Origin of the sequence: Aeromonas sp. SER (assembly GCF_038739615.1) — a bacterium.
Classification (GTDB): Bacteria; Pseudomonadota; Gammaproteobacteria; order Enterobacterales; family Aeromonadaceae; genus Aeromonas; species Aeromonas jandaei.
In genome coordinates, this window is record NZ_JBCGFC010000008.1 from 57,199 (window position 1) to 170,119 (window position 112,921).

Genomic DNA, 112,921 nt, shown 5'->3' on the forward strand with positions numbered 1-112,921 from the left:
GCTTCAAGCTGCTGCTTGGCGTGACCCTTCTGGAGGGAGCCTGTATCACTGCCGTGGTCACCTGGGGGATCCTGATGTTGCAATCCCGCGGCCAGAAACCGCTGGAGTTTGTGGTGGGCGGTCTGCTGCTGTTTGTTGCGGCGGCCTACATCGTCGAGCTGATCTTCTCCCGCCCCCATCTGCCGAGTCTGCTGGAGGGTGCCCTCTTCCCAGGTCTACCCAACAGTGATGCCGTCTATCTGGCCGCCGGTGTGCTCGGTGCCACCGTGATGCCACACGTCATCTATCTGCACTCGGCGCTGACCCAGCACACGCAGGATCAGGGCTCGGTCAGCCAGCGGCTACATACCACCCGGGTCGATGTGGCCATCGCCATGACCATCGCAGGCTTCGTCAATCTGGCGATGATGGCGATGGCGGCGGCCGCGTTCCACAGCTCGGGCCACCAGCAGGTAGCGGAGCTGGAGTCAGCCTACCAGACACTCACCCCGCTGCTGGGTCAGGCGGCGGCCACCCTGTTTGGCCTCTCGCTGGTCGCCTCCGGCATCAGCTCTACCGTGGTGGGGACGCTGGCCGGGCAAGTAGTGATGCAGGGTTTTGTCCGCTTCACCATCCCGCTCTGGCTGCGCCGCGCCATCACCATGACCCCCGCCTTCGTGGTGATCGCCATGGGCTTCAACACGACAGAGATATTGGTGTTGAGTCAGGTAATCCTGAGTTTTGGCATCGCGCTGGCGCTGATCCCGCTGCTGATGCTGACCGGTGATCGGGCACTGATGGGAAAACATCGCAACCATCCGGTCACCCAGGCAATCGGCCGTCTTATCGTTGCACTGGTGATCGGGCTCAATGCCTACCTGCTGGTTGCCATGATCTAGCAACCAGTCACCAAACAGGAGGCTCATTAACACTGGTTAATGAGCCTCTTCGCACTTTGGCGTATGCTGCCGCTTTCTCTTCCCATTTATCGTTGCGGGAGCCTTGCCATGGAACATACCCGAGTCAGCTTCGTGCTGGGCCATCATCAGGAGCAGGCCAGCGTGGTCTGCTGCCAGCCCGGTGACACCACGCTGCTGGTCACCGACCTCACCCCTTTTCATCCCCAAAGCCATCTCTGGCCCGATCAGCCGGGGGATGTGGGCCATGCACGCTGGGAAGGTGGCGAAGCTGCTATTGACCCTTGCAGGATGGGGGCTATCAGCCCGGATGGCGAGCTGTTCGTCGACGCCGATATTCCGGTCAAACGGGGTGCAGAAGGATGGCGGTTCGTCGTGGTACACCCCTTGGCGGGCGAGTACAGCTTGCCTGTCGGCAGTCGGGTCGAGTTGCAGGTCGATAGCGCGGCACGCCACGCCCTGAGTCTGGGCCACAGCGGCTGCCATCTGGCTGCGCTCGCTCTCAACCGGACTCTCACTCCTTACTGGCGTAAAGAAGTGAGCGAGCTCGATGCTCTGGGCCAACCCGACTTCGACCGCCTCGCCATTCAGAGCTCGCGGGTCGAACCTTGTGGTTCGCGGGAGCAGTACCGCATCGGCAAGAGCCTGCGCAAGAAGGGGGTCAACAACGAGGCACTGCTGGCAGATTTGGCGGTGATTGAAGAGAAGGTCAATCGGCAGCTGGCCGACTGGATTGCAGCCGGGGGAGAGATCCGCCGTAGCCGCGCAGGCGAGGCGATCATCGATTCGCGCTACTGGCACTGCACGCTGGAAGGTCAGGAGGTGACCATCCCCTGTGGCGGTACCCATGTTGCCTCGTTCGCCGAGTTGGGAGAGGTCAGGGTGCAGCTCACTCTGGTGGAGGAGGGCTTTGCCATGCTGACCCGGGTCACCCCGACCCACCACTAACCCCGCCGCCTTCACAACAAGCGCCCCCATGTGGCGGCGCTTGTTGAGCGCACTCTCTCGCAAGGGACCCCGGCTAGCGAGGGATCCCGGCACCCAGCTGGTCAGCGATCGCATCCATCAAGGCCCTCACCCGGCGCGGTTGACTGCGACTCGAGGGATAGACCAGCTGCAAGCGGGAAGGGGTGGTCGAAAAGGGGGCCAGCACCTCCAGCAGCGCACCTCTGGCCAGATCCTCCTGCACATCCCACCAGGATTTGAAACAGAGCCCCAGTCCCTGCAAACACCACTGACGTACCAGCAGACCGTTGTTGGTCACCCGTCGTCCGGCCACCTGCACCCGATAGGGGTCACCACCGACCTCGAATCCCCAGCTGCGATCAGGGGTATCGCCAAAGCGCATCACCAGACAGTCGTGTCGCTGCAACTCGTCCGGATGACGGGGGATACCCCGCCGCCGCAAGTAATCCGGGGAGGCGCACACCATCCTGCGGGACTCGCCCAACGAAATGGCACGCAGCGAACTGTCGGCAAGGGTACCGTAACGCAGGGCGAAGTCGATCCCCTGCCCCACCAGATCCACATACCCGTCGGTCAGGTTGAGATCAATGGTAACGCCGGGGTGCATCTCCATGAACTGATCCAGCAAAGGGACCAGCCGGGTACTCCCCAGATCCACCGGTGCACTGAGGCGAATCGGGCCCGCCATCTCCTGACTACCCAACTGGATGCGACGCTGCAGATCGTCTGCGTCGGCCAGCAAGCGGCGCCCCTCCTCCACCAGCAGACGCCCCTCCTCGGTAAGGCTGATGGAACGAGTCGTACGCGTCAGCAGGGCAACCCCATAGTGACGCTCCAAAGCGGCGAGGCGCTCGGAGACGGTAGCCGGGGAGAGTCCCAGCTCGCGCCCCGCAGCGGAGAGCCCCCCTTTCTCCACGATGGTCAGGAAAAGTGCCAGATTATCCAACATTATTGTTCGCCACTTCCGAAATATGAATTCAGCTTGAGCGAGATTATCAGAAATATCTGTCGAATATATCCTCTCTCCATCTCGTGCCAACCCGTGATGACCCTCATCCGGATCGGCTATCTGCACCTTTTTAGAGAGGAATCGATGATGTCATTTACTGCACAAACGCTCTCCGTGGTGATCGGTGGTCACAGTGGCATTGGTGAGGCGGTCGTCGCTGCCCTGAGCAACCGACCCGGCCGGGTGATCGCAGCCAGTCGCCGCGACGGGGTCGATGTGACCGACCCCGCCACGCTGGAGGCATTCTTCCAACACCATGGCCCGCTGGATCATCTGGTGATCACCGCAGGCTCCCAGGCGCCGGGGGACCATTTTCTGGCCCTCGACAACGCCGCCGCCAAATCGGCCTTCGACACCAAATTCTGGGGCACCCTTGCCATCATTAAGGCTGCCGCCCCGCACTTGAAGCCCAATGGCAGCATTACGCTGACCTCCGGCTTTCTGGCCCGCAAAACGGTGCCCGGCACGCTGGTCAAAACTGCCATGAATGCGGCGCTGGAGGCCAGTGCAAAAATCCTGGCGCGCGAGCTGGCCCCCCTGCGGGTCAACGTGGTCAGCCCGGGCCTGACCGACACCAGCGCCTATCAGGCGATGTCCCCCGAGTCACGCCAGGCCATGCTGGAGCGGGCCGCCACAACCTTGCCTGCCGGTCGCTACGGCCGCGCGCAGGACATCGCCGCAGGCTACCTGCTGGCCATCGACAACCCCTTTATGACCGGCGCCACCATCGATCTCGATGGCGGAGCCCTCATCAACTGAACCGCAGGGGAACCATGATGAACCACACCAACCGATTACCGAGCCAGATCTGGATCCTGACGCTCTCGGCCTTTGCGATTGGCACCGCCGAATTCGTGATAGCAGGCATCCTGCCACAAGTGGCCGAAAGCCTTGGGGTCAGCGCAGGTGGCGCAGGCAACCTGATTACCGTCTATGCACTGGCCATTGTCATTGGCGGCCCCATCCTGACCCTCTGGCTGGCCCGTTTCGATAAAAAACGGGTGTTGATGGGCCTGATGGGGCTGTTTATCGTCGCCAATCTGCTCTCGGCCTTTAGCGACGACTACCTGATCCTGGCCATCAGCCGGGTGCTGGCCGGTCTCACACAGGGGCCTTTCTACGGCATCGGCGCCGTGGTTGCCACGCGCATGGTGCAAGACAAGATGGCCGGGCGAGCGGTAGGTCAGATGTTTGCCGGCCTCACCCTTGCCAACGTACTCGGCGTTCCCACTGGCGCCTGGATCGGCAACAGCTTTGACTGGCATACCACCTTTATGGCCGTAGCTGCTCTGGGGGCGGTCGCCCTGCTGGCCATCGCCGTCGCCATCGAACACCAGCCAAAGGAGCTCCCCACCTCCATCGCCAGTCAACTGGCTGCGTTTCGCAACTGGAACTTGCTCGCCAGCCTGCTCTTCACCGTGCTTGGCTGGACAGGCTTCATGACGCTCTACGGCTACATTGCCCCCTTGGCAGAAGAGGTTGCCGGATTCGATCGCTCCGCAATCACCGGCGTGCTTGTGGTAGTCGGTCTGGGTCTGGTGCTGGGCAACAATATTGGTGGTCACAGCGCCGACCGCAATCTGAAACGTTCTCTGCTGCTATGGCCACTGCTGACCATTCTGGCGCTGCTGTTGCTCGGTGCAGTAGAGCACTACTCCTTGCTGTTCCTGATCGCGGCCTTTCTGTTTGGGGTTGCCACCTTTGCCAACCTGCCCGCCATGCAGATGCGGGTCATGAAATATGGCAAGCAAGCTCCCGAGCTGGCAGCCACGGCCAATATCTCGGCATTCAACATCGCCAATGCGCTGGGGGGGATCATCGGCGGCACTGTGGTCGACAGCCACTTCGGCCCGGCCGCCTTGCCCTTCTTTGCCGCACTGGTTCCGCTGACAGGACTGCTGTTTATCCTGAGCCAGGAGCGTAGCCGCCGCGCAGCCCTAGCTTGCTGACCCTTTTTCGCCATGACCATCGCCCCCAAGAGGGGGCTAACAGGAGTCAGGATGACCATACGCGCCATCGACCACTTCACGCTGCGCACCCGCGCGCTGGAGCAAACCGTCGCCTTCTATCGCGAGGTAGTGGGCTTGCAGGAGGGGGTTCGCCCTCCCTTCCCCTTCGCTGGCCGCTGGCTCTATGCCGATGGCCGCCCACTGCTGCATCTAGTGGCCAGCGGCACCGACGAGGGATTGGCAAGCTATCTCGGCGTGCGGGGCGAGGATCACGGCAGCGGCTGCATCGACCATATCTCCCTGCGCGCCGAAGGTGCTGACGAGGTACAGGCCCGCCTGTTGCGCCTTGATATCCCTTTTGTCAGCCGCCTGATCCCGGAGCGGGGCGAGCTGCAGCTGTTTTTGCAGGACAACAACGGCGTCATGGTTGAGCTGCTGTTTCTGGATGACACATCCCAAGAGGGCAAGAGATGACCAGCAGACGCAATTTCATCAAAGGAGGCGCCGCCATCGTCACGCTGGCGGCAACGAGCATATCACTCACCGCGCGGGCAGTGACGCACTCGAACACCACTCAGCAATCGCACAAAGGAGACGGCCCCATGATCCGGCTTGGTATTACCGATCTATCGTTTCACCGCATGACCGGGGCGTTGGTCGCCACCACACTCGAACTGCGCGGTTATCGGGTCACTCGCAGCTACGCCCCCCATGAGGCGAACTTTGCCCGACTGGCCAGCGGAGAGATCGACATGCTAGCATCGGCATGGTTGCCCTCCAGCCACGGCATCTACAAGGAGCAGGTCGAGCAACAGGTCGATATCCGCGAGTTCGGGCTCCACTATCAACCCTATGCCCTCTGGGGAGTGCCGGACTATGTGCCCGCAGATCAGGTCGCCGAGGTGGCGGATCTGCTGCACCCCGAAGTGCGAAAGCGCATGACACCGGTGATCCAGGGGATTGGCCCGGGGGCGGGCATCAGCCGCTTCTCCCGCCAGATCATGGCGGAATATGGCCTGGAAACCGCCGGTTACCGTTTTTTGAACGGGTCGCAAGAGGAGTGCCTCGCGGCATATGAGCGGGCCGTTGCAGAAGAGCGTTGGGCGGTCGTCCCCGTGTGGCGCCCCCAGTTCCTGCACGCGACCTACCGGATCCGTGAACTGAAAGAGCCAAAAGGGCTGCTCGGCGGGGTAGATCGGGCGGTGCTGCTGGCGCGCAGCGATCGGCTTCATCTGCTGGCCAGCGAAGATATCAGCCATCTCGATGGGCTGAGATTTGACAATGCCACCATTGAGCAGCTCGACCACCGTGTCAGTCGGCTGGGGGAACCACTCGATCAGGTCGCCAGAAGCTGGCTGGAAGGGCAAACTGCCTGAAGTACCGCAGTCATGGCAAGGGAAGCGATCTCATCGCTTCTCTTTTAACCAACCCCTGATTAGAATGCGCCTCCCACAGGAGGCACATCACCCATGAGTAGTACCCATCTGCGCACCACTTCGGATCGGCTCCGCTATCTGGTTCTCTATGAAGGCATTGGTCTGGCCATGGTTGCCCCGCTTATCAGCCAGCTGTTTGGCCAGGGTGTCGCCGAGGTCGGTTCACTGGCGATCTTCTTCTCCATCGTCGCCACTGCATGGACCTATGGCTGGAACCTGCTGTTTGACAAGGCGCTGCTGGCTCTGTGCGGGCGCACCAACAAGCGCCCTCTTGATCGCTTCCTGCATGCGTTTGGCTACGAAGCGAGCTTTATGATGCTCTCCCTCCCCTGCGTCATGTTCTGGCTCGATCTGGGGTTATGGGAAGCGCTACTGCTGGATCTCGGCTTCGTCGCCTTCTACCTCGTCTACATCATTCTCTTTACCTGGGCCTATGAGCGGATCTGGCCATTGCCAGCGACCGCGCAGCAAACGGCCTGACGCGCAGAGTGCTCCTTGCGCAAACCAAGGTAGGTGAGATGGAAGGGTAAAACTGAAAGCCCCAATAAAAACAATGCCAGTCAGCAAGCTGACTGGCATTGGACAAAACAGACTTTAAGACTTACTTGACGGCGTCTTTCAGAGCCTTGCCAGCCACGAATGAAGGCACGTTGGCTGCAGCAATCTGGATCTCTTTACCAGTTTGCGGGTTACGGCCGGTGCGGCCTGCGCGGTGGGTGACCTTGAAGGTGCCAAAACCGACCAGCTGCACAGCATCACCTTCTTTCAAGCTCTGGGTAATACCATTGATGATCTCTTCCAGAGCCACTTTGGCCTGAGCTTTGCTCAGATCTGCTTTGGCGGCAATCGCATCGACAAGTTGAGCTTTGTTCATAACATTTCCTTTATGATCGGGCATTTAGCGCTGGGTCACTCTATGCAAAAAAAAACGCTCAAGCAAAGGCTTTATCGAGCAGGGGGCGTCAAACGCTGGGGTTTTCATCAAGATCTGCGGAAAAAGTCACATTCCAGCCCTGAAAAACCCTGAACCAACCGGCCTCTCGCCCTTCAATAAGCTCAATTTGACACCCACCTCAATACCACTTAACAATATCCCGGCAAGCCTATTGACGCTTGGTCAGATTTTCCCTAGTTATAGGGTGTGTCACTGTTCAAACGGCTAGGAAGCCCCATCAATCGCCCGGCCTTGCCCCATGGAGGGATTATGTTGACGAAACTGGAACAGACCAAACAGGCGCTGGCAGGAAAACACAAGGCTATCGACGACTGGCTGGATGCACGGCAAGCCCTGCTGGTCGAATACATGCGGCTGGCTGGCCTTACCCCGGCCCGAACCAAACAGCGATGCCTGCCCAAACCCGAAGAGCTGCAGCACTTCTGTGACAGACTGGTCGACTACGTCAGCGCAGGCCACTTCGAAATCTACAATCACGTGGTCACCGCCTTCGAGCAGGCCAGCGGCGAAACGCTGGAGCTCGCCAAGCGCATCTATCCCCATATCCGCACCAGTACCGAACTGGCTCTCGAGTTCAACGACAAATATAGTGAGGCCGATGAAGCCCAACTGCTGCTGCTTGATGATGACCTCAATGAACTGGGACCGGTGCTGGAAGAGCGCTTCAAACAGGAAGATCGTCTGGTCAAGGCACTCCATGTGGTGGAATCCCTTAGTGCACAACAGGCTTGAACGCCATTTTCGGAGCAAGTTCAAGATACTGGCAGTCAAGGTGGATTACACTCAAAGCAATGACCATCGGGTCCACACTGATTGCATACAAGGAGATGAGCATGTCTGAGCGCCGCCGTTTTGCACGGATCCTCTACTTGACCATGGCTGAACTCACGCAGGGGGAACGCAAGTGGCGCACTCAGCTTGTCGATATTTCCCTGCAGGGTGCGCTGCTAATCCGGCCTGACGACTGGGTGAGCAATGACAACAAAGAGTACCAGCTGAGCTTTGTCCTGAGCGGCAGTGACATCGAGATCAAGATGCAGGTAGAGCTGAACCATGAGGCCAGCAAGAAGCTGGGCTTCTACTGCCATCACATCGACATCGACAGCGCCACACACCTGAGGCGGATGATCGAACTCAATGTGGGCGATGAGGAGCTGCTGCACCGGGAGCTGGAACAGCTGCTGAGCGAGCATCTGGAACACAGCCAGCCCTGACGTTCCATATTTCCCCGTAATCCCGTAAATAAGAAGAGCGCCTCGGCGCTCTTCTTATTTACATGCATCCCAACACATAGTCTTTTGGCTGCATAGGCTTACAGCGCCTCAAGCGCATCAGACAACTTCTTGACCGGCACCACTTCCATCCCTTCGATAGGGTGCTTGGGGGCGTTGGCGTGCGGCACGATGGCGCGGCGGAAACCGTGTTTCGCCGCCTCTTGTAGTCGCTCCTGACCGGACGGCACCGGGCGAATTTCGCCGGAGAGTCCGACCTCGCCAAACACCACCAGATCCTTGGACAGCGACTGGTCGCGGAAGCTGGAGACCATGGCCAGCAGCAGGGCCAAGTCAGCACTGGTCTCTTCCACCTTGACGCCGCCAACCACGTTGATGAAAACATCCTGATCCGCCATCTGCAAGCCGCCGTGGCGATGCAGCACCGCCAGCAGCATAGCGAGCCGGTTGTGATCCATCCCCACCGCCACCCGGCGCGGATTGGAGAGCTGGGAGTAATCCACCAATGCCTGCAGCTCCACCAGCAGCGGTCGGGTGCCCTCCCAAATCACCATCACGATGGAGCCGGGCGCCTGCTCCTCTCCCCTGCTAAGGAAAATGGCAGAGGGATTGCTGACCTCCCGCATTCCCTGCCCGGTCATGGCAAAGACGCCAAGCTCGTTGACCGCTCCGAAACGGTTCTTGTGGGAGCGCAAGGTACGAAAACGGGAGTCATGGCCACCGTCGAGCAGCACGGAGCAGTCGATACAGTGTTCCAGCACCTTGGGGCCGGCCAACGTGCCATCCTTGGTCACATGGCCCACCATGAAGATGGCCACGTGGTTCTGCTTGGCATAGCGAGTGAGCAGCGCTGCGGCCTCGCGCACCTGCGAGACGGAACCGGGCGCCGACTGCACATCCGCCACATGCATCACCTGGATGGAGTCGATCACCATGATCTGCGGCTGCTCCTGCTGGGCAATCAGGCAGATCTGCTCGACGCTGGTCTCCGACAACATCCGCAACTTGTCGGTAGGCAAGCCGAGCCGATTGGCGCGCATCGCTACCTGCTGGAGCGACTCCTCACCGGTGACATAGAGAGTTTTCATCCGCTCGGCCAGACCACACATGGTCTGTAGCAACAGGGTCGACTTGCCCGCCCCCGGGTTGCCGCCGATAAGAATGGCAGAGCCCGGCACCACGCCGCCGCCAAGTACCCGATCCAGCTCCTTGAAACCGGAGGAGAAACGGGGGATCTCGGTAGTGGCTATCTCTGCCAGTGTCTGCACCTGACTGCCAATTGCACCGGCATAACCGGTATAGCGGGCACTCTTGCCGGCAGGAGTTACCGACCCGAGGCGCACCTCGGTAATGGTGTTCCACTCCTTGCACTCACTGCACTGGCCCTGCCAGCGTGTGAAGTCGGCACCACATTCGGAACAAACATAAGCAGTTTTATTTTTGGCCATTGATAACTCGGGGACAGGATGAATTCCTGCTTGATATACTTGTTTGCGACCGACAGATCAAACCCAGAATCGGAAAAGTGACTTTCCGTGGCAGGAACACATGGATTCAGAACACCAACAATATCTGATTGAACAACTTGTCCCCTTGTTGCGGGAGAAAGATTTCGAGGAGATCTTCAACCGCATGACCCAGGAAGAGAACAGCAATAGCCGTTTTCTGCTCAAAATGGAGCTAAAACGCAAATGCTCTCCGTGCCGCAGGGTCATCGACATGCGCGATGAGCTGGCAGATGAGTGTCTGATCCATGAGTTCGACGGCATTACCCACTTCATGCCGGCCGAGGCAATCAACCTGTTCCAGTCCCAGTGCTATCTCTACCGTGACGCCTATACCATAGGGGTCAACGAGGCTCTGCAACAGTGGCAAAAACAGCAGCACCACGCTCGCGTCGATGGCCACCTCACCCCGCCGGCCAGTCCGTTCAGGCAATACGATGTCAATACCATCGCCTTCGCCAGCTACTACGGCCGTCGCCAGGAGCGGATGCACTTCAGCTCGCCGGTACTGCTCAAGCTGCCGGATGGTGAAAAGCTGTTTGCCAAGAGTTCTGATCTCTCCCTCGGCGGGATGCGCATCTCGGTGCCCTATCTGCCCAGTTACCATACCGGCGCTCAGGTCGAGGTCTTCTTCACCGGGCTGGAACGCGACAACCCCAACCCGGTACTGCACCAACCGGTCAATTACCAGATCCTCGGGGAAGAGAGCAAAGAGGGAAAATTCTGGCTGCGGCTGGTGCGCACTGGCGAGCAACCCGCCTTTGACGCTTTTTTGAAAGAGTTCATCGAAGTCAACAAGGTGCGCTACCGGGTCAGCGTCGACTACCTGCTCTCGGCCGCCATCATCAAGGGGTACGAGCAGTTCTACCTGCCACGCATGACCGGCATGCCGCTCTTCTTCGGGACCGGCGACAGCCCCTGCCTCGAGATTGCCCTGCGCACCGAGAACAACCAGCATCTGCTGGAGTACTGGCGTGACGAGAAGAACCGCGATGCGCTGGCGGGGCTCTTCAATGCCGAGCGGATGAAGCGACTCTGCCCCGCCCCCGGTGCCACCAGCGAAACCCTCATCTACTGCTTCACCCACACGGTGCGCAGCCACATCTACTTCTTCTCGGCAACTGCCGAAGAGCTGCGCCAGAGCGGCCTGACCGCCCTCTTCTTCCAAGTGGGCTCACGCCGCCCCAGCTGGCGCGTCTACAAGTTCACGCTGGAGGCGTGCGAACTGCTCGAAGCGGATGTCGGCCAGCTGCAGGGGCTCGAAAACCCGCAGTTGCAGGACATACTGCTGCTCGAGCGACTCAAGCAGATTGGCTATTGCGGCCTGCTGCAGGAGATCAGTCAGGAGTCCCAGCGCGAAGAGTTCTATCAGGAGGGGGAGGCTGGCAGCAACGCCAACGAGTTGCAGCGTTTTGGCCACGAGCAGGGGGTTGCCCCCTTCGAGATCGAGACCCTGCACTATGTCCAGCTGCGCAAGGAGCTGCGCTACATCCACAAGACGGCAGTCGCCATCCACCACAACGGCAAGTCCTGGCTGGGCTGGACCCGCGACATCTCGGCCCATGGCCTGCAGATCGAGCTGGAAGAGGCGTTTGTCGGCGAGAAAAACGATGTGGTGACCATTGCCCTGCCCCGCCTGCAGGAGCTCTCCAAGAGCATGGACTTGCAGCATCTCTCCTATCGGCTGGTCAGTCTCAACATGACCCGTACCGTGCTGCATCTCTGCATCGAGGGGGATTCCGATCGCCACACAGGTCGCCAGTTCTTCAGCCTGCTGATCGAAAGCAACCAGAACAAGCTCAAGGCAGCGCAGGAGCAGCGTCGCTACCGCGGGCTGGCCCGCGCCCTGCGCAACATCTACACCCACCACCTGTTCAACTCGCCGGTCTACATCAACAAGCTGAAGGGGGCCCCCAAACCCGCCTCCATCGGCAAGTCGCTCAAGCCGCGCAGCCTGCAACGGCTGCTCACCGCCTGCGCCGAGCTGCCGGAGCAGGAGAACCTCTATCCGCTGTTTCAGGGAGAGCTGCTCAAGGAGCTGTTGATGACGCCGCTGCGCAGCATAGAGCGGGAGGACAAGCCGAAAGAGGAGGAGGTCTACATCGCCAGCATCCAGACCAGAGCGGGCCTGCCCATCTTCCGCAGCCGTCTCGCCAGCGAGTTCACCGGCGTGAAGGAGAAACGCCAGTTTATCGAGCTGGCGCTACAGGAAGGGGAGTTCTACTCGGTGCTGGTCGGCGTCTCCCGCACCGGGCGCCCCGACACCAACTTCATTGCCAACGAGCTGGACTACATCGCCAAATTTGCCATTCACAAGGCGAAAAAGCTGGAGGAAGAGCTCTGGAGCGTCGTCGGGGTCGGCGAGCTGACCGACACCACCCAGGCGACCCTGTTCCGCCTCGGCATCACGCCGCCACTCAACTGATCCCGGCCACAAGAAACAGGGCGCTTCATGCGCCCTGTTTTTTTATCACGCGGCCTGCGGATCCAGCAGCCAGTCGAGGATCCGGGGGAAGTGATCCTCCTGCGCCTGCGGGGCGGTCAGCATATTGATATGGTCGTAATCGAGCCGGTTGCCGTTGTCCCGACCAAGCCGGGTATGGCGGGTCCTTGAGCCCATCTCGTCGCTGAAACGGCGCACGTCGGTGGGGTGGCCCAGCACCTTGTCCGCCTTGGCCGAGATCATCCAGAGCGGCGGCCAGTTGACCCGGGCAGCCGCCTCGTCATAGGCAAAACCGTCGTGGGGATCCTGCCAGGGGCCGCACTTGACCCAGGGGATGGTCTCCTGCAGGTAGCGCAGCGGCTCGTCATCGGCACCAATCTTGAGATCCCGGGCAGCCAGAAAACCGCGGCGACGAGCCAGCCAGGGGGCCAGCCGGTTCCAGATCAGATCCACCTTCAACCAGCGCTCGGGATTTTGCACCGACACACCGCGTTTAGTGCCAAAAAACAGCAGGCTGGCCACCTGCTCCGCCAGTTCGGGAAAGCGCACCAGCGTGGAGGCCATGATGACGCCGCCCCAGGAGTGAGCCACCCAGTGCACCTTGAAGCCTTGGTGGCGCGCGGCAATCCAGCGGTGCAGGGCGGGCAGATCCTCGGTGATGAGTTCATGCTGACCGTGCTCCGCCTGCTCGGCGATGGCGGGGGTACTGAGCCCGCGCCCGCGCAGATCGGCGACATAAACCTGAAAGCCGTGGCGAGCCAGAAAGCAGGCCAACCCCTTGCCCGACTCAGTATAGAAGATGCGACCGTTCTCGATGGCGCCGTGCACCATCAGGATGGGTTCACCATGAACGGCCGCCCCCGGTTTGATATGACGGACGTGTAACTGATGCTCGCCGCAGGGGACAAAGAGTGATTGCTGCAACAATTCCATTTCGATTGGTTTCCTCCATGAAACAATATCAGGGGCGATCCCAGCGCCTTTCGCTACAGGCGCGTGCCGAGAGCAGGCAGAGCACCCCCTCCAGATCGTGGTGATTGAGGGTGGCAGCAGCCTGCGCCCGCACCAGCGGTTTGGCATGGATGGCGATGCCAAGACCTGCCACCGCCATCATCTTGAGATCGTTGGCGCCATCGCCGATGGCCACGGTCTGGGCGGGCGCAATGGCATACTCGGCCGCCAGCTGCTGCAGTACTTCGGCTTTGACGCTGGCATCGACGATGCGCCCGCTCACCTTGCCGGTCAGCTGGCCCCCCTCCACCGCCAGTTCGTTGGCGAAGATGGCATCCAGCCCCAGCTCCCGCTGCAGCTGGCCGGCAAAGCGGGTAAAACCGCCGGAGGCGATGGCAACACGCCACCCCGCCTGTTTGAGGGTATCGACCATCAGCTGCAAGCCCGGCATCCAGGGCATCCATGCCGCCACCTCATCGAGGATGGCGACAGGCGCCCCCTCAAGCAGCGCCACCCGATTGCGCAGACTGTCGGCAAACTCCAGCTTGCCCTGCATGGCGGCCGCGGTCACCGCGGCAACCTGATCGCCCACCCCCGCCAGCCGTGCTATCTCGTCGATGCACTCGATGCGGATCGCGGTGGAGTCCATGTCCATCACCAACAGACCGGGCTCACTCAGAGTAGGCAGCGCGGGCAAATGACAGAGATCGACCTCCCACACCCTCTCCTTGAGCACGGCCACCAACTCGGGAGAGAAGCGGTCGGTACCGAGCAGCAGCAACGGGCAACCCGCTACCTCGGTCGCCGGATAGAGGGTCGCCGCCACCCCGTGCTCAGCCAACAAGGGCGCCAGCTCTTCCAGAGAGGCCGGCCCCATTGCCTTGCCAAACAGCACCAGCCAGCCAGCCGCAAGGGGCGTCCCGGTTGGTTGCAGGGCATCCGGGGTCAGCTGCCACCAGGGGGAAGATGACAGCTGGGCGGGCCATTCGGATAAGGAGGTGGGGAGCCGGGACAACAACATAAGCGATACGCCTTCCATGGTGATCAAGGGGTTAACAATAGTGGCCCAGAGTAGCGTATTGCTTTTTGCGCAGGCAAGCGCCAAGATCCCGCAACTTCCGGTCAGCATGAGGTCTCGCGCTTGCAGCGTCATCTTCCCATCAAACGTGTGCTCAGTCTGGTAGCCGGCCTGCTGCTCGGCTGCTGGGTACTGGTTGTGCTCCTCCATATGCAGGGAGAGAGTCAGGCCGCCCTGCACAGCGAAGCGCGCAACCGCGCCCAGGCGCTGGTCGCCTATGCCGCCCGCGACATGAAGCGCTGGATCAAGGAGGACAACAGCAGCGAGCTGGAGCGACTGGCACGGGATCTGGCGACCGAGCCGGAGATCCTCGATGTCACCCTCTATGATGGGCGCGGCATCCCGCTCGCCCAGTCGGAGCAGGCCGTACCGCTGGAGAGCCTGCTCCCCATCGGCAGCGACAACAAGTCGATGCCGGAACAGGGCAAGGGACGCATCCAGTTCGTGCAGGAGATCCAGGACGGAGCCCAGACCCTCGGCTATCTGCGCATCACGCTGGAAGAGCAGCAGATCCTGGCGGACAAAGATACCCTGCTCAAGGTGACACAGGAGAAACAGCGACTGATGCTGCTGGTCGCCCTGCTGGCCGGCGTACTCATCTCCTACGGCATTCGCCGCAACTACATGCGGGTGCGCAAGCACAAGAAAAAGAGTACGCCCCCCTCCCCGCCACCGGAAAACTGATGGCCCGGACAGAGAGCAGATAAAAAAACGGCGGCCCGCAGGCCGCCGTTTTTTTATTCGCAAGGAGATTACTTGTCGCCCAGCAGGACTGAATCCAGTGCGATTTCGATCATGTCGTTGAAGGTCAGCTGACGCTCTTCAGAGGTGGTCTGCTCACCGGTACGGATATGGTCGGAGACGGTGCAGATGGTCAGTGCCTTGGCACCGTACTCTGCGGCTACGCCGTAGATACCGGCGGCTTCCATCTCGACACCCAGGATGCCGTATTTTTCCATGACGTCGAACATGGAGGGATCCGGAGTGTAGAACAGGTCGGCGGAGAAGATGTTGCCCACGCGCACGGCAACGCCCTTGTTCTTGGCAGCCTGCACAGCATTGGCAACCAGGTCGAAGTCAGCGATGGCAGCGAAGTCGTGATCCTTGAAACGCAGACGGTTTACTTTGGAGTCGGTGCAGGCGCCCATACCGATCACTACGTCACGCAGTTTCACATCTTCACGCACGGCACCGCAGGAGCCGACGCGGATCAGGGTCTTCACACCGTAATCGGTGATCAGCTCTTTGGCGTAGATGGAGCAGGAGGGGATACCCATGCCGTGGCCCATTACGGAGATACGACGGCCCTTGTAGGTACCGGTAAAGCCGAACATGTTGCGCACGTCGCAGATCTGCTCGACGTTCTCCAGGAAAGTCTCGGCGATGTACTTGGCGCGCAGGGGGTCGCCCGGCATCAGCACGGTATCAGCAAAGGCGCCATCTTTCGCATTGATATGAGGAGTTGCCATTCTCTTGATTCCTTCACACTTGGGTTGAGTTTTATTGTCTTTATTAAAATTGCCCGCCACCGGAGTGGCGGGCGGGTAAATTACAGGAAGCTGGTACCGTATGCCAGTTTGGGCAGACCGTGGTACGCCGCAATGCTCTGGCCGATGTCGGCGAAGGTCTCGCGACGGCCGACGGAACCGGCTTTGACCGGCTTGCCGTAGAACAGTACCGGGATGTACTCGCGGGTATGGTCGGTACCGCTCCAGGTCGGGTCACAACCGTGGTCTGCGGTCAGCACCACCACGTCGCCATCCTGCAGCAGGTCGAACAGCTCCGGCAGGCGGGAGTCGAAATACTCCAGCGCATCGGCGTAGCCCTTCACGTCGCGACGGTGACCGTAAGAGGAGTCGAAGTCGACGAAGTTGGTGAAAACGATGGTGTTGTCTCCGGCTGCTTTAACCTCTTCCAGAGTGCGATCCCACAGCTCGGTCAGACCAGTACCCTTCACCTTCTTGGTAATGCCCTGCTCGGCATAGATGTCGGCGATCTTGCCGATGGAGACCACCTGGCCACCCGCGTCCTTCATGTAGTCCAGCACGGTCGGTGCCGGCGGCAGCACGGAGTAGTCGTGACGGTTGCCGGTACGCTTGAAGTTGCCCTTGCCACTGCCCACGAACGGACGCGCGATAACGCGGCCGATGTTGTAGGGCTCCAGCAGCTCGCGCACGATGTGGCACAGCTCATAGAGCTTCTCGAGGCCGTAGGTCTCTTCGTGGCAGGCGATCTGGAACACCGAGTCGGCAGAGGTGTAGAGGATCGGCTTGCCGGTGCGCATATGCTCTTCGCCCAGATCGTCCAGTACCTGGGTACCGGAAGCGTGGCAGTTGCCGAGATAACCCGGCAGACCGGCCTTCTCGACAATGGCATCCAGCAGCTCCTGCGGGAAGCTGTTGGTGTGATCCTTGAAGTAGCCCCACTCGAACAGTACGGGCACACCGGCGATCTCCCAGTGACCGGACGGAGTGTCCTTGCCGGAGGAGAGCTCCTGAGCGTAGCCGTAGGCACCGACCACCTCGATATCTTTCTTAAGACCTGCCGGGAAGGTGCCGGAAGCCTGTTCGCAAGCGTGGCCGAGGCCCAGCTTGCTCAGGTTCGGCAGATTGAGGGCACCACGGCCCTGCGCTTCACCAGCCGCACACGCCTTGGCGATATGGCCAAGGGTATTGGCGCCCGTGTCTCCGAACTTGTCAGCGTCGGCGGCAGCGCCGATACCGAAAGAGTCCATCATCAGGATAAAGGTACGTTTCATGGGACTTCCCCTTGTTACAAATCAGCCAGGGTGATACGGCGGTACACTTCAGGCAGTGCCTCGGGCCGCTCGCCACCAATCCGGACAGCCGCCTGCACCATGCTGGCAGCCTGAGCATATTGCTCTTCAGTCTGAGCGTGGATCATGGCGATCGGCTTGTCAGCATCGACGCTCTGACCCAGGCGGATAAAGTCGGTCAGACCAACCGCATAATCAAGTTTGTCACCGGCAGCGCGGCGACCGCCGCCCATGGCGACCACGGCCAGACCCAGTTCGCGGGTATCCATGGCGGTCACGAAGCCGCTGTTGGCCGCGAAGACCGGGCGCACGATGGCGGCTTTGGGCAGGTAAGCGTCGTAACGCTCCATAAAATCAGCCGGACCACCCAGGCCAGTCACCATGCGGCCGAAGATCTCGGCAGCCTTGCCGTTATCCAGCACCGCCTGCAGCTTGGCGCGGGCATCGCGTTCGTCGCTGGCAAGACTGGCGGAGATTAGCATCTCGGCGCACAGCGCCATGGTCACTTCGTGGATCCGCGGGTTGCGATATTCACCGGTCAGGTAGCGCACCGCTTCACGCACTTCCACCGCGTTGCCGGCGCTGGAGGCCAGCACCTGGTTCATGTCAGTCAAGAGCGCTGAAGTACGGCAACCGGCACCGTTGGCCACGGCCACAATGCTCTTGGCCAGCTCTTCGGAGGCTTCAAAGGTCGGCATAAAGGCGCCGGAGCCCACTTTCACATCCATCACCAGCGCTTCGAGCCCGGAGGCGAGCTTCTTGGAAAGGATGGAGCCGGTGATCATGGCGACAGATTCGACGGTGGCGGTGATGTCACGTACTGCATAGATACGCTTGTCGGCCGGGGCGAGATCGCCAGTCTGGCCGATGATGGCGACACCCGCCTCTTTCACCACTTTCAGGAAACGATCGTTGTCGACCGAGGTCTGGTAGCCGGGAATGGCATCCAGTTTGTCTAGGGTACCACCGGTGTGGCCCAGGCCACGGCCGGAGATCATCGGCACGAAACCGCCGCAGGCGGCGACCATCGGGCCAAGCATCAGGGAGACAACGTCACCCACACCGCCGGTGGAGTGCTTGTCGACAATCGGGCCACCCAGATTGAGGTGATCCCAGGTCAATACCATGCCGGAGTCGCGCATGGCGCAGGTCAGGGCAACCCGCTCATCCATGGTCATATCTTTGAAGTAGACCGCCATCGCCAGCGCCGCAATCTGGCCCTCGCCGATGGTGTTATTGGTAATGCCCTGAACGAAGAATTGAATCTCTTGGGTACTGAGCGCTTCACCGTTGCGCTTCTTGCGAATAATTTCTTGAGGCAAAAACATCTTTCATTCCCTCAGCCATTGCTGGCGTTACACAAGCCTGAATCCTTGCCCGCGCACCACAGGTGGGGGCTTAACAGGGCGGACAGCCGTCCGCCCTCTCATCAACCTATTAGTAACCGCTGGTGTTGGCCGGCTTGTCGCCATGCCCCAGAGTGGCCAGCAGGCTGGCCAGCAGGCTGGATGCACCAAAGCGGAAGGTGCGGGCGGATACCCAATCCTTGCCGAGGATCTCTTCGGCCATGGCCAGGTACTGACCCGCCACGGCGGCATCTTTCACGCCACCGGCCGGCTTGAAACCGACTTTCGGATTCTTGGCCTTGATCACTTCCATCATGATGCGCGCCGCTTCCGGGGTCGCATTGACCGGCACCTTGCCGGTGGAGGTCTTGATGAAGTCGGCACCGGCATCGATACAGATTTCGGAAGCGCGACGGATCAGCGCCTCTTCTTTCAGTTCGCCGGTTTCGATGATCACTTTCAGCAGCACGTTGGCACCACAGGCCTCTTTACAGGCTTTGACCAGATCAAAACCGATCTGTTCGTTGCCAGCCATGAAAGCGCGGTACGGGAACACCACGTCCACTTCGTCGGCACCGTAGGCGACAGCGGCACGGGTCTCGGCCACGGCGATCTCGATGTCGTCGTTGCCGTGCGGGAAGTTGGTCACGGTCGCAATGCGCACGTCGGCAGCGCCGATCTCACGCAGGGTCTTGCGAGCGATAGGAATGAAACGGGGGTAGATGCAGACGGCGGCGGTCAGACCGGCCGGTGACTTGGCCTTATGGCACAGGTCGATCACCTTCTGATCGGTATCGTCGTCGTTCAGGGTGGTCAGGTCCATCAGGTTCAGGGCGCGCTGGGCGGCCAGTTTCAGATCACTCATTCTGTTCTCCAAAGTCTCGATTTGATCCAGATAACCGGGCACCACCACAAGCTCCGAAAAGGAGATAGCAGTAGCAATTCCCAGCTATACGGGAATGGAATTACAGTGCGAAGGCTGAGGCACAACGACTGTAAATAAGGCAAGAGCCCTGTCACTTTCTTACAAAAGTGCGGACTTGGTTCCATGAAGACTTGAGAAAGGCAGAGCAACTCCGACCCGACTTCCCAATCAATTCCATTTGACCGCCAACACCCGATTTCATCGAGCATTAGTCATTGCCAGCACCCTGCTGGCAACGCCTATTTCAGCCGAGATACCCCCTGTTTGCAAGCCGGATTTGCCAATTTCAGAGGTACCTCACATCTGGCAAATCCGCATTCAAAAATGCCTTACGAAAAGAAGCGCGTCAGGATCCAGGAGTAGGCCAGCCCCCCCAGATAGACCCCGACAATCCCCATCACCCCGGACAAAACGGGAGGAGCCGGGATTGGCAATTTGAGGAAAGAAAACAACAAACCGACTATAAAGCCGGCCACCATCGCCAGTAGCACTTCATTCATATAACCTCCGATTTGACTCATTTTATTATTAGTTTAGATAGGAAAACGGTTGTCACCGCTCCATACGCGAACGCCACGGCAGATGCCGTGGCGTTCGTGTTTATACCCTGTCAGTCAGGCTGATATTACATGCCGGACAGTGCCAGGAAGAAGCCTGCGATAGTCGCAGACATCAGGTTGGACAGAGAGCCAGCCAATACGGCTTTCAGACCAAATTTCGCAATGGTGCCGCGGCGGTTCGGTGCCATCGACCCCAGACCACCCAGCAGAATGGCAACGGAAGAGAGGTTGGCAAAACCACACAGGGCAAAGGAGATGATCGCCTTGGTGTGATCGGACATGGCCACACCGTTGATCAGCACCTCGTTTTTCAGGTACGGAGCGAAGTTCAGATAAGCCACAAACTCGTTCACTACCAGTTTCTGACCGATGAAGGAACCGGCAACAATCGCTTCACTCCAGGGCACACCGATCAGGAAGGCCAGCGGGGAGAAGATCCAGCCCAGCAGCAGTTCCAGAGAGAGTTGCGGATAACCGAACCAGCCACCCACACCGGAGAAGATACCGTTGATCATGGCGATCAGGCCGATGAAGGCCAGCAGCATGGCGCCGACGTTCAGAGCCAGTTGCATACCGGCAGAAGCACCAGCAGCAGCGGCGTCAATCACGTTGGCCGGCTTGTCGTCCAGCTCGGCATCTGCGGAGCTTTCGTCATAGTTCGGGGTCTCGGTTTCCGGTACCAGCAGCTTGGCGAACAGCAGACCACCCGGTGCAGCCATGAAGGAGGCAGCGATGAGGTATTCCATCTTGACGCCCATGGAGGCGTAGCCAGCCAGAACGGAACCGGCAACAGATGCCAGACCACCACACATGACCGCGAACAGCTCGGAGTCAGTCATCTTGGAGATGTAGGGACGAACCACCAGCGGGGCTTCAGTCTGACCCACGAAGATGTTGGCAGTCGCAGAGAGGGATTCGGTACGGGAAGTGCCCAGCACTTTCTGCAGACCACCGCCCAACAACTTGATGACCATCTGCATGATGCCCAGGTAGTAGAGCACTGCGATCAGGGAAGAGAAGAAGATGATGACAGGCAGAACACGGAAGGCAAAAATAAAGCCGCCGCCACCGAACACTTCAAACATCTTGTTGCTGACCAGACCACCGAACAGGAATTCGATACCATTCTGGCCATAGCTGATGACGCTGGAGACTGCATCGGATACACCGACCAGAATATCGCGCCCTACCGGTACATAGAGTACAAACGCACCCAGACCAGCTTGAATTGCAAACGCACCGGCTACGGTACGGACGTTGATTGCCTTGCGGTTGCTGGAGAACAGCACCGCGATAAGGACGAGCGTCGCCATCCCTACCAGACCCATGAACAAATTCATTATTATCTTCCTCTAGTAGCACCTGGCTTGTTAGTGAGTTGTAAAAAAACCCAACTAATCAAGGGGAGCGCATTATACTAATTAAAGTCCGATAAAATAGAATGCTGGTCACATTTTATCGGTATCAAATTATTCAAGTGTCACAAAATTAGACAGCAAACGATTTTTACGCTTATTTTTTTCCCTGATAGCTCAACCACTTGTTACACCAATGTTTCATTGCCTTTTGCGATGCCGGAAAAGTCGCTCGGCATTATCAATTAACACATTTGAAACATATTCTGCAGGTTCTTCTCGTATCCCCATCAATATCGCCGCAATTTCCGGCAGCGCTTCCGGTGTATTTCGCTCTCCTTGCCGCCCCTGTAGCGGCATATCCGGTGCATCTGTTTCCAGCACCAGCGATTCAAGCGGCATGGCCCGAAATACCTCACGGGTTTTGTTGGCCCGCTCATAGCTGATAACCCCGCCGACACCAAGATAAAAGCCTAACTGCCAGAACGCCTCTGCTTGTTGCAGCGAACCGCTGAAGGCGTGGATCACGCCACCTCGAACCGGTTTGAAGCGACGCAGCAGCTTGGCCACAGTGTCATTGGCCCGTACCGAATGAACTATCAATGGCAGCTCGACATCGACTGCCAGCTTGATCTGTGCCTCGAACAGTTCGAACTGCCTACCCTGAGGTACATGGGAGCGCAGATCCAGTCCGCACTCACCGATGGCTACCAGCCCCTCGGGACGGCTCGATACCAGCTCCCGCAGCCGATCTATTGCCCCCTCCTCTTGTTCACCGGCATACCAGGGATGAACACCCAGGCCATAACACACGCCTGTGTGCTGGTTGGCCAGCGCCATCACACGGTGCCAGTTGGTCTCGGCAATAGCAGGAATGATATACTCCGTCACCCCGGATGCCTGGCAACGAGCCAGCAATGCCTCCCTGTCCTCGTCAAAGTCAGGAAAATCGAGGTGGCAATGGGTATCTGTCAGCTGCATATCACTCACACCTGTTTGTGGGATTTAATGGGTCATTGAAGATGATGAACAACAAACACCGTGGTTTTACCCTGATTGAGCTGGTGCTGGTCATCATCGTACTGGGGATCCTGGCAGTGGTAGCCCTGCCCCGTTTTATCAATATCAAGGATGATGCACTGAAAAGCATGGTATCGGCGACTGCGGGCAATTTTGCCAGTGCGGCCCGTCTGGCCAATGCCGGCTGGGCGGTGGTAGTGAAGGGGCAATCCGTCGCGCTCTACAACCTGAGCAGTTTTGGCAACAGCACGATAGATATCAATCGCTATGGCTGGCCGGTGGGCTCCGAAGAGGATTACAACAAGCCGGTAGACACCCCCTATCAACCGGGATCTGGCAACCATATCTCGGTCAGCAACCAGTCAGACTGCCGACTGCTTTTTACCGATCTGCTGGATGGCAGTCAGAGCGTTGCGTCAACGGATCAGCCTGACGCAGTGCAGAAGCGGGCTGATTACCTTTCCACCATGATTGGCCCAGGTCATCCGGATGAAGATGAAGGCAACGAGGTGCACTATAACTGCCGCTATATTCTGCGCGATTCTGTCGGTCGCTTCCCGGATTACCCGAATGGCCTGGGTTTTGAATACAACAGCGTTACCGGTGCCGTGACCCGCAATTTTCAGTAAGTGAATCATCACTGCCGGGATTGCACTCTTTCGATGGATCCTCATCATAACGAACCGGCGTACAACAGCGCCGGTTATCCTGAGTAAGTCCCCACTCTTCACACCACTCGTCGTAACGGGCCAACCAGCGTAGCAACACCCCTTTCATCGGCACTCCCTCCCGCAGTTGAAACACAAGCAGGAGAACATCCTAGCAGAGCGGAGAAAGTGAACAAGTCATCGCGATGCGACGCAAACAGCGATAAAAAAAACCGGCCAGCATTGCTGACCGGTTTTTCTCATCTTGACTCGATAGCCTTAGAGGCTTTTGAGCTTCTCTTCCGGCAGGGCCAGCTCGTCGTTGTGGTTGACGCCGATGCCACGCTCCAAAACATGGCGAGCGATGGCATGGGCCTCTTCCAGCGAATGCATGCTGTAGGTACCGCACTGATACTCGTTCAGCTCGGGGATCTTGCCCTGCTCCTGCACGGTCAGCACATCACTCATGGCTGCTTGCCAGGCAGCACCGACACGGGCCTCGTCCGGCGCACCGATCAGGCTCATGTAGAAGCCGGTACGGCAACCCATGGGGGAGATATCGATGATCTCCACACCGTTGCCGTTCAGATGATCACGCATAAAACCGGCGAACAGGTGCTCAAGGGTATGGATACCGCGCTCGGAGAGGATCTCCTTGTTCGGTACGCAGAAACGCAGGTCGAACACGGTAATGGTGTCTTTGTTCGGGGTCTGCATGGTTTTGGCCACACGCACCGCTGGCGCTTCCATACGGGTGTGGTCAACGGTAAAACTGTCCAATAACGGCATTTCTGACTCCTGATTGGGTTACCAGAACCAGCCCCCGCGGGAGAGCTGATCCTTGCATTGTCGATACTGGGCGCCGTAGCGCTGGGCGCGAGCTTCCACCTTGCGCGAGGTTTTCATCAACCACCCCTTGCTGCGATAGCTGCCACGCCGATAGCCACCCCACCCTTCGTGATAATTGAGATACTGGCCATAGGCATCCCACTTGGAGGTGCCATTGAGCCGCTGGGCCTTGTTAGTGTACCAGCCCATAAAATCGATGGCGTCGGCAAAGTCATCGCGATCGCTCCAGCTATTGCCGGTCTCTCGCTGGTAATCGGCCCAGGTCTCGTCTTTCACCTGAGCGTAGCCATAAGCCGAGCTCGCCCGTCCGGTCGGAATAAAGAGGAAATACTCCATCGGCGGCTGGGCATCGTGTACGAAGGAGGACTCCTGATACATCATGGCCATCACCACATGGATCGGCGTCCCCCACTTCTCGTTCATCTTGAGCGCAGCCTTGTGCCACTCCGGCTTCTCGCGAAAGATCTGGCACAAGTTTTCCGGCTGGGCCGGCGGGCGGGTACTGCACGCGGTGAGTACTGCCAGCAGGCCGGCCACCGCCACGATGCGCTTTCGGGACAGCAGAGCAGAACTTGATTTGCTCTCCTGAACATAACGAGGCAAAAACGACATCAGATAGCGTCTTCGTTCTCTTCGCCGGTACGGATACGAATGACGCGCTCCACCTCGCAGACGAAGATCTTGCCGTCACCAATCTTGCCGGTACGAGCAGTGTTCTGGATCGCTTCCAGACAGGCATCGAGATCCTCGTCCTGCACTACCAGCTCCACCTTCACTTTCGGCAGGAAGTCGACCATGTACTCGGCACCGCGATAGAGCTCGGTGTGGCCCTTCTGGCGGCCGAAGCCTTTGACTTCGGAGACGGTCATGCCGTTGATGCCGATCTCGGCCAGGGCCTCGCGCACATCGTCCAGCTTGAACGGTTTGATGATGGCTTCAATCTTCTTCATGGTGTCTCCTTACCAGTTCTGTTTGCCAAACCCGGAAGTAATGGGGTAACGGCGATCCTTACCAAAGTTGCGGGCCGTGATGCGGGGCCCAACCGCCGCCTGACGGCGCTTGTATTCGTTGAGATCCACGAGGCGGATCACCTTGCGCACCACCGCCTCCTCGAAGCCCTCTGCCACCATGTCGGCGACCGAGGCATCCTCTTCCACGTAGCGCTTGAGGATGGCATCCAGGATGTCGTACGGCGGCAGACTGTCCTGATCCACCTGATCCGGCGCCAGCTCTGCTGAAGGCGGACGGTCGATAACCCGCTGCGGGATCACGTAGTCGACCGAGTTGCGATATTCGCACAACTTGAAGACCAGCGTCTTGGGCACATCTTTCAACACGTCAAAACCGCCCGCCATGTCACCGTACAACGTGGCATAGCCGACCGCCATCTCGCTCTTGTTGCCGGTGGTCAGCACGATGCGACGACGCTTGTTGGAGAGCGCCATCAAGAGTACCCCACGGCAGCGTGCCTGCAGGTTCTCTTCGGTGGTATCGCGGGCGGTGCCTTCAAACAGCGGCGCCAGCTGGGTCATAAACCCTTCGAACATCGGCTCGATGGAGATGATGTTGAACTCGACCCCCATCCGCTCGGCCTGCTCCTTGGCATCCTCCACGCTCATCTGGGCGGTATAGCGGAACGGCATCATCACCGCCTGCACCTTGTCGGCCCCGATGGCATCGGCCGCAATGGCCAGCGTCAGCGCCGAGTCGATGCCGCCGGAGAGGCCCAGCACAGCACCTTGGAAACCGTTCTTGGTGACGTAATCGCGCACCGCCAGCACCAGAGCCTGATAGGTCTCAGCCAACGGATCCAGCGGCGCAGCCGGTTCCCGCTCTTTCACCGGTTGACCATCCGCAAAGCGTACCAGCGCCAGCTCTTCAGCAAACGGGGCGAGCTTGTGGGTCAACTCGCCCTGGCTATTGAACACCTTGGAGCAGCCGTCGAAAATCAGCTCATCCTGACCGCATACCTGATTGAGGTAAACCAGCGGCAGATCGGTCTGATCGCAGCGCTCAGTCATCAGTTCGCGGCGGATCCAGGGTTTCTCCTGATCGTAAGGAGACGCATTGATGGTGAGTAGCAGATCGGCCCCTGCCGCCCTGGCGGCCAGCGCCGGGCCCGGCTGCCAGAGGTCTTCGCAGATGAGTAGACCCAGATTGTGACCACGGAAGGGAACCACACAAGTCTCGGTCGCGGCGGTGAAGTAGCGCTTCTCGTCGAATACCCCGTAGTTGGGCAGGTCCTGCTTGAAATAACGGGCAATCAGCTTGCCGTGCTCATAGAGGGAGGCTGCGTTATAAAGCGCCTCACCTTCACGCCAGGGATGCCCGACCAAAATGGCGCAGTTACCCTGCCATTCGGCAATGCGAGCCAGCGCAGCATCGACCCGTATCATCAGATCGGCGCGCAACAGCAGATCTTCCGGTGGATAGCCGGTCAGGGCCAGCTCGGAACAAACCAGCAGATCGGCACCTTGCTGTTCGGCTTGAGCGGCCGCAGCGAGCACTTTGTCAGTGTTATCTTCGATGGCGCCTACCGTCAGATTCAACTGGGCAAGCATCAGAGAGAGGGCTTTTGCCATGGCGATGCATCTTGAATTCGAAAATGATGGGGAATGATAAAGAAAAGGGGGGCGATCTGCCAGTTCAAGACTGGTGTAACCATGTGACAGCCATCGGCAGTAAGGATAAGCTGTAGATAGTCACGGAACGACACACCTCAGGCCACCATGAAACAACGCGGATTTACCTTGCTCGAGCTGATGATCGCCATTGCATTGGGGGTCATACTACTTGCCATTGGTATTCCTGCCCTAAGTGACCTGCTCAAAGAGAACACCGCCAACTATGAAAGTGAACGGTTGATGAAACACCTGCGCTTCGCGCGTAACGAAGCGATCAGCGAGCAGCAAACCGTAAGCGCGTGTCTAATCAACAACGCAAACCAGTGTGTTTCCAGCAATTCAACACAGCTCTTGGTATTTGCCGATACCAATAACAACTCCCAACTTGATAATGGTGAAACAGAGTTGGCACGTACCCCAGCCTTTTCATCCAGCGCAGCTATCACTTCGACCAGAACCCGGGTTCTGTTTGCTCCAGACGGTACCAGCCTGGGCACCAACATGACCATTAAAGTCTGCGTGAGCCAAGAACCGGAGATTGACCTGGTTATTGCCGTTTCTGGCCGCAGTAGCAGGACAGATACCACAACAATCTGCCCTTGAGCCAATCATCTTGCACTACTGCTACCTTGGCTGCTCTTTCTCTTGTTTTCGGGCTGACTCTAGAGTGAAAGGCCGATCGACAGGCTGACATTCCAGCACTTTCCTCACCATCAGCAGCTGCCCGTTTATCTCAAATCCCTTCTCCTTGAAGGCAATCTCAGGCTTTTTGTTATCCGCAATAGCGCCCTGCAATACAACATTCGCCCCATTTTCCAGTTCGACATAGCACTTACGATCTACAGCTGCATGGGCGCAGCTAACGCCCAGCAGAGTCAACAACAGCATATTCACTCTCATTGGGGTTCATCCTCGTAGAGGTATATCTTCTTGGGTGTCATATCCATTTCGGCCTCATCGGCTCCCTCTGAACATTGCCCGGCCCCGGTACAACGGGTAGGTTGATTATTCCCGTCATCTTTCAGAATAACCTCCTCGCCCGGAGCACCACCGATAATACGGATCTTGGCATCATCACCAGCATGCACCACAAGGTCATCAGCCACTTTATTATTGACCTCGACATAACGTTCCGGAGACTGATTACCATCCTGATCGACCGTGTAGCGGAATGATGTGCCATAGTGCATATCCACCATGTATTGCCGCATGGCACCTATCGACTGAATGGTACACTCTTCGAAAGATTGAACCTGCGGCAGGAAGGAGGTGAAGTAAAGTTTGCCCTGAAGGACAACCCCAGCCCCCATCGACTTCTCTCCCGTTTCATCCAGCCAATATTTCCACCCCATCTTGCTGGTCAGACTTTTTTTTATCGTCAATATCTGTGCATCGGTTTTGCCAAGGAAGGGGTCTGTCGTTACATCGTAGAGTTGATCAATAGTGATCGCCGATGGAGGAGTGACGGTGCGGTAGGATTTGGGTACAACCTGATAGTCCCGCAGCATGAAATAGGCATTGTTGACGGTCGATTCTGATGATGGGCGATTACGGTCACCAGAACCAATCAAGACCGCATCGAAGGGGCGTTCGCTATAAACATACTGGCTATTTTTTACTTCCCACCCCTTATTGATTGTTCTTACCAATACAGGCTGAGTGAAGAAACGCCGATCTTCACTTTGCTGTGTATCGGAACCCAGACTGGCAAATTTGAATACACTCCAATCTGTTTTATTGGTTCCTGGCAAATCCATTCGCCAGATATTTCCGCCAGTATCGCTGGCATAAATACGGTCGACTTTACCATCCCCATCACTATCAAGTGTCGCCACACCACCAGGCATACTGTCCAGCATGGTGCTGACTTGCAGGTTTGTCGTACTGTTGGCAGCTGGCGTTGCGCTGTATATCAGAGCACCGGTATTGGCATTCACTATATAAATACCTGCACCACTACTATCAGAACTACCCAGCCCGAGAGTACTTTTATTCAGATCATAACCACCGGAAAAAATAACTACCGGGTCGGTAACACCGGGAACAAATGCCACTTCAGGGACAGACCAAGTCTGCCCCAACTGGGAAAATCCACTCGAGTCGGGTGTGATGGACCATTTCAGTGTTGGTGCATCAGGATTCGTGACATCAAAGGCATAATAGTTTTTACCACCACTACGCAACCCGACAAACATCCAGACATAATCGCCCTCTGATGCTTTTATCACTCCATTCTGGTTAGCATCTTTGATGAGTGCTACGGGAGAGGAGTCGACACCAAATACGTGAGCAGATGACTCACTATTTTGCCGTAACGCTTTTTGAGTGGCTAGCAGCGGATAAGGCATCATAGCCCAGGTTTCATCAACAGATGAACCAAGATCCTTGAACATATGCAAAAAACCGGCATTGGTCCCCATGATAATACGCAAGTCCGGCGTACAACTAGTCTGCCCTTGTGCAACCGTACAACCGTAGTTGATGACCAAAGGTCTGGAGTGCAGGGGATCACCCAATATATATTTCCTGATTGTCGTACTGCTGTCGTTATCTTCATTGTCGACATCACTACCAGTAATCCAGCTGAACATATTATCCAGTTCAGAGACATCAGATAACTGCATCAGTGAACGTAGTGCCTCAGCACTGCCAGCCATTATCTGGGCATTGCTGCGCGTAAAACTATCAAGGCGTTTTGGCGATGCCTTGTCATTGATAAGATAAAGGTTGCGGTTGCTTTTATCGGCAAGCATCTCCTGCACACCACCTTTTGCAACCAGATTACCATCATCCTCTGATGACCAAAAAGTTCTGGCCCCCTCCAGAATTGTGCCATCACTCTTTATCGCCGGTAATGTAGTGGTATCAACTACATATCCCTTGTCAGACAAGACCAGCTTTTTCAGATTACCTTTCCATCGTGGACCCGTATCAGGTTCAAACATGGCATAGTAAATATTATTTAGACTTCTGGTTCGGTCAAAGTTATTTGTTGCAATAGCCGGAGATACCAGAGAGGTATTGATGCGCAATATGGCAAGTAAAGATGACTTCAGTGCCTGACTGAGTGCTTCGGCACTGGTCGCAGGATAATATAGTCCGCCACCACGGCGAGCTGTTTCTGCTAACAGGTTACCTGCACCAGTAACAGCATCATCACCAAATCCAACTGTAAATGTTGTAACAGTCTGTACTCCGGGAGAACCCGGGTTTATATCCTTGTTTTTCATATAGCCAGCCAGTGCGGCAATATAGCTGGTGCTACCACTACTGCCATATCCAACTGTTGTACCATATGCAGCTTTTTCAGTCGCATTGAGATTATCCAGCAACCCCTGCACTAACGAGTTGGCATTGGTATCCTGGGTTGGCTCACCATCAGTTATATAGATAACATAGCCATTGTTAGAGCATTTATCATAAGGAGCTTTATAGGTTCCAACAGGGTTTTCCGCCAACGTATCCCGAGCAGGAGTTCGTGAGCTATCGTCATCACCATAATAAACTGAGCGGCCACCAAATAGACGATAGGCTTCATATAGCGTTTCACATAGCGGCGTATTAGTTTCTGCTCCAAGGCTATCTATGGTCGACAATAAATTTTGTTCTGCAGTAACACCATTACCAATATCGGTATCGTTACTCAGAATACGACGAACGATACGCCCACCATTTCGGCCACCATTGCTGTCATTGTAGTTATATACAGCCAGTCCAAAATCTACACCAGGAGTTGAAGATATCAATCCCTTCACAGCATCCTTGGCAACCTGAAGTCGTGACTGGACACTATGTCCTGTCGGCCCATAATACCATCTGATGTAATTTGCACTATATAAGGTAACTGCAGTATTACTCCCCGCAGCAGCATTGCTGATATTCGTTGTGTAATACCATAATCCACTACTATTTGAGGTTTTATTTACAGGGTAACCATTCGAGATAGACCCAACAACCAAGCTTGGACCAGAGTAGGGGTTACTGTTGTTGCTGGAAATTATATCTTGCTTGCAATCAACCAATACAATGTTTGATTCGGTTCGACCAGACACGGAACCCCATGTTCCTTGCCTCGGTGTACTGCCTGAATAACTGGAATAGTTGTAACTCCATACTTGAGACTGGAAATAGCCAACTGTAGACAATGGAGATTTTGAGGATGCGCAGGCATTTATACTATCTTTAAATCGCTGGGTATTGGTGATCGTCGGAACTGTACCATCGGTAGAAAAGTAGACATACTTTTTACTATTTCCGGTGTCTGGATCATTACTGAGTGCTGGATATGTCGTATTTGGATCGTAAGCTTCTCTAACCACATCCATGGTTGAGCTCATACTCCCTGAATTATCAAAGATAACCAGAATTTTGGGTCTGAAGTCACCTGCTTTTGAAAAATCATAAATAAACAGCTCGGTGTCATCAGAATAACTGCTGCTTGCCAAGACCGGCATGGCGGCCATTACGGTGCAAAGCAGCAAGGCTCGTCCATGTTCGCGCATATCCTATGCTCCTATTCCGCCTTTAACAGGGGTTGCTCTACCCCGGCAGTCCAATTCATTGCACGACTGTTCTTGCCATATGTTGCTGCAGCCTGCAGCTCAACATAACGACAAGAAGGGATAACATTCTGGCTACTGGCATCCACTTTCCGCTTGCAGACACTTTCACCACGCCGTTCCATATTGACCGTATTTCCATTAACCGAGATTGCAGAACTGGCCCCCATTGTCGCAATCTTGCTCGACAGACCAGCTTGCAATAACGCACTCTCTATCATCCCTTCAATCCGATGCTCAGCCTGCTGCAAACTGGCTGCAGCCCCCGCCATTTTGAGATCCACACCACTGGACTGCATCATCACGACAGCGATCAGGGTCAGCGGTACCAGGATGACCAAAGCCACGATCAATGCAACGCCTCTGGTTCGTCTCATTTGCCACCTCCAGCAATGGCAGCAGGGTTACGCAACGCAATGGATGTCTCCAGAAGCAATCGCCGAAAACCATCACCGCTACCGGCAACCTGAATATTACCGACCTGATATGTGTTGTTATTTACATATTTTGATGAAGCTTGCAGAGAGCGAACAAGAATAAACAGACGGGCAGCAATGACCCGTCCTTCATTCCATTCATTACTGGCAACAGAACTGATTGATACATATTTATCTATTCGCCCATCCTGGACTGGACTTGTATCTACACCGTATAGCAAAGTTATTTTTTCTATACCTTGTGCCAGTGCGCCAGATATATCCCATGATCCATCGTTGGCAGTCAGCATTCGCTTGTGTAATTCAGGGACTCCACTGTTATCCACAATATGGTAGATGTAATGCTGATACTCCCATAACTGTCTATTTGGCATAGCAGTATTATCAGGAGGGGCTTCGTTGCCGCGAAATATAACAGCCGACTGAGGCGTCGTTGCCATATAGAACCTATTTGCAGAGAGTGCACTGTCTGCCAAGGGGAAACCTATCAACCGCTTGATGCTGATGATGTCTGAATTCGCAACCCTGTTGGCCGATGCAATACAGCTGAATGCATTGCCTGTGATCAGCTTGTTGGCATCAATATGTGTCGCCCATACACCACGTACTGGTGCGGATGCTGATGGGAAACTTCCTTCACCACGCTCATCCAAGCAATCTTTGCTAGAAGTAATAACAGCACCAGAAGTTATCGTTACCCCTGAGTTCAGTTGCATCGGCATACCGGTGTAGTCGCCCCAAAAACCGGCCCACTTGAGATCCTGGGCTATCAGACGCATCGCCAATCGCCCGTTTTCCTGCAACTCGCTCTGGTCAAACGCATCTTCAGAAGTCGTTCTGGAAGCAACAAACACACTCAGCACACCACCTAGCAGAAAAACACCGATCACCATAGCAATCAGCCATTCCACCAAGGTAAAGCCACGGTTGTTCATAAGGTGGTCGTCAATACGTATTGACGCCTCGTCAAGTCGACCCCGGATATGCCGCAAGCATTGGTTGTGGCTGATGCGATAGCACTTGAACCATCATGGGAAGCCTTGCGACCAGCCCAGAAAATGGCCACGGTCAGCGAGTCACTCGCCCCCTTGATGATGCAACCGACAGGATTGTTGAGCGTGGAGCCGGCACCCGATGCGGCACTGCCTATCAGGGACTGACGCCAGTAGTAGAGATCGAGCGCCAGCATATTGGCATCACTGCAGTTGCTCATGGTGCCATCAGCATTGGCACAGGATGGTAGCGATGATGTACTCGAACTGACGATCCAGGTATTACTGGCTTGCACCTCCCAGATAGCTCGATTGACCTTGATCCGCTCCACCATGTCGTTTGCCAGCCAGCTGGCTATGGTGCGTTGTCTCGCCTCATATCCTGCGAATTTGGATTGCGCCTGCATGGCGACCAGCCCCAGCAGGCCAAAAGAGAGCACAACAGCAGCAATCATCACTTCAAGCAGGCTGAAACCGGAGGGCACACTATCAAAACCTGTGCGTTTCATGACCTAGTTCCAGCAATTATTGTTGGTTGCATTGCTGATATTTTTTGCGCTCTTGGCGCCATTTTGGTCGATAGAGAAAATAATGCAGTCTCGGTCAGAGCCCTGTGCACCTGAGGCTGTCGCAGTCAGGGTATAGGTATTAGCGGCAGCAGAAATAACCAGATGGTAAAAACCGGAATCTGAATTGTCAGAGATATTGAGTGCCGACGCCGAAGAGGCGTACTGATTGAAGTCCATAAAATAGCTCTCTTGCCGGTTGGCGGCATCGAGCAGCATCTTTTTCGCATCGACACGATGACTGGTCAGCAAATATTGCTGATAAGCGGGATAAGCGATGGTGCCAAGGATCGCCACAATGGCGACAACAACCATCAACTCAATAAGAGAAAAACCACGAAAGTATCCAATCATATCCCATCCTTGGTGACAGACTGCTTCATAAGTTTAACGCCGAGCCTGTCACTAGAACAAACCCGGCGTCAATATCATTGCACTTTATTCTTAAGCCTTGCTGGCGTCACTCAAATGATTCTAAGTTCCGGCGGTACTTCAAACACCACGTTCTCTTCGCGACCGGGATGCTCGGCGACCACCTTGCCGCCCAGCTCGCGCAGGCGAGTAATGACGGATTGCACCAGCACCTCGGGGGCTGAGGCTCCGGCAGTGACGCCAATCGCCTTGACCTCTGCCAGCCAGTCGGCCTCGATCATGGAGGCGTCATCGATGAGGTAAGCCTTGGCGCCCACCTTCTCGGCCAGCTCCCGCAGACGGTTGGAGTTGGAGGAGTTACGTGACCCCACCACCAGCATGGCTTCCACCAGCCCCGCCATCTCCCGCACCGCATCCTGACGGTTCTGGGTAGCGTAGCAGATGTCATCCTTGCGCGGCCCCTGAATGTTGGGGAAGTGCTTGCGCAGCGCATCGATGACATCCGAGGTCTCATCCACGCTCAGGGTGGTCTGGGTGACGAAACAGAGGTCATCCGGGTTCTTCACCTTGAGTTTGGCCACATCTTCCGGCGTCTCCACCAGATACATGCCACCCTCACGGTTCTCGTACTGACCCATGGTGCCGATCACCTCGGGGTGGCCGGCATGACCGATAAGCACGGCTTCGGAGCCCTTGCGACTGGCGCGATGGACTTCCATGTGAACCTTGGTCACCAGCGGGCAAGTCGCATCGAATACCTTGAGAGCGCGGGACTTGGCCATCTCGCGCACCGCCTTGGAGACGCCGTGGGCGGAGAAGATAACGATGCTGTCATCCGGTACCTCGTCCAGCTCTTCAACGAAGACGGCGCCCGCCTCCTTGAGCTTGTTCACCACGTAGCGGTTATGTACCACTTCGTGACGAACATAGATGGGAGCACCGAACTTCTCCAGCGCACTCTCGACGATGCTGATGGCACGGTCGACACCGGCGCAGAAGCCACGGGGGTTAGCCAGCAGAATATCCATCAGTGAACCTTCTCCTCGTCATCAACCCCCAGGATCTCCACCTCGAAGGTGACGGTGTGACCGGCCAGGGGGTGGTTGAAATCGACAGTGACCGACATCCCTTCCACCGCCCGGATGATCCCCGGCAGCTCGCTGCCGTTGGGCTGGTCGAACAGGATGATGGTGCCGACCTTGGGCTCTACATCGGCGCCAAACTTGGCGCGATCCAGATGGTAGATGTTGTCGGGGTTGGAGAGGCCAAAGGCCTCCTCCGGCGCTAGCGTAAAGCTCTTGCTCTCCCCTTCTCGCAGCCCCAGCAGGCACTGCTCGAAGCTCGGCGTCAGACTGCCATCGCCCATCCGCAGACGAGCCGGTTTGCCGTGCAGCGCCGTGCTGTCGGCAACCGAGTCATCTTCCAGTTTGATGGTGAAGTGAAACAGCACGCTGCTGTCAGCGGTGATCTGCTGGCTCATGCCTGCTCCTTTTTCTCGCCACGAAAGCCATCCAGCACGATCATGGCGGCACCGATGAAGATGAAGCTATCGGCCAGGTTGAATGCCGGCCAGTGCGCACGCTGCCAGTAGAAGTCGAGGAAATCGACCACATGGCCCAGCACCAGTCGATCAAAGACGTTGCCAAGGGCACCACCGATGATGAGTGAATAGGCGATACCGCTCCAACGCTGGGTCACCGACTGCTTGCGCAACCAGTGGATCAGCAATCCACAGATGGCAAAAGCGAGCAGCGCAAAGAACCAGCGCTGCCAGCCCCCCTGATCAGCCAGGAAGCTGAAAGCAGCGCCCTTGTTGTAGACGTGAACCAGGTTGAAGAAGGGGGTGATCTCCACCCCCGGGTAACCAAATGGCAGCAACTTGACCACGGCGAGCTTGCTCGCCTGGTCCAGAACAAAGGCCAGCACCGCCAGCCACAGCCAACGCAGGCCGCTTTTATGTTGAGTCATGTTCATCAGGCAAATTGACGCGTTTCGCCGTCACCCTCGACGTTGGTGACGCAGCGGCCACAGATCTCTTCGTGACCCGCGATGGTGCCCACGTCCTCTACATGGTGCCAGCAGCGGTCGCACTTGGCGGCGGCAGACTGGGCCACGCTCAGCCACAGGTCATCGCGCTCGGTCGCTACGGCATCTGCCGGTGCGGCATCGACGCTGACTACCTTGGCCTTGGAGGTGAGCAGCACGAAGCGCAACTCATCAGCCAGTGCGTTCAGACGCGCAGCCAGCTCCGGCTTGGCGAACAGGGTCAGCTCGGCCTGCAGGGAGCCACCGATGCGCTTCTCGCCACGAGCCACTTCCAGCGCCTTGTTCACTTCACCGCGCACGGTAAGGATCTCGGCCCAGAACTCGTCGTTCAGCACTTCGCCCGCTTCCAAGCCGAACAGGCCGTCATACCACTCCTCGGTGAAGACGAACTCACCGCGCTCACCCGGCAGCAGAGCCCAGATCTCGTCGGCAGTGAAGCTCATGATCGGCGCCATCCAGCGCACCATGGCTTCGGCGATGTGATAGAGGGCGGTCTGGCAGGAGCGACGGGCCAGGCTGTCGGCCTTGGCGGTGTACTGGCGGTCCTTGATGACATCCAGATAGAAGGAGCCCATCTCGATGGAGCAGAACTGCATCAACTTCTGGGTCACGCCGTGGAAGTTGTACTCGTCGAACGCAGCCACGATCTCGGCCTGTACCGCTTTGGCACGACCCACAGCCCAGCGATCCACCACTACCATGTCGGCAGGCGCCACCATATCGGTCGCCGGATTGAAGCCGTTCAGGTTGGCCAGCAGGAAGCGGGCAGTGTTGCGAATACGACGATAAGCATCGGCAGAGCGCTTGAGGATCTCGTCGGAGACGGTCATCTCGCCGGTGTAGTCAGTGCTCGCTACCCACAGACGCAGGATGTCGGCACCCAGCTTGTTCATTACGTCTTGCGGGCTCACCACGTTGCCGATGGACTTGGACATCTTGCGACCCTGACCATCTACGGTGAAGCCGTGAGTCAGCACCTGGTTGTAGGGAGCCTTGTCTTTCATGGCCACGCCGATCATCAGGGAGGACATGAACCAGCCACGGTGCTGGTCAGAACCTTCCAGATACATGTCGGCCGGCTTGCCGTTGAACTCGGGACGGGCATCGACCACGGAGGCATGGGTAGAACCGGAGTCAAACCAGACGTCGAGAGTGTCAGGCACTTTCTCGTAGTTGTCGGCATCGTCGCCCAGCAGCTCGGCCTTGTCCAGATCCCACCAGGCCTGGATGCCGGACTGCTCGACCCGCTTGGCCACCTCTTCCATCAGGCGTACAGATTCCGGATGCAGTGCCTGAGTCTCCTTGTGAACAAACAGGGAGATGGGCACACCCCAGGTACGCTGACGGGAGATACACCAGTCCGGACGGTTCTCGACCATCGCCTGAATGCGGTTTTTACCCCAGGCCGGCACCCAGCCGCTCTGACCGTGCAGGGCAATGCCCTCTTTCTCGATACGCTCGATCTCTTCAAGAGCACGCTTACGCAGACCCTTCTGCTCCATGCTGATGAACCACTGCGGGGTGGCACGGAAGATGATCGGGGTCTTGTGACGCCAGCAGTGCGGATAGGAGTGGTTGAACACCTTGTGGTGCAGCAGGGCGCCACGCTCGGTCAACACCTCGACAACCGCTGCGTTGGCCTTGAATACGTGCTGGCCGGCAAACAGTTCGGTATCCGGCAGATAGACGCCGTTGCTGCCAACCGGGTTGGCCACTTCCAGACCGTACTTCTGACCGACCACGAAGTCTTCCTGACCGTGGCCAGGGGCGGTGTGCACCGCGCCGGTACCGGCGTCCAGAGTGACGTGATCGCCCAGTACCACCGGCACATCGAAGCTGTAGAAGGGGTGGTTGAAGCGCAGCAGCTCAAGAGCGGCACCCTTGGCGTAGCCCAGGTTGTGGTAGTGCTCGATACCGGCGCGATCCATCACGTCCTTGACCAGCTCGGCGGCCAGGATCAGACGCTCGGGGTTCTCCCCTTCAACCTGCACCAGTGCGTAGTCCAGATCGGCGTGCATGGCGATGGCACGGTTGGCCGGCAGGGTCCACGGGGTAGTGGTCCAGATCACGGCAGAGAGTGTGCCTTTGCCGGTGTGGCCTTCGGCGCAGTCAAACTTGGCGGCAACGGCGGCCTCGTCAACGGCCTTGAAGCGCACGTCGATAGAGGGGGAGTTCTTGTCGTAGTACTCAACTTCGGCTTCAGCCAGCGCGGAGCCGCAATCGGTACACCAGTGCACCGGCTTGGAGCCTTTGTGCAGGTGGCCGTTTTCAACAATCTTGGCCATGGAGCGGATGATGTTGGCTTCGGTGCCAAAATCCATGGTCAGGTAGGGATGTTCCCAGTCACCCAGCACGCCCAGACGGATGAAGTCGGTCTTCTGCGCTTCGATCTGGGTTTTGGCGTATTTGCGGCACTCGGCGCGGAATTCGGCAGCGGAAACCTTCTCGCCCGGCTTGCCGACCATGCCTTCTACTTTCAGTTCGATAGGCAGACCGTGGCAATCCCAACCCGGCACATAGGGGGAATCGAAGCCAGAGAGGCCCTTGGACTTGATGATGATGTCTTTGAGGATCTTGTTGACCGAGTGACCGATGTGAATGTTGCCGTTCGCATAGGGGGGGCCATCGTGCAGAATGAAAGAAGGCTTGCCCGCTTTGGCGCGGCGAATAGCGCCGTAGAGATCCTGATCGTACCAACGTTTCAGCATGTTGGGTTCGCGCTTGGCCAGATCGCCACGCATCGGAAACTCGGTTTCCGGAAGATTCAGGGTGTGTTTATAGTCGCTCATCAGTCCTGGGTTCCCTTCTTTTCTAAAAGAGTGCTGGGTAAATGAAATTGCGGCAGCCCGAACCAGGCTCGGGCCGCCAGGGCATCTCGTTCGATCTGCTCTTTCAAGGCAGAGAAAGAGTCAAATTTCTGCTCTTCGCGCAGCTTGTGGCGAAGCAGCACCTTGACCTGTTGACCGTAAAGGTCGCCAGAAAAATCAAACAGATGTACTTCCAATCTGGCTTGTGTACCGCTCAAGGTCGGCCGTACACCCACATTGGCTACACCGGGGAAGGTCTTGCCGGAACATATCACTTCCACCGCAAACACGCCACCGACCGGGATTACCTGACGCTTGAGGGCCAGATTGGCGGTGGGAAAACCTATGGTGCGCCCCAGCTTGTCGCCGTGGGCCACCCGGCCGCTGATGGCATAAGGACGGCCGAGCATCAGCTCCACCTCCGCCATGCGGCCCGCCTTGAGCGCCTCGCGCACCAACGTGCTGCTGACCCGCTGACGGGATAGCTGGAAGCTCTGGGTGCTGATCACCTCGAAACCGAAGCGCTGGCCCGCCGCCTCCAGCAGGTGGAAGTCCCCTTCCCGCCCCTTGCCGAAGCGAAAATCGTCGCCGACCACCAGATAGCGCACGCCAAGCTTCTCGACCAGCAGCTGCTCGATGAAGGTAGCAGCCGCCTGACTGGCAAAGCGGTGGCTGAAGCGTACGCAGAGCATGCGGTCGATCTGCAACCCCTTGAGCGCTTCATACTTCTCGCGCAAGCGGCTCAGGCGTGCCGGCGCCTCGCTACCGGCAAACAGCTCCAGCGGCTGCGGCTCGAACAGCATGACGCAGGCGGGCAATCCCAGCTGGGCCGCTTTCTCCCTGAGACGTGCCAGTACCGCATGGTGACCCTGATGAACCCCATCAAAGTTGCCAATGGTCAATACACATCCCCGGTGACGGGGCTTGAGATTGTGAATACCGCGAATAAGCTCCATCGCTGCCTTGTGCGTTGCTGCTGTCGAAATCGCCGGATTATATATCAGGCGGCCATCAGGGTCAGCCCTGTTGCGGCCCCGATTTCAGCTCTCGGGGCCGAAATGCCAACTCACTTGGCGCCTTCAAGCCTCGGACACGGGTCAATCATCGCGACCCGCTCTCAGATCTTTTGGCCGGATCCCCAGTGCCAGCAGGACTCCGGCATAGATGGCACCACCCAGCACCAGCAACATGGTCAGCTGCAGGCTCGCCTTGCCCATGCTCCATTCCCCCCATTGGGTCAGGTCTGGCGACAGGTAGAGGAGTACTCCCCCCATCAGCAGGCTCGCCGTCAGCAACTTGAGGCAAAAGACCCCGGTATGGCGGGAAGGCCGGTAGACGCTCTGCTGATGGAGTCCTTTGAACAGCAGGGCTGCGTTGAGCGTGCCCGAACAGGCGGTCGAGAGCGCCAGCCCCACGTAACCGAGCGGATAGATGAAGAGGAGGTTGCAGACCATGTTGGCGGCCATAGAGATCATCCCGATCCGTACCGGCGTTTTGGTGTCCTGACGGGCGTAGTAACCCGGCGCCAGCACCTTGATTAACATCAGCGACAGCAAACCGGAGGTGGATGCCAGCAAGCTGGCGCTCGACATGGTCACCTCATGCAAGCCGAACTCGCCGCGCATGAACAGCACCCGCAGGATCGGCTCACGCAGCACGGCAATCCCCACCATGGCGGGCAAACCGAGCAGCATCACCATCCGAACCCCCCAGTCCATGGTGCGGGAGAAGTCGGCCGGATCGGCATCTACGTGCTTCTTGGCCAATGCCGGCAGAATGACGGTACTGATGGCGACGCCGAACATGCCGAGCGGGAACTCCAGCAAGCGATCCGAGTAGTAGAGGTAGCTGATGGCACCGGTCGCCAGAAACGAGGCAAGCATGGTGTTAACCAACAGATTGATCTGGCTGACCGATACCCCGAACAGCGCCGGGATCATCAGGGTGCGGATCTTCACGACACCCGGATGGTGCCAACCCCACTTGGGCCACACCAGCATGTTGATCTGGCGCAGGAACGGGAACTGGAACAGGAACTGCACCAGACCACCGAGGAAAACACCGATGGCCAGCGCCAGTTCGGGATCGTCCAGCCAGGGTGAGATCCACCAGGCGGCGGCGATCATGGTGATATTGAGAAAGATCGGGGTGAAGGAGGAGACCCCGAAGCGACCGAAGGTGTTGAGAATAGCCCCCGCCATGGCGGTAAAGGTAATGAACCAGAGATAGGGGAAGGTGATTTTGAGCATCAGGCTCGCCATTTCGAACTTCTCGGCGGCCGGCCCGCCATGGAGCCAGTCCCAAAACCAGCCCCAGCCAAACAGGGCGGTCAGCACGCCGGAGCCCAGCACCCCGAGCAGGGTGACCACGGTCACTATCCCGCCGAGAGTCCCCGCCACCGCAGCCAGCAGTTCGCGAACTTCACTCTCGTCCCCCTTTTTCCGGTACTCGGTCATCACGGGGACAAAGGCCTGGTTGAAGGCACCTTCTGCGAACAGACGACGCAGGAAGTTGGGAATGCGATTGGCAAAGAAGAAGACGTCTGCGGCAACCCCGGCACCGAGCAGATTGGCGATGACCACATCGCGCACCAAGCCCATCACACGGGATGCCAACGTCATTCCGGACACAATAATTCCGGATTTGATCAATTTCTTACTCAAGACGAGGCCTCTGGAACTGTCAGAATGAAAAGAATGCTGCTAGAATCGGCCGACAGTTTAACCGTCTCCCATCTGACACACCACCGGGGGGCGGTGTTTATTTGCACAAATCATTTGACAATATGTGGTTGGGAAGGCATATTTCCGGGCCTTTTCAATACACTCGCTAAGACAGTTTTAGGAGTTTTACCTTGGCTAACATCAAATCTGCTAAGAAGCGCGCTCTTCAGTCAGAGAAACGCCGTCAGCACAACGCCAGCCGTCGTTCCATGACCCGTACCTACCTGAAGAAAGTCATCGCTGCTATCGCCTCTGGCGACAAAGCTGCCGCGACTGCCGCTTTCGCTGTTGCTCAGCCGATCATGGATCGTATGGCGACCAAAGGCCTGATCCACAAGAACAAAGCTGCTCGTCACAAGAGCCGCCTGTCTGCCCAGATCAAAGCTATGGCTTAATCAGCTTCTGCTGATAAAAGCTGAAAAAACCGGCCTAGTGCCGGTTTTTTATTTATCTGCGCTGCAGTAAAGCCGATGCAGCAAGGAGATCATCTCGCGCACCTCGTGGCTGCGCAGCGAATAGTAGACCGTCTGGGCCTCTTTTCGCGTGTTGACCAGCTCATCGCGCCGCAGCAATGCCAGATGCTGTGACAACGCAGACTGGCTCAATCCCAACCGCTCGTTGAGCTCCCCCACCGACAGCTCCCGCTCCAGCAGATGGCACAGGATAAAGAGCCGCCGCTCGTTGGCCAGCGCCTTGAGCAGGGCAACCGCCTGACCCGCACTGGCTTCCATCTCTTCAAGTTGCATCACATCTCTCCTCTGCCAATCATCGCCGATGATACGTGGTGACGCGCCGTTTTAAAACGACAGGGACGCAGGCTGGATGGCGGAGAAGTTCTCCTCCCCGGCAAAGAGGAAGGTGAAATCACTCTCACATACCCGTTTTACCGCCGGATGCTGGATCATCCGCTCGGCGAAGATGACGTAGTACTCCTCCATCAGATCCTGGGTCTCACCCAGCAACATCACCCCCTCTCCCTCGAGGATCTCCTCCCGATAGATGGTGGGAGCCATGAAGATACCCTGATTGAAGAAGCCAAACGCCTTCATCAGAGCCGCATCGTCAAACTCGCCAAGAATGCTGGGGGAGACCCCCTGCTGTTCAAACCACTGGGTAAGCTGGCGCCCCATTGCGGTGCGGCGCCCCGGGATTAGCAACTTGCGCTCTTCAAGGCAGGCCGGAAAAGGGAGCGATGGCAGCGGCGCCTTACAGAAGAAGCTGACACCACAGCCACCAAGCCGCTTGGAGAGCAAGCCCGCATGCTGGCTCGAATCCACCGGACAGTCGGAGAGGATCATGTCTAGCTTGTGCTCGCTCAGCTGCTCCAGCAGCAACTCGTGGGTCGATTCGAAGCAACGCAGGTGGATGGAGCCATCGTTGGGGATAACTGAGAGCAGCACACGGCTGGCAAGACGCTTGGAGAGGGCATCGGCGATGCCGACGTCGAACAGGATCTGGCTCTCCTTGCGGTAGTTGACGATATCGAGCATCTCGTAGGAGAGGCTGAACATCTTGTCGGCGTAGCGAAACACCAGCTGGCCCAGCTCGGTGGCCTCAAGGGTGCGCCCCTTGCGCTTGAGTAGCTTGCCGCCCAAACGCTGCTCCAGCAGCTTGATCTGGCCGGTCACCGTCTGCGGGGTCAAAAAAAGGGCTTCTGCCGCCTGAGTGACAGAGCCCTTCTTCTGCGTCATCCAGAAATAGTAGAGATGGTTGTAGTTAAGGTGTGACATCCGATGGGGTTCCCGCCTGGCGCGGGCTCCGGTAGCAGCTGAGTTCAACCGCCAGAATGTCATACATGTCGCTGACCGAGTCAACCTTGTTCGCGCCGAACTGCGCCATCAGGTCGGCCTTGAGCCGCGCCTTGTCGGGCTGGCGCTCACCGCAGTAGCGCTTGTTGGAACGCTTGACCATCTCCCCTGCCCGGCTGCTCAGCGCCCGCTCGGAGAAGGTTTCGCCAAAGCGGGCCCTGGCCTGCTTGTCCCCCAGCAGCACGGCGCTATCCACCACACCGTTGAGATAGGCAGAGCAGCTTGCCGAAGCAGCATCCTGCCTGCAATCCTCAAACCCGCCCGCCCATGCCAGCGGGCTTAGCAACATTACTGCCAGCCATGCTTGTTTTTTCATAGTCCCTCCGCACTCTGATCCCCGTCACACTTGGGAAGAGCCAATCGCAAGGCCAGATAACCGACTACCGCCGCCAGAGTGGAGCCCACCAGAATACCGAGGCGAGAGTAGCTGCCGTAATCCAGCCCACCATGCTCGAATGCCAGCGATGCGATAAACATCGACATGGTGAAACCAATGCCGCAGAGGATGCTGACCGCAAAGATCTGCTTGAAGTTGACTCCCGGTGGCAACTGCGCCACACCCAGCTTGACCGACAGCCAGCTGATGGTGAATACCCCGAGCGGCTTGCCGATAAACAGCCCCAACATGATGCCCATGGGCACCGGGCTCAGCAGGGATGAGAGACCGATCCCCTCCAGCGATACCCCCGCGTTGGCAAAGGCAAACAGCGGCAGGATCAGGTAGGCACTCCAGGGGTGCAGGGCATGCTCCAGATGCTTGAGCGGCGAGGCATAGCGCTTGCCGTTAAGCGGGATCATGAAACCAACCACCACGCCAGCCAGGGTCGCATGGACACCGGATTTCAGCACCGCCACCCAGAGCACCAGACCAACCAGCATGTAGAGGCTGATCCGATCCTCACCGCGGCGGTTCATCCAGAACAGGGTCAGGGTCGCCAGAATACCGACCGTCAATGCCGCCAGCGACAGCTGCTGGGTGTAGAACAGCGCGATGATGATGATGACGCCCAGATCATCCATGATGGCCAGCGCCAACAGGAATACCTTGAGGCTCACCGGCACCCGCTTGCCGAGCAGCGCCATCACCCCGAGGGCAAAGGCAATATCGGTCGCGGCAGGAATCGCCCAGCCAGCGCGCGCCACTTCATCCGAGTAGTTGAAGAAGGCGTAGATCAGGGCCGGAGCCAGCATACCGCCCACCGCAGCGATGGCCGGGAAGGTCGCCTGCACCCGTGATGAGAGCGCCCCTTCCAGCATCTCGCGCTTCACTTCGAGCCCGACCAGCAGGAAGAAGATCGCCATGAAGCCATCGTTGATCCAGAGCAGCAACGGCTTGTCGATGTCCAGTGCCGCAATGCGTACCTGCACCGGCGTATCGAGGAAGGCCTGGTAGCTGCCAGAGAGACCGGAATTGGCCAATATCATTGCCAGCATGGCCGCCATTATCAGAATAATTCCGGAGGCGGCCTCCAGCTTCAGGAACTTTTTGATTACGTCGCTCATGGTTAAAATATCCACAAAATTACTTTGCGTTGAGTCTATAACCGATAACAACTCTTGGAAAATCGTTTCTTACTGCTAAATACAACGAAAAAACCGAAATAAAACCAAAATAGCTCCGCCAAAGGCATCTTTCATAGCGGTGTGGCCAGTTCTCGATTTTCAATCACAAAAATGAATATCTAACTGTTTTTAAGCATAAAAAAGGCGCCCTGGGGCGCCTTGCAATCAGATGGCGACGGGCGCCTTGATGCCGGGATGGGGGTCGTAACCCTCTATCTCGAAATCCTCGAACTTGTAATCGAAGATGGAATCCGGCTTGCGCTTGATCACCAGAGTCGGCAGCGGACGCGGCTCACGAGTTAGCTGCAACGCAGTCTGCTCCATGTGGTTGGAGTAGAGGTGCACATCGCCGCCGGTCCAGACAAAGTCGCCCACTTCCAGACCACACTGCTGGGCCATCATATGGGTCAGCAAAGCATAGCTGGCAATGTTGAACGGCAAGCCGAGGAACACGTCGCAGCTGCGCTGGTAGAGCTGGCAGGAGAGCTTGCCGTCCGCCACGTAGAACTGGAAGAAGGCATGGCAGGGAGCCAGCGCCATCTTGTCCAGCTCGCCCACGTTCCAGGCGGAGACGATGATGCGGCGCGAATCCGGGTTGTGCTTGATGTCATCCACCGCTTTCTGGATCTGATCCACCACGCCACCGTCGGCGGTCGGCCAGGAGCGCCACTGGGCGCCATAAACCGGTCCCAGATCGCCGTTCTCGTCGGCCCACTCATCCCAGATGCTGACGCCGTTCTCTTTCAGATAGGCGGTGTTGGTATCGCCATTGAGGAACCAGAGCAGCTCATGAATGATGGAGCGCAGGTGGCACTTCTTGGTGGTCACCAGCGGAAAACCCTCCGCCAGATTGAAGCGCATCTGATGACCAAACAGAGAGACGGTGCCGGTGCCGGTGCGATCGGACTTGACGGTCCCCTCGTCCAGGATCTTCTGCATCAGGTCGAGATAGGCTCTCATTGCTTTGCCTCCTTCACGGCGTTACCGAACAGCTGCGGGCGCTTGTAGGCAACCCAAATCATCAGGGCACCGATGAAGATCATCGGGGTGGAGAGGATCTGGCCCATGCTGATCTCGTTGAAATAGAGGCCCAGCTGGCTGTCTGGCTGGCGGACAAACTCCACCAGGAAGCGGAACAGGCCGTAGAACAGCAGGAACATGCCGGAGATAGCACCGCGCGGCGGGTTCTTGCGCCAGAACAGGTTGAGGATGATGAACAGCACCACCCCTTCCAGCGCGAACTGGTAGAGCTGGGAGGGATGACGCGGCTCGGGGCCGGCCTCCGGAAAGATGATGGCCCAGGGCACATCGGTGATCCGGCCCCACAGCTCGCCGTTGAGGAAGTTGCCAATGCGGCCGACGCCGAGGCCAAACGGAATGAGCGGTGCCACAAAGTCAGCCACGGTGAAGAAGTGGCGTTTGGTCTTGTGGGCAAACCAGATCATGGCAGTGATGACCCCGATCAAACCGCCGTGGAACGACATGCCGCCGGTCCAGATCTTGAACAGGTAGGTCGGATCCGCGAGGAAGAGATCGAAGTTGTAGAAAAGTACGTAACCGACACGACCACCGAGGATCACCCCGAGGAAGCCGTAGAAGAGCAGGTCAGAGACCTCGTTGCGTGTCCAGCCGCTATTCGGCGCATCGGCGCGACGGCCAGCCAGCCACATGGCGAACGCAAAACCGAACAGGTACATGAGACCATACCAGCGTACCGATAGTGGTCCCAAACTGAATGCTACGGGATCAATCTGCGAGAAAACCCAATATCCATCGTGCTGCATAAGCGGCCCCAGTCATAAGAAAAGCCGCATTTTCCGATCATTCGCCAGCAGGGACAAGGCATGTTTATCAATCAACCGATTTTCGGTTTGTGGCCGGCCCGCAGCAAACCGCCCAAACCGTGCTCTTCCAGATAGCGGGCAAACAGACCGCGCAGCACGTGGGGATTGTCGTGCTTGAGGCCATCGGCCAGCAGCTCGGTCAGCTCGCTCAGGGTCGATTGAAGCAGCACGTACTTGATCCGGGCGATGTTGTGGGTGTTCATACTGAAGCGGCGATAGCCCATGGCCAGCAGCAACAGCACACCGACCGGATCACCAGCCAGCTCGCCGCAGACCGAGACCGGCTTCTGATAGCGGTTGGAGGCATCGACCAGCAGTTGCAGGGCACGGATCACCGCCGGATGGAACGCATCGTAGATGTTGGCGACGCGGGAATTGTTGCGATCCACCGCCAGCAGGTACTGGGTCAGGTCGTTGCTGCCCACCGACCAGAAGTCGATGAGCGGCGCCATCTCCGGCAGGATGTAGAGGGCGGAAGGCACCTCGATCATCACCCCGAGGCTGGGATAACGGATCTCGGCATTGCGGCTGGCAGCCTCTTCCGATACTTCACGCCACGCCTGATCCAGCAGACGGCGGGACGCCTTGATTTCACTGACACTGCTGATCATCGGCAGCATGATGGCCAGATTGTCGAGCCCTTCGCTGGCCCGCAACATCGCCTTGAGCTGCACCAGAAACAGTTCGGGGTGATCCAGGGTGAGCCGGATCCCCCGCCAGCCAAGGAAGGGATTTTCCTCGACGATGGGGAAATAGGGCAGCTGCTTGTCACCACCCACATCCAGTGTCCGCATGCAGACCGGCCGGTTGCGATAGGTCTCGAGAATGCCGCGATAGCGGGCAGTCTGCTCCCACTCGGAGGGGAAGCTGTCCTGCAGCATGAAGGGGATTTCGGTGCGATAGAGACCGACCCCGTCCGCCAGATGATTGAGAGATATCTCGGTATCGGCGCTGAGCCCGGCGTTGAGCAGCAGGGAGACCTTGGTACCGTCCGCCGTCTCCGAAGGCTGGTTGTCGACACTGCGCACCAGACTGTCGAGTGCCCGCTCTTCGCTCAGCAGCTGGCGATACTCGGTCAGGATCACCTGATTGGGTTCAATGAAAAGATCGCCGCTATAGCCATCGACGACCAGCATGCGGCCACCGATATCACCGAGTGGCAGATCCACCCCCATGATGGCGGCCACCCCCATGGCGCGGGCCAGGATGGCGGCGTGGGAGTTGGTGCCCCCCTTGAGCGAGACTACCCCGGTCAGGTATTCACGGGGGACTTCCGCCAGAATGGTGGCTGTCACCTCGTCGGCGACCAGCACCACGGGCTCTCCGATCGAGATATGCTCCGGCTCATTCTGCACCAGACGACTGATGAGGCGCTGAGCGATATCCTTCACATCGGTGGATCGCTCCTGCAGGTAGGGATCCTTCATCCCCTTGAACTGCTCGATAAGGCGGTCGCTGACCAGCTTGACGGCGGAGACCGCGGTCCAGTGCTCCTTGCTCACCTTGTTGCGGATCGGCTTGATATAGCCGGGATCCGCTAGCAAATGAAGATAGATGTCGAAGATGGCAACCGAATCTTCGCTATAGCTCTCGCGAAAACGCAGCGCCAGGCTCTCCAGATCGTGACGAACCTCTTCTACCGCCAACTCCAGCCGTTCCAGCTGGCCGGCATGATCCTCATCCTTGCGCGGAGTGATGGAAGAGAGCGCCTTGCGCGGCCGCCACACCCAGGCCCTGGCCATAGCAATACCGCTGGCACCGGCAATACCGCGCAGCGGCTTGCTCCAGTCGGTCTTCTGCAACCACCCCTTGGCCTGCGCCTGAGCGATATGCGCTGCCAGCTGGGCCGCCAGCGTGACCATGAAGGACTCTTCCCCCTCATCGAAACGGCGGCTCTCTTTTTGCTGCACCACCAGAATGCCGACCACCTGACGCTGGTGCATGATGGGGGCGCCCAGAAATGAGCGAAACGCCTCTTCGGCGACATCGGGCAGGAATTTAAAGCTGGGGTGTGCAGGGGCATCGGCCAGGTTGATCAGCTCTTCCCGCTGACCGACCAGACCGACGATACCCTGCTCGAAGGGCAGAGTGACCTTGCCGACCGCCGAAGGGGCAAGACCATCGGTCGCCGCCAGCCGGTAGCGGCGCATCTCGGGTTCCGAAACGTAGACAGAGCAGCAGTCCACCACCATGGCGTGCCGGGTCTGGCTCACCAGTGCCTGCAAGGCCTGTTCCAGGGTGTTGGCCCCGGCCATGCTCTCGACGATACGTCTCAGTTCCGTTAACAACTAATCTGTGCTCCTTAGCGAGCGCGGTTGCGCCGCCCATCCTTCTTGTTGACCTGCTGCACTGCCGGCGCCGGCATCGCCAGCGGAGCAAACTCCTTCATGACCCGGCGGTAAACCTCCCGCTTGAACGAGACAACCTGGCGTACCGGGTACCAGAAGCTGACCCAGCGCCAGTCGTCAAATTCGGGATGACCATGACAACCGAACTGGATCCGCGACTCTCGGCCCGAATTGAGCTGCAACAGGAACCATTTTTGTTTTTGGCCAATACAGACCGGTGAACTGTCCCAGCGGACAAGACGTTTGGGTAAACGGTATTTAAGCCAGTTACGACTGGTGGCCATGATGGTCACATCTTCGGGCTTGAGGCCTATCTCCTCATACAGCTCGCGATACATGGCCTGCTCCGGCGTTTCACCATCATCAACCCCCCCCTGCGGAAACTGCCAGGAGTGCTGCCCATAGCGTTTAGCCCACAACACCTGCCCTTCACGGTTACAGATCACGATACCGACATTGGGACGAAATCCGTCGCCATCAATCACGTGATCACCTTATAAAGGCTGAATCTATAAAGAGATTGTTCCACATTCACTTCGTGGCAGCAAACAAGGAGTGACTCCCGGCGTTCATGAATAACTTTCAATTTCACACATACTTATAAACAAACGGGAAGATCGACTCTATCAAGTTGCCCACCCAGACTGTGCATAAGCCTGTGAGCAAGCTGGTATATACAGTACTTTTTAACTGTAAGTGAAAAGCAGACTATCACCTCACAGATCAGAGTTAAAACTAATTTTCACTTACTATACATGTAGTTAAATACAAACAACTGGATCTGGATCCATGGTTTTGCTCACGCAGGATCCGCGACGACGATTGTGAACAAGTTCCACTGCTCAAAGATCCGCCAAGGCCAAATTATCCACAGGAGTGGCACAATATCTGCCCTGTTTCCTCGATGAAAATGGGGTCGGATTCACAATTTTTTGTAACATATCAGATACTCCTCCCACTTTATGCCACTTATCCAAGATTTCTGTGGATAACTGTGTGTAACATCATCCGCAAACCCTTGGACAACTATTTCGGACCCGGATCGGCTGAATATCCTTGCTCGATAAAAAAGACAAATTTCTTTAAAATCATAATCATAAGACCTACATAGCCGAATTATCCCCATTTACCCTTATCTACTCAGGATCGGTTATAAAAACAGCGATCCTCCCGGGATCCTGCCCTGTTAGAATAGGTCGAGCAATATGGAGCCAAACATGCCAAACAATCCCCAATCCGAACAGGAGTTGCTGAGCCGAGCCTACGCCATGGCAGGCTTCACGCTGGCGCAGCTGGCCGCCGAAGCCGGTGTGGCGGTACCCAGAGATCTGCGTCGGGACAAGGGGTGGGTGGGCCAGTTGATCGAGCTGCAGCTGGGGGCCAGTGCCGGCAGCAAGCCGGAGCAGGACTTTCCGGATCTCGGTATCGAGCTCAAGACGATCCCGGTCGATCCTCAGGGGCGACCGCTAGAGACCACCTTTGTCTGCGTCGCGCCGCTGATCGGCGTCAGCGGTCAGCGCTGGGAAGAATCCAACGTGCGCAACAAGCTGTCACGAGTGCTCTGGATCCCGGTGGAAGGTAGCCGCGAGATCCCGGTTGGCGAGCGGCGGGTGGGGATGCCGCTGATGTGGAGCCCCAGCGAGGAGGAAGATCGGCTGCTGCGCCAGGACTGGGAAGAGCTGATGGACATGATAGTGCTGGGAGAGGTGGAGCAGATCAGCGCACGCCACGGCCAGGTAATGCAGCTGCGTCCCAAGGCTGCCAACAACAAGGCGCTGACTCGCGCCATCGGTCGCGATGGTCAACCGATTATGACCCTGCCCCGCGGCTTCTATCTCAAGATCGATTTCACCCATAGCCTGCTGCAACGCTATTTTGCCCTGCCAGTTTGATCTGCTTTATCAACATCTTTGTCATAAGGTGGTATAAAAATAGGCAGGAGCCATTTTTAACTCACAGACAAGGAGGCGTCATGCCACTTACCAAGCAGTTTCTCAAGTCCAAACCAGAGGTGAAGGTGACCTTCGCCGTCGAGAAAGAGGCCGCAGCAGGCGCGCAGCAGGTGATGCTGATCGGCGAGTTCACCCAGTGGCAACCGGTCGAACTGAAGCGCATGAAGAGCGGTGAGTTCAAGGCAACCCTCAACCTGCCGACTGACGGGCCGGAGAGTTTCGAGTATTGCTACCAGTTCATCACTTCGGAGGGAGAGACCCTGTACGAGAATGACTGGCAAGCCGACGCTTACGTACCCAGCCCCTACGGCCGCGATAACTCGGTGGTGCGAGTGATCCAGTAACGGTAACCAGATAGTCCATAGACGGATACAAAAAAGGCTCGCCATTGGCGAGCCTTTTCACTACCTGTCGAGCTTTTCGCCGACATATCGACACCAATTCGAATCGAATTAGTTGAGCTTCTCTTTGATACGAGCAGCTTTACCGGACAGGTTGCGCAGGTAGTACAGTTTGGCGCGGCGAACATCACCACGACGCTTCAGTTCTACACTGTGGATCAGCGGAGAGTGAGTCTGGAATACACGCTCAACACCTTCGCCGTTGGAGATCTTGCGAACGGTGAAAGCAGAGTGCAGACCGCGGTTACGCTTGGCAATTACGATGCCTTCGAAAGCCTGCAGACGCTCTTTACCACCTTCTTTAACACGAACTTGAACACGTACAGTGTCGCCCTGGGCAAAAGCCGGGATGTCGGTACGCATTTGCTCTTGTTCAAGCTGCTGAATAATCTTGCTCATTGTCTTTCCTTACCTAGGATAAACTGAAAACTCTACTTAACGCTGTCACGCACTTCGCGGACATACTCGGCAAGAAGTGATTCTTGCTCGTCAGTCAGAGCTAGGTTGTTAATAAGTTCCGGCCTTCTTTGCCAGGTTCGTCCGAGCGATTGCTTGAGACGCCAGCGTCGAATCACTTCGTGATTGCCGCTTGTCAGCGCCTCGGGCACCGCCAGCCCATCCAACACCTCCGGCCGAGTATAGTGGGGATGATCCAGCAAGCCATCCGTAAAGGAGTCCTGCTCGGCACTGGCCTGATCACCCAAGACTCCTGGAACCAGACGCGAAACCGCATCGATCAGGGTCATGGCAGGCAACTCGCCACCACTTAACACGTAATCCCCGATAGACCACTCTTCGTCGACTTCGGTTTGTATCACGCGTTCATCGATACCTTCGTATCGACCGGCTACCAGAATCAGTTTCTGATTCGTCGCCAACTCGGTTACGCCCGCTTGAGTCAGCTTGCGTCCCTGAGGAGAGAGATAGATGACTTTCACCCCGTCTCCCGCCGCTTGCTTGGCTGCATGAATCGCGTCACGCAGCGGCTGAACCATCATTAACATGCCAGGCCCACCACCATAAGGACGATCATCGACCGTACGGTGTTTGTCGTGGGTAAAGTCCCGGGGGTTCCAGCACTCAATCTGCAGCAGGCCACTCTTGACGGCCCGACCCGTTACCCCGTGCTCGGTAATGGCTCGGAACATTTCAGGGAAGAGGCTAATCACCCCAATCCACATAAGAAACCTCCGGCACTCGTGTTACCGCGGGAAACTAGAAACCAGGATCCCAATCAACTTCGATTGTTCGAGCAGTCAGATCAATATTCTTGATCACCTGCTCTTCCAGAAACGGAATCAACCGCTCCTTTGCACCAAAGGCATCTTTTACATTGGCCTCAACCACCAACACATCGTTGGAGCCGGTTTCCATCAATTCGGTCACCTTGCCCAAGTCGTATCCCTTGGTGGTCACTACCGAGCAACCAATCAGGTCACGCCAGTAGAACTCGCCCTCGGGCAACGCAGGCAACAGATCGGCGGCTACGCCAATCTCGACATTGGTCAATGCCAGGGCATCCTCGCGCACATCGATACCATCGAGTTTGCAGATCAGACCCTTGTTGTGACGTTTCCAGGATGAAACCCGAATTTCACGCCACGCCCCGTTCTGATTAATCAGCCAGGGGTTGTAATCGAAAATCGCTTCGGCAACATCGGTGAAGGAGTTCACTTTAAGCCACCCCTTGATGCCGTATACGGTACCCAGGGTGCCCAGAACTACAGGTTTTTCCACCTTAACTCCTTACCGTTTGACTGATTAAGCAGCTTTGGCAGCGTCTTTGATCAGCTTGGCAACGCGCTCAGAAACAGCGGCACCAGTAGCAACCCAATGCTCGATACGAGCCAGGTCCAGGTTCAGCTTTTCAGCTTGACCAGCAGCAACCGGGTTGAAGAAACCAACGCGCTCGATGAAACGACCGTCGCGGGCGTTACGGCTGTCAGCAACTACTACCTGGTAGAACGGACGCTTTTTCGCGCCACCACGTTGTAAACGAATGGTTACCATATCGTCCTCATTAACATCTAATGAACAAGGCCCGCAAACACGCGGACCCTAGCTTAAAATAAGCCGCATAATTCTACTTGGATTCGTAATAAATGCAACCAAGCCAGCCATTTTTTGCGCAGAGCAGCAATGAAAAGGGTCTGCCACCGGCAGACCCTCATGCAATACGTCAGCCCGGATAATCAGAACGGGCCGCGACCGCCACCAAATCCCGGTGGCAGCATGTTCTTCATCTGGCTCATCATTTTGCGCATGCCACCCTTGCCGGACATCTTCTTCATCATGCGCTGCATCTCGGTGAACTGCTTGAGCAGCTTGTTCACGTCCTGCACCTGCATGCCGGAGCCTGCGGCGATACGGCGCTTGCGAGAGCCTTTGATCAGGTCAGGATGGGCTCGCTCCTTCGGCGTCATGGAGCTGATGATGGCCTCCATCCGCACGGTGAGTTTGTCATCCATCTGATCCTTGATGTTGTCAGGCAGACCGGACATGCCGGGCAACTTGTCGAGCATGCCCATCATGCCGCCCATGTTGCGCATCTGGGCCAGCTGCTCGCGGAAATCCTCAAGGTCAAAGCCCTTGCCGCTCTTGACCTTGCTGGCCAGCTTGGCAGCCTTCTCTTTATCGACGTTGCGCTCCACCTCTTCGATCAGAGAGAGCACATCGCCCATGCCGAGGATACGGGAGGCGAGACGATCCGGATGGAACGGCTCCAGCGCATCGGTCTTTTCACCCATACCGATGAACTTGACCGGCTTGCCGGTGATATGGCGTACCGACAGAGCGGCACCGCCGCGGGCATCGCCGTCCGCCTTGGTGAGGATCACGCCGGTGAGCGGCAGCGCTTCGTTGAACGCCTTGGCGGTGTTGGCGGCATCCTGACCGGTCATGGCATCGACCACGAACAGGGTCTCGACAGGCTTGATGGTGGCGTGCAGATCCTGGATCTCGGCCATCATCTCGCTATCGACGTGCAGACGACCGGCGGTATCGACGATCACCACGTCATAGAATTTCTTGCGCGCCTGATCGATGGCGGCAGTCGCGATGGCGACCGGCTTCTGGCTGGCATCGCTCGGGAAGAAGTCGACGCCGATATCGCCCGCCAGGGTTTCCAGCTGCTTGATCGCCGCAGGGCGATAAACGTCGGCACTGACGACCAGTACCTTCTTCTTGCTGCGCTCTTTGAGCAGCTTGGCCAGTTTGCCGACCGTGGTGGTTTTACCGGCCCCCTGCAGACCGGCCATCAGGATGATGGCGGGCGGCTGGGCCGCCAGATTGAGCTGCTCGTTGGCCTCACCCATTACGGTGACCAGTTCGCCGTGCACAATCTTGATGAACGCCTGACCCGGGCTCAGGGATTTGGCCACTTCCTGGCCGACGGCACGCTCTTTGACGCGCGCCACGAAATCACGCACGACCGGCAGGGCGACGTCCGCCTCGAGCAGCGCCATGCGGACTTCGCGCAGGGTTTCCTTGATGTTCTCTTCGGTCAGGCGGCCACGGCCGCTGACATTGCGCAAGGTGCGCGAGAGTCGTTCAGTCAAATTCTCAAACATGACGCATTCCGGTTCTTGGCGTTGTAAATGGGGGGCATTATAACCCAGAGCAGCCGCGAGGACGATTATTCGCCGCACTGCCGCTCATCGATGCTTCATTCCTATATATGGGCGGATCGGCCATTGCACAACTGGCGAGCATTTCGCGTGCAAGGTATACTGCCCCTCTTACCCTCAAAAGCTTGTGCATCAACGACCTGGTTATGATCGTAATCTCTGTTCTGGCCCTGGCGTTTTATCTGCTGGCCATCATCGCCTCCCTGCATCTGTTACTGAGCGCCAAGCCGGTAGGACAGCGCTCCCTCTTTGCCTGCATCGGACTGGCCCTGATCGCCCACGCTACCGCCCTCGGAACCGAGGTGTTGCAGGGCTCCGGCCAGAACCTGAGCATGCTCAACGTTGCCTCGCTGGTGAGCCTTATCATCAGTACCTTCATGACCTGCATCACCCGCCGCTTCAACGGCTGGATCCTGCTGCCGGTGGTCTACAGCTTCTCGGCGCTGCTGCTGGCGGCCAGTGCCCTCATACCCGGGCGCTATATCACCCATCTTGAGGCCCATCCCCAGCTGTTGCTGCATATCGGTCTGGCACTGATGGCCTACTCGGTATTGATGATCGCCTGCCTTTTTGCTCTTCAGCTCGCCTGTCTGGACAAGCAGCTCAAGTCGAGAAAAATCAGCCAGTTGCCAGCCATGCCCCCCTTGATGACCGTCGAGAAGCGGCTGTTCCAGCTCATCTCCGCCGGCGTGCTGCTGCTGACCCTCTCCATCGCCTCGGGCCTGTTCTTCCTCGAAGACATGTTCGCCCAGGGCAAATCCCACAAGGCCGTGCTCTCCATCATCGCATGGTGCATCTACGTACTGCTCTTGTGGGGCCATCACACCTATGGCTGGCGTGGCCGCAAGGTGGTCACCCTGAGCCTGATAGGCAGCGTCATCCTGACCCTGGCCTATTTCGGCAGCCGCTTCGTCAAAGAAGTGCTGCTGAGCTGATAACCGTTAGTTACACCATCCACAGGAGCCCTTTTTGGACAGCATCTCAACGAGCACACTACTGATTGTTCTCGTTATCTTGATCCTTCTATCCGCCTTCTTCTCCAGTTCCGAAACCGGTCTGATGTCCATCAACCGCTACAAGCTGCGGCATCTGGCACAGACCAAACACAAGGCGGCCCATCGGGTAGAGAAGCTGCTGTCACGCCCGGATCGGCTGCTCGGCCTGATCCTTATCGGCAACAACCTGGTCAATATCCTCGCCTCCGCCATTGCCACCATCGTCTGTATCAGGCTGTTCGGCGATCTCGGTGTCGCGGTGGCCACTTTTGGCCTGACCCTGGTAGTGCTGGTATTTGGTGAAGTGACACCCAAGACGCTGGCGGCCATGTTCCCCGAGAAGATTGCCTACCCCGCCTCCTGGATCCTCAAGGGGCTGATGGTGCCGCTCTCCCCGCTGGTCTGGCTGATCAACGGCATCACCAGCGGTCTGCTCAAGATGCTGAAGATCACGCCAAACAAGGATGACTCCCTCAACACCGAGGAGCTGCGCACCATAGTCAACGAGGCGGGCAGCCTGATCCCCCAGCGCCATCAGGAGATGCTGCTCAGCATTCTGGATCTCGACAAGATGCTGGTCGAGGACATCATGGTGCCCCGCAGCGATATCTACGCCATCGATATCAATGACGACTGGAAAAGCATCCAGCGCCAGCTGGCTCACTGTGCCCACACCAAGATCCTGCTCTATCGCGACAGCATCGACGACGTGGTGGGCTTTCTCCACGCCCGCGACGCTCTGCGGTTGATGGCCCGGGATCAGTTCAACAAGTCGAGCCTGCTGCGGGAAGTGGACGAGATCTACTTCATTCCGGAAGGTACGCCGCTCAACGTACAGCTGGCCAAATTCCAGCGCAACAAGGAGCGAATTGGCCTGATCGTCGACGAATATGGCGACATTCAGGGGCTGATCACCCTGGACGACATTCTGGAAGAGATAGTGGGTGACTTCACCACCTCCATGACGCCGACCCCGAGCGATGAGATCCATCCCCAGCCGGACGGTTCGTTTCTGGTGGAAGGCTCGGCCAGCGTGCGCGAACTGAACAAGGAGATGAACTGGCATCTGCCCATCGACGGGCCGCGCACCCTCAACGGCCTGATCCTCGAATATCTGGAGGAGATCCCCCAGCCCAATATCGGGATCCGGCTGGCGGGCTACCCCATCGAGATCCTCGAAGTCGAGAACAACATGGTCAAAATGGCGCGGATCATGCCGGCTTCCTACCGAGCTGAAACTGCACCACAGAATTGAAAAAGGGCTGTCACTGGCAGCCCTTTTTCATTGCAGCTCTTTACTGTTCATCTTCGTCATCCGGCTCCAGCACCAGCGTCGGGATCAACTCGCCAAACACCCTCTGCAGCTCGTCGCGATTGGCCAGCAAGTCCTGCAGGGTGTAGCTGTCCATCACCGCCAGAAACGCATCCATCGCCTCTTTCAGCGCATTCTTGAGCAGACAGACAGAGACGATGTGACAGGCGGGCGAGCCGCAATCAATCCCGTCCAGATTCCCTTCCAGCGCCCGGATCACCTGCCCGATGTTGATGGTGGCGGGATCGCATGCCATGCGGATCCCCCCGTTCTTGCCACGCTGGGATTGCAGATAGCCCAGCTTCACCAGCTGATTGACCACCTTCACCATGTGGTTGCGAGAAACGTCGTACAAGGCAGAGACCTTGGCTACGCTCGAGAGCTCCCCTTCCGGCAGGGTGGCAAGGTAGAGCAGGGCTCTCAATCCGAAATCTGTATAACTGGTTAGTCTCATAAAGCCTGATTAGCGCGATGCGAAAAGTGGAGTATTGATTCAAATCAAATAAACATCTAGGATGCCACTTATTAAATGGCATTTTAGATGTTCAATTAACGACGAGGCTCCCTATGCTAGACCAAACCACCATTGCCGTCATCAAAAGCACCATTCCTCTGCTTGAATCAGCCGGCCCGGCACTGACGCAGCACTTCTACCAGCGGATGTTCAGCCATAACCCGGAGCTGAAAGATATCTTCAATCTGGCCCATCAGCGCAGCGGTGGTCAGCCACTGGCGCTGTTCAATGCCGTCGCAGCCTACGCCAAAAATATCGACAATCTGGGGGTGCTGGCCGGCGCGGTCGAGCGGATTGCCCACAAGCATACCGGATTCCTGATCCAGCCAGAACAATATCACATTGTAGGTAGTCATCTCTTGGCCACGCTCAAAGAATTGGGCGGAAGTGCGGTCACTGACGAGGTGCTGGAGGCATGGGGCAAGGCATATGGCGTGCTGGCCAACATCTTCATCGGCCGCGAGCGGGAGATCTATCAGGAGAAGGCGAACCAGAGCGGCGGCTGGCAAGGGACTCGCACCTTCATCATCAAGGAGAAGCGGGCCGAGAGCGAGCTAATCACCTCCTTCCTGCTGACACCGGAAGATGGCAAGCCGGTGCTGACCTTCCTGCCGGGCCAATACCTCAGCATCAAGCTGGTTCACCCCGAGCTCGAGCATCACGAAATCCGCCAGTATTCGCTTTCGGATGCCCCGAACGGCCGCGACTATCGCATCAGCGTCAAGCGCGAGCTGAAGGGTCAGGTCTCCAACCTGCTGCACAACCGGCTGCAAGCGGGCGACAAGATTGAAGTGATGCCACCCACCGGCGATTTCTACCTGAAAGCGGATGGCAAGACGCCGGTTGTGCTGCTCTCGGCCGGGGTCGGTCTCACCCCCATGATGAGCATGCTCAACCAGCTGCTGGCGAGTGACCATCAGGCCGACATCAGCTGGCTGCACGCCTGCGAGCATGGTCGTGTCCACGCCTTCCGGGAAGATATCCGCAGCAAGATCAGCCAACACACCAATCTGGTCAGTCGGGTCTGGTATCGGGAGCCCGCAGAGAGCGACAAGCTGGGAGAGGATTACGACTTCAGCGGCACCATGGATCTGAACGCGGTGAGGGAGCGCATCACACCAGAGGCCCACTACTACTTCTGCGGCCCGCTCGGTTTCATGCAGGAGGTGAAGCGACAACTGACTGAGGCCGGGATCCCCGCAAGCCAGCTCCATTACGAAGTTTTTGGCCCCCACCAAGATCTATAACCGCCGGGTAGCCATATAACGAAAGGAGGTTCCAGCCTGTCATGGCACGGCGGCAGGAACCGGACCCACAGGTGCAGACCTGTGGGTCATTTTTTTGGATCAGTGCATCGCCTTGGCGCGGGCCACCACGTTGGCCGGCATCCGGTTGCCAAGCCGACTCAGCAGACTGGCCGCCTTCTGGTGCAGGGCTTTGTCACCGATAACGGAGCCGTGCAGCCAACGGTAGGCATCCTCGTAATCGAGCGGGCTCCCCATCCCCTGCAGCAACATCTCAACCCACTCCATGCGAGCCCGCAGAAAACCGAGGCTGGCCGCTTCACGCATCAGCGTCTCGGCGCGAACCAGATCCTTCTGCACCAGCGTCCCTTTCCAGTAGTAGCGGCCCAACTGCTCCAGCGCGGGAGCCAGCCCCTGATTGGCCGCCTCCCACATATACTGCACCCCCAGCTCGGCGTTGGACTTGGTACAAACGCCCCAGGCCAGCATATCCCCCCAGAGGAACTGGTAGGCAGGGATCTTCATCACCGACGCCCGCGCCTCGATATCCTGAGTCAACTGGCAGCGATCCTGTTTCACCTGTGTGAGGTGGCGTCCCTGCTCGATCCAGTTGAGCAGCTCGTCCTGACGATAGATGGCCACCGCCTGCAGGTCGCCGGCATTAAGCGGTGCCACCGAAGGCGCAGGTTCGGCAGGTGGCGCGGCTGGCACGGGGGCTGAAGCGGGCTCTGCGGCCGGAGCAGGCGCTACCGGATCAGCCGGCAACAGCACAGGCGCAGGGGCCGCAGTCACCGCTGCCGACGGAGCCGCCTCACCGGTAGCCGCGGGAGCAGGTGCCGCCGCTTCAGCTGGCAACAACACGGGGGCCGGAGTAGCTGTCGCCGCTGATGCGGGCGCGGTTTCACCAGCGGTGGCGGGAGCAGCCGAGGCAGCCGGCACCGGCTCGGCGGCATAAAGGGGCGCGCCAGCCAGACAGATAAGGGAGAGAAGGGTAAGGGGTTTCATCATAAGGGATCTCCTGCTGCTCTCTGTTATCGGCCACAACCCCCATCTTCTTAAGCTGGCGGGAGCTCAACAACGCAAAAGGGAGCCGAAGCTCCCTTTTCATGCGGTCATGCCGCTTATTTGACGAAGTCGACACCCAGCTGGATATCGGCTTTCAGGGTGGCCAGCATCCCTTCCATCGCTTCCTGCTCGAAGGCGCTCAGCTTGCCGTAGTCCAGCACAGTCTCAACACCGTTCTTGCCCAGCAGGATCGGCTGTGCAAAGAAGGTAGCGTGTTCGCCGTTGCCTTCAACGTAGGCACACTCGATGACGTTGGCTTCGCCCTGCAGGCCCTTGATGAGCGACAGACCGAAACGGCAGGCAGCCTGACCCATGGAGAGAGTGGCGGAACCGCCACCGGCCTTGGCTTCAACCACTTCGGTACCGGCGTTCTGAATACGCTTGGTCATGGCAGCCACTTCTTCGGCAGTGAAGGAGGCACCTTCAATCTGGGAGAGCAGCGGCAGAATGGTCACGCCACTGTGGCCACCGATCACGTTGACGCGAACCTTGTCCACGTTCAGCCCTTTGGCGGCGGCAACGAAGGTCTCTGCGCGGATCACGTCCAGAGTGGTGACACCGAACAGGCGACGCTTGTCATAGACACCGGCTTTCTTCAGCACTTCGGCGGCGATGGCGACGGTGGTATTGACCGGGTTGGTGATGATGCCGATCAGCGCTTTCGGGCAAGCTGCCGCGCACTTCTCCACCAGATTCTTGACGATACCGGCGTTGATGTTAAACAGGTCGGAGCGATCCATACCCGGCTTGCGCGCAACACCGGCAGAGATAAGCACCACATCGGCACCAACCAGTGCAGGAGTCGGATCTTCACCGCAGAAACCCTTGATGGCGACATCGGTAGGAATATGGCTGAGGTCTACGGCTACGCCCGGAGTGACCGGGGCAATGTCATACAGGCTCAGCTCGGAGCCGGCCGGCAGACGGTTTTTCAACAGCAGAGCAAGGGCTTGACCGATGCCACCAGCGGCACCCAGAACGGCAACTTTCATGATCAACTCCATGTTTAAGCGTAGGTTTAAGGTTATTTGTTCTTGTGCGCCCAACCTTAATGGATCCCCCCATAAAAAACAATCTGATAACAGTTGCAGTCACGGGTTCTGTGAGCCAAGAAACAGGCAGCGAATAAAAATGGGGAAAAATCCAAAAAATTGGAGGGGAAGCACAGTTTTTCTGCACTTCACCCTCCCATAAAGTGGTAGTTATGCCGACTCAAGCCTGGAATGCCAACGCCCGCTTTTCACACCAGCGAAAACCAATTGTTAACAATCCGTTCATGGTGAGGTAAAGGGCCCCCGCGACGCCGAAGACGGCAAGGGTGTCATAGGTCTGGGCATTGAGTCCCTGTGCAAGCCCCATGATGTCCATGATGGTGATGGTACTGGCGAGGGAGCTTCCCTTTAGCACCAGGATCACCTCGTTGGAGTAGGCTGGCACCAGATGACGGGCGGCGTGGCGCACCTTCATCCAGAGGGTCTGACGACCGTTAAAACCGAGCGCTCGGCACGCCTCCACCTCACCGGCAGGAATAGCGTCGAGCGCCCCCTTGAACAGCCGGGTGGAGTAAGCCGCGGTGTTGAGGCCCAGCGCCAGCACGGCACAGAACCAGGGTTGCTTGAGCAGCGGCCAGAGCGGGCTGGCTTTCAGCCACTCGAACTGACCCGGCCCGTAGTAGATGAGGAAGATCTGGATCAGCAGCGGCGTGCCGGTAAAGAGCAATACCCACAGCTGTACCAGCTGGGTCGCCACCGGCAGCCGCAACTCCAGCACCCAGGTCATCAGGGCCGCCAGCACGAAGCCGAGCAGCAGGCTGAACAGGGTCAGCTCCAGCGTGGTGAGCAGCCCACCCAGCAGGGTCACAAGATACTCTTGCATCGATTAGCCTCCGTAGCGACGGGTGTAGCGGGCCGCGAGGCCGAGGCCATACTCGCTTACCAGGCTGATGGCCAGATAGATGAGGGCAGCGGCGGCATACCAGGTGAAGGGCTGATAGGTACTGGCCGAGGCCATCTGCGCCTGACGCATCATCTCGTTCACCCCGATAAGCGACACCAGCGCGGTATCTTTCAGCAGCACCAGCCACTGGTTGCCGAGGCCCGGCAGGGCGTGCCGCCACGCCTGCGGCAACACGATGCGAAAGAAGATGTGGCTCTTGCTAAACCCCAACGCCAGCGCCGCCAGCCGCTGCCCTGCGGGCACCGCATTGAGCGCTGCGCGCAGGGTCTGGGTCGCATAGCTGGCGAACAGCAGAGAGAGCGCCAGCACGCCGCAAGCGAACGGGCTGAACTCTACATACTCGCCGGTGATGAGAAACAGCACCTGGGTCGAGCCAAAGTAGATGAACAGCACCACCAGCAGCTCGGGCAATCCGCGGATCAGGGTCGTGAGGGTGGCCACCGGCCACACCAGAGCGCGCTGCTTGCTCAGCTCAGCCGCACTGAACGCCAGTGCCAGCACCATGCCCCCGACCAGGGATGCCAGGGCCAGCCCGAGGGTCATCCAGGCTGCATCCAACAACAGGCTCAACATGGCTTAGTGCGCGAAGTATTTGTCGAAGATCTTCTGATAGGTGCCGTTGGCCTTGATATCGGCCAGCCCCTTGTTCAGCTGGGTCAGCAACTCCTGATTGCCCTTGGCCACCGCAATGCCAAAGCCGGTACCGAAGTACTTGGCATCGGTCACCGGAGCACCTACCACGGCATACTCCTTGTGCTGCTTCAGCCAGTCGGCGGCGACGGCGGTATCGGCAAACACGCCGTCAGTGCGGCCGTTCATCATGTCGAGGAAGGCGCTCTGGTAGCTGGCGTAAGGCACGGTCAGCAGCCCCTTGCTCACCCAGTTATCCACCAGATAGGACTGGTGGGAGGTGCCGTTCTGCACGCCGACCGTCTTGTCTACCAACCCTTCCGGCCCCTTGAAGGCGCCTTTTTTGGCCACGAACACGGCAGAGTTCTGGTAGTAGATGTCGGAGAAATCGACCTGCGCAGCCCGCTCCGGGGTCACGTCCATGGCGGCGATGGCAGCGTCATAGCGACGGAATTTGAGGCTGGGGATCAGGCTGTCAAAGGCCTGGTTGTGGAAGCTGCACTCCAGCTTGGCCTGCTCGCAGATGGCGCGCGCCAGATCGATGTCAAAACCCTGAAACTCGTTCTTGTCGTCCAGATATTCGAACGGTGCGTAGGTGGCCTCGGTGGCAAACTTGATCTCTTTGGCCAGTACGGAGGTGCTCAGCAACCCCATGGCTGCGACCAGCAACAGACTCTTTTTCATGACAGCTTCCTTATCGATTCAGTATCAATGCATCAAGAATTCGGCAAACCGGCTGGTTTGCGGGGATTGGAAAATGGCGGCGGAGCCGGACTCGATGATCCGCCCCTTTTCCAGATAGATCACCTGACTGGCGACCTTGCGGGCGAAGTCGACCTCGTGGGTCACCACCACCTGGGTGATGCCGGTCTGGCTCAGGGTGCGGATGATCTCGGCCACCTCCTTGGTGATCTCGGGATCGAGGGCGGCGGTCGGCTCGTCAAACAGCAGCACTTCCGGATCCATCATCAGGGTGCGGGCAATGGCCACCCGCTGCTGCTGACCGCCGGAGAGGCGTGCCGGCCAGGCATCGCGCTTGTCGGCCAGTTGCAGCTGGGCCAGCAGGTAGGCGCCCTTCTCGATGGCCGCCTCCTTGCTCATGCCCAGCACCTTGACCGGCGCTTCGATGAGATTCTCCATCACGGTGAGGTGTGGCCAGAGATTGTACTGCTGGAACACCATGCCCACCTTGCGGCGCAGCAGTTGGGACTGGCGATTGAATTCGGCAGCGGAGAGGGTGCTCGGGAAAGAAAATTCATTTTCCCCTATGCGCAGAACACCGGCATCCGGGGTGTCCAGCAGGTTCATCATGCGTAGCAGCGAGCTCTTGCCTGCACCGCTCGGGCCCAGCAGTACCAAGGTCTCACCGGGGGATGTCCGAAAGCTCACCTGTTGCAGTACCGGCACCTTGTGCCAGGACTTCTCGATACCTATTAATTCAATACCCATACAGCCCAATTGAATAAGTTTTCAAAATTTCGTCCCGATTCTATCCCTTATAAAGGTTGATGCAAGCCATTTTTGAATCAATATGCAGAACAAGCGCCGCTTCCTTGCAAAAAACGGCATATGAATGCAAAATAGCCACGCTGTTCGTATCTGCCGCCTGGCTCTGAAACAGGCCGCCACACCTCCTCATTCGTGAGACCAAGATGAAACATAACGACAAGCAAGAAAAACTGGCCAAGGCCTTTAAAGCCTTGCTGAAAGAAGAGCGCTTTGGCTCCCAGGCAGAGATCGTCACTGCCCTGCAAGAACTGGGCTTCGAGAACATCAACCAGTCCAAGGTATCGCGCATGCTGAGCCGCTTCGGCGCCGTTCGCACCCGCAATGCCAAGATGGAGATGGTCTACTGCCTGCCGGTGGAACTGGGCGTGCCCACCACCTCCAGCCCGCTCAAGAATCTGGTGCTGGATGTCGACCACAACGGCGCACTGGTGGTGATCCACACCAGCCCGGGCGCAGCCCAGCTGATCGCCCGCCTGCTCGACTCCCTCGGCAAGGCAGAGGGGATCCTCGGTACCATCGCCGGTGACGACACCATCTTCATCACCCCGACCAGCGACACCGATATCGAAGAGCTCTACCTCTCCGCCCTCGAGCTGTTCGAACAGACTCCGTAATGGTTGCCGCCGCGTCATCGCGGTCACGCCAGAACGAAAAATCCCGGCCAAGGCCGGGATTTTTGTTTGGTGAGCCACAAGATCGGGAGTCTGCTCTGCCTCCTCTCGCTGCGTCCATCCTCGCGATGTTGAACGAGATTGTTGCACTTCTCGCGGGCAAAAATTGATTTTCGTTGCACCAGCGAAACAATCTAGCCAGCAGTGTCAGAAGCACTCAGACCATAACAGGCCACCCCCACCGCCCGATCTCTTTGGCAACCGGGCACTCTTTGCGCCCTTGGCGGCACGAGGGGGAAGGTGGCACGGTCACATCCGCTATTACTTGCCCTGCGCCATCAGAAAACCTTCCGATGGGGCGAAGAAAGCCGCGCCGGTCACCGCCTTGGTGAAGCGCAGCAGGTGGTCGAAGTGGCTGCCCTCCCCCTTGTACATGCTGGCCAGCATGGCGTTGAAGTGCTGCTGAGTGCGGCAGCAGGAGATGAAGTAGAGCCCCTGCTCGGTCATGGTGCCCCAGGGCATGCTCTGGCGCAGGATCTCCATGGACTCCCCTTTCGGGGTCTTGAGGTTGACCCGCTTGATGTGGGCGGTCAGCGGCTTGGCGGCAGACTCATACTCGATGTTGTCGGGCTTGGTGCGACCGATGATGTCTTCCTGCTCTTTTTGCGCCAGCTTCTCCCAGTCGCTCATTGCGTGGACCCAGCGCTGGACGTGGATGTAGGAGCCACCGGCAAACTCGCCCTCGGCCAGCAGTGCCACTTCGGCGCGATGCTCATCTTGCGGGTTCTCGGTACCGTCAACGAAACCGGTCAGGTCACGGCAATCCAGATTGCGGAAACCGCGCACCTCTTCAGCCAGCTCTACCAGTCCGGCCAGCAGCGCCATCACGCGATGACCAGCGTGGTGCAGCACATCCACCCGATCGGCGCGCAGCTGAATAAAGAGATCAAACGGGGTGTTGGGGGCTTCCTGACCGTTGGCGGATTGCGCCATAAAGCTGCGGAACTGGGGCGGACGGGCGGCAGGGTAGAGACCATCCCAGGCATCGGCGCCAACGGCGACCAGACCGCTGAAACCGGCCTCGGGGAAATCGGCAGCCACCGCCTGCCACAGGGCGGGCAATTTGGCCAGACGGCCGACCAGTTCGGCGGCATCGCCGGTGCGATTGAACATCAGATAGAGGGCGTGCAGATTCGGCTCTGCGCAGATCCCGGCTTGGGCTTTCATATATCTCTCCCCTGAGTAGGCGTTAGCGTTATGGGCTATTAGCGTTGCGCGATTATAAACCAGAGCAGCTCCAGTTCTTTGATTTCACGACGATATCACGCGTTCAGGGTAAAGGGTCAAACAACACCAGCGTGTGAGGCGCCACCCGGATGCGGGCCCGCATCCCCTCAAGAGGCTCGCCAATGCTCGCCTCCAGCTGCAGATCGCCACACTCGAACAGCACCCGGCAATGGTGGCCGAGGAACTGCTGCTCCACCACCTTGAGCTCGCCCTCCGCGGCGCTCTCCAGCAGCAGTTGCTGGGGTCTGAGCATCAGCTGCAACAGCTCGCCCACCGCGCGGCCATGAGGCTCGCTGCCACAGATGACCCCGAGCGCCGTCTGCACGCAGTGGCTGTCGACCACCTCGGCGGCCAGATAGTTGACCCCGCCGAGAAACTCCGCCACGAAGCGGTTTTGCGGGCGGCGATAGAGCTGCTCCGGCTGGCCCACCTGTTCGATATGGCCTGCGCGAAACAGCGCCAGCCGATCGGCGAAGGCGAACGCCTCCTCCTTGCTGTGGCTGACGAAGATGGCGCCGATCCCCTGCTGCTTGAGCAGGGCGCGGATCTCGAGGATCAGCTTCATCCGCACCTGGGTGTCGATGTTGGAGAAGGGTTCATCCAGCAGCATCAGCCGCGGCTTGCACACCAGCGCCCGGGCGATGGCCACCCGCTGCTGCTGACCACCGGAGAGCTGGTGCGGATAACGCTCCCCCAGCCCCTGCAGATTGACCAGCGCCAGCGCCTCATCCACCTGCTGCTGGCGGGCGCGGCGATCGAGTTTGGTCAGACCGAAGCCGACGTTGTCGGCCACCGTCAGGTGGGGAAAGAGGGCGTAATCCTGAAAGATCATCCCGATATTGCGCGCCTCGGGGGGCACGCTGGCACCCGGCCCGCCGAGCAGGGTATCGCCGAGGCGGATCGAGCCCTCTGCCAGCGGCAGCAGGCCGGCGATGGCCTTGAGCAACGTGGTTTTGCCGCAGCCGCTCGCCCCCAGCAGACAGACGATCTCATTGTCTGCCACCGTCAGGGAGAGCTGTTCCAGCACATTGCGGCCGTTGTAACGGCAGCTGACATTTTCAACCTGCAAACAGGACAAGGCTGACTTCCTCTCGTTTCTGGCGGCGCACTGCCTTTTTCAGCACACCGCATGCAATTTCATTGGCCGACGTGGCGACTCAGTGGCCAGGACTATCCAGAGTGCGGTTGACCCAGATCAGCGGCAACAGCCCCACCAGCACGATGACAATGGCCCCCAGCGCGCCGCGCTCCAGCATCTCGTCCGAGACGAACTGGTAGACGTGGGTCGCCAAAGTATCGAAGTTGAACGGCCGCAGCAGCAGGGCGGCGGGCAGCTCCTTCATGGATTCGATGAACACCAACATGGCGCCGGCAAACAGACCGCGGCGCACCAGCGGCAGATGGACCCGCCGCAGCATGGCGCCATCCCCCTGCCCCAAAGATCGGGCCGCCATGTCGAGGCTGGGGGAGATCTTGCCCATGCTGCTCTCCACCGAGCCGATGGCGATGGCCACAAAGCGCACCAGATAACCGAACACGATGGCGGTAATGGTGCCGGTCAGCAACAGCCCCGGCCCCTGACGCCCCAGCCACTCGGCCAGATCGTTGATGGCAAAATCGAGAGCGGTGAGTGGCACCAGCACCCCGATGGCGAGCACGGTGCCCGGCATGGCATAACCCATGGCGGCGATGCGCAGGGGCAGCAGGCTCTTGATCCCGCCATCGAGACGGCGGCAGAAGCCGAGCAGCAGGGCAATCCCCATCGCCAGCAGGGCGGTCAGCGCCGAGATGAGCAGACTGTTGCCGGCGAAGCGGACGAACTCCGGCGTCCATGACAGCTCGAAGTAGCGAACGCCGTAATCGAGCAGGATGACGAACGGCAGGCCGAAACCGGCCAGCACCAGCCCCCAGCACCAGAAACCGGCCAGAGCGCGACTCATCCCCTTGAGCGGATAGCGCAGCGGCTGCTCATGGCCCATGGACTTCTGGAACACCTGCTGCCGACTGCGCGAGCGCCGCTCCAGCGCGATCAACAGCACCACCGCCAGCAGCATCAGGCAGGAGAGTTTGGCCGCAGTGGCCAGACTGCCGTAACCGAGCCAGGTGTCGTAGACCGCCGTGGTCAGGGTGTTGATGGCAAAGAAGTGGACAGTGGCAAAATCGGCCAGCGTCTCCATCGCCACCAGCGACACCGCCACCATGATGGCGGGGCGCGCCAGCGGCAGACTGAGACGGCGGAAGCTCTGCCACGGGGTACAGCCGAGCAGGCGGCTGGAGTGGATCAGGCTGACCGACTGTTCCAGAAAGGAGGCGCGGGTCAGCAGATAGACGTAGGGGAACAGCACCAGTGCCAGCACCCAGGCGGCGCCGCCAAGGGAGCGAATGGCCGGAAACCAGTAATCGGCCGGACTGTTCCAGTCAAAGAGGGCGCGCAACCCGGCCTGTAGCGGGCCCGAGTAGTCGAGCAGGTCGGTATAGACGTAGGCGACGATATAGGAGGGCATCGCCATCGGCAGCATCAGGGCCCACTGCAGGGCACGCCGCCCCGGCACCTGACACATGGCCACCAGCCAAGCGGTTGGCACGCCAAACAGCAGGCTGAGCAGCACCACGCCAACCACCAGCCCAAGGGTATTGGCCAGATAATCGAGCAGCACGGTATCGGCGAGGTGGCGAAACAGCTCCCCCTCAGCCGAAAAGGCTGAGAAGACCAGAGCGAGCACCGGCAAAGCCAGCAGCAGGGCGGTGGCCCAGCTGCCGGTAATCCATCCAGAATTTTTCATGAGACCACAGAGGTTGATGGGGCCATTGGCCCCATCTGAATTACAAGTCGAACTTCACTTCATCCAGCAACTGCAAGGCGTCCTTGCGGTGCTTGGCATAATCGCTGACCGGTAGCGCGTCAGACTTGAAACTGCCCCAGGACTTGACCATGGCGGAAGGCTCGACCCCGGCCTTGACCGGATACTCGGCATTCACGTCCGCATACATGTGCTGGGCGGTGTCGCCAGCCAGAAACTCCATCAGCTTCTGAGCGGCCTCTTTGTTCTTGGCATACTTGGTCATGGCCACGCCGCTCACGTTGACGTGGGCACCGCGGTCGGCCTGATTCGGGAAGTTGATGTAGACGGCATCAGCCCAGGATTTCTGCGCCGGATCTTTCAACATGGCGCCCAGATAGTAGCTGTTGCCGAGCGACAGGTCACAGATGCCATCCTTGATAGCCTTGACCTGATCCCGGTCGTTGCCCTGCGGCTTGCGCGCCAGGTTGGCCTTGACCCCTTCCAGCCAGGTTTTGGTCTCGGCCATGCCGTGATGGACAATCATCGAGGAGACCAGCGCCACATTGTACTCATGCTTGCCACTGCGGGTGCAGATTTTCCCTTTGAATTCCGGCTTGGCCAGATCTTCGTAGCTGATGGTACCGAGCTTGCCGAGGCGATCCTTGCTGGAGTAGATGGCACGCACCCGGGTGGTCAGGGCGAACCAGCGGTTCTCCGGATCGCGATAGCTGGCGGGGATGTTCTCCTGCAGGATCTTGCTCTCCACCGGCTGCACCAGCCCCTTGTCCACCAGATCGGTCAGACGGCTGATATCGGTCGTCAGCATCAGGTCGGCCGGAGAGAGCTTGCCTTCCCGCTCCAGACGCTCGTTCAGCCCCTCTTTGGCGAACACCACGTTCACCTTGATGCCCGATTCTTTCTCGAACTGCTGGATGATGGGCTTGATCAGCTCATCCTGCCGGTTGGAGTAGACATTCACCTCTCCTGCCGCCAACGCAGACTGGGCTGCCAATGCAGAGAAAGCAAGTGCCAGCATCTTCATTTTCATCATCCATTCCTTGAGTTGCTAAATCGAGTGAGAACAATTGCCGTTTGCATTCTGCATATTCCAATTGCGAGATCAAGGAAGAGTGGCGGGGGAAGTTCACATATTTAAACGAGGCATAAATAAAAGGGCCGGATAGAATCCCATCCAGCCCCAATCGGGTTTTGCCATGGCAAGCGAGGTGACAAACCGGCGATCAGAGCGCCTCTTCGTCGTTCTCGCCAGTACGAATCCGCACCGCCTGCAACAGGTCATACACGAAGATCTTGCCGTCACCGATCTTGCCGGTATAGGCCGCCTTGCAGATCGCCTCGATCACACCTTCAACGTTGTCATCCGTGGTGGCGATCTCCAGCTTCACCTTGGGTAAAAAGTCGACCTGATACTCGGCCCCCCGGTATAATTCGGTGTGTCCCTTCTGGCGGCCAAATCCCTTGACCTCGGACACGGTCAACCCCTCCACCCCCAGGTTGGCAATGGCCTCGCGGACATCGTCCAGCTTGAACGGTTTGATAATCGCACTAATCAGCTTCATCTGGTTGCTCCCAATCCATGGTGTGTCATAAACCGGGAATCAATTCTTGTGCCAAGTATTTTTATTATTAAATTTCATGAAGATAGCGTCTAATTACGGAGCAATACCCAAAGCGAGCCAGGATCGACCAGCCACGCGCCCCATAATGAGGCACCACGCTGTGGCGGCCAGCGCCTCTGCACCAAACAAGAGCACAGCAGTATGTTAGTCATCTCCAACAGCGTTACCCTCCCCTGGCATGAGCTGCAGTTCCAGACCATGCGGGCGCAGGGCAACGGTGGCCAGCACGTCAACAAGACCGACTCCGCCGTCTGGTTGCGCTTCGATTACCGTAACTCCCCCAGCCTGACCCCGCTCTACAAGGAGGGGCTCGACAAGCTGAGCGACAGCCGGGTACATGACGGCTTTATCCTGATCCGGGTCGAGAGCCACCGCAGTCAGGACATGAACCGCAAGGAGGCGATGAGCCGTCTGGTCGAACTGCTGAAAAAGGCGGCATGGCGCCCCAAGGCCCGCCATGCCACCAAGCCGACCCGCAGCTCCCAGCGCAAACGGGTTGATGCCAAGAAGCGCAAGGGGGAGATCAAATCGACCCGCGGCAAGCTCGTACTGGACTAACCAGGGCCCGAGGATCACAGCATGAAATACAGTTTTTGCGGCAGCGCCCACGGCCCTCTGCTCATCGCCATCGATCGGGATGGCCTGCGTTATGTGGAGTTCGTGCGGGGGGAACAGCCGGTAACTCCGACCGCTGAGTGGCAACAGGATGATCTGGCTCTGGCTCCCTTCGTCGAGCAGTTCGCCGCCTACTTCTCCGGTCGTCTGCAGCAATTCGACCTGCCGCTGGCAGCCCGTGGCACGCCATTCCAGCAGGCGGTATGGCGCGCCCTCTGTGACATCCCCTACGGCGAAACCGTCAGCTACCTCGAGATTGCCCAAGCCATCGGCAATCCCAAATCGGTCAGAGCTGTTGGCGCCGCCAATGGCCGCAATCCGCTCAGCATCATAGTGCCCTGCCACCGGGTGATCGGCCGCAGCGGCGAGCTGACCGGTTATGCTGGCGGCATTCCCATCAAACGCTGGCTACTGGAGCTGGAGCAGCGTCACGCGCCGTTTGTCCTGACCCCATAAACGTGGTGCTCTGAAGAATCATCGCAGCAGAGGCGAGCCTCGGTCACCTTGCTAAAAATGTGTCGAGAAGATGAACAGAGGATGAAGAATTGTCTCAGAACTACTTCAGATAGAAGCTGGCATGATGGCTCCATACTTGAGTGGCACGGCTCATTCACCACTCCAAGTAGCACCCATGTGACGCTTCCAATCTGTCTTTTTTCCCCAGCGCCTCCCTTGAGGCGCTTTTTTTGTGTCCGGAAGAATTCGTCTGCAAAGAGAAGGGGGAAGGCTGAAACGGCCTTCCCCCTTGTTGCTACCAGACGATGACCGGATCAGGATTCTCGCGGGGCAATAAACTGCAGCTCCGGAGCCGAAGAGGTGAGCACGTCGGCGCAGTAATCCCAGGTCGAGATGCGATAGTGCTGCAAATCCTCGTCCAGATGCAGACCGTCCGACTCCTGATGAAACCAGCTGGCGAAACGGGAAGGGGTGATGAGCTGGATCTGCTCTTCGATGGCGTGGCTATCCTTCCCCTCCGCCAGATCGCAATCTTCGATCACCCGCAGGGCGTAGATATGGCGGAAATAGACCCGGCAGAGGATTTGCGGAGGCAGATCGATGCTGCGCGCCCGACCCAGCATGATGGTCAGGGAGTCGCTCCAGAGATCCTGATGCAGCTCGGCAACGACCAGTCCGGGCGGGAGCTGGCGGGACGGAGCCCAAGGTACGGCAACCTGCCGAATGGCATTTTTCTGTTCCATATAAACCTCGCGACGACTCACTCCCTGTCTTGAGTCTATCTGAACCACATAGTCCCCGCGAAGGCAATCTATGGACAATAAAAACGGCAATAAAAAAGCCGACGTATCAAACGTCGGCGAATAAAAAAGTGCTTACAACAGAGGATTCACATATTCAGACCCGCGGGTCAAAAGATTGGTTCCCTCTTTTTGTAATTAATTTTCGGCGCGTTTAAACATCAGGGTATTGGCGTCCGACTCTTCCGGCACGAAGTAGTAGCCATCGGCGTTGAAACCGGTCAGCTGTTCCACCTCGGTCAGGCGGTGCTTGATGATGTGGCGGGCCATCATGCCGCGCGCCTTCTTGGCGTAGAAGCTGATGATCTTGAACTGGCCGTTCTTCTCATCCTTGAACACCGGGGTTACGATCCGCCCTTTCAGGCTCTTGGGTCGTACCGACTTGAAATACTCGTCGGAGGCCAGATTGATCAGCACCTCATCCCCCTGCGCCGCCAGTGCCTCATTGAGGTGGTGAGTGATCACCTCGCCCCAGAACTGGTAGAGATCCTTGCCGCGACCGTTGTCGAGCCTGGTTCCCATCTCCAGCCGGTAGGGCATCATCAGATCGAGGGGGCGCAGCACACCGTAGAGACCTGAGAGCATTCGCAGATGCGCCTGAGCGAAGTCAAAATCGGCCTCGCAGAAATCTTCTACCGCCAGCCCGGTATAGACATCCCCCTTGAAGGCCAGGAGCGCCTGACGGGCATTGGCCGGAGTGAAGTCGGGTTGCCACTCGGCAAACCGGGCGGCGTTGAGACCCGCCAGCTTGTCGCTGATCTTCATCAGGGTGGCAATTTGATCCGGGCTCAGTTGGCGAGCCCGCTTGATGAGTTCTGCAGAGTGATCGAGCAGCTCGGGTTGGGTGAATCGGGTTGTCACCAGCGGTGACTCGTAATCCAGCGTCTTGGCCGGGGAGACCACAATCAGCATAAGGTTCCTTTATTGCGTAGGGCCGAGCCGCGGCCCGGCCCCATTGTTCATTCATCCAGCGTCACATTGTCCAGCGTACCGGTTCCAAGCTGATCACGGCCGGAAAGCTTGATCAGCAGCCGCAGGTCGTTGGCCGAGTCGGCATGGGCAAGGGCCTCACTGTAGCCAATCTGGCCGGAGCAGAACAGGTTGAAGAGCGATTGATCGAAGGTTTGCATGCCAAGCTCGGTCGATTTGGTCATCACCTCCTTGAGTCGGTGCATCTCCCCCTTGCGGATAATGTCGGTGATAAGCGGGGTGTTGAGCAGGATCTCGAATGCGGCGCAGCGCCGCTTGCCATCCACACTTGGTACCAGTTGCTGGGCGACAATGGCCTTGAGGTTGAAGGAGAGATCGAACAGGAACTGGCGATGCTTCTCCTGCGGTACCAGATGGAGGATGCGATCCAGCGCCTGGTTGGCGTTGTTGGCGTGCAGGGTCGCGAGGCAGAGGTGACCAGTCTCGGCGAATTGCAGGGCAAACTCCATGGTCTCCGAGCTTCTGATCTCGCCGATCAGGATCACATCCGGCGCCTGACGCAGCGAGCTTTTCAACGCCACATCGAACGACTCGGTATCGATCCCCACCTCCCGCTGGGTGATCAGGCTGCGGCCATGCTGATGGACAAACTCCACCGGATCCTCCACCGTCAGAATATGGCCGTCGGCATGCTGGTTGCGATAACCAATCATGGTCGCCTGGGTGGTCGATTTGCCCGCCCCGGTGGCGCCGACAAACAGCACCAGTCCGCGCTTGGCCAGTGCGACTTCCTGCAGGATCACGGGCAATTGCAGGTCATCGAAGGTAGGAATACGTGTCTCGATACGCCTAACCACCATGCCGGGCAGCTCCTGCTGCCAGAAAGCGCTGACCCGAAACCGGCCCAAGGTTTCGCGGTGAATGGCGTAGTTGGCCTCCCTGGTGCGGATATAGCGCTCGAAATGCTCGGGGCTCAGGCTCTCCCTCACCAGCGTCAAGGCAGCCTTTTTATCGAGCGCTTCCCCCCCCAAAGAGAGCAGATGGCCGTTCACCTTGAGGGTGGGGGGCGTCCCCACTGTCACAAAGAGATCCGACCCTTTTTTCTCCACCAGCTGGCCCAGCAGTTCATCCAGATTCATCATCGATCCCTCCCTGGATCCGGCATCATCAGATGCTGTTGGGGTCAACCGCCTTGGCCTTGGCGTCGAGAGACGCCACCATGCCACGGCTGACCAGCTGCTTGAGACTCTGATCCATGGTCTGCATGCCGTGGGTCATCCCGGTCTGTATCACCGAGTAGAGCTGGGCGATCTTGTCCTCCCGGATGAGATTACGCACCGCCGGGATCCCCATCATGATCTCGTGAGCAGCCACCCGACCGCCGCCAATACGCTTGAGCAGGGTCTGGGAGATAACCGCCCGCAGGGATTCGGAGAGCATGGAGCGCACCATGTCCTTCTCTGCGCCGGGGAAGACGTCGATGATACGGTCGATAGTCTTGGCTGCCGACGAGGTGTGCAGGGTGCCAAATACCAAGTGGCCGGTTTCGGCTGCTGTCATGGCAAGGCGAATGGTTTCAAGATCGCGCATCTCACCCACCAGAATGATGTCGGGGTCTTCCCGCAGTGCCGAGCGCAGGGCATTGCTGAAGCTCTTGGTATCGCGGTGCACTTCCCGCTGATTCACCAGACAGCGCTTGTTCTCGTGCACAAATTCGATGGGGTCTTCGATGGTGAGAATATGGTGATGGAAGTTCTCGTTGATGTAGTTGACCATGGCCGCCAGCGTGGTCGACTTACCGGAACCGGTCGGCCCGGTCACCAGTACCAGACCGCGCGGGAACTCGGCGATCTTGCGGAAGATCTCCGGCGCATCGAGATCTTCGAGGCTCAGCACGGTGCTGGGGATGGTACGAAATACCGCGCCCGAACCGCGCGCTTGCTGGAAAGCGTTGACCCGGAAACGGGCCAGATTGGGCACCTCGAACGAGAAGTCGACCTCGAAGTTCTCCTCCAGCTCCTTGCGCTGGTGATCGTTCATGATGTCGTAAATGAGGGCGTGCACTTCCCGATGTTCCAGGGCGGGCAAATTGATCTTGCGAACCTCGCCATCAACCCTGATCATCGGGGGAACCCCGGCGGACAGGTGTAGATCCGACGCTTTATGCTTTACACTGAAAGCCAATAACTCTGTGATATCCATAGATTTGTCATTCTCCCATCACAAGATCACTAACGAAACATGAACCAGATTGCCCAGCACCTGCTTCAGGTAAAAGAACGTATTGCCCAGGCAGCCAGAGGGGCGAGCCGCGATCCGGAGCAGGTCCGGTTGCTTGCGGTCAGCAAAACCAAACCCCTTGAGGCCCTGATGGCCGCTCACGCTGCCGGCCAGCGCTGCTTTGGCGAATCCTACGCTCAGGAAGCGGCCACCAAGATCGACACCCTGCGCCAGCAACCCGAATATAACGACATAGAGTGGCACTTTATCGGCCCTTTGCAATCGAACAAATCCAGGCTGGTTGCCGAACGGTTCGACTGGGTGCAAAGCGTGGACAGAGAGAAGCTGATCGAACGTCTGAACAATCAGCGCCCTGCCAGCATGGCGCCGCTAAATGTTTGTCTGCAAATCAATATTAGCGGAGAGAGCAGCAAATCCGGAACGTCTGAACAAGAGATTTTCCGCCTTGCCGAACTGGTTTCTCACAGTGAGCGGCTGGTGCTGCGCGGGCTGATGGCCATTCCCGAACACACCAGTGACGAGACCATATTGGCCGCCCAAATGGCCCGTATGCAGACTCTGTTCACCGAGCTTGCGCGACAATACCCGAGCGTCGATACCCTCTCGATGGGGATGACCGAGGATCTTGAACTGGCGATCGCCCACGGCAGCACCATGGTGCGGGTCGGCACCGCCATCTTCGGCGCCCGCGACTACTCATAAGCCGGTGCGCGAGCGCATGCAACGCACGCCGCGTGCCAGCGCCCCACCAAGCAACAGGAGCCTTTAATGCAACAGCACAGGACGCTCGCCTTCATCGGCGCAGGCAACATGAGCCGCAGCATCATCGCCGGTCTGGTCAAAGCGGGTTATCCGGCAACGCTTATCACTGCCGCCAACCCGAGCCAGCCCAAACTGGATGCGCTGGCCAGCGACTACGGCATTCGCACCACCCGCTCCAATGCCGAGGCGGCCCGCCATGCCGAGGTGATCGTGCTAGCGGTCAAACCACAGCTGATGGCCGGCATGCTGGCAGCACTGGTTGCCGAGCTGGGCTCCCTTGCGGGCAAGCTGCTCGTCTCCATCGCCGCCGGTATCAAGGTAGCTCGCCTTGCCGAGATGGCCGGTGGTCACGACCGTATCATCCGCACCATGCCCAATACCCCGGCCCTGCTGGGTCTGGGTATGACCGGGCTCTACGCCCCCGAGCATATTGCCGCCGCGGATCGCGACTTTGCCGAGCAGATGATGCAGGCAGTCGGCAAGACTCTCTGGGTGGAGCAGGAGTCTGGCATCAACAGCGTCATCGCCGCAGCCGGCAGCGCCCCGGCCTACTTCTTCCTCTTTATGCAGGCGATCGCCGAAGAGGCAGAGGCGATGGGCTTCTCACCCGATCAGGCACGCCAGCTGGTGCAGCAGACCGCCCTCGGCGCAGCTGCCATGGTGGAGCAAAATCCCGAACTGTCGCTGCAAACCCTGCGTGAGCAGGTCACCAGCAAGGGCGGCACAACCGCCGAAGCCATCAAGACATTCCAGCAGCAGGGGCTGATGCCGCTGACTGCCAACGCCATGCAGGCAGCCGTAGCTCGCGCCGCCGAAATGGAAACTCTTTTCTGACAGGAGCCCAGATGAACACCGCTTACTTTCTGATCAACACCGTTTTCGATCTCTACCTGATGGTGGTGCTGCTGCGCGTCTGGCTGCAGTGGGCGCGTGCCGACTTCTACAACCCCATGAGCCAGATGGTGGTCAAGCTGACCAACCCGCTGGTAGTGCCGCTGCGCCGGGTCATCCCGGGTCTGGGGGGGCTGGATCTCGCCTCCGTGGTGCTGGCACTGGCTGTCGCCTTCCTTAAGCTGGCCCTGCTCAAGAGCATGAACGTGCTGCTGGCCGACTGGCTCAGTCTCAGCCTGTTTGCCGCGCTGACCGTGCTGAAGAAAGCCGGTTCGATGATCTTCTGGGTACTGCTGATCCGCGCCATCCTGAGCTGGGTCAGCCAGGGCCGCAACCCCATCGAATATGTGATGTACCAGCTGACCGAGCCCTTCCTCTCTCCGATCCGCCGCGTGCTGCCGGCGCTGGGCGGGCTGGATCTCTCGGTGCTGGTTGCCTTTATCGGGCTGCAGGCCATCAACTATCTGCTGGGCGACCTGTTCGGCCAGCTGTGGTGGATGATTTGATGCCTGCCGTCCTGCTACAGGGGGATGAGCTGGTACTGCATCTGATGATCCAGCCCAAGGCGAGCCGGGATCAGATCGTCGGATTGCACGGAGAAGAGTTGAAAGTGGCCATCACGGCACCGCCCGTCGATGGCCAGGCCAACAGCCATTTGATCAAGTTTCTGGCCAAGCAGTTCAAGGTGGCCAAGGGGCAGGTCACCATAGTGCGGGGCGAGCTGGGGCGACACAAGACGGTCGCCATCGACAGCCCCAAACAGTTGCCGCCGGAAGTGAGCGCTCTGCTGGACAATCCGGCCTGAGCCAACATTGATACGAGAGGGATGACACCATGAAAACAGCCTGGATGAGCTGCCTGTTGGCACTGCTGATGACCCTGCCCCTGCGGGCTGAACAGATGAAGGAGCTGGGCCCCTGGCAGGTGCACTACAACGCCTTCAACTCCAGCTTCCTCACTCCCGAGGTGGCCAAAACCTACGGTCTGGAGCGCAGCCGCTACAACGGCATCATCAACATTGCGGTGCAGGACAAGCAGGGCAAGGCACAGTCTGTCTCCGTCACCGGCGAGGCCAAAAACCTCACCGGCACCATCCGCAACCTCAGCTTCCAGGAGGTCAAGGAGGGGGATGCCATCTACTATCTGGCAACCCTCCCCTACCGCAATGAAGATACCTACCAGTTCACCTTGAAGATCATGGGGGGTGGTCAGCAGCAGATCCTCACCTTCCAGCAAACCTTCTACGTTGACTGAATAGCGCAACAAAAAGCCCCGACTCAGGTCGGGGCTTTTTGATCGGGAAAAACAGCAAGGGCGCCATGATGGCACCCCTGTTTTATAAATTATCCAGGCCTGTTACAGGGCGAGGAAGATGCTCGCGAGGGAGGCGCTCATCAGGTTGGCCAGCACGCCGGAGAGGATGGCACGCATACCGTAACGGGCGATAAAGCCTTTGCGCTCCGGCACCATGGCACCCAGACCGCCGATCAGGATGGCCATGGAGGAGATATTGGCAAAGCCACACAGGGCGAAGGTCACAATGGCCTTGCTCGACTCGCTCAGGGTCTGATCCTGCACCAATGCGATGAAGGCGACGAACTCGTTGACCACGATCTTGGTACCGATCAGAGCACCGGCAGCCTGTGCCTGCTCCCAGGGCACACCGATCAACCAGGATACCGGGGCAAACAACCAACCCAGAATGATCTGGAAGCTCAGATCCAGACCCACCAGACCACCAGCCCAGCCGAGCAGGCCGTTAAGCATGGCGATCACACCGACGAAGGCCAGCAGGGTCGCACCGACTGCCACTGCGATATTGAGGCCGGCCATGGCACCATCGGCAGCCGCTTCAATCACGTTGGTGGCGCGGGGGATCTCGACATCCTGATGGTGATCCACCTCTTCAACACTCGGCGGAACCAGGATCTTGGCCATCGCCAGACCGGCCGGCGCGGACATGAAAGCGGCCGCAATCAGGTATTTCAGCTCAACCCCGATGCTGGCGTAGCCGACCAGAGTACCGCCCGCGACGGAGGCGAGACCACAGCTCATCACCGCGAAGAACTGGGAGTCGGACATCTTGGAGAGGTAGGGTTTGACCACCAGCGGCGCTTCCACCATGCCGACGAAGATGTTGGCGGTGGCGGAGAGGCTCTCGGCACGGCCGGTGCCCAGCAGCTTCTGCAGACCGCCGCCCAGCAGGGCGATGACCCGCGGCATCAGGCCTATGTGATAGAGGATGGCGATCACCGCAGAGAAGAAGATGATGACCGGCAGCACGTTGAAGGCAAAGATGAAGCCCAGCTTGAACTTGGCCAGATCGCCAAACAGGAAGGCGATCCCCTCCTGACCGTAGCCAATCACGCTGCTGACACTCTCGCTCACCCCGTTCAGCACGTGCTGACCAGCAGGCAGCCAGAGCACCAGCGCAGCAAACATGACCTGCAGGCAGAGGGCAAGGCCAACTGTTCGCAACGGGATACGACGACGATTATCAGAGCAGATCACGGCAAGCGCCAGGATACTCAGGATGCCGAGCAGGGCAATCATAGGGACTCCATCAGGTGGGGAAAAAGATGGGCGCGGATTCTGCGCCTCTCCCCCCGTCACTGCAAGTCCACTTGGTTACGGGCCTGTTAGAAAAAACGTTTGCACGATACCGGTTGCGCCAACTGGCTGATTTGGCTCGATTTTAGTATCAGAAGAAATCGAGTGTTTCCATTTAAAAACAATTATTCCTCACTGCCGGACAATCGACCACCGAGCCAGGGGGCCAGCCGCTGCTCCCAGTAGGGTTCCGGGCCAAAGCGGGCCTTGAGGAAATCGATAAAGAGACGGATCTTGGGATCCAGATGTTCGCGCCGGGCATAGACGGCATGTACCGCCATCTGCTGGTTCGGCCGCCACTCCGGCAGCAGCGGGATCAGCTTGCCGCTTTGCAACTCCTTGTCCAGCAAGTAGTTGGCGATATAGGCGATGCCAAGTCCGGCCAGCGCCGCATCGCGCACCGCCTCCGCCATGTCGACCCGATAGTTGCCAGCAACCTGCACCGTCTGGCGCTCCTTGCCCTGACGGAACGACCACTGGTGATAGCGCCGCTCCCGGCTCTGATAGGTGATGCAGTTGTGCTGGGCCAGATCTTTCGGATGGAGTGGCGTACCGTGGCTCAACAGGTAATCCGGCGAAGCCGCCAGCACGAAGCCGATATCGGCCAGCCGCTGCCCGACCAGCCCTTCCGGTTTGTCCTCATAGGTGGTCAGCCAGAGATCCAGCCCTTCGTCCACCAGATTGGTTTTGTGGTCGAACAGGGAGACCTCCAGCTCAAGCTCGGGATAACGATCCTGAAACGCCTTGAGATGGGGAATGACATGCAGACGGCCGAAAGATTGGCCCACCCCGAGATGGAGCACGCCACTCACCTTGCCACGCCGCTCGGCGATCATTGAGTTCGCCTCCTGCGCCACCGCAACCAGCGCATGGCAGTGGCGGGCATACTCCTGACCCAGTTCGGTCAGAGCGAAGCGACGGGTGGTGCGCTGTACCAGCTGGGCGCCAAGAGCGGTCTCCAGCAGTGCCAGCTGCTTGCTGATGTGAGATTTGGAGACGCCGAGACGGCGGGCGGCAGCAGAGATCCCCTGCTCGCGTACCAGCGCATCGAAGATCACCATTTGCGGAAGACGTTGCAGCACAGGATAACCGGGTTGAAAGAGCGGGAGCCCATTATTCCAGAGCACCTCGCCAAGGGGTAGGGTCAGAGCCCCAACGCTCGGGTGATCTGCAGCTTGAGGGGATCATCGGACGGATTCTGGTTGGCGCCGTAGCTTGCAATCAGCTTGCCATCGCGCCCCACCAGATACTTGTGGAAGTTCCAGTTCGGTTCATCGCCATCTGCGGCCGCCGCCAGCCCCTTGAAAAGCGGCACGGCACCAGAACCACGTACCGCCACCCGGTTGAACATGGGGAAGGTCACACCATAGTTGCGACGACACACCTCGGCGGTCTTGTTCTCGTTACCCGCCTCCTGCCAGAAGTCGTTGGAAGGGAAACCGAGAATAATCAGCCCCTTATCCTTGTAGCTCTGATAAAGCTTCTCCAGATCGCGAAACTGGCCGCTATAGCCGCAGTAGGAGGCGGTATTGACCACCAGCACCACCTTGCCCTCGGTCAGCTGACAGAGATTGTGGCGCTGGGTGCTGTTGAGCTCGCGCATCTCCACATTGAAATAGTCGGGACAGGCGGCAGATGCCATGCCGCTGCCAAGCAGCAACAACAGCGCGAACCATTTCATCGGCAACACTCCTTGTGGTTTTCTCTCTGATACGTCCCTTGCACCGGGGCGGTTCACTCTCAATGAAGAGGAATGCCGGTCAGCCAGCCGTGGCCCCAGAAGATGAGCAGCGCCGTGGCCGCCAGTCCGGCCCCGACACTGATGCCGGTACCGGTCCAGTTGGCCTCGGGGCGTGGATATTTCTGCCAGTCCCGCACCGAAATCCAGACGATGCTCACCAACGCCCACAGCCCGATACCGCCAAACAGCACCAGTGAACGCGCCTCGCTGTTGACCAGCAGGTGGGCAATGGCCCAGAGCAGGGTGCCGAGCAGCTGCGGATGAACCAGCCAGCGGCGCAAATGGTTGGGGCCCTGCCCCGAAAAAAAGAGAATGAGGGAGATGGGCATCATCCCCATCATGGCCAGCGGTCCCCAATCCGGCAGGAAATAGAGCGGAAATGGCCGGACGGTGCGCCAGCCGGCAATGATGCAGGCGATGGCAACGAAAACCAGCAGGGAGAAGAGCCCCTTGTAGCGATTTTCCCCGAGCCGCTCGCGCAGCCGTGCCCGATGCGCCGCTGCAAAACAGGGGTAGAGGTGGATCAGGGTAAACAGCGCGACGCCCAGAGTCAGCAGGATCATGGGTCTCTCCTTGTTCGTGTGGTTACCACTATGCCGGAAAGGGCGGAATGCGCCTATAGAAACCGCGCGCTCCCATGGCATCGATCATGGAGCTGGAGGATGTAACAAGAAAAAAGCCGATCACGGAGGATCGGCAAAGAAGTGCTAGGGCAGCCAGACATCTCGCGGGATGAGAGATGCCCCATACGGGAATCTTGGGTGGCCGATGGCGCCCATCGGCCGAACCGGATCAACCCTTGAGCTGATAGAGTGCCGCGACGTTGCGCGCAGTCAGCTGAATGTTGGTGCTGGCGGTCTCCAGTGCTTCCGGCAGAGACATGGCGCGGTTGACCACGGCGAACACCGCATCCAGCCCGTGCTCGTGCACCACACCGCAATCATCGGTCAGACAGCCGGAGATACCGATCACCGGCTTGCCGAACTGCTTGGCACAGCGTGCGACACCGATTGGCGTCTTGCCGTGGATGGTCTGGCTGTCGATACGACCTTCACCGGTAATGACCAGATCCGCATCGGCCACTTCATCGGCCAGTTTCAGGGCTTCGATCACGATCTGGATACCGGGCTTGAGCTCGGCACCAAGCAGACCGACCAGCGCGGCCCCCATACCACCGGCAGCGCCCGCCCCCGGAATATCCTTCACCTGCCTGCCAAGGGCCTGCTCGATGCAGTCGGCATAACGGGAAAGGTTGGCATCGAGCTGCTGCACCATCTCCGGGGTCGCCCCCTTCTGCGGGCCAAACACCGCGGAGGCGCCTTTCGGGCCGCACAGCGGGTTGTTCACATCGCACGCCACCTCGATAACCAGCTCGCCCAGACGCGGGTCCAGACCGCTCAGGTCGATGGTCGCGAGTTCGGCAAGACCGGCGCCACCCAGCTCGATGGCTGAGCCATCGGCTTTGAGCAACTTGCCGCCGAGCGCCTGGATCATACCGGCACCGCCGTCATTGGTGGCACTACCACCGATACCGAGGATGAGGTGCTTCACTCCCATCTCCAGCGCGGCCAGGATCAGCTCACCGGTCCCGAAGCTGGAGGTGAGCAGCGGATTGCGCTGCTCGGGAGCGACCAGATGGATACCGGAAGCGGCGGCCATCTCGATGACGGCACGCTGACCATCACCCAGCAGGCCGACAAAACCCTGCACCTTGTTGCCAAGGGGGGCGGTCACTTCGACCGGGAGGATGCGGCCGCCGGTGGCATCGACCAGCGACTGCACAGTGCCCTCGCCGCCATCGGCCATCGGCAATTTGACGTAGGTGGCGTTTGGCAACACCTGTTTGAAACCGGCCTCGATGGCATCAGCCACCGCCATGGCGCTCAGGCTCTCCTTGAATGAATCGGGGGCAATAACAATTTTCATATCAATTCCTTAGGCGAGGCCAAACACGCCAAACATCAGGGTAGAAACAGCTGCAATGGTCAGACCGACTGCGGTTTCGTAAGGGATGAGCTTGAGACGCTCACCCACGCCCATGTGGACGCTGCCGCCAGTAGCATGGAAGAAGGAGCCGTGGGGCATATGGTCAAACACGGTGGCACCGGCATGGATCATGGCGGCACCCGCCAGCGCGCTGACACCCAGTTCAAGCAGGGTGGAGCTGAATACGTTGGAAGCCACTACAGTACCGGCGGTAGTCGAGGCGGTTGCCAGCGACATCAGGGCACCGGAGATGGGGGCAAGCAGGTAAGAAGGCAGACCGGAGGCGGTCAGGCCGCTGATCAGCACATCTTTCAGGCCGGAGTTGGCAATGATGCCTGCCAGAGTACCGGTACCCAGCAGCATGATGGCCACCGGCGCCATGCGGGAGAGACCGGAAACCGCAAACTGGTTCACCTTGCTGAACTTGCCCATCATCAGGGCACCGACCAGACCACCGAGCGGCAGCGCAATCAGCGGATCCACCACGATACCGGCGACCGGGCGCAGGGCCAGCAGCAGGATGGCAACCAGCGGCGCACTGATGGCGGCGGCAAAGCCCGGCAGTTTGGTGCCCTCGAAGCTCACCACCTCGTCAGCGGCAACCTTGCTGCCCTTGTTGTTCAGACGCTTGGCCAGCCAGTAAGCCATCACCAGACCAAACAGGCCCGGGATGATGCCGGCCGCCATGACCGAGGTCAGAGGCAGGTGGAAGGCATCCGCAGCCGCGATGGCGTTGGGGTTGGGTGACATGACGTTGCCCGCCTTGCCGCCACCGATCATCGCCAGCAGGATGGCCGCCTTGGAGAGGTCGGCACGGCGAGCAATGGCCAGCGCAATGGGCGCCACCGTGATGACTGCCACGTCCACGAATACGCCGACCGCAGTCAGGATCATGGTCGCCAGCGCCAACGCCAGCAGGGCGCGGGTCTCACCCAGTTTCTTGACGATGGTCTCGGCGATGGTGGTGGCCGCACCCGATTCGATCAGCACGCCGGCCAGTACGCCGGCCGCCAGGATCCGCATCACCGCAGTGGTGATCCCCTGGGCGCCGCCGATCATCAGGGCGACGGTCTGGCTGAGATCGGCGCCGCCGATCAGGCCGCCAGCGAGCGCGCCGACGATCATGCCGTAAGCGGGCGGTACCTTCTTCAGAATCAGGAAGATGGCGATGGAGAGCGCCGCGATGGCGCCAAGGGCAGTAACCGGGATCATGACGGACACCTTCAATGGGAGTGAATGGCCGCCATTATGGAGATCTGCAATCAGAATGCTTTGGCAAAATGGCCAAATATTGCATCCTCTAACAGGGTTTATTTGTCTATTTGAACAATCACAAATCGAGATTAAGGCCGAGATAGAGCAAAAATTTGTCGTCTAACTTGTTGAAATTCAATCCGGTTATCTGCTCGATCCGGCTTAGCCGGTAACGCAGGGTATTGGGGTGAATGAACAAGGCTTCGGCACAGCGATGCAGATCACAATCCTGCAAGAAATATTGGCGCAGGGTCTTCTGCAGCGTCCCCTTGCCATCTTCCCGGGCCAGTTTCTGCAGCGGTGTACGCAGCTGATCCGCCTGCCAGGAGTCCGCCAGACTGCCGAGCAGCACCGGCAAGCGGTAATCCTCGAAGAAGTAGACCTGCTTGCGCGGCGCTTGGCGCATGCCACGGCGCAATGTATCGCGCGCCGTCTGGTAGGAGCGTGCCAGCCCGTCGATCCCGGCGAAATAATCCCCCACCCCGATCCGCACCTTGAAGTGGGGGATGCGCGCCAGCAGCTGCTTGATGCGGCTGCGCTCCTGCGCCGATTGCCAGAGGCCGTCGCTGAGCTGGGCCGGTTTTAGCACCACTATCTCGTCGAGACCATTGATGGCCACCAGATTGTCCCGCTCCGGGTTCTCCAGCAGATGTACCAGCTCTCGCAGCCGGGCCGGATCGCTCTCCTCCAGTGCCAGCACCGCCACCACTCGCGGCTGGCCGAGATCGAGCCCGAGGAAACGGGCCGCCTGCTGCAGCTGATCGACCCGCCCCTCGCCGCGGATCAGCTGCAGCACCAACTCCTCCTTGTGGCGCTTGTCCCACTGCAGCTGTTCGGTGAGCGCCGCCTGCTCCAGGATCAGCTCGGCAGTCATTCGCACCAGCTCGGCGTAAGCTCGAACGATGTCCGGATCGCCGGAGATACCGATGACCCCCAGCAACTCCCCCTGATAGGCGATGGGCAGGTTGATGCCGGGACGCACCCCCTTGAGCTCGCGGGCGGTCGCTTCGCTGATCTCCACCACCCGGTTCTCGGTCAGTGCCAGCACGGCCCCCTCGTGACGCTGATGGAGCCGCTCCGGATTGCCGGAGGCAATGATGAGACCGTGTTCATCCATCACGTTGACCGAGAACGAGAGGATCTTCATCGCTCGGCTTACAATCTGGCGCGCCAGGGTATCGTTTAGCTGCATAACATCTCCAAAGAAGGGACTCGGCAACCCGCAGGAAAGCGCCGGCTACGGGGCAAAGATGCCACATCATCAAGACAAGCGAGAGGGGGATCGCTAGAATAGGCCACTTTACCCGATGTGAGCCCGCCATGGAGCAGGATTTGGTGCTGCCGCCACGGCTTCGTGCAGGCCCATCCCCCCGATTTGGAGTGCGCTATGGATTATGAATTTCGCCGCGACCCGTTCGGTGGTTATCGCGCCCGCTTCTCCATGGGCCATGAAGCCATCGGCCAGTGGCTAATCGACGAAGTGGGCAAAGATGAGGAGAAGATCGACGAGCTCTTCACCATCATCGACCAGCTATCCAGTCGGAGTCGCACCGAATATCGGCTCACAGGCGGGGATTACTCCCTGCTGCTGACCCACGAAGAGGCGGAGGTGAAGGCCAACGTCCTCAATATCGAACTGGGTGAGGATCTCGACGATCTCGCCTACTACGATGATGAACAGCTGGCCATGTGCGGGCTGGAAGACTTTGCCCAGGTGCTCACCTCCTGGCGTGCCTTTATCCGCAACGAGGATATGGGCTGATTGACCCCGTTTCGCTTATTCTGGTCGGCCACTGCGGTCGACCATCCAAACCAACAGGATTGACTATGTCTATTTACGATTTTGATGACGAGCTGCCGGAAGACGAGCAGGATCAACCGAAGAAACCCGCCCAACCCAAGAAGAAGGGCAAGCAGGTGCTGAACACTCAGGTCAACCTGAGCCCTCGCGATGCCAGCCGTCTGAACGGCATGCACGTGGAAGCGATCACCACCCTGGATGATGTCAGCCTGCCGAAGAACGTCATCTTCAAGGCTGGCCTGATCGCGTTGGGTGAGCTGGATGCCAACCAGCGCGCCGACATCATCGCCCGCGTCATCGCCGAATCAGGCCGCTAATCGCACCCCTGAATGAACAAAGCCGGAGCCACTGCTCCGGCTTTGTTGTTTCTGACACCCTTACTTGCAGCGAGGCGAGCGGGGCATACTTCTTGGCACCAGCTTGTCGTAATGACCGCTGGCCCGACTCGCCGCCAGAGCCTCGTTGAACCGCTCGATCAGCTCCCGGCCACCGGGCGCCTTGCGCGAGACCATCAGATAGAAGCTGTCGGTCTGGCGAAAATAGGGGAGTGGCTGCAGATAGTTGGGATCGCCGAAGATCTGCATGCTGGCATCGGCAGTAACCGTATCGTTCATCGGCATCAGCTCCACCCGCTTGAGCGCCACCATCTGCAGGCACTGCGCCAGAGAGGCAGGACGGATCAGCTGCAGCGAAAAGCGGGCGATCACTTCGTCAGCATGACTGGTGCTCCAGCCCGCCGGAATGCAGACCCGCAGCCCCTGCCACTTGCCGTCCAGCACCGCATCGCTGCCCTGATAGGTGAACCAGGAGAGGTGATCGATATGGAGCGGGGCGCTGTAGTAGAAGAGCTTGGCCCGTTCGCTCGTCCAGGCGTAGGGGTAGGTGGCCGTCATCAGGCCATTGCGGGTCAGTTCATAACCCCGGTTCCAGGGCAGATAATCTACCTTCACCTCGTCATAACCGGCCTGGCGCAGCAGCGTTGTCACCAGCCGGGTGCTCTCACCGCCATCCGCCAGCTCCTTGCCGCTATAGGGAGCAAACTCCCCGGTCGCCAGCAGCACGGGGGCTGCCTGCAACCAGGTGCACCAACAACAGAACAACCACAGATAGTGCTTCATCACCAACTCCCCCTTCACCCTGTGATGAGTATAGAGAAGGGGCCCGACCACCTGCTGCGCGGTTGTTCTCGCGGCGGCCCCTTGTTAAGGTGGCCGTTTGCCTCGACCAAGGAGATCCAATGTTACCCCTGCCCGATTCGCTTATCTGGGGCGCGCTGGCGCTGGCCGTGCTGTTTGCCCTGCTGCGCCAGCGCCTTCCCGCGTTTGGCCTGCTGGGCCTCTCTCTGCTGCTGGCCCTCTGGCTTGGCCGCATCACGCCGCCTGCGCTGGTCATCACGCTGGCGGGATTGCTGCTAGCGTGGCGCACGCCCACCCTGCCCCCCCGCTGGGCGACCACGGCCAGAGTTGCACTGATTGTCTGGTCGCTTGCGCTGACCCTGCACTTCATACCGGGCTTCAGCAATCTCAAGGTGCTGGACAAGGTGCTCGTCGGCCCCGGCAGCGTGCCGTTCAACATGTACCTCAATCTGGACAAGCCGCTGCTGATCTTCGCACTGCTGCTCGCCTTCCCAACCCTGCTCGGCAAAGGAGGGAGCATTCGCTGGCGTCCTCTGGCTCTGCTGATCCTGCCGCTGGCGGCGCTGTTCGGCATTGCCTGGCAACTGGGAGCACTGCGCCCCGAGGTGGGACTGCCCCACTGGTGGTGGCTGTTTGCCCTCAACAATCTGCTGTTCACCTGTGTGGCGGAAGAGGCGCTGTTTCGCGGCGCGATCCAGCAGGAGCTGGCAAGCCGCAGCAAACCCTGGTTTGCCATTGTGGCCAGCGCCCTGCTGTTTGGCGCCATCCACCTGCCGGGCGGCCCCCTGCTGGCGCTCTTCGCTACCCTTGCGGGCTGCTGTTATGGTCTGGCCTTCCAGCTAAGCGGCCGCCTCAGCATCGCCATCGCAGTGCACTTCGCCTTCAACTTCGCCCATCTGGCGCTCTTCACCTATCCGCTGGCCCACCACTAACGCCTGCAGGCGCCCGACACGGGCGCCTTCTCTCGAAACGCCCTCTCTTCAAGCGTGCTGCCTTGCTCGCTTTACACCTCCACAAAGCTCCAAACAAAACCAATTCATTTACTTGTAACCAAAATGTAAACAAACTGACCTCTGCATTCGCCATAACAGTCACTTTCCATTGCCCTGCCACCAAAAGGATCCTGTGATGCAGAAAACCCTCAGTTATGCCGCCCTGCTGCTGGTCAGCCAGTTCCCGCAACTGGCACTGGCCGATACCGATGTCTATCTCACCAACAACAGCCCTGAACCGCTCCAGATCGACATCCGCCAAAGCGGTACCGGCCAGCTGCAACCCGGCAGTCAGTGGCTTCAGCACCGCACCGAGCTGGGCCCATGGGAGAGTGCCATGGTGCTCAGCTTCAATCGCTATGAGGGGGTCAAGGCGGGCAAGAGCTATCTGTTCGAAACCCGCGTGACTACAGCGAGTGGCGACGTCTATCGGCTCAACCAGCTGATGGAGGGAACCTGGTGGAACACCACCTTGCAGCACGGTGGCGAGACGCCGACCAGCGCATCCGGCTGGCAAAACGACAGGGAGATCCATCGCGTGGCGGGGCCACAAGAGCTGGCCTTTGCCGCCAAATTCACCGGCCGCTACGACGATCTGCACTATATGATCACGCCCCCCCAAAAACGGGAACAGCCGGAACCGGCAGAAAACAGGCTCAAGGTGGCCAGCTACAACATCTGGGCGCTGCCGGTGATCGCCTCCAGCATCGGTGAGCGGCTGGCACTGCTGCCAGAGCATCTCAAGGGCTATGACGCCCTGCTGCTGCAAGAGGTGTTCGATGGCCGCCGCGAGGGCTTTTTGCAGGCACTGGCGAAAGAGTATCCCTACCAGACCAAGGTGCTCGACAAGCCCGGGGTCAACGTCCACGACGGCGGCGTGGTGATCGTCAGCCGCTATCCCATAGTGCGGGAGGCACAACTGGTCTATCCCCAATGCACCGGCACCGACTGCTTCGCCGACAAGGGGGTGATGTACGCCGAGGTGATCAAGGGGGGCAAGGCGTGGCACCTGTTCGCTACCCACACCGCCAGCTTCGACACTGACGAGGCGCGCAAGCTGCGCCAGATCCAGTTCGGCCAGATCCGCGCTCTGGCTGCCAGCCTGAAGATCCCGACCACGGATACCGTCATCTATGGCGGTGACTTCAACGTCAACAAACGCAAGTTTGCCGACGACTACGCCGGCATGCTGGCCAACCTCAATGCCGATGAGCCGACCTACGGCGGCTATACCGAAGCGACCTTCGATCCCAGGATCAACCCCTATGCCGGTGGGCCGCTCTCGGGCGGAGCCAACGTCGAGTATCTGGACTATCTGGTGGTGAGCCGTGAGTACGGCGCCGTACGCCACAACCTCAACACGGTCTGGATCCCGCGCAGCAGCGATGGCAGCCTCTGGCCCGCCAGCAACCTCTCCGATCACTTCCCGGTCAAGGGAGAGATAAGCCGATGAAACGTTACCACGGCTTGCTGGCGTTGACTGTACCGGCACTGTTGCTGTTCAACCTGTTCGGCGAACAAACAACACCAGAGCAGCGGGCTCCGGCCAGCCAGCCGACCCGACCAGCCAAAGTGGCTGCTCAGGTGCCGCTTTCTACGGTCGTCAGCTCGCAGGCCACCACAGCATCGTCTGCTCGCAGCGAACCACTGCCCGCCAGCTGGCGGGCTATGCCGGATGAGCTGAGCCAGCAGCTCGCCAGCGAGGTAAGCGACAGCGATCTGCCGCTGGCCGAGCGGCTTACCAATCAGGAAGGGGCAGAGGCCCGCTGGCTTGGCGAGGGAGAGAGCCTGTATCGGCTGCAGGGGCGCTATGCGCTGGCGCTGGAGGAGCTGGCGCAAGAGAGCGAGCAGTTACCGCTGGCCGAGCGACTGGACGCTCTCAGCCGCTTGCAGGATCAGTGGGCGGCAGATCACCCGGATCTGGCGGGCGAGCTGTTCAACCCGGATGCCCGTTTGCAGCAGGCTCGCCAGCTGTGGGGGGATGAGGAGGTGGCGACGCTGGCTCGCCACTTCCTGCCAGCAGAGCGAGCAGAGGCGACCGTGCAGTTTGCCGCCAACCGCCAGCAACAGCTGGATCAGCGCAGCCGCTATCAGCAGCAGCTCGCAGCGTTGGAACAGCAGCTGGCCGCCGCGCAGGGGGCAATGGCGCCTACCGCGTGGCAGCAGTACCGCGAAGAGCAGCTAAGCCGGTTCAGGCGCGATTTTTTCGCCAACGAACAGAGAGTTAGCGCCGTCCCTTGAACTGCTTGACGCTACGTTTGGCCTGAGTGCGACGATTGGCCTGCTTGTCGCGGGGTGGGCGCTTGCCCGCCCCGCTGGCTGGCTGGTCGGTGACCGGGAAGCCGGCCAGCTCACTTACCGGCAACTCACGTCCGGTAAGGGTGCGGATCGCAGTCAGCATATCGGCTTCACCATGACAGGTGAGCGAGATGGCGAGCCCGCAGCGCCCGGCCCGGGCGGTACGACCGATGCGGTGCACATAGATGGGGGCGCTGGCGGGCAGATCCAGATTGATCACCACCGGCAGAGCCTCCACATGGATGCCGCGCGCCATCAGATCGGTGGCCACCAGCACCCGAACCTTGCCCGCCTTGAAATCGGCGAGAGCCTGCTCGCGCACCGCCTGCTCCTTCTCGCCATGGAGTGCCGCCACCGCGATACCCGTCTTGGCCAGCTTTCTGGCGACGCCGTCGGCATCATCCCGCGCACTGATAAAGACCAGTACCTGCGGCCACGCCTGCTCCTTGAGCAGACTGACGAGCGCTGGCACCTTGCTGCTCTTGTTGACCAGATAGAGCCGCTCTTCGATATCGTCGGCCACGCTGTTGCGGGGATCCGCCTCCACCCGCTCCGGCTCCTTCAGCAGGCTGGCCGCCAACTCCTCAAGCTCGCCCGGCAGGGTGGCAGAGAAGAGCAGGGTCTGACGCCCGACCGGCATGCCGTTCATCAGCCACTGGATATCGGGCCAGAAGCCCATCTCCAGCAGGCGATCAACCTCATCCAGTACCAGAATGCGCAACCCGGCCAGATTCAGCAGTTGCTGACCCAGCAGATCCCGCAATCGCCCCGGCGTCGCCACCAGCAGTTGTGGCCCCTGCGCCAGCTCGGCCTGTTGCAGCTCCTGCGCCACCCCGCCACACAGGGTCACCAGCCGCACGCCCAGCTCATCGGCAAAGCCTTGCAGCGCACCGCTCACCTGTGCGGCCAGCTCGCGGGTCGGCACCAGCACCACCCCCTGCACCTCGGATATGGTGGGATCCAGCCGCTGCAGCAGCGGCAGACCGAACGCCAGCGTCTTGCCACTGCCGGTTCGAGCCAGCGCCAGCAGATCCCGTCCCGCCAGCACGGCAGGGATGGCCAGTTGCTGCACCCGGGTCGGGTGCTTGAGGTCGGTTGGCAGGGCTGCCAGCAGAGCGGGGGCGAGGGCGAGTTCGTTAAAGGTCATGGCGTTACGCAGATATCGGCTGAATGAAGAGGTGGAGGCGAAGTCTAGTGAGCGGGGAGAGAGAAGTAAAACCCAATCCGTTATGGCACGGCAGGGATAGGGGGATGGCTACACTTGTCCTGACCCTATGCAAAGAGTGAGAAGCCATGATCAGACACATCCCCCTCCTGCTGTTGGCTGCCGCCCTGACCGGCAGCCTTACCCTCGGCCTCTCCCGCAGCACGGCGAGTGACACTGCCACCACTCAGGCCAAACCGGTTCGCATCATCAATGCCCACCTTGGCGAGCTACCGGGGCTGATCAATGCCGACAAGACGGGCCCTTTCGTCGATCTGGTGCACGCCATCGACGATCTCAACCCCGATGTGACCATCAAGATCACTATCTATCCCCTCGCGCGGGCCATGGTCGGGGTAATCGCCGGCAAAGCCGATCTCGGACTGCCCGCCATCCGCAATCTCAAGGATGTCGACATGCTGCCCTACCGCTTCAGCACCCGCAGCTTTGGCAAGGTGACCCATGTGATTTACAGCAATACCGCCAATCCGGTCACCACTGACATGGCTTATGGCATAGTTCCCACCAAACGGGATCTGCTGATCGAAGCCGTGCCCGACTATATGCCCTTCCCGGTACAACGTTCGATGAGTATCGAGCAGTCACTGCGCAAGCTCTCTCGGGGTCGCATCGACGCCTTTGTCTGGGCTCAGGAAGAGGCGGATCTCATGCTGAAAAATCTGAAACTGACCAATATTCACCGTGAGTTCTTTGGTGATTTCGAGGATGTTTTCATCATCCAGAAAGGGGGAAACGGGGATGAAATGGACGAATTTTTAAGTCGCGCCATCGAGCAACTCGCCGCCTCCGGCAAACTGGCCGAGATTTACGAGAAAATCCACCGACCCTATGTGGATTGGCAACCATCCCCGCTCGCCAGGGCTGAATCGGTAACCACCAAGCCCTGAACAGGTTCTCTCCCCATAAAAAAATCCCGCCAAGGCGGGATTTTTTACGCTCTGCCTCTTACAGCACGGCCAGCGCGGCGGCGTAATTCGGCTCGTCGGCCACTTCGGCCACCAGCTCGCTGTGCAGCACCTTGTTCTCTTCATCCAGCACCACGATGGCACGGGCAGCCAGACCTACCAGCGGACCGGAGGAGAAGGCCACGCCGTAATCCTGCAGGAAGGCGGCACCACGCAGGGTGGAGAGGGTTACCACCTTGTCCAGCCCTTCGGCGCCGCAGAAGCGGGACTGGGCGAACGGCAGATCGGCGGAGATGCAGAGCACGACTGTGTTGTTCAGAGCGCTGGCCTGCTCGTTGAACTTGCGCACCGAGGTGGCGCAGGTCGGGGTATCGACGCTCGGGAAGATGTTCAGGATCTTGCGCTGACCGGCGAAGCTCGCCAGGGTCAGGTCGGAAAGATCCTTGGCCACCAGAGCGAAAGGCTTGGCCTGCTCACCGGCAAGCGGGAAGTGGCCAGCGACGGAAACCGGGTTGCCTTGCAAAGTGACTGAGTTGCTCATGTGTCATGTCCTTTATTGGTGTTGTAAAAATCAGGCCTCCCAGTATAGGCGTGCCCGGGGTACACAAACACCCGCCAACCACAGGGATATAACGGGAAAAATGGCGGCTCCCCGGCCGAACCATCAACGCGATAAAAAGGGGATTGACCTTGGATATAACACCAAGGTTTACACTCGATTCAGTTATTCAGGATCCCGCAGGGGCGGGTTCCAGCCAAGAGGAACACACCATGAGCAAATCCTGCTGCTCCACCCAGCATGCTGCGGCCCCCATCAAGGCTGTCAGCAAGGCCAGCTCCACCGAGCACCAGCATAACAGTCACTGCTGTGACAATGCCGCGCCGGTCAGCTGCTGTGGCGGCGCCACCTCTCATGATCATCAGGATCTCGAGAAATGCGACTCACCGGGAGATGAAGAGCCCCCCCTAGGCGGCGCGCACTCCCGGAGCTGCTGCACAGCGAATTCATCCCATGACCATGACCATGACCATCATGATCATGACCACGATGCGCAGGCTCCTGTCGAGCCGCTGACCGCACCGGCGCAAGGCAACAGTCGCCACAGCTGGCAGGTGTTGGGGATGGATTGCCCCAGCTGCGCTCGCAAGATCGAGACAGCCGTCAGCCGCGTCAACGGTGTCCAGCAGGCACGCGTGCTGTTTGCCACCGAGAAGCTGGTGGTGGATCTGGCCCCCGGCCTCTCCCCCGATCCCGTCACCGCCGCCGTGCTGGCCGCCGGCTTCCAGCTCAAGGGCGAGAGCAGCGGCAAACAGGAGCCCGGCCGCGAGCGCGGCCCGCTGCAGACCCAGCTCGCCAAATATTGGCAGCCGCTGTCGCTGGCCGGCCTGATGCTGGTGGCGGCCCTGCTGCCGAGTGAAATCGGCCAACCGCTCTTTACCCTGGCCACCCTCTGGGGCCTGTGGCCCATCTCCCGCAAGGCGTGGGCGCTGACCAAGAGCGGCTCCCCCTTTGCCATCGAGACCCTGATGACGGTCGCCGCCGTGGGGGCCCTGTTCCTCGGCGAAACCGCCGAAGCGGCCATGGTGCTGCTGCTGTTCATGCTGGGTGAGCATCTGGAAGCCTACGCCGCTGGTCGCGCCCGGGCCGGGGTCACCGCCCTGATGGCGCTGGTGCCTGACAAGGCGTTGCGGATCCGTACCACTGCCGAGGGCGAGGTGCGCGAAGAGGTCGGCGCCGATGAGCTGCGTCCCGGCGACATTATCGAAATCGCCCCGGGCGCCCGTCTCCCGGCCGATGCCCGCCTGCTCGACCCCCTCGGTGCGTTTGACGAAAGTGCCCTGACCGGTGAATCCATCCCGGTGGAACGCCGCCAGGGTGACAAGGTGCCGGCCGGCAGTCTGGCTGCCGATCGGGTACTGCGTCTTGAGGTGGTATCGGAACCGGGCAACAACGCCATCGACCGCATCCTGCACCTCATCGAGGAGGCCGAGAGCCAGCGCGCCCCTATCGAGCGCTTTATCGACCGCTTCAGCCGCTGGTATACCCCGGCCATGATGCTGGTTGCCCTGCTGGTGGTGCTGGTGCCGCCTCTTGCCTTTGGCCAGAGCTGGGATGAGTGGGTTTATCGTGGGCTGGCGTTGCTGCTGATCGGTTGCCCCTGTGCGTTGGTCATCTCCACCCCGGCAGCGGTTACCTCCGCACTGGCGGCGGCAACCCGGCAGGGGGCCCTGATCAAGGGTGGTGCCGCACTGGAGCGATTGGCCCATATCGATACCGTGGCGTTTGACAAGACCGGCACCCTGACCCTGGGCAAGCCGCAGCTGACCGAGCTGGTGAGCCTCAATGGTCAGAGCAATGGCGAACTGCTGGCGCTGGCTGCCGCCATCGAGCAGGGCTCCCACCACCCGCTGGCCCGTGCCGTGGTGGCCGCTGCCAACGAGCAGGGGCTGGCACAGGTAGAAGCCCGCGATCTGCGTGCCCTGCCGGGCATGGGTGTTGAAGGGCGCATCAACGGCGAGCTGTGGCAACTGCTGGCACCGAGCCGAATAGCTACGCTGAGCAAAGATCAACAGGCCCAGATTGCCATGCTGGAGAAGCAGGGCAAGACGGTGGTCGTGCTCTGCCAGAGCAGCAGCGAACAGGCTCTGCCGGTGGCCCTGCTGGCGCTGCGGGATCAGATCCGGCCGGAAGCGGCAGAGGCGCTGCAAGAGCTCAACCGACTCGGCCTGCAGAGCATCATGCTGACCGGGGACAATCCCCGCGCCGCCGAGGCCATCGCCGGTGAACTCGGGATGGGCTGGCGCGCCGGCCTGTTGCCGGAGGGAAAGGTCGATGAAATTGCCAAGCTCGCCAGCTCGCAGAAAGTCGCGATGATCGGTGATGGCATCAACGATGCCCCGGCCATGAAGCGGGCCAGCATCGGCATCGCCATGGGTGGCGGCACCGATGTGGCACTGGAGACCGCCGATGCGGCGCTGACTCACAACCAGCTCGGCGGTATCGCCGCGATGATCCGCCTCTCCCGCTCGGCGCTAGCCAATATTCACCAGAATATCGCGCTGGCACTGGGACTGAAGGCTATCTTCCTGGTCACCAGTCTGCTCGGCATCACCGGCCTGTGGATTGCGGTGCTGGCCGATACCGGCGCCACCGCACTGGTCACCGCCAACGCCCTGCGCCTGCTGCGCAAGCGTTAAGCCAGCCGATAGCATCCCAGCCAAAAGCCGTCCCCCCACCGGGACGGCTTTTCTTTTTTCCTCCCATTTCTCTCACAGCTCCCCGTAAAAGAAAAAGCGCGCCTGCCGGTCGGCAGTCGCGCTTTGCTTACTCTCTCGGATTATCCCACCCTTGGCGAGGTGGAATTCAACCCGGGGACGCCGAGCCATCCCCCGGGCTCAATGGGTTTGCCTAGGGTGTTGCATCCGCCACGCTGACGCTCAGAGTCGGCTTATCCTTGTCCATGGCGGTAAAGACAAACTTGTAGTTACCCGCCTTGCTCAGGGTCATACCGACGTCACTCCCTCCTTTGCACAGGGTAAGAGGGGCTGAAACGGTCAGCACATCGCTCGGCGCACACTTGCCGTAGTTGGCGATGTTCCAGCTGGCATCGGCGATCTTCAGGGTGGTCTGACCCAATTGGCCATCGGTGACCGGCATGGTCAACCCGTATATGTAGTTGCCATCAAAGCTCATCTGGTTGACCGCATCCCACTGACCCAGGAAACCACGCACAAAAATGCCCGTGTTGCCAAACGGTGGCAGGGTGCTCAGGTCGGTTTTCTTGCCAAGCGGCAGACCCGCCCCCTGCGCACCGGACTGCGGCTTGACGAACACAGCGGCCGACCAGGCCCCCAGCGTCAGGGTGCCGCCACTGACAGCGGCATCGCGGGCGATACTGTTGCCAGCGTGGTGAGCGGAGCTCAGTTGCAGACCGCTCAGGTCGATCGGCTGATCGTTGCCATCACGGAAATCGCCGATGCTCTGGCTCTGGTTGGTGGCGTTGATCATCACCACCAGACCGTCGATGGCCGGATCCAGATCCGCTCCCGCATTGACGCCGTCATCCACCGTCATCACGATGAGGCCGGGCACCTGAGCCGGGCCGGTATTGCGGAAATCGACCCGCTTGATCACCTCGGCCCCGCTTCCGAGACGCAGCAGACGCGATGATTTGCGCAGCTCCGCCAGCTCCTGATAGAAGCCAACCATGGTCTCCATGTCGGTGCCATTTGGCTTGCCGTTGAGCGTCAGCACCTGCTCGATCAGCGGATAGTTGTCGCCATCCTTATCCTTGCGCGGCAACCCTTTGTCGAAGTTGTTGTCGGCCAGGGTGTAGTCGACCTTGTTGTACCAGTCGCCCGAGTCGTAGCTGTCCCGCTCCATGGATTTGGATCGCAGCAGCTCGACACCGGCGTGGGTGAAGGGGATACCCTGCCCCAGCATGGCAGTGGCGAGAGATACCCCCTGCATCCGCACCAGATCGGCGCTGGCAGGCGCCTTGTAGATCAGGTTGTCGAACAGGGTCTGGTTGTCGTGCTTGTCGACATAGTTCTGCACCTCCCCCGGATCCTTGGCATAACCGGCGCTCTGGCCGTTGTAGTCAATCTCGGAGCCCTTCTTCGGCACCCCGTCCTTGTCGGTCAGGACGAAATCCCTGAGGTTGCCCGCCATGCCAAGACGCACCAGATCCGCCAGATGGAGTGCCTGATCCCTGGTCACCTTGCTCGCTTCATTGGGGTAGACAAAGGCACCGTTGCCAAAGCCCTGAGTCTCGCGAATGGTGTCGCCACCGTCGAACGGACTGCCACCGCGTACCGCATCACGCAAGCGGTCGGAGAAGGAGCCGATGCCGGTGCCGCCCAGATGCTTCTGGGTCGCCTGCACGAAACGCTTGTCATCCTGCACTTCGCCGAAGTTCCACCCCTCGCCGTAGAAGTACATATCGGGGTTGACCTTCTTCACCGCGGCCAGCGCCTGCACCATCTGATCTTTCGGGTGGTGGCCCATCAGGTCGAAGCGGAAGGCATCGATCTTGTAGTCACGCGCCCAGGTGACCAGCGAGTCATCCATCAGCTTGGCGAACATGGCGTGCTCCGGCGCCGTGTTGGAACAGCAGGTTGAGTTCTCCACCGAACCGGTCTCCGGATTGAGGCGCTGATAGTACCAGGGCACTATCTTGTCGAGCACCGACTTGGGACCCAGCCCGGATTCGTTGGTGTGGTTGTAGACCACGTCCATCACCACGTTCATGCCGATGTTCTGCTTGATGGCCTTGACCATCTCGCGGAACTCAAGGATGCGCTGGGTACCCTCGGCATTGGTGGCGTAGGAGCCTTCCGGCGTAGTGTAGTGGTAAGGATCATAACCCCAGTTGAAGGAGTCGACGCCGCGCAGATAGCCGGAGAGCTCTTGCACCTGCGGGTTATCCTTGCTGTCGCCCGACTTGAGCGTATCCAGCACCTGGCCGACGGTCTGTCCGCCACCACAGTAAGTGCCAAACTTGGATATTTTCACATCCGGATTGACCTGACAGAGCTTGCTGAAGTCATCGCCGAGATTGGCCACCTTGGCCGGATCCTCGTTGACGGTAGCTATATCGAACACCGGCAGCAGGTGCAGGTGGCTGACGCCGCTCTTGGCCAGCGCCTGCAGGTGCTTGACCGGCGCCGTGTCGGTATCGGCCAAGCCGAGGAACTTGCCGCGATGCTCCACCGGGGTGGAATCATCGTTGCCGGTCAGATCGCGGACATGGGCTTCATAGATGGTGATGTCAGCGGGGTTCTGCTGGCTGTGGGGCGCCTTCAGGCTATCCCACCCTTCCGGCTTGAGGGCCGGATCATCGAGATCCACCACCTGACTGAACTCGGAGTTCATCGCCAGACTCAGGGAGTAGGGGTCGGTCACCTCATAGTGCTCGACCTTGCGGCTCAGCGGGTGGTAAACCTCCATGTCGTAGCGGTAGAACTGGCCGATCAGCTCGCTGCCCCCTTCGTAACTCCAGCTGCCGCTGGCGCTGTCAAAGGTCATCGCCACCTTGCGACGTTTCTTGTGATTGGCATTGTAGAGAGCCAGCTTGACCGACTTGGCAGTCGGCGCCCAGAGGCGGAAGGTCACCCGATTGCCATCTACCACGGCACCATAGCTGAGCTTGGTTGCCTCGGTCGCATAGAGGGCATCAAGGGCGCCGGCGCTCTGTACCAGAGTTGCCCCCTGCAAAATGCCGTCAGCATCGGTACCGATAGCCACCAGCTCCCCCTTGAGCAGCGGCTTGAGATCCTTGCCAGCTGGCAGGGCAAAGGCAGCAGCCTCCTTGAGGTGCGGATATTTGGCCTGCTGCTCGGCGCTCAGAGTGGTAGGAGTCAGTTTGATATAGGGGAAATCAAATACCCCCTTGTTATTCGCTGTGATCTGCCCTGATGCTGCGTAGTAGAGGCGAACATGGGGCTTGTCCTTGCCCCCTTGCCAAATCATGGTGTTGCCATCGATCAGATGAGCGCTGGCCCCCGCCACGCCAAACGCGGCGGTGAAGGCGTCGGCGCGGCTGCCAAACACCTCCTTCTTGCCCGCCACAATAGCCACGGTGCGATCCGGATGATCCTTGAAGATCACCTTCATATCGCTGCCGGTCAGGTTGGCCAGATCGCCGTTGCGAGCGATAAAGTTGATGCAACCTTCCAGCTTGCTGAGCGGCACCACCCAGGCCGGGCCAAAGCTGTCAGCCGCAGCGGGACTTTTGCTCTTGTCATCCCAACCGCTGTTCAGGCCGCTCGCCTCGGTGGCAGAGCAGGCCTCATTGTTCCAGAGATGGAGGCTGTAGCTGGCAAAGGGCCCTTCGGCACTTCTGGCTGCCACGGTCTGGGTATCGACCAGAGCGATCACAGCCTGATTGTTACCGGCCATCAGCAGCTCTTTGGGAGGATCTATCTTGGGCAGGCGAGCGACAGGCTCGGCCGGGGGCTTGGGATTGGAGGGTGATGTATTGTCATGACAGCCAGACAAAAGCGCGAGCAGTGAGGCTGTTGCCAGCGCCACTTTGGTCTTTTTCATATCCATATTTTTATAATTCCCGCTGTGTAGTTAGTCTCGATAATCGAGCACCCGGTCATTGCCAGGTGGTGCCATCTTAATCAGCGAAAATCGTTGCAAATGTGAGCAGGCAGGCAGAAAAGCCAAACTTTTTCAACAAGATAACGTTTTCAGATGGAAACTTGGATCCGGCTCACAGACCCCGCGGCAATTTGGCCTCATATCTGACTAACGGTGGTCACCGGGTCGGGAAAAGCAATTTTCGATCAAGTGGATAGAGAAGGAGCAGGTGATGAAAAGGATTGAGGAACAGGCGCAACGGCTGGACCTGGAGTACCAGGCGATCGGTCAGCTGTTCGACCAGTTTTGCCAGCAGGCTGGCACCCTGGCCGAGCAGTATCACTTCTTCAACTGGCCCGACTATGAGGACTCACCTCCCCTGAGCCGTGCCTTCACTCTGCTGGGAGAGCCCCGCGAGCTGCGGCTGCGCTGCCAGCCCGGCGAGCGCGGTGCCCTCAATGGTCTGCTCCAGGTGGTCGCCGAAGATGGCACCGTCGATGCGAGCCTTGGCTTTGGTGCCGACGGACAGCTGCTGCTGGAGTCCGGCAAACTGCTCGACAACCCGCCGCAACTGCTGCTCAAGCTGCTGCTGGGCGCGGTCTGGCAACACAAGCCGCAGGAGGAGATTACCGGGCAACCGCACTGACATCAGAGAGCCAACGGCACTGAAACAGGGGGGCCCACGGCCCCTCTGTTTGCTCTTATTCGGTCACAATCTCGATGGTGACATGTACCAGCTCTTCATGGATGGCGAGCCGCTCGCGGATCTGGTTGGCCGACAGGGGCTCCATCATCAGCAGGGAGAGCACGCAGGCATACTGCTGCTGCCCCACTCGCCAGACGTGGAGATCACGGATCTCGGTCTGTGGCAGTTCGGCAATAACCTCGCGGATCTCCGCCACCAGCGGGGCATCCATCTCGGCATCCAGCAGCACCCGGCCGGAGTCGCGCAGCAGCCCCCAGGCCCATACAGCGACCAGTCCGGCACCCACTATGCCCATCAGCGGATCGAGCCAGTCAGCGCCCCACAGCATGCCACCCACCAGCGCCAGAATCGCCAGCACCGAGGTGGCTGCATCTGCCAGCACGTGGATGTAGGCGGCGCGCAGGTTGAGATCCTGATGGCCGTGGTGATGATCGTGCGAGTGATCGTGGTCGTGATGATCATCATGGTGACCATGCCCATGGCCGTGATGATGGTGGTGACCGTGATCATCCTTGAGCAGCCAGGCACAGGCAAGGTTCACCAGCAGGCCGACGATGGCGATGACGATGGCCTGCTGGTAGTGGATCGGGCTGGGATCCAGCAGTCGGAATACCGACTCGAACAGCATCATGCCGGCCACCCCCACCAGCAAGAGAGCGCTGGTGAAGCCACCCAGCACCTCGATCTTCCAGGTGCCGAAACTGAATCTGTGGTCACGGGCAAAGTGGCGGGCAGCGCGGTAGGCCAATACCGAGAGACCGAGCGCCAGTGCGTGGGAGCTCATGTGCCAGCCGTCGGCCAACAGCGCCATGGAGTTGTAGAACCAGCCGCCGCCGATCTCCGCCACCATCATGATGACTGTGAGCAGCACGGCCCAGCGGGTCTTCTGTTCGGCCAGCGGATTGCCTTCGTGCACCACGGGTTGGTGGCAGTGGGATGAGGCGAGGGATGACATGAATTTCTCCTGAGAACGACAATGCAATATACTATACCCCAGTATAGTTTTATCGATCGAGAGGATCCTGCATGTCACACACCATCCACGACAAGAAGAAGCTGCTGGCACGGGTGCGCCGCATCAAGGGACAGGCCGGTGCGCTGGAGAGCGCGCTGGAGCAGGAGAGCGAGTGCGCCGCTATTTTGCAGCAGATCGCCGCCATCCGCGGTGCCGTCAACGGCCTGATGCTGGAGGTGCTGGAGGGGCACATGCGCGAACACCTGGGCGCCGAAGAGGCGACCCACGCCGAGCGGCTGGAGGATCTGGATCAGGTAGTGCGGGTCTTGCGATCCTATCTGAAGTAGAGCCGGTGGATGGGGCCGCAAGCGGCCCGCATCACCCCGTTTACGGCTGGGCGGCGTCGGCCCCACAGCCACAGCCCCTTTCAGACTTGAGCCCTCGCCGGCTTTACGCCATGATGACCGCCGATCATTGATCGCCATACCCTGGATTCAATTTCGCAAGGACCCCCCATGTTTGAACACGTCGATGCCTATGCTGGCGACCCCATCCTGACCCTGGTCGAGACCTTCCACAAAGACACCCGCGAGCAGAAGGTGAACCTGGGGATCGGACTCTATTACGATGAGCAGGGCCGCATTCCCCTGTTGCCGTCGGTGCAGCAGGCCGAAGCCCAGCGCGCCGCCGCCCCGGCCCCGCGCCCCTACCAGCCGATGGAAGGCGCCGCAAACTACCGCACCGCGGTGCAGCACCTGCTGTTTGGTGCCGACCATGAAGCGGTCAAGGCGGGACGTATCGCCACCATCCAGACCATCGGCGGCTCAGGCGCGCTGAAGATCGGCGCCGATCTGCTCAAGCGCTACTTCCCGACCTCCGAGGTATGGGTCAGCAATCCGACCTGGGACAACCACAAGGCGATGTTCGAGGGAGCCGGCATCAAGGTGCACGACTACCCCTACTACGATGCGGCCACTGGCGGCGTGCAGTTCGATGCGATGATCGACTGCCTGAGCACCCTGCCGGCCAAGAGCATCGTGCTGCTGCACCCATGCTGCCACAACCCGACCGGGGTGGATCTCTCCCGCGCCCAGTGGGATCGGGTGATCACGCTGGTGGTCGAGAAGAACCTGATCCCCTTTATGGATATCGCCTATCAGGGCTTCGGTGACGGACTGGAAGAGGATGCCTACGCCATCCGCGCCATGGTGGCCGCCGGTGTCAGCTTCTTCGTCAGCAACTCGTTTTCCAAGAACCTCTCCTTCTACGGTGAGCGCTGCGGCGGCCTGTCGGTCATCTGCAAAGATGCCGAAGAGGCGAGCCGGGTGCTGGGCCAGATGAAGGCCACCGTGCGTCGCAACTACTCCAGCCCTCCCACCCACGGTGGCCAGATCACCGCGGCGGTGATGAGCCAGCCCGAGCTGCACGCCATGTGGGTCGATGAGGTGACCGAGATGCGCACCCGCATCAAGGCGATGCGCCAGAAGCTGTTCGAGGTGTTGAGCGCCAAGGTGCCGGGCCGCGATTTCAGCTACTTCATCAACCAGCGCGGCATGTTCAGCTACACCGGCTTCACCCCGGAGCAGGTAGATCGCCTGCGCGAAGAGTTCGCCGTCTATCTGGTACGCTCCGGCCGCATGTGCGTGGCGGGCCTCAACAGCCGCAACGTCGACTATGTAGCCGACGCCATGGCCGCGGTGCTCAAGGGCTAATCCGCGCAAGCCCCGCTTTGGCGGGGCTTTTTGTCTGTTTCATTCGCTTGTGGAGTCTTTATGGATCTGATCGCACTCTCGAGATTGGGCGGTCGCCATCTGGTCACCCTGCACCTGCTGCTCGACAACCAGAGCGTCACCCGCACCGCCGAGCGGCTCTGCACCACCCCCTCTACCGTCAGCAAGACCCTCAACCAGCTGCGTGAACAGCTCGGCGATCAACTGCTCTACCGCCAGGGCAACCAGCTGCTGCTCACCCCCTTTGCCGAACGGCTGGCCCCGACCCTGCACCGACTGCTGAGCGAGCTGAGCGGACTGACCCGCCAGAACGCCTTCGACCCCCTGCAGTGGCAAGGCACCTTGCGGCTGGGATTGCGCGAGAGCGTGATGAGCTGGCCGGTGGGGCCGATCTTGGGACAGCTGATGAGAGAGGTGCCCGGTATGGTGCCGGAGATCCGCAACAAGGATGAGCAGGGGCTGGAGGCGCTGGCGGCGGGCAAGCTCGACTTCGTCATTCTGCCTCACGATCAGAGCCAGCCGCTGCCGCGTCAGCAAGGGCTGGTGTGGGAGACACTCCGGGAGGAGCAGCTGGTCTGCCTGCTGCGTAAGGATCATCCGGCGCTGGCGCAGCCATGGGATCTCGATGCTTACCTGAGCTGGCGCCACATCGCCATCCGCGACAGCGAGCTGGCCAACCCCTTCTTCGAGCAGAGTCTGGCCCAGCAGCAGGTACGTCGCCAGATTGGCGCCACCCTGCCCGATTTTGCCAGCGCCGCGGCCCTGCTACCTCACTGCGATCTCATTCTCACCGCCATCGGTGGCTGGGCGACACGCATGGCCAGCCAGCAGGATCTGGCGATCAGGCCGGTCCCGTTCGATTACGGCAAGGTAAGCCACAGTCTGGTCTGGTATGGCCCGGCCGGCGATGGTTCGGCCCGCCACTGGTTCCGCCAGCGGATCCTGCAACTGGGCCGGGAGTTGACGCCGCCCTGAACCGGGCGGCAGAGCCATCAGGGGCGTTTGGTGTAGATGGGACTGGGGAAGTGGGAGACATTATTGCCCAGCTCGGTAATGCGGGCCGCCCCCTGTTTTTGCACCTGATCGATGCGCAGCACCTGATGCATGGGGATCATGGTGTGGCGGACATCGGCAAATTCGTTTTTGAGCTTCTCGTGGCTGGGGTCGACGATAAGCGCCGTGTGATTGTCCCACACGAAGTCGGCGATCTCGATAAAGCCGAACAGCTGACCCTGATTCACCTCGCGCACATACACTTCGTAGCGCTCGCTGTGGCAAATAAACTGAACCCGATATAACGCCTTGCTTTCACTCATGATTCTTTGTCATTGCGGGGAAGAGGATGACCGATATTCTAGCCGCCCCAATCGCCCCCTCCAATAGACAGAAATCACAGTTGTCCGCTTTGGCGGCGCCGCCTGTCGTATTGTGGCATGACTCCGAAATCAGATTAGCGGCGGAAGAGTCACTGGCCCCAACCCGGCCTCACGCAAACGACTCGCCAGATGTTCCAGCTCGTCACGGGTTGCCTCGGGCCAGCGGATCGCTTCTCCCCTCACCCCGTGGTGGCGAAAACCGTTGAGCCGGATCGGCACAGTGCCGAGCTGGCCCAGAAAATCGGCAAGACCGCGATCGAGCTGCCCCTCTGCATCCAGAAAATCGCTCCTGCCCGGCACATGGAGCAGCCGCAACTCGGCCAGCTTGCCGTGACTTGCCAGCAACCTGAGCGAAGCCAGCACCCGTTCGCGGCCATAGCCAGTCAGGGAGAGGTGTACCGAGTCACGCCACCCCTTGAGGTCGATCATGGCGCCGTCGAGCTGCGGCAGCAGCCGCTGCCAGCCAGTCTCGGCGAGCGAGCCATTGCTGTCGAGCAGACAGCTGAGATGGGCCAGATCCGGCGCCTCCTTGATGGCGCGAAACAGGGCCGCCACGAAAGGAAGCCGGGTGGTCGCCTCACCGCCCGAGACGGTAATGCCGCTCAGCAGGGGGCCGTAGTGGCGCAGCAGGGCCAGCACGTCGGCCACCGTCATGGTAGTGGTTTTGGGATTGGCGCTGCGCGGGCAGGCCTCCAGACAGGCATCGCAATCGGTGCAGAGCGCCTCCTGCCAATTAACCTTGCCCTCGCTCATGGTGAGGGCGCCACTCATGCAGACCGCAAGGCAGTCGCCGCAATCGTCGCACAGCCCGATAGTGTGGGGATTGTGACAACCGGGGCAGCTGAAGTTGCACCCTTGCAGAAACAAGACCAGCAGGTTGCCCGGCCCGTCAACACAGGAAAAAGGCAGCACCCTGCTAACCAGGGCGCTGCGCGTCAGCAGAGCTTCATCCATCGGACTTGGCTCAGTACTGGCTGATGGTCGACTCATTGGCCACCACTCGCGGTGCCCGCTGGCGGATGGCGGTCACTTCACTCGCCTCGGCACCAAGACAGGTGGTCTGCAACCGCGACCCCTCCACTGCGAAGCGGGCCACGTCGCTCTTGCGGATCATGTAGCCGGTCACCCGCACCAGATCGCTGTCGGCCACGTTGGCGGTGAACTCGCGCATGCCGATGGCGAGCGCCCCCTTGCAAAGCTGCAGCAGCGCCTGCGGATTCTGGCGGATGGTGGGATCCAGCGTCAGGATCTCGCTGATCCCCGAGTGGTAGTAGCCGTGGTGCGGCGCCAGCGCCAGCACATGGCTGGCCGGATCCGGCTCCTGCCCGTAGGGAATCCGTACCCCCGGGGTCACCGCCACATCGATGCTGAGGCCGCCCTGTGAGTGCAGCAGAGCGTGCCCACCCCAGGCATGGGCCTGCGGCGTCGTAGTGACATATTCCGAAAGCTGGGCCGAGATGCGATAGCCAAGCTGATTTGCCTCTTCGTCGTGGCCGTAGCGGCCCGGCAGATTCTCCTTATCCATCAGGATGTTGACCGCTTCCGCCATACCGTAGATGCCGAACATGGGGACAAAGCGATCCTCATCCAGCAGCCCCTCCTTGACCAGGAAACTGTCGAAGAAACCGGACTCCTCGTGCAGGAAGGCGGCGCGCACCGCGATCAGCTGGGACGTGAGGCGGCAGTAGTGGGGCAGCAGGCAACCGAGGAAGTCATCGATCCCCTGTGCCTGCTCGGCGACCCGCTTGAGGGAGATGCGCACCAGGGTGTTGGCGCCACCGGCCTGCGGCAGGGAGTTGTAGCAGCTGACGATGCCAAAACCCCGCTGGTCGAAGGTATCGCGATGGATCGGGTAGTTGGCGATGTGCGGCTTGCTGCACTCGGCGATATTCTTCACCGCCAGCAGCAGCAGATCGTCGGGAGTCTGCTCCGGATCGTGGAAGAAGGTGAGGTTGGGGGCCACCTGCTTGAGCTCGTTGTCGATGCGCAGGATCAGGCGGCAGATCCGGTTGTCATCGGGGCCGATGTTGACGTGCATGAAGGCGTCCGGCAGCACCCGGTCCAGATAGATCCAGAACCCTTTCAGCTTGCGGTAGAGAGTCTCGTCATCCAGCTCGCCGACAAAGGGGAGCAGCAGCTGATCGAGCCGTCCCAGCCAGACCGGCATGCCGGTGACGGAAGGAACGTGGTGATAGAGGATGCGCAGGGCATCGAGCGCTTCATCGAAATTTCGCGGCGCTGCCAGCTCCAGCCAGGCTGAGCCCTGGGTCAGGAACTTCTCGTAGTCCGGCAGCACATAGCGCGGCTTGTAGGGGGCGTGGCCCTCGAACATGTCACAGACAAATCCCTGCGCCATCGCCTCGGCCACTGCAGCAGGCAGGTCGGGGTATGGCAGCGCATTCTCGGCGGCCAGCGCCAGCGCGTGGCTCTTCTGGGCGGGAGAGAGATGGGGATCGCGCACGATGCGCTGGCAGGTTTCGGTCAAAGACATGGGAAGCTCCTTCACTGGCTGAGCCCATATCCTCACCTTTTGCAGGCTTTTTTGGAATTGACATTCATAACATGGTGGATGTCCATAAAAGACATCCGAAAGGCGGGATCACATCCGCTATAAACCAACGGGGCCCGCTCGATGGAGCGGGCCCCGTTCATCAATCAGGGTTCGATGATGATGGGCGTGCCGGGCTTGACGGCCTCCCACACCTCATCCAGATCGTGGTTGAGCATGGCGATGCAGCCGTTGGTCCAGTTGGAGGGCTGTACCCTGCGGTTGCCAATGCTGTTGATCTGACCGTGGATCATGATCATGCCACCCGGGTTTACCCCCTTCTCGTTGGCCGCCTTGATGTCGTCCAGATTGGGGTAGTTGATGTGGATGGCCTTGTAATAGCCGGAGTTGGTCTTTTTGTAGTCGAGGATGTAGCGACCTTCCGGGGTGCGCTGATCCCCTTCCCGCTGCTTGTGACCCTTGGGCGCCGGGCCCAGCGCGATCCAGTAGCGTTTGACCTCTTTGCCATCCTTCATCAGGGTCAGGCTATAGGTGGACTTCTTGACCACCACCATGTCGGCAGACAGGGTGGCAAAACTCAATGCGGGCCACAGCCCCAGTAAACACAGTAATACGGCTCTCATTCCATCCCTCGACAAGCCTCTGATACGGGCTTTGGTGTTGCCAAATCATCTGAATAATCTTCGCCTGCTGGCGAGCGAGCGCCATGATATTGGATCGCCATCAATACTCAATATGCGCGATAAAACATATCTTGGCACCGGTTTCGCCTGATCCCCGCACACGTCATTCAAACTTCAATAATTAATATTCAAAACAATAAGATAGCGTCAAACATCAGTTCTGGCGTATGACCTGATGATCGGCGATGATTACTTTTCAATCCATCGACAGGATCATGCCATGCGCTCTTCATGCCGCTTCGTCCACCTGCTGTTGTCACCCCTGCTGCTCTGGCTGCCCGCATCCTACGCAGCGGATGCGCTCTGGTTGCGCGATCCCGCCCTCTCCCCCGATGGCAAGCAGCTTGCCTTCACCTGGCAGGGACGGATCTTCATCACCAGCGCACAAGGGGGGCCGGCCAGCGCCCTTACCGGCAGCAGCTACCTGAGCCAGCGCCCCATCTGGTCGCCGGATGGCAAGCTGATCGCCTTTGCCGCCAACCTCTATGGCAACGAGGATGTGTTCGTGGTGCCCGCCAGCGGCGGCAAGATGGTGCGGCTCACCCGCGACTCGCGCAACGACCTGCCGCAGGCATTCAGCCCCGATGGCAAACAACTGCTGCTGAGCAGCCAGCGGCTGACCGACCCCAATGCCGATCACTTCGTGGCCGAAGGGGTGCAGGTCAGCGCCCTCTACTGGGCGCCGGTAACAGGAGGCAAGCTGCAGGCCGATCTGCCGCTGCCGGCGATCCTCGCCCGCCCGCACGGGCAGCAGCTCGCCTACCAGATGCCGTCGATGGAGCAACCCTTTCGCAAGCACCAGCACTCGTTTGCCGTCTCCCGCCTCTGGCTGTTCGATGGCAAGCAGCACCGCCAGCTGACCGAGGATCGAGTGGCGGCCACCGACCCGGTCTGGAGCGACAAGGGGGATACCCTCTTTTACCTGAGCGAGCGCAGCGGTGACTTCAACGTCTGGCGCCGCGATCTGGCCAGCGGCAAGGAGCAGCAGCTGACCCACTACAAGGGCAATCCGGTGCGGGGGCTGAGCGCCTCGCGCAGCGGCGATCTGGTCTGGTCGTGGCTCGGGGAGCTCTACCGCCTCGATGCCGGCAGCACCGAGCCGCGCAAGCTCGCCATCACGCCGCAGGTGGTGAGCGAGCCGGATGAACAGAGCCAGTCCAACAATCAGGCTGACGAGATCCTGGTCAGCGAGGAGGGCAAGGAGCTGATCCTGGTGAGCGAGGGGAGCCTGTTCGCCGTCGATCCCGAGCGGGAGCGGGTACGCCAGCTCACCGACTCCCCCAGCGAGCAGTCCAACCCCCTCTTTGCCGAGAAGGAAAGCTCGCTTATCTACCTCTCCGAGCAGGATGGGCCGACCGCCCTCTATCGCCTGCGCAAAGCGGATCCGGAGCGTCTCTTCAGCGATCCGGGCCCCTTGCAGGAGAGCCTGCTGCTGGCCATTCCCGGCAAGGGGATCAGCCGTCCGGTGCTCTCTCCCGATGGCAAGCTGCTCGCCTTCGTGGTCGATGGTCAGGCCATCCATCTGCTCGATCTGGCGAGCAACAAAGAGCGCGAGCTGGTTCCCGCCAGCTTCAACCCCTCGCGCCACGAGGTGATGCTCGCCTTTGCTCCCGACTCCCGCCATCTGGCGCTCACCTTCCGCCCCGACTCGGCCCAGCAGGAGATCGCCGTGCTCGATACGGCCGATGCCAAAGCCAAGCCGGTTAACGTCAGCCTCAACGGCTATCAGGACGGGGCACCGGCCTGGAGTCAGGATGGCGGCATCCTCTACTGGCAATCGACCCGTTACGGAGTGCTGGATGCCGATGGTGAACCCCTTGGCAGCAACCTGCTCGGCATCTACAGCAGCCGGGCGGCCAAGGCGGACTTTCTGGCCGAAGTGGCACCGCCCAAGGAGGGGTATGGCTTCGAGACCGCTCGCCTCTCCCATCGGGAGGCGCTGCAACTCTTCCCCAGCGGCACGCTGCTCGCCAGCCGGGTCATTCACGACCAGCTCGTCTATCTGGTGGAAGAGGGGGGCCCCAACAACGAGAGCGAGATCAAGGGTTACTCGCTCGACCTGCGCAAGGGGGAGACCCGCCAGCTGTTTGGCGATCAGCCGGGGCCGGCCATAGCTACCCTCAATCGGGAGGCGACCCTGGCCACTCTGGTGCGGGACGGAGAGATCACCCGAATTAACCTCGACTCCGGCGAGGCGCTCAGCTCCGCTTTCGAGCTGGTGCAGAGCAGGGGCCAGCACGCCCGGATGGTGGCCGCCTTTGACCAGATCGCCCGCCTCACCCGGGACGAGTTCTATCGCGACGACATGAACGGAGTGGACTGGAACGGTTATGTCGCCACCTATCGCCGGCTGCTTGCCGGCATCAACAACGGCCGCGACTTCGGTGACCTGCTGGCGGAGCTGGCGGGCGAGCTGAACGTCTCCCACACCTGGGGCTATGGCCCCACCCGCTATCCCGACATGGCGGATGAGACCGCCAGTCTCGGGGGCTACTGGCAGGATGGAAAAGAGGGGGTAGTGCTGACCCATCTGCTGCCAGGCGGGCCACTGGATCAGGAGAGCGACATCGCCGCCGGTGCCCGTCTGCTTGCCATCAACGGCAATCCGGTCGCCACCCGGACAGAGCTCGATCGCGCCCTCAACCACAAGGCCGGGGCGCGGCTCGCCCTCACCTTCCAGCAGGTGGGGAGCAAAGAGCCGGACGAGGTGGAGGTGACCGCCATCGATCAGCAGCAGGAGTACCGGCTGCAGCTCGACAGCTGGATCGCCAAGCGGCGGGATCTGGTGGCCAAGCTGAGCAAGGGCCGGGTCGGCTACGTCTATCTGCCCGAGATGAACAGCGCCGTCTATGAGGAGCTGGTGTCGGAGGCGCTCGGCCGCTTGCGCAGCAGCGAGGCGCTCATCGTCGACGTGCGCTTCAACAAGGGGGGCTATCTGGCCAATACCCTGGTTGGCTTCCTCACCGGCAGCAGCAGCGCGCACGGCATGGCCATCTCGGATCCCAAGGCGGGACAAGGGGCCAGCGATGCAGCGACCCGTCAATGGACCAAACCCTCGGTGGTGCTGGTCAACGCCGGCAGCTACTCGGAGGGCTCCGCCTTCCCCGAATACTACCGCGCACTCAAGATTGGCCCCATCGTCGGCGAGCCGGTGCCCGGCACCGGCACCATGGTCTATGGCCATACTTCCCGCCTCGTGCCCGGCCTCTCCTACGGCATTCCGACTCTGGGTCTGCGCAAACCGGACGGCACCTTCTACGAGAATCAGGAGCTGATCCCGGACGTGCAGATGCCCCTCACCCCCGCCGACATGCTAGCCGGGCGGGATCCGCAACTGGAAGCCGCGGTACAAGCCGCCCTCAAGCAGCTGCCCGCCAACGCCAAATAACGGCGCCCATCGAGCTCACCGAAAGCGAAACAGCTCGCGATGCAGATGCCCGCCCGGTAACAACCGGGTCAGGGCATCTGCCATCCCCTCCGGCCCGCAAAACCATACCTGCTCGGGTGCATCCTGCGCGATGCGGGCCAGATCCAGCCGCCCGGCCGCCTTGTCCAGATGCAGTTGATAGCGCACACCAGTACGATGACAGAGCTCGGCCAACCGCTGGTGGTAAACGGCCCCCGCGAGATCCGGCGCGCACTGGATCAGGGTGATCCCCTCGCCCCGCTCGCCACGGGCAGCCAGCCCCTCCAGCCAGGCCACAAACGGCGTGATACCGATCCCGGCCCCCAGCCAGAGGGCTCGTCCTCTCCCTTGCGGGGCGACAAAAGCACCATAGGGGCCAGTCACCACCACCTCATCCCCGACGCGCGCCTCTGCCACCAGCTGACGGGTATGATCCCCGAGCGCCCGTACCGCGATCACCAGCTGGCGCCGATCCGCCGACACCCGCACCAGAGTAAAGGGGTGCGGCCCCTCCTTGGCGTCAAATTCGAAAAAGGCAAACTGACCCGGGCGGTAATGGGCGAGCGGCCGCTCCAGCTGCATGGTCAGCTCGCAGGTCTGATCCGCCAGCGTCCGCACCGCAACGACCCGGCCGGGATGGCGCTTGCGCGCCCCCACTTGCCCCAGCAGGGAGTAGAGGGCCCCGATAGCGCCGATCCCGCCGATCAACCAGATCGCTACCCCAACCGGCGTCATGGCTCCCACCTGAGGCAGCAGGCAGAGCCCGTGGCCCCAACCCGCCAGATAGATGAGCGGCGCCAGTCGGTGGATCAGCCGAAAACGGCCATAACTCACCAGCGCCAGCAAGCTCACCACCACCAGCGCGATCAGCAGATAGAAACTCCACTCCCCCAGGGTATTGCCAAGGGCATGGAGCGAGATGCCATTGCCGGCGCCAGCTCCGGCAGCACTGGCCCCACGCCGGGCGGGACGGCTCAGCCAACCCGCCGAGACCGCCCACTTGGGCGCCTCCACCAGCAGCCAGTGAGCGGTCAGTGCCAATGCGCCGCCGATGGCCGTCTGGCGGTGCAATCGCAACATCCGGTCCAGACCGCCACACCACACCTCCAGCCGCGGCAGGCGCAACGCCAGCAACAGCGAAATGGCCATATAGGCCATCCCCAGCAGGCCCGTCAGCAGCAACATCTCATGGCGCCAGGGCCACACCCCGTTGGCGTCCCCTGCATAACCCAGCCACCAGACTCCGACCGCCAGCAGCGGCAACAGCCACCACACCCGTTTACTCGTCATAACATGCTCCCTGGTTCCATCGTGGCAGGGCCTCACCCCTGCTCATGGTTCCATTACAACCCCGTCCGGTCACAAGACTTTGCCAGAGGGGGAAGCTTGTGTGGCAATGTGTGACAAACGGCAACAGCAGAGGGGCCTGCCGGACCCTCTGGTCACCCTTGCTGACTGGCCCTCTCTTCATGGGGAATAGCGCAAAATCCACCTCTGCCGCGATTGACGACCCGCCTGCAAAAGGAATCAAATGGGGACGACATATATCTGCGGCGGAAAACCTGCCGCCCACTCCCCCGGACGAGGAGCCTCCCCTTGCTTTCATCCACCGAACAACGCTTCTGCTCAAGCTGTCAGCGCGAGACCAACCATGTCGTGGTGCTGGTCGACAAAGCCTTTGGTCAGCAGCTGACACCGGAGCAAAAGCGCAAAG

Annotated in this window: 115 protein-coding genes (2 of these 115 running past the window's edge); 40 read left to right on the plus strand and 75 right to left on the minus strand. The window is 59.4% G+C overall.

What is annotated here, in order from left to right; all coding sequences use genetic code 11:
* Positions 1-878: the 3' portion of an Nramp family divalent metal transporter gene (locus tag AAHA41_RS13230; protein WP_043851161.1), read on the plus strand. 346 nt of this gene lie to the left of the window's left edge; the window shows 878 of its 1,224 coding nt (coding positions 347-1,224); its start codon lies off the left edge, out of view; its stop codon occupies positions 876-878.
* A 108-nt stretch (positions 879-986) separates the two neighbouring features.
* Positions 987-1,844, plus strand: a complete 858-nt coding sequence (locus AAHA41_RS13235; protein ID WP_323071003.1) for a hypothetical protein — start codon at positions 987-989, stop codon at positions 1,842-1,844.
* A 73-nt stretch (positions 1,845-1,917) separates the two neighbouring features.
* Here AAHA41_RS13235 and AAHA41_RS13240 read toward each other — a convergent pair whose 3' ends face one another.
* On the minus strand, positions 1,918-2,811 hold the full coding sequence (locus tag AAHA41_RS13240) for a LysR family transcriptional regulator (protein ID WP_139395797.1): 894 nt from the start codon (positions 2,809-2,811) through the stop codon (positions 1,918-1,920).
* A 144-nt stretch (positions 2,812-2,955) separates the two neighbouring features.
* Here AAHA41_RS13240 and AAHA41_RS13245 point away from each other — a divergent pair, with 144 nt between their 5' ends.
* The 5 genes from AAHA41_RS13245 (at position 2,956) to AAHA41_RS13265 (ending at position 6,736) form a co-directional block, all read left to right on the plus strand.
* Positions 2,956-3,630, plus strand: a complete 675-nt coding sequence (locus AAHA41_RS13245) for an SDR family oxidoreductase (RefSeq protein WP_323071002.1) — start codon at positions 2,956-2,958, stop codon at positions 3,628-3,630.
* Between the two features lie 14 nt (positions 3,631-3,644).
* Entirely contained in the window at positions 3,645-4,820 is a 1,176-nt protein-coding gene (locus AAHA41_RS13250) for an MFS transporter (protein WP_323071001.1), read from the plus strand.
* 51 nt (positions 4,821-4,871) lie between these two features.
* Positions 4,872-5,294 (plus strand): VOC family protein, encoded by a 423-nt coding sequence (locus tag AAHA41_RS13255; RefSeq protein WP_323071000.1) that lies wholly within the window; start codon positions 4,872-4,874, stop codon positions 5,292-5,294.
* A gap of 128 nt (positions 5,295-5,422) precedes the next feature.
* Positions 5,423-6,196 carry a glycine betaine ABC transporter substrate-binding protein gene (locus AAHA41_RS13260; RefSeq protein WP_323092213.1) on the plus strand — a complete coding sequence of 258 codons (774 nt, stop codon included), beginning with the start codon at positions 5,423-5,425 and terminating at the stop codon, positions 6,194-6,196.
* Positions 6,197-6,289: 93 nt separating this feature from the next.
* Complete coding sequence (locus AAHA41_RS13265; RefSeq protein WP_083593495.1) at positions 6,290-6,736, plus strand: PACE efflux transporter; 447 nt, start codon at positions 6,290-6,292, stop codon at positions 6,734-6,736.
* Between the two features lie 121 nt (positions 6,737-6,857).
* Here the strand turns inward: AAHA41_RS13265 and hupA are convergent, their stop codons facing one another.
* Entirely contained in the window at positions 6,858-7,130 is a 273-nt protein-coding gene (gene hupA / locus AAHA41_RS13270) for a nucleoid-associated protein HU-alpha (protein WP_005340484.1), read from the minus strand.
* Positions 7,131-7,460: 330 nt separating this feature from the next.
* On the opposite strand from hupA, the gene AAHA41_RS13275 reads away from it, so the two are divergent.
* Complete coding sequence (locus AAHA41_RS13275; protein ID WP_033112959.1) at positions 7,461-7,943, plus strand: Rsd/AlgQ family anti-sigma factor; 483 nt, start codon at positions 7,461-7,463, stop codon at positions 7,941-7,943.
* A gap of 101 nt (positions 7,944-8,044) precedes the next feature.
* A complete protein-coding gene (locus tag AAHA41_RS13280) occupies positions 8,045-8,425 on the plus strand; it encodes a PilZ domain-containing protein (protein ID WP_033112958.1) in 381 nt (126 codons plus the stop codon).
* A gap of 98 nt (positions 8,426-8,523) precedes the next feature.
* On the opposite strand, the gene radA is transcribed toward AAHA41_RS13280, so the two are convergent.
* Entirely contained in the window at positions 8,524-9,891 is a 1,368-nt protein-coding gene (gene radA / locus AAHA41_RS13285; protein ID WP_323070997.1) for a DNA repair protein RadA, read from the minus strand.
* 100 nt (positions 9,892-9,991) lie between these two features.
* Between radA and AAHA41_RS13290 the strand changes: the two genes are divergently transcribed.
* Positions 9,992-12,373, plus strand: a complete 2,382-nt coding sequence (locus AAHA41_RS13290) for a PilZ domain-containing protein (RefSeq protein ID WP_071913601.1) — start codon at positions 9,992-9,994, stop codon at positions 12,371-12,373.
* Positions 12,374-12,418: 45 nt separating this feature from the next.
* Here the strand turns inward: AAHA41_RS13290 and AAHA41_RS13295 are convergent, their stop codons facing one another.
* Both AAHA41_RS13295 and serB read right to left on the minus strand, forming a co-directional pair.
* Complete coding sequence (locus AAHA41_RS13295) at positions 12,419-13,324, minus strand: alpha/beta fold hydrolase (RefSeq protein ID WP_124242224.1); 906 nt, start codon at positions 13,322-13,324, stop codon at positions 12,419-12,421.
* A gap of 28 nt (positions 13,325-13,352) precedes the next feature.
* Entirely contained in the window at positions 13,353-14,363 is a 1,011-nt protein-coding gene (serB, locus tag AAHA41_RS13300; protein ID WP_323070996.1) for a phosphoserine phosphatase SerB, read from the minus strand.
* A 120-nt stretch (positions 14,364-14,483) separates the two neighbouring features.
* Between serB and AAHA41_RS13305 the strand changes: the two genes are divergently transcribed.
* The gene (locus AAHA41_RS13305) at positions 14,484-15,104 is read left to right on the plus strand and encodes an AhpA/YtjB family protein (RefSeq protein WP_323070995.1); all 621 of its coding nucleotides are present in this window, start codon (positions 14,484-14,486) and stop codon (positions 15,102-15,104) included.
* 68 nt (positions 15,105-15,172) lie between these two features.
* On the opposite strand, the gene deoD is transcribed toward AAHA41_RS13305, so the two are convergent.
* The 7 genes from deoD to AAHA41_RS13340 form a co-directional block, all read right to left on the minus strand.
* The gene (gene deoD, locus AAHA41_RS13310) at positions 15,173-15,889 is read right to left on the minus strand and encodes a purine-nucleoside phosphorylase (RefSeq protein WP_005340471.1); all 717 of its coding nucleotides are present in this window, start codon (positions 15,887-15,889) and stop codon (positions 15,173-15,175) included.
* A gap of 80 nt (positions 15,890-15,969) precedes the next feature.
* The gene (locus AAHA41_RS13315; protein WP_043851167.1) at positions 15,970-17,178 is read right to left on the minus strand and encodes a phosphopentomutase; all 1,209 of its coding nucleotides are present in this window, start codon (positions 17,176-17,178) and stop codon (positions 15,970-15,972) included.
* Positions 17,179-17,192: 14 nt separating this feature from the next.
* Positions 17,193-18,524 (minus strand): thymidine phosphorylase, encoded by a 1,332-nt coding sequence (deoA, locus tag AAHA41_RS13320; protein ID WP_323070994.1) that lies wholly within the window; start codon positions 18,522-18,524, stop codon positions 17,193-17,195.
* 109 nt (positions 18,525-18,633) lie between these two features.
* The gene (gene deoC, locus AAHA41_RS13325) at positions 18,634-19,407 is read right to left on the minus strand and encodes a deoxyribose-phosphate aldolase (RefSeq protein WP_033112950.1); all 774 of its coding nucleotides are present in this window, start codon (positions 19,405-19,407) and stop codon (positions 18,634-18,636) included.
* Between the two features lie 389 nt (positions 19,408-19,796).
* Positions 19,797-19,967, minus strand: coding sequence for a XapX domain-containing protein (locus AAHA41_RS13330; RefSeq protein ID WP_005340467.1), 171 nt, complete (start codon positions 19,965-19,967; stop codon positions 19,797-19,799).
* A gap of 125 nt (positions 19,968-20,092) precedes the next feature.
* On the minus strand, positions 20,093-21,367 hold the full coding sequence (locus AAHA41_RS13335) for a NupC/NupG family nucleoside CNT transporter (protein ID WP_033112949.1): 1,275 nt from the start codon (positions 21,365-21,367) through the stop codon (positions 20,093-20,095).
* A gap of 216 nt (positions 21,368-21,583) precedes the next feature.
* On the minus strand, positions 21,584-22,363 hold the full coding sequence (locus AAHA41_RS13340; RefSeq protein ID WP_323070441.1) for a TatD family hydrolase: 780 nt from the start codon (positions 22,361-22,363) through the stop codon (positions 21,584-21,586).
* 41 nt (positions 22,364-22,404) lie between these two features.
* Here AAHA41_RS13340 and AAHA41_RS13345 point away from each other — a divergent pair, with 41 nt between their 5' ends.
* Entirely contained in the window at positions 22,405-23,031 is a 627-nt protein-coding gene (locus tag AAHA41_RS13345; RefSeq protein WP_042030717.1) for a type II secretion system protein, read from the plus strand.
* Here the strand turns inward: AAHA41_RS13345 and AAHA41_RS13350 are convergent.
* The 5 genes from AAHA41_RS13350 to AAHA41_RS13370 form a co-directional block, all read right to left on the minus strand.
* Positions 23,000-23,179 (minus strand): DUF5363 family protein, encoded by a 180-nt coding sequence (locus AAHA41_RS13350; protein WP_082044125.1) that lies wholly within the window; start codon positions 23,177-23,179, stop codon positions 23,000-23,002. The two genes, AAHA41_RS13345 and AAHA41_RS13350, sit on opposite strands and share 32 nt — an antisense overlap.
* Positions 23,180-23,328: 149 nt before the next feature.
* Positions 23,329-23,838, minus strand: coding sequence for an S-ribosylhomocysteine lyase (gene luxS, locus AAHA41_RS13355; protein WP_033112946.1), 510 nt, complete (start codon positions 23,836-23,838; stop codon positions 23,329-23,331).
* 18 nt (positions 23,839-23,856) lie between these two features.
* Positions 23,857-24,510 carry a transglycosylase SLT domain-containing protein gene (locus tag AAHA41_RS13360; protein ID WP_104016046.1) on the minus strand — a complete coding sequence of 218 codons (654 nt, stop codon included), beginning with the start codon at positions 24,508-24,510 and terminating at the stop codon, positions 23,857-23,859.
* Positions 24,510-24,848: a nitrogen regulatory protein P-II gene (gene glnB, locus AAHA41_RS13365; protein WP_005308848.1), complete on the minus strand. Its 339-nt coding sequence runs from the start codon at positions 24,846-24,848 to the stop codon at positions 24,510-24,512. The genes AAHA41_RS13360 and glnB overlap by 1 nt, the downstream gene beginning before the upstream one ends.
* 9 nt (positions 24,849-24,857) lie before the next feature.
* On the minus strand, positions 24,858-26,480 hold the full coding sequence (locus AAHA41_RS13370) for an NAD+ synthase (protein ID WP_323070442.1): 1,623 nt from the start codon (positions 26,478-26,480) through the stop codon (positions 24,858-24,860).
* A gap of 147 nt (positions 26,481-26,627) precedes the next feature.
* On the opposite strand from AAHA41_RS13370, the gene AAHA41_RS13375 reads away from it, so the two are divergent.
* Positions 26,628-27,125 carry a GspH/FimT family pseudopilin gene (locus AAHA41_RS13375; protein WP_208737699.1) on the plus strand — a complete coding sequence of 166 codons (498 nt, stop codon included), beginning with the start codon at positions 26,628-26,630 and terminating at the stop codon, positions 27,123-27,125.
* Between the two features lie 21 nt (positions 27,126-27,146).
* Here AAHA41_RS13375 and tapY2 read toward each other — a convergent pair whose 3' ends face one another.
* The 12 genes from tapY2 to murJ all read right to left on the minus strand — a co-directional run bounded on the left by tapY2 (position 27,147) and on the right by murJ (position 40,964).
* Positions 27,147-27,410 (minus strand): type IVa secretion system protein TapY2, encoded by a 264-nt coding sequence (gene tapY2 / locus AAHA41_RS13380; RefSeq protein WP_269747692.1) that lies wholly within the window; start codon positions 27,408-27,410, stop codon positions 27,147-27,149.
* Positions 27,411-27,418: 8 nt separating this feature from the next.
* Positions 27,419-31,024 (minus strand): PilC/PilY family type IV pilus protein, encoded by a 3,606-nt coding sequence (locus AAHA41_RS13385; protein ID WP_323070443.1) that lies wholly within the window; start codon positions 31,022-31,024, stop codon positions 27,419-27,421.
* 11 nt (positions 31,025-31,035) lie between these two features.
* A complete protein-coding gene (locus AAHA41_RS13390) occupies positions 31,036-31,458 on the minus strand; it encodes a PilX N-terminal domain-containing pilus assembly protein (RefSeq protein WP_043851172.1) in 423 nt (140 codons plus the stop codon).
* Positions 31,455-32,453: a PilW family protein gene (locus tag AAHA41_RS13395; protein ID WP_201930768.1), complete on the minus strand. Its 999-nt coding sequence runs from the start codon at positions 32,451-32,453 to the stop codon at positions 31,455-31,457. Before AAHA41_RS13395 ends, AAHA41_RS13390 begins: the two co-directional genes overlap by 4 nt.
* Positions 32,450-33,019: a type IV pilus modification protein PilV gene (gene pilV / locus AAHA41_RS13400; protein WP_104016041.1), complete on the minus strand. Its 570-nt coding sequence runs from the start codon at positions 33,017-33,019 to the stop codon at positions 32,450-32,452. The genes AAHA41_RS13395 and pilV overlap by 4 nt, the downstream gene beginning before the upstream one ends.
* A gap of 3 nt (positions 33,020-33,022) precedes the next feature.
* Positions 33,023-33,430, minus strand: coding sequence for a type IVa pilus pseudopilin TppA (tppA, locus tag AAHA41_RS13405; RefSeq protein ID WP_323070444.1), 408 nt, complete (start codon positions 33,428-33,430; stop codon positions 33,023-33,025).
* Positions 33,431-33,540: 110 nt separating this feature from the next.
* A complete protein-coding gene (ispH, locus tag AAHA41_RS13410) occupies positions 33,541-34,476 on the minus strand; it encodes a 4-hydroxy-3-methylbut-2-enyl diphosphate reductase (protein ID WP_323070445.1) in 936 nt (311 codons plus the stop codon).
* Positions 34,476-34,928 carry an FKBP-type peptidyl-prolyl cis-trans isomerase gene (fkpB, locus tag AAHA41_RS13415; protein WP_042030732.1) on the minus strand — a complete coding sequence of 151 codons (453 nt, stop codon included), beginning with the start codon at positions 34,926-34,928 and terminating at the stop codon, positions 34,476-34,478. Before fkpB ends, ispH begins: the two co-directional genes overlap by 1 nt.
* Positions 34,925-35,422, minus strand: coding sequence for a signal peptidase II (lspA, locus tag AAHA41_RS13420; protein WP_042059689.1), 498 nt, complete (start codon positions 35,420-35,422; stop codon positions 34,925-34,927). The genes fkpB and lspA overlap by 4 nt, the downstream gene beginning before the upstream one ends.
* Positions 35,422-38,283, minus strand: a complete 2,862-nt coding sequence (gene ileS / locus AAHA41_RS13425) for an isoleucine--tRNA ligase (protein ID WP_323070446.1) — start codon at positions 38,281-38,283, stop codon at positions 35,422-35,424. The genes lspA and ileS overlap by 1 nt, the downstream gene beginning before the upstream one ends.
* A complete protein-coding gene (gene ribF, locus AAHA41_RS13430) occupies positions 38,283-39,257 on the minus strand; it encodes a bifunctional riboflavin kinase/FAD synthetase (protein ID WP_033114075.1) in 975 nt (324 codons plus the stop codon). Before ribF ends, ileS begins: the two co-directional genes overlap by 1 nt.
* Positions 39,258-39,398: 141 nt before the next feature.
* Positions 39,399-40,964 carry a murein biosynthesis integral membrane protein MurJ gene (gene murJ, locus AAHA41_RS13435; protein ID WP_323070447.1) on the minus strand — a complete coding sequence of 522 codons (1,566 nt, stop codon included), beginning with the start codon at positions 40,962-40,964 and terminating at the stop codon, positions 39,399-39,401.
* Between the two features lie 191 nt (positions 40,965-41,155).
* Here murJ and rpsT point away from each other — a divergent pair, with 191 nt between their 5' ends.
* The gene (rpsT, locus tag AAHA41_RS13440; protein WP_005308808.1) at positions 41,156-41,419 is read left to right on the plus strand and encodes a 30S ribosomal protein S20; all 264 of its coding nucleotides are present in this window, start codon (positions 41,156-41,158) and stop codon (positions 41,417-41,419) included.
* Between the two features lie 48 nt (positions 41,420-41,467).
* Here the strand turns inward: rpsT and AAHA41_RS13445 are convergent, their stop codons facing one another.
* From AAHA41_RS13445 to rppH, 8 genes are all read right to left on the minus strand, one after another.
* The gene (locus AAHA41_RS13445) at positions 41,468-41,770 is read right to left on the minus strand and encodes a metalloregulator ArsR/SmtB family transcription factor (protein WP_042030738.1); all 303 of its coding nucleotides are present in this window, start codon (positions 41,768-41,770) and stop codon (positions 41,468-41,470) included.
* 51 nt (positions 41,771-41,821) lie between these two features.
* Positions 41,822-42,754 carry a transcriptional activator NhaR gene (gene nhaR, locus AAHA41_RS13450; protein WP_042030739.1) on the minus strand — a complete coding sequence of 311 codons (933 nt, stop codon included), beginning with the start codon at positions 42,752-42,754 and terminating at the stop codon, positions 41,822-41,824.
* Positions 42,741-43,148 carry a hypothetical protein gene (locus AAHA41_RS13455; protein WP_219272337.1) on the minus strand — a complete coding sequence of 136 codons (408 nt, stop codon included), beginning with the start codon at positions 43,146-43,148 and terminating at the stop codon, positions 42,741-42,743. The genes nhaR and AAHA41_RS13455 overlap by 14 nt, the downstream gene beginning before the upstream one ends.
* The gene (nhaA, locus tag AAHA41_RS13460; RefSeq protein WP_033114070.1) at positions 43,145-44,335 is read right to left on the minus strand and encodes a Na+/H+ antiporter NhaA; all 1,191 of its coding nucleotides are present in this window, start codon (positions 44,333-44,335) and stop codon (positions 43,145-43,147) included. Before nhaA ends, AAHA41_RS13455 begins: the two co-directional genes overlap by 4 nt.
* A 225-nt stretch (positions 44,336-44,560) precedes the next feature.
* The gene (gene thyA / locus AAHA41_RS13465; protein WP_033114069.1) at positions 44,561-45,355 is read right to left on the minus strand and encodes a thymidylate synthase; all 795 of its coding nucleotides are present in this window, start codon (positions 45,353-45,355) and stop codon (positions 44,561-44,563) included.
* Positions 45,352-46,179 (minus strand): prolipoprotein diacylglyceryl transferase, encoded by an 828-nt coding sequence (gene lgt, locus AAHA41_RS13470; RefSeq protein ID WP_033114068.1) that lies wholly within the window; start codon positions 46,177-46,179, stop codon positions 45,352-45,354. The genes thyA and lgt overlap by 4 nt, the downstream gene beginning before the upstream one ends.
* A gap of 71 nt (positions 46,180-46,250) precedes the next feature.
* Entirely contained in the window at positions 46,251-48,527 is a 2,277-nt protein-coding gene (ptsP, locus tag AAHA41_RS13475) for a phosphoenolpyruvate--protein phosphotransferase (RefSeq protein ID WP_323070448.1), read from the minus strand.
* 14 nt (positions 48,528-48,541) lie between these two features.
* Positions 48,542-49,072 (minus strand): RNA pyrophosphohydrolase, encoded by a 531-nt coding sequence (gene rppH / locus AAHA41_RS13480; protein ID WP_033114066.1) that lies wholly within the window; start codon positions 49,070-49,072, stop codon positions 48,542-48,544.
* 732 nt (positions 49,073-49,804) lie between these two features.
* On the opposite strand from rppH, the gene mutH reads away from it, so the two are divergent.
* On the plus strand, positions 49,805-50,479 hold the full coding sequence (gene mutH, locus AAHA41_RS13485; protein ID WP_182927154.1) for a DNA mismatch repair endonuclease MutH: 675 nt from the start codon (positions 49,805-49,807) through the stop codon (positions 50,477-50,479).
* Between the two features lie 80 nt (positions 50,480-50,559).
* Positions 50,560-50,883, plus strand: coding sequence for an isoamylase early set domain-containing protein (locus tag AAHA41_RS13490; RefSeq protein ID WP_042030746.1), 324 nt, complete (start codon positions 50,560-50,562; stop codon positions 50,881-50,883).
* Positions 50,884-50,991: 108 nt separating this feature from the next.
* Here AAHA41_RS13490 and rplS read toward each other — a convergent pair whose 3' ends face one another.
* From rplS to ffh, 5 genes are all read right to left on the minus strand, one after another.
* Complete coding sequence (gene rplS / locus AAHA41_RS13495) at positions 50,992-51,339, minus strand: 50S ribosomal protein L19 (RefSeq protein ID WP_005308701.1); 348 nt, start codon at positions 51,337-51,339, stop codon at positions 50,992-50,994.
* Between the two features lie 32 nt (positions 51,340-51,371).
* Entirely contained in the window at positions 51,372-52,121 is a 750-nt protein-coding gene (gene trmD / locus AAHA41_RS13500) for a tRNA (guanosine(37)-N1)-methyltransferase TrmD (protein ID WP_323070449.1), read from the minus strand.
* 34 nt (positions 52,122-52,155) lie between these two features.
* A complete protein-coding gene (gene rimM / locus AAHA41_RS13505; RefSeq protein WP_033114063.1) occupies positions 52,156-52,677 on the minus strand; it encodes a ribosome maturation factor RimM in 522 nt (173 codons plus the stop codon).
* A 24-nt stretch (positions 52,678-52,701) separates the two neighbouring features.
* Positions 52,702-52,950: a 30S ribosomal protein S16 gene (gene rpsP, locus AAHA41_RS13510; RefSeq protein WP_033114062.1), complete on the minus strand. Its 249-nt coding sequence runs from the start codon at positions 52,948-52,950 to the stop codon at positions 52,702-52,704.
* Positions 52,951-53,132: 182 nt separating this feature from the next.
* Positions 53,133-54,509 carry a signal recognition particle protein gene (gene ffh, locus AAHA41_RS13515; protein ID WP_042030747.1) on the minus strand — a complete coding sequence of 459 codons (1,377 nt, stop codon included), beginning with the start codon at positions 54,507-54,509 and terminating at the stop codon, positions 53,133-53,135.
* Positions 54,510-54,712: 203 nt separating this feature from the next.
* Between ffh and ccsA the strand changes: the two genes are divergently transcribed.
* The gene (ccsA, locus tag AAHA41_RS13520; protein ID WP_033114091.1) at positions 54,713-55,501 is read left to right on the plus strand and encodes a cytochrome c biogenesis protein CcsA; all 789 of its coding nucleotides are present in this window, start codon (positions 54,713-54,715) and stop codon (positions 55,499-55,501) included.
* Between the two features lie 34 nt (positions 55,502-55,535).
* On the plus strand, positions 55,536-56,816 hold the full coding sequence (locus AAHA41_RS13525) for a CNNM domain-containing protein (protein ID WP_323070450.1): 1,281 nt from the start codon (positions 55,536-55,538) through the stop codon (positions 56,814-56,816).
* A gap of 40 nt (positions 56,817-56,856) precedes the next feature.
* On the opposite strand, the gene AAHA41_RS13530 is transcribed toward AAHA41_RS13525, so the two are convergent.
* Positions 56,857-57,327 carry an Rrf2 family transcriptional regulator gene (locus tag AAHA41_RS13530; RefSeq protein ID WP_033114060.1) on the minus strand — a complete coding sequence of 157 codons (471 nt, stop codon included), beginning with the start codon at positions 57,325-57,327 and terminating at the stop codon, positions 56,857-56,859.
* 113 nt (positions 57,328-57,440) lie between these two features.
* Here AAHA41_RS13530 and hmpA point away from each other — a divergent pair, with 113 nt between their 5' ends.
* Positions 57,441-58,634: an NO-inducible flavohemoprotein gene (gene hmpA / locus AAHA41_RS13535; protein WP_323070451.1), complete on the plus strand. Its 1,194-nt coding sequence runs from the start codon at positions 57,441-57,443 to the stop codon at positions 58,632-58,634.
* A gap of 99 nt (positions 58,635-58,733) precedes the next feature.
* On the opposite strand, the gene AAHA41_RS13540 is transcribed toward hmpA, so the two are convergent.
* The 6 genes from AAHA41_RS13540 to AAHA41_RS13565 all read right to left on the minus strand — a co-directional run bounded on the left by AAHA41_RS13540 (position 58,734) and on the right by AAHA41_RS13565 (position 63,731).
* Positions 58,734-59,342 carry a sel1 repeat family protein gene (locus AAHA41_RS13540; RefSeq protein ID WP_043851198.1) on the minus strand — a complete coding sequence of 203 codons (609 nt, stop codon included), beginning with the start codon at positions 59,340-59,342 and terminating at the stop codon, positions 58,734-58,736.
* A 410-nt stretch (positions 59,343-59,752) separates the two neighbouring features.
* A complete protein-coding gene (gene mdh, locus AAHA41_RS13545) occupies positions 59,753-60,688 on the minus strand; it encodes a malate dehydrogenase (RefSeq protein WP_042030754.1) in 936 nt (311 codons plus the stop codon).
* 220 nt (positions 60,689-60,908) lie between these two features.
* Positions 60,909-61,571: an arginine ABC transporter permease ArtM gene (gene artM / locus AAHA41_RS13550; RefSeq protein ID WP_042030756.1), complete on the minus strand. Its 663-nt coding sequence runs from the start codon at positions 61,569-61,571 to the stop codon at positions 60,909-60,911.
* Positions 61,572-61,574: 3 nt separating this feature from the next.
* Entirely contained in the window at positions 61,575-62,225 is a 651-nt protein-coding gene (gene artQ / locus AAHA41_RS13555) for an arginine ABC transporter permease ArtQ (protein WP_323070452.1), read from the minus strand.
* A 3-nt stretch (positions 62,226-62,228) separates the two neighbouring features.
* Positions 62,229-62,966: a transporter substrate-binding domain-containing protein gene (locus tag AAHA41_RS13560; protein ID WP_005341400.1), complete on the minus strand. Its 738-nt coding sequence runs from the start codon at positions 62,964-62,966 to the stop codon at positions 62,229-62,231.
* Between the two features lie 24 nt (positions 62,967-62,990).
* Positions 62,991-63,731, minus strand: a complete 741-nt coding sequence (locus AAHA41_RS13565) for an ATP-binding cassette domain-containing protein (protein WP_041209079.1) — start codon at positions 63,729-63,731, stop codon at positions 62,991-62,993.
* Between the two features lie 203 nt (positions 63,732-63,934).
* On the opposite strand from AAHA41_RS13565, the gene argR reads away from it, so the two are divergent.
* Complete coding sequence (argR, locus tag AAHA41_RS13570; RefSeq protein WP_005340378.1) at positions 63,935-64,405, plus strand: transcriptional regulator ArgR; 471 nt, start codon at positions 63,935-63,937, stop codon at positions 64,403-64,405.
* Positions 64,406-64,723: 318 nt separating this feature from the next.
* Here argR and AAHA41_RS13575 read toward each other — a convergent pair whose 3' ends face one another.
* From AAHA41_RS13575 to glnK, 5 genes are all read right to left on the minus strand, one after another.
* Positions 64,724-65,629: a Dyp-type peroxidase gene (locus AAHA41_RS13575; RefSeq protein WP_156853914.1), complete on the minus strand. Its 906-nt coding sequence runs from the start codon at positions 65,627-65,629 to the stop codon at positions 64,724-64,726.
* Positions 65,630-65,732: 103 nt separating this feature from the next.
* The gene (locus tag AAHA41_RS13580; RefSeq protein ID WP_323070453.1) at positions 65,733-66,767 is read right to left on the minus strand and encodes an ABC transporter ATP-binding protein; all 1,035 of its coding nucleotides are present in this window, start codon (positions 66,765-66,767) and stop codon (positions 65,733-65,735) included.
* 79 nt (positions 66,768-66,846) lie between these two features.
* Complete coding sequence (locus AAHA41_RS13585; RefSeq protein WP_323070454.1) at positions 66,847-68,472, minus strand: iron ABC transporter permease; 1,626 nt, start codon at positions 68,470-68,472, stop codon at positions 66,847-66,849.
* A gap of 40 nt (positions 68,473-68,512) precedes the next feature.
* Positions 68,513-69,520, minus strand: coding sequence for a Fe(3+) ABC transporter substrate-binding protein (locus AAHA41_RS13590; protein ID WP_156033973.1), 1,008 nt, complete (start codon positions 69,518-69,520; stop codon positions 68,513-68,515).
* Between the two features lie 193 nt (positions 69,521-69,713).
* Positions 69,714-70,052 (minus strand): P-II family nitrogen regulator, encoded by a 339-nt coding sequence (glnK, locus tag AAHA41_RS13595; RefSeq protein ID WP_033114048.1) that lies wholly within the window; start codon positions 70,050-70,052, stop codon positions 69,714-69,716.
* A 201-nt stretch (positions 70,053-70,253) separates the two neighbouring features.
* Here glnK and arfB point away from each other — a divergent pair, with 201 nt between their 5' ends.
* Positions 70,254-70,670, plus strand: coding sequence for an alternative ribosome rescue aminoacyl-tRNA hydrolase ArfB (gene arfB / locus AAHA41_RS13600; RefSeq protein ID WP_033114047.1), 417 nt, complete (start codon positions 70,254-70,256; stop codon positions 70,668-70,670).
* Positions 70,671-70,691: 21 nt separating this feature from the next.
* Positions 70,692-71,183 carry a methylated-DNA--[protein]-cysteine S-methyltransferase gene (locus AAHA41_RS13605; protein ID WP_323070455.1) on the plus strand — a complete coding sequence of 164 codons (492 nt, stop codon included), beginning with the start codon at positions 70,692-70,694 and terminating at the stop codon, positions 71,181-71,183.
* Positions 71,184-71,497: 314 nt separating this feature from the next.
* Here the strand turns inward: AAHA41_RS13605 and AAHA41_RS13610 are convergent, their stop codons facing one another.
* The 4 genes from AAHA41_RS13610 to tapT all read right to left on the minus strand — a co-directional run bounded on the left by AAHA41_RS13610 (position 71,498) and on the right by tapT (position 75,115).
* Positions 71,498-71,926 (minus strand): hypothetical protein, encoded by a 429-nt coding sequence (locus AAHA41_RS13610; RefSeq protein ID WP_043849992.1) that lies wholly within the window; start codon positions 71,924-71,926, stop codon positions 71,498-71,500.
* A gap of 195 nt (positions 71,927-72,121) precedes the next feature.
* Positions 72,122-72,895, minus strand: a complete 774-nt coding sequence (yaaA, locus tag AAHA41_RS13615; RefSeq protein WP_323070456.1) for a peroxide stress protein YaaA — start codon at positions 72,893-72,895, stop codon at positions 72,122-72,124.
* Between the two features lie 47 nt (positions 72,896-72,942).
* Entirely contained in the window at positions 72,943-74,052 is a 1,110-nt protein-coding gene (gene tapU, locus AAHA41_RS13620; protein WP_323070461.1) for a type IVa pilus ATPase TapU, read from the minus strand.
* A 28-nt stretch (positions 74,053-74,080) separates the two neighbouring features.
* Positions 74,081-75,115: a type IVa pilus ATPase TapT gene (tapT, locus tag AAHA41_RS13625; protein ID WP_033114043.1), complete on the minus strand. Its 1,035-nt coding sequence runs from the start codon at positions 75,113-75,115 to the stop codon at positions 74,081-74,083.
* Positions 75,116-75,154: 39 nt separating this feature from the next.
* Here tapT and AAHA41_RS13630 point away from each other — a divergent pair, with 39 nt between their 5' ends.
* The 5 genes from AAHA41_RS13630 (at position 75,155) to AAHA41_RS13650 (ending at position 78,061) form a co-directional block, all read left to right on the plus strand.
* Entirely contained in the window at positions 75,155-75,856 is a 702-nt protein-coding gene (locus AAHA41_RS13630; RefSeq protein ID WP_041209073.1) for a YggS family pyridoxal phosphate-dependent enzyme, read from the plus strand.
* Positions 75,857-75,922: 66 nt separating this feature from the next.
* On the plus strand, positions 75,923-76,750 hold the full coding sequence (gene proC, locus AAHA41_RS13635) for a pyrroline-5-carboxylate reductase (protein ID WP_323070457.1): 828 nt from the start codon (positions 75,923-75,925) through the stop codon (positions 76,748-76,750).
* 11 nt (positions 76,751-76,761) lie between these two features.
* A complete protein-coding gene (locus tag AAHA41_RS13640) occupies positions 76,762-77,313 on the plus strand; it encodes a YggT family protein (RefSeq protein WP_041209071.1) in 552 nt (183 codons plus the stop codon).
* Positions 77,313-77,612 (plus strand): DUF167 family protein YggU, encoded by a 300-nt coding sequence (gene yggU / locus AAHA41_RS13645; protein ID WP_033114039.1) that lies wholly within the window; start codon positions 77,313-77,315, stop codon positions 77,610-77,612. Before AAHA41_RS13640 ends, yggU begins: the two co-directional genes overlap by 1 nt.
* 29 nt (positions 77,613-77,641) lie before the next feature.
* Positions 77,642-78,061, plus strand: coding sequence for a DUF4426 domain-containing protein (locus AAHA41_RS13650; RefSeq protein ID WP_323070458.1), 420 nt, complete (start codon positions 77,642-77,644; stop codon positions 78,059-78,061).
* A gap of 102 nt (positions 78,062-78,163) precedes the next feature.
* Here AAHA41_RS13650 and AAHA41_RS13655 read toward each other — a convergent pair whose 3' ends face one another.
* From AAHA41_RS13655 to AAHA41_RS13685, 7 genes are all read right to left on the minus strand, one after another.
* Positions 78,164-79,360 carry a NupC/NupG family nucleoside CNT transporter gene (locus AAHA41_RS13655; protein WP_104016015.1) on the minus strand — a complete coding sequence of 399 codons (1,197 nt, stop codon included), beginning with the start codon at positions 79,358-79,360 and terminating at the stop codon, positions 78,164-78,166.
* 182 nt (positions 79,361-79,542) lie between these two features.
* Positions 79,543-80,478 carry a LysR family transcriptional regulator gene (locus AAHA41_RS13660; protein WP_185430697.1) on the minus strand — a complete coding sequence of 312 codons (936 nt, stop codon included), beginning with the start codon at positions 80,476-80,478 and terminating at the stop codon, positions 79,543-79,545.
* A gap of 83 nt (positions 80,479-80,561) precedes the next feature.
* Positions 80,562-81,098 (minus strand): glutathione peroxidase, encoded by a 537-nt coding sequence (locus AAHA41_RS13665; protein ID WP_203977574.1) that lies wholly within the window; start codon positions 81,096-81,098, stop codon positions 80,562-80,564.
* A gap of 59 nt (positions 81,099-81,157) precedes the next feature.
* On the minus strand, positions 81,158-81,721 hold the full coding sequence (locus AAHA41_RS13670) for an NnrU family protein (protein WP_041209067.1): 564 nt from the start codon (positions 81,719-81,721) through the stop codon (positions 81,158-81,160).
* Positions 81,722-81,950: 229 nt separating this feature from the next.
* A complete protein-coding gene (locus AAHA41_RS13675) occupies positions 81,951-83,084 on the minus strand; it encodes a glycerate kinase (protein WP_323070459.1) in 1,134 nt (377 codons plus the stop codon).
* Positions 83,085-83,093: 9 nt separating this feature from the next.
* Complete coding sequence (locus AAHA41_RS13680; RefSeq protein WP_041209065.1) at positions 83,094-84,356, minus strand: GntP family permease; 1,263 nt, start codon at positions 84,354-84,356, stop codon at positions 83,094-83,096.
* Positions 84,357-84,474: 118 nt separating this feature from the next.
* Complete coding sequence (locus tag AAHA41_RS13685; protein ID WP_323070460.1) at positions 84,475-85,590, minus strand: sugar diacid recognition domain-containing protein; 1,116 nt, start codon at positions 85,588-85,590, stop codon at positions 84,475-84,477.
* 195 nt (positions 85,591-85,785) lie between these two features.
* Between AAHA41_RS13685 and AAHA41_RS13690 the strand changes: the two genes are divergently transcribed.
* A complete protein-coding gene (locus tag AAHA41_RS13690) occupies positions 85,786-86,160 on the plus strand; it encodes a YacL family protein (RefSeq protein WP_042031646.1) in 375 nt (124 codons plus the stop codon).
* Positions 86,161-86,225: 65 nt separating this feature from the next.
* Positions 86,226-86,516: a hypothetical protein gene (locus tag AAHA41_RS13695; RefSeq protein WP_041209062.1), complete on the plus strand. Its 291-nt coding sequence runs from the start codon at positions 86,226-86,228 to the stop codon at positions 86,514-86,516.
* Between the two features lie 60 nt (positions 86,517-86,576).
* On the opposite strand, the gene AAHA41_RS13700 is transcribed toward AAHA41_RS13695, so the two are convergent.
* Entirely contained in the window at positions 86,577-87,317 is a 741-nt protein-coding gene (locus AAHA41_RS13700; protein WP_043850003.1) for a transporter substrate-binding domain-containing protein, read from the minus strand.
* Between the two features lie 119 nt (positions 87,318-87,436).
* Between AAHA41_RS13700 and AAHA41_RS13705 the strand changes: the two genes are divergently transcribed.
* From AAHA41_RS13705 to AAHA41_RS13715, 3 genes are all read left to right on the plus strand, one after another.
* On the plus strand, positions 87,437-88,267 hold the full coding sequence (locus AAHA41_RS13705; RefSeq protein ID WP_342697330.1) for a CPBP family intramembrane glutamic endopeptidase: 831 nt from the start codon (positions 87,437-87,439) through the stop codon (positions 88,265-88,267).
* Between the two features lie 196 nt (positions 88,268-88,463).
* On the plus strand, positions 88,464-89,780 hold the full coding sequence (locus tag AAHA41_RS13710) for a sphingomyelin phosphodiesterase (RefSeq protein WP_323070125.1): 1,317 nt from the start codon (positions 88,464-88,466) through the stop codon (positions 89,778-89,780).
* Positions 89,777-90,568 (plus strand): hypothetical protein, encoded by a 792-nt coding sequence (locus tag AAHA41_RS13715; RefSeq protein ID WP_323070127.1) that lies wholly within the window; start codon positions 89,777-89,779, stop codon positions 90,566-90,568. The genes AAHA41_RS13710 and AAHA41_RS13715 overlap by 4 nt, the downstream gene beginning before the upstream one ends.
* On the opposite strand, the gene AAHA41_RS13720 is transcribed toward AAHA41_RS13715, so the two are convergent.
* Positions 90,552-91,772, minus strand: coding sequence for a DEAD/DEAH box helicase (locus tag AAHA41_RS13720; RefSeq protein WP_323070128.1), 1,221 nt, complete (start codon positions 91,770-91,772; stop codon positions 90,552-90,554). The genes AAHA41_RS13715 and AAHA41_RS13720 overlap by 17 nt on opposite strands.
* A gap of 146 nt (positions 91,773-91,918) precedes the next feature.
* Here AAHA41_RS13720 and AAHA41_RS13725 point away from each other — a divergent pair, with 146 nt between their 5' ends.
* Positions 91,919-92,737 carry a transporter substrate-binding domain-containing protein gene (locus AAHA41_RS13725; RefSeq protein WP_323070129.1) on the plus strand — a complete coding sequence of 273 codons (819 nt, stop codon included), beginning with the start codon at positions 91,919-91,921 and terminating at the stop codon, positions 92,735-92,737.
* Positions 92,738-92,795: 58 nt separating this feature from the next.
* On the opposite strand, the gene tpx is transcribed toward AAHA41_RS13725, so the two are convergent.
* Positions 92,796-93,296, minus strand: a complete 501-nt coding sequence (gene tpx, locus AAHA41_RS13730; protein WP_041209055.1) for a thiol peroxidase — start codon at positions 93,294-93,296, stop codon at positions 92,796-92,798.
* Between the two features lie 230 nt (positions 93,297-93,526).
* On the opposite strand from tpx, the gene AAHA41_RS13735 reads away from it, so the two are divergent.
* The gene (locus tag AAHA41_RS13735; RefSeq protein WP_323070130.1) at positions 93,527-95,953 is read left to right on the plus strand and encodes a zinc/cadmium/mercury/lead-transporting ATPase; all 2,427 of its coding nucleotides are present in this window, start codon (positions 93,527-93,529) and stop codon (positions 95,951-95,953) included.
* A gap of 211 nt (positions 95,954-96,164) precedes the next feature.
* On the opposite strand, the gene pulA is transcribed toward AAHA41_RS13735, so the two are convergent.
* Positions 96,165-99,809, minus strand: coding sequence for a pullulanase-type alpha-1,6-glucosidase (pulA, locus tag AAHA41_RS13740; RefSeq protein ID WP_323070131.1), 3,645 nt, complete (start codon positions 99,807-99,809; stop codon positions 96,165-96,167).
* A 265-nt stretch (positions 99,810-100,074) separates the two neighbouring features.
* Here pulA and AAHA41_RS13745 point away from each other — a divergent pair, with 265 nt between their 5' ends.
* Positions 100,075-100,488, plus strand: coding sequence for a hypothetical protein (locus AAHA41_RS13745; protein WP_104016002.1), 414 nt, complete (start codon positions 100,075-100,077; stop codon positions 100,486-100,488).
* Between the two features lie 55 nt (positions 100,489-100,543).
* Here AAHA41_RS13745 and dmeF read toward each other — a convergent pair whose 3' ends face one another.
* Entirely contained in the window at positions 100,544-101,503 is a 960-nt protein-coding gene (dmeF, locus tag AAHA41_RS13750) for a CDF family Co(II)/Ni(II) efflux transporter DmeF (RefSeq protein WP_323070132.1), read from the minus strand.
* Between the two features lie 71 nt (positions 101,504-101,574).
* Here dmeF and AAHA41_RS13755 point away from each other — a divergent pair, with 71 nt between their 5' ends.
* The 3 genes from AAHA41_RS13755 (at position 101,575) to AAHA41_RS13765 (ending at position 104,208) form a co-directional block, all read left to right on the plus strand.
* Positions 101,575-101,850: a metal/formaldehyde-sensitive transcriptional repressor gene (locus AAHA41_RS13755; protein ID WP_033114018.1), complete on the plus strand. Its 276-nt coding sequence runs from the start codon at positions 101,575-101,577 to the stop codon at positions 101,848-101,850.
* Positions 101,851-102,018: 168 nt separating this feature from the next.
* Complete coding sequence (locus AAHA41_RS13760) at positions 102,019-103,215, plus strand: amino acid aminotransferase (protein WP_323070134.1); 1,197 nt, start codon at positions 102,019-102,021, stop codon at positions 103,213-103,215.
* A 60-nt stretch (positions 103,216-103,275) separates the two neighbouring features.
* Entirely contained in the window at positions 103,276-104,208 is a 933-nt protein-coding gene (locus AAHA41_RS13765; RefSeq protein WP_255938738.1) for a LysR family transcriptional regulator, read from the plus strand.
* Positions 104,209-104,225: 17 nt separating this feature from the next.
* On the opposite strand, the gene AAHA41_RS13770 is transcribed toward AAHA41_RS13765, so the two are convergent.
* The 4 genes from AAHA41_RS13770 to AAHA41_RS13785 form a co-directional block, all read right to left on the minus strand.
* Positions 104,226-104,549, minus strand: a complete 324-nt coding sequence (locus AAHA41_RS13770; protein WP_033114015.1) for a DUF1820 family protein — start codon at positions 104,547-104,549, stop codon at positions 104,226-104,228.
* A 129-nt stretch (positions 104,550-104,678) separates the two neighbouring features.
* Positions 104,679-105,563 (minus strand): YjjW family glycine radical enzyme activase, encoded by an 885-nt coding sequence (locus AAHA41_RS13775; protein WP_323070136.1) that lies wholly within the window; start codon positions 105,561-105,563, stop codon positions 104,679-104,681.
* Positions 105,564-105,573: 10 nt separating this feature from the next.
* Entirely contained in the window at positions 105,574-107,100 is a 1,527-nt protein-coding gene (locus AAHA41_RS13780; protein WP_323070137.1) for a YjjI family glycine radical enzyme, read from the minus strand.
* A 164-nt stretch (positions 107,101-107,264) separates the two neighbouring features.
* Positions 107,265-107,741: a L,D-transpeptidase family protein gene (locus AAHA41_RS13785; protein WP_033114013.1), complete on the minus strand. Its 477-nt coding sequence runs from the start codon at positions 107,739-107,741 to the stop codon at positions 107,265-107,267.
* A 280-nt stretch (positions 107,742-108,021) separates the two neighbouring features.
* Between AAHA41_RS13785 and AAHA41_RS13790 the strand changes: the two genes are divergently transcribed.
* Positions 108,022-111,189, plus strand: a complete 3,168-nt coding sequence (locus AAHA41_RS13790; RefSeq protein ID WP_323070138.1) for a S41 family peptidase — start codon at positions 108,022-108,024, stop codon at positions 111,187-111,189.
* A 15-nt stretch (positions 111,190-111,204) separates the two neighbouring features.
* Here AAHA41_RS13790 and AAHA41_RS13795 read toward each other — a convergent pair whose 3' ends face one another.
* Entirely contained in the window at positions 111,205-112,497 is a 1,293-nt protein-coding gene (locus AAHA41_RS13795) for a ferric reductase-like transmembrane domain-containing protein (protein ID WP_323070139.1), read from the minus strand.
* Positions 112,498-112,803: 306 nt separating this feature from the next.
* On the opposite strand from AAHA41_RS13795, the gene AAHA41_RS13800 reads away from it, so the two are divergent.
* On the plus strand, positions 112,804-112,921 hold the 5' portion of the coding sequence (locus tag AAHA41_RS13800; protein ID WP_323070141.1) for a hypothetical protein. 116 nt of this gene lie beyond the right edge of the window; 118 of the gene's 234 nt are visible here — the first part of the coding sequence; it begins with the start codon at positions 112,804-112,806; its stop codon lies beyond the right edge, outside the window.

Coding starts and splice junctions, on each gene's coding strand:
- AAHA41_RS13235 (WP_323071003.1), top strand. CDS start 987: ATGGAACATACCCGAGTCAGCTTCGTGCTGGGCCATCATCAGGAGCAG.
- AAHA41_RS13240 (WP_139395797.1), bottom strand. CDS start 2,811: ATGTTGGATAATCTGGCACTTTTCCTGACCATCGTGGAGAAAGGGGGG.
- AAHA41_RS13245 (WP_323071002.1), top strand. CDS start 2,956: ATGATGTCATTTACTGCACAAACGCTCTCCGTGGTGATCGGTGGTCAC.
- AAHA41_RS13250 (WP_323071001.1), top strand. CDS start 3,645: ATGATGAACCACACCAACCGATTACCGAGCCAGATCTGGATCCTGACG.
- AAHA41_RS13255 (WP_323071000.1), top strand. CDS start 4,872: ATGACCATACGCGCCATCGACCACTTCACGCTGCGCACCCGCGCGCTG.
- AAHA41_RS13260 (WP_323092213.1), top strand. CDS start 5,423: ATGATCCGGCTTGGTATTACCGATCTATCGTTTCACCGCATGACCGGG.
- AAHA41_RS13265 (WP_083593495.1), top strand. CDS start 6,290: ATGAGTAGTACCCATCTGCGCACCACTTCGGATCGGCTCCGCTATCTG.
- hupA (WP_005340484.1), bottom strand. CDS start 7,130: ATGAACAAAGCTCAACTTGTCGATGCGATTGCCGCCAAAGCAGATCTG.
- AAHA41_RS13275 (WP_033112959.1), top strand. CDS start 7,461: ATGTTGACGAAACTGGAACAGACCAAACAGGCGCTGGCAGGAAAACAC.
- AAHA41_RS13280 (WP_033112958.1), top strand. CDS start 8,045: ATGTCTGAGCGCCGCCGTTTTGCACGGATCCTCTACTTGACCATGGCT.
- radA (WP_323070997.1), bottom strand. CDS start 9,891: ATGGCCAAAAATAAAACTGCTTATGTTTGTTCCGAATGTGGTGCCGAC.
- AAHA41_RS13290 (WP_071913601.1), top strand. CDS start 9,992: ATGGATTCAGAACACCAACAATATCTGATTGAACAACTTGTCCCCTTG.
- AAHA41_RS13295 (WP_124242224.1), bottom strand. CDS start 13,324: ATGGAATTGTTGCAGCAATCACTCTTTGTCCCCTGCGGCGAGCATCAG.
- serB (WP_323070996.1), bottom strand. CDS start 14,363: ATGTTGTTGTCCCGGCTCCCCACCTCCTTATCCGAATGGCCCGCCCAG.
- deoD (WP_005340471.1), bottom strand. CDS start 15,889: ATGGCAACTCCTCATATCAATGCGAAAGATGGCGCCTTTGCTGATACC.
- AAHA41_RS13315 (WP_043851167.1), bottom strand. CDS start 17,178: ATGAAACGTACCTTTATCCTGATGATGGACTCTTTCGGTATCGGCGCT.
- deoA (WP_323070994.1), bottom strand. CDS start 18,524: ATGTTTTTGCCTCAAGAAATTATTCGCAAGAAGCGCAACGGTGAAGCG.
- deoC (WP_033112950.1), bottom strand. CDS start 19,407: ATGAGTGATCTGAAACTGGCCGCCCAGCGCGCCCTGAACCTGATGGAC.
- AAHA41_RS13330 (WP_005340467.1), bottom strand. CDS start 19,967: ATGAATGAAGTGCTACTGGCGATGGTGGCCGGCTTTATAGTCGGTTTG.
- AAHA41_RS13335 (WP_033112949.1), bottom strand. CDS start 21,367: ATGAATTTGTTCATGGGTCTGGTAGGGATGGCGACGCTCGTCCTTATC.
- AAHA41_RS13340 (WP_323070441.1), bottom strand. CDS start 22,363: ATGCAGCTGACAGATACCCATTGCCACCTCGATTTTCCTGACTTTGAC.
- AAHA41_RS13345 (WP_042030717.1), top strand. CDS start 22,405: ATGATGAACAACAAACACCGTGGTTTTACCCTGATTGAGCTGGTGCTG.
- AAHA41_RS13350 (WP_082044125.1), bottom strand. CDS start 23,179: ATGAAAGGGGTGTTGCTACGCTGGTTGGCCCGTTACGACGAGTGGTGT.
- luxS (WP_033112946.1), bottom strand. CDS start 23,838: ATGCCGTTATTGGACAGTTTTACCGTTGACCACACCCGTATGGAAGCG.
- AAHA41_RS13360 (WP_104016046.1), bottom strand. CDS start 24,510: ATGTCGTTTTTGCCTCGTTATGTTCAGGAGAGCAAATCAAGTTCTGCT.
- glnB (WP_005308848.1), bottom strand. CDS start 24,848: ATGAAGAAGATTGAAGCCATCATCAAACCGTTCAAGCTGGACGATGTG.
- AAHA41_RS13370 (WP_323070442.1), bottom strand. CDS start 26,480: ATGGCAAAAGCCCTCTCTCTGATGCTTGCCCAGTTGAATCTGACGGTA.
- AAHA41_RS13375 (WP_208737699.1), top strand. CDS start 26,628: ATGAAACAACGCGGATTTACCTTGCTCGAGCTGATGATCGCCATTGCA.
- tapY2 (WP_269747692.1), bottom strand. CDS start 27,410: ATGCTGTTGTTGACTCTGCTGGGCGTTAGCTGCGCCCATGCAGCTGTA.
- AAHA41_RS13385 (WP_323070443.1), bottom strand. CDS start 31,024: ATGCGCGAACATGGACGAGCCTTGCTGCTTTGCACCGTAATGGCCGCC.
- AAHA41_RS13390 (WP_043851172.1), bottom strand. CDS start 31,458: ATGAGACGAACCAGAGGCGTTGCATTGATCGTGGCTTTGGTCATCCTG.
- AAHA41_RS13395 (WP_201930768.1), bottom strand. CDS start 32,453: ATGAACAACCGTGGCTTTACCTTGGTGGAATGGCTGATTGCTATGGTG.
- pilV (WP_104016041.1), bottom strand. CDS start 33,019: ATGAAACGCACAGGTTTTGATAGTGTGCCCTCCGGTTTCAGCCTGCTT.
- tppA (WP_323070444.1), bottom strand. CDS start 33,430: ATGATTGGATACTTTCGTGGTTTTTCTCTTATTGAGTTGATGGTTGTT.
- ispH (WP_323070445.1), bottom strand. CDS start 34,476: ATGGATATTCTGCTGGCTAACCCCCGTGGCTTCTGCGCCGGTGTCGAC.
- fkpB (WP_042030732.1), bottom strand. CDS start 34,928: ATGAGCCAGCAGATCACCGCTGACAGCAGCGTGCTGTTTCACTTCACC.
- lspA (WP_042059689.1), bottom strand. CDS start 35,422: ATGAACATGACTCAACATAAAAGCGGCCTGCGTTGGCTGTGGCTGGCG.
- ileS (WP_323070446.1), bottom strand. CDS start 38,283: ATGAGCGACTATAAACACACCCTGAATCTTCCGGAAACCGAGTTTCCG.
- ribF (WP_033114075.1), bottom strand. CDS start 39,257: ATGGAGCTTATTCGCGGTATTCACAATCTCAAGCCCCGTCACCGGGGA.
- AAHA41_RS13445 (WP_042030738.1), bottom strand. CDS start 41,770: ATGCAACTTGAAGAGATGGAAGCCAGTGCGGGTCAGGCGGTTGCCCTG.
- nhaR (WP_042030739.1), bottom strand. CDS start 42,754: ATGTCACACCTTAACTACAACCATCTCTACTATTTCTGGATGACGCAG.
- AAHA41_RS13455 (WP_219272337.1), bottom strand. CDS start 43,148: ATGAAAAAACAAGCATGGCTGGCAGTAATGTTGCTAAGCCCGCTGGCA.
- nhaA (WP_033114070.1), bottom strand. CDS start 44,335: ATGAGCGACGTAATCAAAAAGTTCCTGAAGCTGGAGGCCGCCTCCGGA.
- thyA (WP_033114069.1), bottom strand. CDS start 45,355: ATGAGAGCCTATCTCGACCTGATGCAGAAGATCCTGGACGAGGGGACC.
- lgt (WP_033114068.1), bottom strand. CDS start 46,179: ATGCAGCACGATGGATATTGGGTTTTCTCGCAGATTGATCCCGTAGCA.
- mutH (WP_182927154.1), top strand. CDS start 49,805: ATGCCAAACAATCCCCAATCCGAACAGGAGTTGCTGAGCCGAGCCTAC.
- AAHA41_RS13490 (WP_042030746.1), top strand. CDS start 50,560: ATGCCACTTACCAAGCAGTTTCTCAAGTCCAAACCAGAGGTGAAGGTG.
- rplS (WP_005308701.1), bottom strand. CDS start 51,339: ATGAGCAAGATTATTCAGCAGCTTGAACAAGAGCAAATGCGTACCGAC.
- trmD (WP_323070449.1), bottom strand. CDS start 52,121: ATGTGGATTGGGGTGATTAGCCTCTTCCCTGAAATGTTCCGAGCCATT.
- rpsP (WP_033114062.1), bottom strand. CDS start 52,950: ATGGTAACCATTCGTTTACAACGTGGTGGCGCGAAAAAGCGTCCGTTC.
- ffh (WP_042030747.1), bottom strand. CDS start 54,509: ATGTTTGAGAATTTGACTGAACGACTCTCGCGCACCTTGCGCAATGTC.
- ccsA (WP_033114091.1), top strand. CDS start 54,713: ATGATCGTAATCTCTGTTCTGGCCCTGGCGTTTTATCTGCTGGCCATC.
- AAHA41_RS13530 (WP_033114060.1), bottom strand. CDS start 57,327: ATGAGACTAACCAGTTATACAGATTTCGGATTGAGAGCCCTGCTCTAC.
- hmpA (WP_323070451.1), top strand. CDS start 57,441: ATGCTAGACCAAACCACCATTGCCGTCATCAAAAGCACCATTCCTCTG.
- mdh (WP_042030754.1), bottom strand. CDS start 60,688: ATGAAAGTTGCCGTTCTGGGTGCCGCTGGTGGCATCGGTCAAGCCCTT.
- artM (WP_042030756.1), bottom strand. CDS start 61,571: ATGCAAGAGTATCTTGTGACCCTGCTGGGTGGGCTGCTCACCACGCTG.
- artQ (WP_323070452.1), bottom strand. CDS start 62,225: ATGTTGAGCCTGTTGTTGGATGCAGCCTGGATGACCCTCGGGCTGGCC.
- AAHA41_RS13560 (WP_005341400.1), bottom strand. CDS start 62,966: ATGAAAAAGAGTCTGTTGCTGGTCGCAGCCATGGGGTTGCTGAGCACC.
- AAHA41_RS13565 (WP_041209079.1), bottom strand. CDS start 63,731: ATGGGTATTGAATTAATAGGTATCGAGAAGTCCTGGCACAAGGTGCCG.
- argR (WP_005340378.1), top strand. CDS start 63,935: ATGAAACATAACGACAAGCAAGAAAAACTGGCCAAGGCCTTTAAAGCC.
- AAHA41_RS13575 (WP_156853914.1), bottom strand. CDS start 65,629: ATGAAAGCCCAAGCCGGGATCTGCGCAGAGCCGAATCTGCACGCCCTC.
- AAHA41_RS13585 (WP_323070454.1), bottom strand. CDS start 68,472: ATGAAAAATTCTGGATGGATTACCGGCAGCTGGGCCACCGCCCTGCTG.
- AAHA41_RS13590 (WP_156033973.1), bottom strand. CDS start 69,520: ATGAAAATGAAGATGCTGGCACTTGCTTTCTCTGCATTGGCAGCCCAG.
- glnK (WP_033114048.1), bottom strand. CDS start 70,052: ATGAAGCTGATTAGTGCGATTATCAAACCGTTCAAGCTGGACGATGTC.
- arfB (WP_033114047.1), top strand. CDS start 70,254: ATGTTAGTCATCTCCAACAGCGTTACCCTCCCCTGGCATGAGCTGCAG.
- AAHA41_RS13605 (WP_323070455.1), top strand. CDS start 70,692: ATGAAATACAGTTTTTGCGGCAGCGCCCACGGCCCTCTGCTCATCGCC.
- AAHA41_RS13610 (WP_043849992.1), bottom strand. CDS start 71,926: ATGGAACAGAAAAATGCCATTCGGCAGGTTGCCGTACCTTGGGCTCCG.
- yaaA (WP_323070456.1), bottom strand. CDS start 72,895: ATGCTGATTGTGGTCTCCCCGGCCAAGACGCTGGATTACGAGTCACCG.
- tapU (WP_323070461.1), bottom strand. CDS start 74,052: ATGAATCTGGATGAACTGCTGGGCCAGCTGGTGGAGAAAAAAGGGTCG.
- tapT (WP_033114043.1), bottom strand. CDS start 75,115: ATGGATATCACAGAGTTATTGGCTTTCAGTGTAAAGCATAAAGCGTCG.
- AAHA41_RS13630 (WP_041209073.1), top strand. CDS start 75,155: ATGAACCAGATTGCCCAGCACCTGCTTCAGGTAAAAGAACGTATTGCC.
- proC (WP_323070457.1), top strand. CDS start 75,923: ATGCAACAGCACAGGACGCTCGCCTTCATCGGCGCAGGCAACATGAGC.
- AAHA41_RS13640 (WP_041209071.1), top strand. CDS start 76,762: ATGAACACCGCTTACTTTCTGATCAACACCGTTTTCGATCTCTACCTG.
- yggU (WP_033114039.1), top strand. CDS start 77,313: ATGCCTGCCGTCCTGCTACAGGGGGATGAGCTGGTACTGCATCTGATG.
- AAHA41_RS13650 (WP_323070458.1), top strand. CDS start 77,642: ATGAAAACAGCCTGGATGAGCTGCCTGTTGGCACTGCTGATGACCCTG.
- AAHA41_RS13655 (WP_104016015.1), bottom strand. CDS start 79,360: ATGATTGCCCTGCTCGGCATCCTGAGTATCCTGGCGCTTGCCGTGATC.
- AAHA41_RS13660 (WP_185430697.1), bottom strand. CDS start 80,478: ATGGTGATCTTCGATGCGCTGGTACGCGAGCAGGGGATCTCTGCTGCC.
- AAHA41_RS13665 (WP_203977574.1), bottom strand. CDS start 81,098: ATGAAATGGTTCGCGCTGTTGTTGCTGCTTGGCAGCGGCATGGCATCT.
- AAHA41_RS13670 (WP_041209067.1), bottom strand. CDS start 81,721: ATGATCCTGCTGACTCTGGGCGTCGCGCTGTTTACCCTGATCCACCTC.
- AAHA41_RS13675 (WP_323070459.1), bottom strand. CDS start 83,084: ATGAAAATTGTTATTGCCCCCGATTCATTCAAGGAGAGCCTGAGCGCC.
- AAHA41_RS13680 (WP_041209065.1), bottom strand. CDS start 84,356: ATGATCCCGGTTACTGCCCTTGGCGCCATCGCGGCGCTCTCCATCGCC.
- AAHA41_RS13685 (WP_323070460.1), bottom strand. CDS start 85,590: ATGCAGCTAAACGATACCCTGGCGCGCCAGATTGTAAGCCGAGCGATG.
- AAHA41_RS13690 (WP_042031646.1), top strand. CDS start 85,786: ATGGATTATGAATTTCGCCGCGACCCGTTCGGTGGTTATCGCGCCCGC.
- AAHA41_RS13695 (WP_041209062.1), top strand. CDS start 86,226: ATGTCTATTTACGATTTTGATGACGAGCTGCCGGAAGACGAGCAGGAT.
- AAHA41_RS13700 (WP_043850003.1), bottom strand. CDS start 87,317: ATGAAGCACTATCTGTGGTTGTTCTGTTGTTGGTGCACCTGGTTGCAG.
- AAHA41_RS13705 (WP_342697330.1), top strand. CDS start 87,437: ATGTTACCCCTGCCCGATTCGCTTATCTGGGGCGCGCTGGCGCTGGCC.
- AAHA41_RS13710 (WP_323070125.1), top strand. CDS start 88,464: ATGCAGAAAACCCTCAGTTATGCCGCCCTGCTGCTGGTCAGCCAGTTC.
- AAHA41_RS13715 (WP_323070127.1), top strand. CDS start 89,777: ATGAAACGTTACCACGGCTTGCTGGCGTTGACTGTACCGGCACTGTTG.
- AAHA41_RS13720 (WP_323070128.1), bottom strand. CDS start 91,772: ATGACCTTTAACGAACTCGCCCTCGCCCCCGCTCTGCTGGCAGCCCTG.
- AAHA41_RS13725 (WP_323070129.1), top strand. CDS start 91,919: ATGATCAGACACATCCCCCTCCTGCTGTTGGCTGCCGCCCTGACCGGC.
- tpx (WP_041209055.1), bottom strand. CDS start 93,296: ATGAGCAACTCAGTCACTTTGCAAGGCAACCCGGTTTCCGTCGCTGGC.
- AAHA41_RS13735 (WP_323070130.1), top strand. CDS start 93,527: ATGAGCAAATCCTGCTGCTCCACCCAGCATGCTGCGGCCCCCATCAAG.
- pulA (WP_323070131.1), bottom strand. CDS start 99,809: ATGGATATGAAAAAGACCAAAGTGGCGCTGGCAACAGCCTCACTGCTC.
- AAHA41_RS13745 (WP_104016002.1), top strand. CDS start 100,075: ATGAAAAGGATTGAGGAACAGGCGCAACGGCTGGACCTGGAGTACCAG.
- dmeF (WP_323070132.1), bottom strand. CDS start 101,503: ATGTCATCCCTCGCCTCATCCCACTGCCACCAACCCGTGGTGCACGAA.
- AAHA41_RS13755 (WP_033114018.1), top strand. CDS start 101,575: ATGTCACACACCATCCACGACAAGAAGAAGCTGCTGGCACGGGTGCGC.
- AAHA41_RS13760 (WP_323070134.1), top strand. CDS start 102,019: ATGTTTGAACACGTCGATGCCTATGCTGGCGACCCCATCCTGACCCTG.
- AAHA41_RS13765 (WP_255938738.1), top strand. CDS start 103,276: ATGGATCTGATCGCACTCTCGAGATTGGGCGGTCGCCATCTGGTCACC.
- AAHA41_RS13770 (WP_033114015.1), bottom strand. CDS start 104,549: ATGAGTGAAAGCAAGGCGTTATATCGGGTTCAGTTTATTTGCCACAGC.
- AAHA41_RS13775 (WP_323070136.1), bottom strand. CDS start 105,563: ATGGATGAAGCTCTGCTGACGCGCAGCGCCCTGGTTAGCAGGGTGCTG.
- AAHA41_RS13780 (WP_323070137.1), bottom strand. CDS start 107,100: ATGTCTTTGACCGAAACCTGCCAGCGCATCGTGCGCGATCCCCATCTC.
- AAHA41_RS13785 (WP_033114013.1), bottom strand. CDS start 107,741: ATGAGAGCCGTATTACTGTGTTTACTGGGGCTGTGGCCCGCATTGAGT.
- AAHA41_RS13790 (WP_323070138.1), top strand. CDS start 108,022: ATGCGCTCTTCATGCCGCTTCGTCCACCTGCTGTTGTCACCCCTGCTG.
- AAHA41_RS13795 (WP_323070139.1), bottom strand. CDS start 112,497: ATGACGAGTAAACGGGTGTGGTGGCTGTTGCCGCTGCTGGCGGTCGGA.